This is a genomic window from Verrucomicrobium spinosum DSM 4136 = JCM 18804 (genome assembly GCF_000172155.1).
In the GTDB taxonomy this organism is placed as follows: domain Bacteria; phylum Verrucomicrobiota; class Verrucomicrobiia; order Verrucomicrobiales; family Verrucomicrobiaceae; genus Verrucomicrobium; species Verrucomicrobium spinosum.
On the sequence record NZ_ABIZ01000001.1, the window covers coordinates 6,854,052 to 6,969,394 of the forward strand.

100 protein-coding genes and 1 tRNA gene (2 of these 101 cut by a window edge) are annotated in these 115,343 nt (G+C 61.2%); 46 read left to right on the forward strand and 55 right to left on the reverse strand.

Annotation, left to right across the window (positions count from 1 at the left end):
* The 15 genes from VSP_RS27800 to VSP_RS40125 all read left to right on the forward strand — a co-directional run.
* On the forward strand, positions 1 to 10 hold the end of the coding sequence (locus VSP_RS27800) for a portal protein (RefSeq protein ID WP_009964859.1). 2,126 nt of this gene lie to the left of the window's left edge; the window shows 10 of its 2,136 coding nt (coding positions 2,127–2,136); the start codon falls outside the window, past its left edge; it ends in the stop codon at positions 8 to 10.
* Positions 11 to 182: 172 nt separating this feature from the next.
* On the forward strand, positions 183 to 2,312 hold the full coding sequence (locus tag VSP_RS27805; protein WP_198141245.1) for a hypothetical protein: 2,130 nt from the start codon (positions 183 to 185) through the stop codon (positions 2,310 to 2,312).
* 511 nt (positions 2,313 to 2,823) lie between these two features.
* On the forward strand, positions 2,824 to 3,297 hold the full coding sequence (locus tag VSP_RS27815) for a hypothetical protein (RefSeq protein WP_009964862.1): 474 nt from the start codon (positions 2,824 to 2,826) through the stop codon (positions 3,295 to 3,297).
* A gap of 24 nt (positions 3,298 to 3,321) precedes the next feature.
* Positions 3,322 to 5,373, forward strand: coding sequence for an autotransporter outer membrane beta-barrel domain-containing protein (locus VSP_RS40120; RefSeq protein ID WP_009964863.1), 2,052 nt, complete (start codon positions 3,322 to 3,324; stop codon positions 5,371 to 5,373).
* 3 nt (positions 5,374 to 5,376) lie between these two features.
* A complete protein-coding gene (locus VSP_RS27825) occupies positions 5,377 to 6,006 on the forward strand; it encodes a LamG-like jellyroll fold domain-containing protein (RefSeq protein WP_009964864.1) in 630 nt (209 codons plus the stop codon).
* 3 nt (positions 6,007 to 6,009) lie between these two features.
* Positions 6,010 to 6,519: a hypothetical protein gene (locus VSP_RS27830; protein WP_009964865.1), complete on the forward strand. Its 510-nt coding sequence runs from the start codon at positions 6,010 to 6,012 to the stop codon at positions 6,517 to 6,519.
* Complete coding sequence (locus VSP_RS43685) at positions 6,516 to 6,644, forward strand: hypothetical protein (RefSeq protein WP_009964866.1); 129 nt, start codon at positions 6,516 to 6,518, stop codon at positions 6,642 to 6,644. The genes VSP_RS27830 and VSP_RS43685 overlap by 4 nt, the downstream gene beginning before the upstream one ends.
* Entirely contained in the window at positions 6,638 to 7,099 is a 462-nt protein-coding gene (locus VSP_RS27840; RefSeq protein ID WP_009964867.1) for a hypothetical protein, read from the forward strand. The genes VSP_RS43685 and VSP_RS27840 overlap by 7 nt, the downstream gene beginning before the upstream one ends.
* Positions 7,096 to 7,455, forward strand: a complete 360-nt coding sequence (locus VSP_RS27845) for a hypothetical protein (protein WP_009964868.1) — start codon at positions 7,096 to 7,098, stop codon at positions 7,453 to 7,455. Before VSP_RS27840 ends, VSP_RS27845 begins: the two co-directional genes overlap by 4 nt.
* Positions 7,452 to 7,583, forward strand: a complete 132-nt coding sequence (locus VSP_RS43690) for a hypothetical protein (protein WP_009964869.1) — start codon at positions 7,452 to 7,454, stop codon at positions 7,581 to 7,583. Before VSP_RS27845 ends, VSP_RS43690 begins: the two co-directional genes overlap by 4 nt.
* Complete coding sequence (locus VSP_RS42690; protein WP_009964870.1) at positions 7,580 to 7,723, forward strand: hypothetical protein; 144 nt, start codon at positions 7,580 to 7,582, stop codon at positions 7,721 to 7,723. The genes VSP_RS43690 and VSP_RS42690 overlap by 4 nt, the downstream gene beginning before the upstream one ends.
* Before the next feature lie 53 nt (positions 7,724 to 7,776).
* Complete coding sequence (locus VSP_RS27860; protein WP_009964871.1) at positions 7,777 to 8,073, forward strand: hypothetical protein; 297 nt, start codon at positions 7,777 to 7,779, stop codon at positions 8,071 to 8,073.
* Between the two features lie 211 nt (positions 8,074 to 8,284).
* The gene (locus VSP_RS42695) at positions 8,285 to 8,461 is read left to right on the forward strand and encodes a hypothetical protein (RefSeq protein ID WP_009964872.1); all 177 of its coding nucleotides are present in this window, start codon (positions 8,285 to 8,287) and stop codon (positions 8,459 to 8,461) included.
* A 12-nt stretch (positions 8,462 to 8,473) separates the two neighbouring features.
* Positions 8,474 to 9,124 carry a lysozyme gene (locus VSP_RS37695; protein WP_009964873.1) on the forward strand — a complete coding sequence of 217 codons (651 nt, stop codon included), beginning with the start codon at positions 8,474 to 8,476 and terminating at the stop codon, positions 9,122 to 9,124.
* A gap of 136 nt (positions 9,125 to 9,260) precedes the next feature.
* Entirely contained in the window at positions 9,261 to 10,352 is a 1,092-nt protein-coding gene (locus VSP_RS40125; RefSeq protein ID WP_009964874.1) for a Nal1-like putative serine protease, read from the forward strand.
* Between the two features lie 355 nt (positions 10,353 to 10,707).
* Here VSP_RS40125 and VSP_RS27880 read toward each other — a convergent pair whose 3' ends face one another.
* The 12 genes from VSP_RS27880 to VSP_RS27935 form a co-directional block, all read right to left on the reverse strand.
* Entirely contained in the window at positions 10,708 to 11,298 is a 591-nt protein-coding gene (locus VSP_RS27880; protein ID WP_009964875.1) for a hypothetical protein, read from the reverse strand.
* Positions 11,295 to 11,585, reverse strand: coding sequence for a PadR family transcriptional regulator (locus VSP_RS44045; protein ID WP_009964876.1), 291 nt, complete (start codon positions 11,583 to 11,585; stop codon positions 11,295 to 11,297). The genes VSP_RS27880 and VSP_RS44045 overlap by 4 nt, the downstream gene beginning before the upstream one ends.
* A 177-nt stretch (positions 11,586 to 11,762) precedes the next feature.
* Positions 11,763 to 12,860, reverse strand: a complete 1,098-nt coding sequence (locus VSP_RS27890; protein ID WP_009964877.1) for a hypothetical protein — start codon at positions 12,858 to 12,860, stop codon at positions 11,763 to 11,765.
* Between the two features lie 20 nt (positions 12,861 to 12,880).
* On the reverse strand, positions 12,881 to 14,647 hold the full coding sequence (locus VSP_RS27895; protein ID WP_009964878.1) for a hypothetical protein: 1,767 nt from the start codon (positions 14,645 to 14,647) through the stop codon (positions 12,881 to 12,883).
* Between the two features lie 8 nt (positions 14,648 to 14,655).
* Positions 14,656 to 15,330, reverse strand: coding sequence for a hypothetical protein (locus VSP_RS27900; RefSeq protein WP_009964879.1), 675 nt, complete (start codon positions 15,328 to 15,330; stop codon positions 14,656 to 14,658).
* Positions 15,331 to 16,494, reverse strand: coding sequence for a hypothetical protein (locus VSP_RS27905; RefSeq protein WP_009964880.1), 1,164 nt, complete (start codon positions 16,492 to 16,494; stop codon positions 15,331 to 15,333).
* Positions 16,495 to 16,497: 3 nt separating this feature from the next.
* Positions 16,498 to 17,466: a hypothetical protein gene (locus tag VSP_RS27910; protein WP_009964881.1), complete on the reverse strand. Its 969-nt coding sequence runs from the start codon at positions 17,464 to 17,466 to the stop codon at positions 16,498 to 16,500.
* A gap of 13 nt (positions 17,467 to 17,479) precedes the next feature.
* A complete protein-coding gene (locus VSP_RS27915; protein ID WP_009964882.1) occupies positions 17,480 to 18,091 on the reverse strand; it encodes a hypothetical protein in 612 nt (203 codons plus the stop codon).
* Positions 18,092 to 18,125: 34 nt separating this feature from the next.
* Positions 18,126 to 18,785: a hypothetical protein gene (locus VSP_RS27920; protein WP_009964884.1), complete on the reverse strand. Its 660-nt coding sequence runs from the start codon at positions 18,783 to 18,785 to the stop codon at positions 18,126 to 18,128.
* 67 nt (positions 18,786 to 18,852) lie between these two features.
* Positions 18,853 to 20,364, reverse strand: a complete 1,512-nt coding sequence (locus VSP_RS27925) for a major capsid protein (RefSeq protein ID WP_009964886.1) — start codon at positions 20,362 to 20,364, stop codon at positions 18,853 to 18,855.
* A gap of 58 nt (positions 20,365 to 20,422) precedes the next feature.
* A complete protein-coding gene (locus tag VSP_RS27930) occupies positions 20,423 to 21,595 on the reverse strand; it encodes a hypothetical protein (RefSeq protein WP_029190819.1) in 1,173 nt (390 codons plus the stop codon).
* A 271-nt stretch (positions 21,596 to 21,866) separates the two neighbouring features.
* The gene (locus VSP_RS27935; protein WP_009964889.1) at positions 21,867 to 22,463 is read right to left on the reverse strand and encodes a hypothetical protein; all 597 of its coding nucleotides are present in this window, start codon (positions 22,461 to 22,463) and stop codon (positions 21,867 to 21,869) included.
* 125 nt (positions 22,464 to 22,588) lie between these two features.
* Here VSP_RS27935 and VSP_RS42705 point away from each other — a divergent pair, with 125 nt between their 5' ends.
* The 3 genes from VSP_RS42705 to VSP_RS43255 all read left to right on the forward strand — a co-directional run bounded on the left by VSP_RS42705 (position 22,589) and on the right by VSP_RS43255 (position 26,817).
* A complete protein-coding gene (locus tag VSP_RS42705) occupies positions 22,589 to 23,233 on the forward strand; it encodes a hypothetical protein (protein ID WP_157211102.1) in 645 nt (214 codons plus the stop codon).
* A gap of 1,433 nt (positions 23,234 to 24,666) precedes the next feature.
* Entirely contained in the window at positions 24,667 to 26,214 is a 1,548-nt protein-coding gene (locus tag VSP_RS27950) for an NACHT domain-containing protein (RefSeq protein WP_009964892.1), read from the forward strand.
* Between the two features lie 39 nt (positions 26,215 to 26,253).
* The gene (locus VSP_RS43255) at positions 26,254 to 26,817 is read left to right on the forward strand and encodes a hypothetical protein (protein WP_009964893.1); all 564 of its coding nucleotides are present in this window, start codon (positions 26,254 to 26,256) and stop codon (positions 26,815 to 26,817) included.
* 81 nt (positions 26,818 to 26,898) lie between these two features.
* Here the strand turns inward: VSP_RS43255 and VSP_RS27960 are convergent, their stop codons facing one another.
* The 10 genes from VSP_RS27960 to VSP_RS43260 all read right to left on the reverse strand — a co-directional run bounded on the left by VSP_RS27960 (position 26,899) and on the right by VSP_RS43260 (position 32,074).
* Positions 26,899 to 28,224 carry a replicative DNA helicase gene (locus VSP_RS27960; protein ID WP_009964895.1) on the reverse strand — a complete coding sequence of 442 codons (1,326 nt, stop codon included), beginning with the start codon at positions 28,222 to 28,224 and terminating at the stop codon, positions 26,899 to 26,901.
* Positions 28,221 to 29,075 (reverse strand): YdaU family protein, encoded by an 855-nt coding sequence (locus tag VSP_RS40135; RefSeq protein ID WP_009964896.1) that lies wholly within the window; start codon positions 29,073 to 29,075, stop codon positions 28,221 to 28,223. The genes VSP_RS27960 and VSP_RS40135 overlap by 4 nt, the downstream gene beginning before the upstream one ends.
* Positions 29,076 to 29,570, reverse strand: coding sequence for a RusA family crossover junction endodeoxyribonuclease (locus tag VSP_RS37720; protein WP_009964897.1), 495 nt, complete (start codon positions 29,568 to 29,570; stop codon positions 29,076 to 29,078). It lies immediately after the preceding gene.
* 2 nt (positions 29,571 to 29,572) lie between these two features.
* A complete protein-coding gene (locus VSP_RS27975; protein WP_009964898.1) occupies positions 29,573 to 29,845 on the reverse strand; it encodes a hypothetical protein in 273 nt (90 codons plus the stop codon).
* Positions 29,842 to 30,159 (reverse strand): hypothetical protein, encoded by a 318-nt coding sequence (locus VSP_RS27980; protein ID WP_009964899.1) that lies wholly within the window; start codon positions 30,157 to 30,159, stop codon positions 29,842 to 29,844. The genes VSP_RS27975 and VSP_RS27980 overlap by 4 nt, the downstream gene beginning before the upstream one ends.
* A gap of 72 nt (positions 30,160 to 30,231) precedes the next feature.
* A complete protein-coding gene (locus VSP_RS27985; protein WP_009964900.1) occupies positions 30,232 to 30,795 on the reverse strand; it encodes a Panacea domain-containing protein in 564 nt (187 codons plus the stop codon).
* Positions 30,796 to 30,797: 2 nt separating this feature from the next.
* Positions 30,798 to 30,944, reverse strand: a complete 147-nt coding sequence (locus VSP_RS42710) for a hypothetical protein (RefSeq protein ID WP_009964901.1) — start codon at positions 30,942 to 30,944, stop codon at positions 30,798 to 30,800.
* A gap of 32 nt (positions 30,945 to 30,976) precedes the next feature.
* Positions 30,977 to 31,309 carry a hypothetical protein gene (locus VSP_RS27995; protein WP_009964903.1) on the reverse strand — a complete coding sequence of 111 codons (333 nt, stop codon included), beginning with the start codon at positions 31,307 to 31,309 and terminating at the stop codon, positions 30,977 to 30,979.
* Between the two features lie 71 nt (positions 31,310 to 31,380).
* A complete protein-coding gene (locus VSP_RS28000) occupies positions 31,381 to 31,671 on the reverse strand; it encodes a hypothetical protein (RefSeq protein ID WP_156346342.1) in 291 nt (96 codons plus the stop codon).
* A gap of 193 nt (positions 31,672 to 31,864) precedes the next feature.
* A complete protein-coding gene (locus VSP_RS43260; protein ID WP_009964905.1) occupies positions 31,865 to 32,074 on the reverse strand; it encodes a hypothetical protein in 210 nt (69 codons plus the stop codon).
* Positions 32,075 to 32,139: 65 nt separating this feature from the next.
* Between VSP_RS43260 and VSP_RS37725 the strand changes: the two genes are divergently transcribed.
* The 4 genes from VSP_RS37725 (at position 32,140) to VSP_RS28025 (ending at position 34,028) form a co-directional block, all read left to right on the forward strand.
* Entirely contained in the window at positions 32,140 to 32,442 is a 303-nt protein-coding gene (locus tag VSP_RS37725) for a helix-turn-helix domain-containing protein (protein ID WP_009964906.1), read from the forward strand.
* 112 nt (positions 32,443 to 32,554) lie between these two features.
* Positions 32,555 to 32,872, forward strand: a complete 318-nt coding sequence (locus tag VSP_RS28015) for a hypothetical protein (RefSeq protein ID WP_009964908.1) — start codon at positions 32,555 to 32,557, stop codon at positions 32,870 to 32,872.
* A 63-nt stretch (positions 32,873 to 32,935) separates the two neighbouring features.
* Positions 32,936 to 33,334 (forward strand): hypothetical protein, encoded by a 399-nt coding sequence (locus VSP_RS28020; RefSeq protein WP_009964909.1) that lies wholly within the window; start codon positions 32,936 to 32,938, stop codon positions 33,332 to 33,334.
* Between the two features lie 481 nt (positions 33,335 to 33,815).
* Positions 33,816 to 34,028: a hypothetical protein gene (locus VSP_RS28025; RefSeq protein WP_029190822.1), complete on the forward strand. Its 213-nt coding sequence runs from the start codon at positions 33,816 to 33,818 to the stop codon at positions 34,026 to 34,028.
* Between the two features lie 449 nt (positions 34,029 to 34,477).
* Here the strand turns inward: VSP_RS28025 and VSP_RS28035 are convergent, their stop codons facing one another.
* Together VSP_RS28035 and VSP_RS28040 are read right to left on the reverse strand one after the other, a co-directional pair.
* Entirely contained in the window at positions 34,478 to 34,681 is a 204-nt protein-coding gene (locus VSP_RS28035; RefSeq protein ID WP_009964912.1) for a hypothetical protein, read from the reverse strand.
* The gene (locus VSP_RS28040) at positions 34,678 to 35,250 is read right to left on the reverse strand and encodes a hypothetical protein (RefSeq protein WP_198141246.1); all 573 of its coding nucleotides are present in this window, start codon (positions 35,248 to 35,250) and stop codon (positions 34,678 to 34,680) included. The genes VSP_RS28035 and VSP_RS28040 overlap by 4 nt, the downstream gene beginning before the upstream one ends.
* 596 nt (positions 35,251 to 35,846) lie before the next feature.
* Here VSP_RS28040 and VSP_RS28045 point away from each other — a divergent pair.
* The gene (locus tag VSP_RS28045; RefSeq protein WP_009964915.1) at positions 35,847 to 36,437 is read left to right on the forward strand and encodes a GNAT family protein; all 591 of its coding nucleotides are present in this window, start codon (positions 35,847 to 35,849) and stop codon (positions 36,435 to 36,437) included.
* 118 nt (positions 36,438 to 36,555) lie between these two features.
* On the opposite strand, the gene VSP_RS28050 is transcribed toward VSP_RS28045, so the two are convergent.
* The 5 genes from VSP_RS28050 to VSP_RS40595 form a co-directional block, all read right to left on the reverse strand.
* A tRNA-Lys gene (locus tag VSP_RS28050) sits at positions 36,556 to 36,630 on the reverse strand.
* 482 nt (positions 36,631 to 37,112) lie between these two features.
* Positions 37,113 to 37,487, reverse strand: a complete 375-nt coding sequence (locus tag VSP_RS28060) for a HesB/IscA family protein (protein ID WP_009964917.1) — start codon at positions 37,485 to 37,487, stop codon at positions 37,113 to 37,115.
* Positions 37,488 to 37,648: 161 nt separating this feature from the next.
* Positions 37,649 to 39,646, reverse strand: coding sequence for an ATP-dependent helicase (locus VSP_RS28065; RefSeq protein WP_009964918.1), 1,998 nt, complete (start codon positions 39,644 to 39,646; stop codon positions 37,649 to 37,651).
* A gap of 182 nt (positions 39,647 to 39,828) precedes the next feature.
* On the reverse strand, positions 39,829 to 41,004 hold the full coding sequence (gene purN / locus VSP_RS43515; RefSeq protein WP_009964919.1) for a phosphoribosylglycinamide formyltransferase: 1,176 nt from the start codon (positions 41,002 to 41,004) through the stop codon (positions 39,829 to 39,831).
* Between the two features lie 388 nt (positions 41,005 to 41,392).
* Positions 41,393 to 41,839: a hypothetical protein gene (locus tag VSP_RS40595; protein ID WP_009964920.1), complete on the reverse strand. Its 447-nt coding sequence runs from the start codon at positions 41,837 to 41,839 to the stop codon at positions 41,393 to 41,395.
* 81 nt (positions 41,840 to 41,920) lie between these two features.
* Between VSP_RS40595 and VSP_RS28085 the strand changes: the two genes are divergently transcribed.
* Complete coding sequence (locus VSP_RS28085) at positions 41,921 to 44,539, forward strand: hypothetical protein (protein WP_009964922.1); 2,619 nt, start codon at positions 41,921 to 41,923, stop codon at positions 44,537 to 44,539.
* The gene (locus VSP_RS28090; protein ID WP_009964923.1) at positions 44,536 to 45,774 is read left to right on the forward strand and encodes a hypothetical protein; all 1,239 of its coding nucleotides are present in this window, start codon (positions 44,536 to 44,538) and stop codon (positions 45,772 to 45,774) included. Before VSP_RS28085 ends, VSP_RS28090 begins: the two co-directional genes overlap by 4 nt.
* Positions 45,775 to 46,100: 326 nt before the next feature.
* Here VSP_RS28090 and VSP_RS28095 read toward each other — a convergent pair whose 3' ends face one another.
* The 11 genes from VSP_RS28095 to thiE form a co-directional block, all read right to left on the reverse strand.
* Complete coding sequence (locus VSP_RS28095) at positions 46,101 to 47,135, reverse strand: DUF7309 domain-containing protein (RefSeq protein WP_009964925.1); 1,035 nt, start codon at positions 47,133 to 47,135, stop codon at positions 46,101 to 46,103.
* A 432-nt stretch (positions 47,136 to 47,567) separates the two neighbouring features.
* Positions 47,568 to 48,140 carry a sugar O-acetyltransferase gene (locus VSP_RS28100; RefSeq protein ID WP_009964926.1) on the reverse strand — a complete coding sequence of 191 codons (573 nt, stop codon included), beginning with the start codon at positions 48,138 to 48,140 and terminating at the stop codon, positions 47,568 to 47,570.
* 142 nt (positions 48,141 to 48,282) lie between these two features.
* Positions 48,283 to 48,873 carry an SUKH-3 domain-containing protein gene (locus VSP_RS28105; RefSeq protein WP_009964927.1) on the reverse strand — a complete coding sequence of 197 codons (591 nt, stop codon included), beginning with the start codon at positions 48,871 to 48,873 and terminating at the stop codon, positions 48,283 to 48,285.
* Positions 48,874 to 49,198: 325 nt separating this feature from the next.
* Positions 49,199 to 49,492, reverse strand: coding sequence for a DUF4291 family protein (locus VSP_RS40140; RefSeq protein ID WP_081452767.1), 294 nt, complete (start codon positions 49,490 to 49,492; stop codon positions 49,199 to 49,201).
* A 73-nt stretch (positions 49,493 to 49,565) separates the two neighbouring features.
* A complete protein-coding gene (locus VSP_RS28115; RefSeq protein WP_009964929.1) occupies positions 49,566 to 49,769 on the reverse strand; it encodes a hypothetical protein in 204 nt (67 codons plus the stop codon).
* A gap of 225 nt (positions 49,770 to 49,994) precedes the next feature.
* Positions 49,995 to 50,261: a hypothetical protein gene (locus VSP_RS37750; protein ID WP_009964930.1), complete on the reverse strand. Its 267-nt coding sequence runs from the start codon at positions 50,259 to 50,261 to the stop codon at positions 49,995 to 49,997.
* A gap of 732 nt (positions 50,262 to 50,993) precedes the next feature.
* Positions 50,994 to 51,224, reverse strand: a complete 231-nt coding sequence (locus VSP_RS37755; RefSeq protein ID WP_157211104.1) for a hypothetical protein — start codon at positions 51,222 to 51,224, stop codon at positions 50,994 to 50,996.
* Positions 51,214 to 51,693, reverse strand: coding sequence for a DUF2127 domain-containing protein (locus VSP_RS28130; protein ID WP_009964931.1), 480 nt, complete (start codon positions 51,691 to 51,693; stop codon positions 51,214 to 51,216). The genes VSP_RS37755 and VSP_RS28130 overlap by 11 nt, the downstream gene beginning before the upstream one ends.
* A gap of 402 nt (positions 51,694 to 52,095) precedes the next feature.
* The gene (locus tag VSP_RS28135; protein ID WP_009964933.1) at positions 52,096 to 53,814 is read right to left on the reverse strand and encodes an ABC transporter ATP-binding protein; all 1,719 of its coding nucleotides are present in this window, start codon (positions 53,812 to 53,814) and stop codon (positions 52,096 to 52,098) included.
* Between the two features lie 477 nt (positions 53,815 to 54,291).
* Positions 54,292 to 55,206: a PfkB family carbohydrate kinase gene (locus tag VSP_RS28140; RefSeq protein WP_009964934.1), complete on the reverse strand. Its 915-nt coding sequence runs from the start codon at positions 55,204 to 55,206 to the stop codon at positions 54,292 to 54,294.
* A gap of 789 nt (positions 55,207 to 55,995) precedes the next feature.
* Positions 55,996 to 56,634, reverse strand: coding sequence for a thiamine phosphate synthase (thiE, locus tag VSP_RS28145; RefSeq protein ID WP_009964935.1), 639 nt, complete (start codon positions 56,632 to 56,634; stop codon positions 55,996 to 55,998).
* A gap of 129 nt (positions 56,635 to 56,763) precedes the next feature.
* Here thiE and VSP_RS28150 point away from each other — a divergent pair, with 129 nt between their 5' ends.
* Complete coding sequence (locus VSP_RS28150; RefSeq protein ID WP_009964936.1) at positions 56,764 to 57,678, forward strand: nucleotidyltransferase family protein; 915 nt, start codon at positions 56,764 to 56,766, stop codon at positions 57,676 to 57,678.
* A 1,184-nt stretch (positions 57,679 to 58,862) separates the two neighbouring features.
* Here the strand turns inward: VSP_RS28150 and tsaB are convergent.
* The 5 genes from tsaB to sppA form a co-directional block, all read right to left on the reverse strand.
* Positions 58,863 to 59,531, reverse strand: coding sequence for a tRNA (adenosine(37)-N6)-threonylcarbamoyltransferase complex dimerization subunit type 1 TsaB (gene tsaB, locus VSP_RS40145; protein WP_009964937.1), 669 nt, complete (start codon positions 59,529 to 59,531; stop codon positions 58,863 to 58,865).
* 111 nt (positions 59,532 to 59,642) lie between these two features.
* Positions 59,643 to 60,071: a tRNA (adenosine(37)-N6)-threonylcarbamoyltransferase complex ATPase subunit type 1 TsaE gene (gene tsaE / locus VSP_RS28160; protein WP_009964939.1), complete on the reverse strand. Its 429-nt coding sequence runs from the start codon at positions 60,069 to 60,071 to the stop codon at positions 59,643 to 59,645.
* Entirely contained in the window at positions 60,064 to 61,038 is a 975-nt protein-coding gene (locus tag VSP_RS37765; protein ID WP_009964940.1) for a thiamine-phosphate kinase, read from the reverse strand. Before VSP_RS37765 ends, tsaE begins: the two co-directional genes overlap by 8 nt.
* A gap of 23 nt (positions 61,039 to 61,061) precedes the next feature.
* Positions 61,062 to 61,904 carry a CPBP family intramembrane glutamic endopeptidase gene (locus tag VSP_RS28170; protein WP_009964941.1) on the reverse strand — a complete coding sequence of 281 codons (843 nt, stop codon included), beginning with the start codon at positions 61,902 to 61,904 and terminating at the stop codon, positions 61,062 to 61,064.
* A gap of 45 nt (positions 61,905 to 61,949) precedes the next feature.
* Entirely contained in the window at positions 61,950 to 62,981 is a 1,032-nt protein-coding gene (sppA, locus tag VSP_RS37770) for a signal peptide peptidase SppA (protein ID WP_009964943.1), read from the reverse strand.
* Between the two features lie 712 nt (positions 62,982 to 63,693).
* Between sppA and VSP_RS28185 the strand changes: the two genes are divergently transcribed.
* From VSP_RS28185 to fxsT, 9 genes are all read left to right on the forward strand, one after another.
* A complete protein-coding gene (locus VSP_RS28185; protein WP_009964945.1) occupies positions 63,694 to 64,284 on the forward strand; it encodes a GNAT family N-acetyltransferase in 591 nt (196 codons plus the stop codon).
* Positions 64,285 to 65,209: 925 nt separating this feature from the next.
* Entirely contained in the window at positions 65,210 to 65,617 is a 408-nt protein-coding gene (locus VSP_RS28195; RefSeq protein ID WP_009964947.1) for a hypothetical protein, read from the forward strand.
* A gap of 300 nt (positions 65,618 to 65,917) precedes the next feature.
* Positions 65,918 to 66,160 carry a hypothetical protein gene (locus VSP_RS28200; protein WP_009964948.1) on the forward strand — a complete coding sequence of 81 codons (243 nt, stop codon included), beginning with the start codon at positions 65,918 to 65,920 and terminating at the stop codon, positions 66,158 to 66,160.
* 1,410 nt (positions 66,161 to 67,570) lie between these two features.
* The gene (locus tag VSP_RS37775; RefSeq protein ID WP_009964949.1) at positions 67,571 to 70,456 is read left to right on the forward strand and encodes a COR domain-containing protein; all 2,886 of its coding nucleotides are present in this window, start codon (positions 67,571 to 67,573) and stop codon (positions 70,454 to 70,456) included.
* A gap of 516 nt (positions 70,457 to 70,972) precedes the next feature.
* Entirely contained in the window at positions 70,973 to 71,233 is a 261-nt protein-coding gene (locus tag VSP_RS44050; protein WP_198141247.1) for a COR domain-containing protein, read from the forward strand.
* 16 nt (positions 71,234 to 71,249) lie between these two features.
* Positions 71,250 to 71,744, forward strand: coding sequence for a toll/interleukin-1 receptor domain-containing protein (locus VSP_RS28215; RefSeq protein ID WP_256200493.1), 495 nt, complete (start codon positions 71,250 to 71,252; stop codon positions 71,742 to 71,744).
* 145 nt (positions 71,745 to 71,889) lie between these two features.
* Positions 71,890 to 77,517, forward strand: a complete 5,628-nt coding sequence (locus tag VSP_RS28220) for an nSTAND1 domain-containing NTPase (RefSeq protein WP_009964953.1) — start codon at positions 71,890 to 71,892, stop codon at positions 77,515 to 77,517.
* A 93-nt stretch (positions 77,518 to 77,610) separates the two neighbouring features.
* The gene (locus tag VSP_RS28225; RefSeq protein ID WP_009964954.1) at positions 77,611 to 83,346 is read left to right on the forward strand and encodes an nSTAND1 domain-containing NTPase; all 5,736 of its coding nucleotides are present in this window, start codon (positions 77,611 to 77,613) and stop codon (positions 83,344 to 83,346) included.
* A 352-nt stretch (positions 83,347 to 83,698) separates the two neighbouring features.
* The gene (fxsT, locus tag VSP_RS28230; RefSeq protein WP_009964956.1) at positions 83,699 to 86,305 is read left to right on the forward strand and encodes an FxSxx-COOH system tetratricopeptide repeat protein; all 2,607 of its coding nucleotides are present in this window, start codon (positions 83,699 to 83,701) and stop codon (positions 86,303 to 86,305) included.
* Positions 86,306 to 86,346: 41 nt separating this feature from the next.
* Here the strand turns inward: fxsT and VSP_RS40150 are convergent, their stop codons facing one another.
* Together VSP_RS40150 and VSP_RS28240 are read right to left on the reverse strand one after the other, a co-directional pair.
* On the reverse strand, positions 86,347 to 87,159 hold the full coding sequence (locus VSP_RS40150) for a YMGG-like glycine zipper-containing protein (RefSeq protein WP_009964957.1): 813 nt from the start codon (positions 87,157 to 87,159) through the stop codon (positions 86,347 to 86,349).
* Positions 87,160 to 87,162: 3 nt separating this feature from the next.
* Entirely contained in the window at positions 87,163 to 87,690 is a 528-nt protein-coding gene (locus VSP_RS28240; protein ID WP_157211107.1) for a DUF3972 domain-containing protein, read from the reverse strand.
* Between the two features lie 500 nt (positions 87,691 to 88,190).
* Here VSP_RS28240 and VSP_RS28250 point away from each other — a divergent pair, with 500 nt between their 5' ends.
* The 11 genes from VSP_RS28250 (at position 88,191) to VSP_RS41790 (ending at position 108,807) form a co-directional block, all read left to right on the forward strand.
* Positions 88,191 to 90,764 carry a hypothetical protein gene (locus VSP_RS28250; protein WP_157211108.1) on the forward strand — a complete coding sequence of 858 codons (2,574 nt, stop codon included), beginning with the start codon at positions 88,191 to 88,193 and terminating at the stop codon, positions 90,762 to 90,764.
* 253 nt (positions 90,765 to 91,017) lie between these two features.
* Positions 91,018 to 92,160 (forward strand): STING domain-containing protein, encoded by a 1,143-nt coding sequence (locus tag VSP_RS28255; protein ID WP_009964962.1) that lies wholly within the window; start codon positions 91,018 to 91,020, stop codon positions 92,158 to 92,160.
* Entirely contained in the window at positions 92,157 to 96,305 is a 4,149-nt protein-coding gene (locus VSP_RS28260) for a tetratricopeptide repeat protein (protein WP_009964963.1), read from the forward strand. The genes VSP_RS28255 and VSP_RS28260 overlap by 4 nt, the downstream gene beginning before the upstream one ends.
* A gap of 44 nt (positions 96,306 to 96,349) precedes the next feature.
* A complete protein-coding gene (locus VSP_RS28265; RefSeq protein ID WP_009964964.1) occupies positions 96,350 to 96,814 on the forward strand; it encodes a hypothetical protein in 465 nt (154 codons plus the stop codon).
* 241 nt (positions 96,815 to 97,055) lie between these two features.
* Positions 97,056 to 97,568 (forward strand): hypothetical protein, encoded by a 513-nt coding sequence (locus VSP_RS42715; RefSeq protein WP_156346486.1) that lies wholly within the window; start codon positions 97,056 to 97,058, stop codon positions 97,566 to 97,568.
* A 457-nt stretch (positions 97,569 to 98,025) separates the two neighbouring features.
* A complete protein-coding gene (locus tag VSP_RS28280; protein ID WP_009964969.1) occupies positions 98,026 to 99,090 on the forward strand; it encodes a toll/interleukin-1 receptor domain-containing protein in 1,065 nt (354 codons plus the stop codon).
* A gap of 12 nt (positions 99,091 to 99,102) precedes the next feature.
* Positions 99,103 to 101,721, forward strand: a complete 2,619-nt coding sequence (locus tag VSP_RS28285) for a hypothetical protein (RefSeq protein ID WP_198141248.1) — start codon at positions 99,103 to 99,105, stop codon at positions 101,719 to 101,721.
* A gap of 14 nt (positions 101,722 to 101,735) precedes the next feature.
* Complete coding sequence (locus VSP_RS28290) at positions 101,736 to 104,579, forward strand: hypothetical protein (protein ID WP_009964971.1); 2,844 nt, start codon at positions 101,736 to 101,738, stop codon at positions 104,577 to 104,579.
* Between the two features lie 56 nt (positions 104,580 to 104,635).
* The gene (locus VSP_RS28295; protein ID WP_009964972.1) at positions 104,636 to 105,445 is read left to right on the forward strand and encodes a vWA domain-containing protein; all 810 of its coding nucleotides are present in this window, start codon (positions 104,636 to 104,638) and stop codon (positions 105,443 to 105,445) included.
* Positions 105,446 to 105,488: 43 nt separating this feature from the next.
* Positions 105,489 to 107,186: a hypothetical protein gene (locus tag VSP_RS28300; protein ID WP_157211109.1), complete on the forward strand. Its 1,698-nt coding sequence runs from the start codon at positions 105,489 to 105,491 to the stop codon at positions 107,184 to 107,186.
* A 34-nt stretch (positions 107,187 to 107,220) separates the two neighbouring features.
* Positions 107,221 to 108,807, forward strand: coding sequence for a protein kinase family protein (locus VSP_RS41790; protein WP_009964975.1), 1,587 nt, complete (start codon positions 107,221 to 107,223; stop codon positions 108,805 to 108,807).
* A gap of 521 nt (positions 108,808 to 109,328) precedes the next feature.
* Here the strand turns inward: VSP_RS41790 and VSP_RS28315 are convergent.
* The 8 genes from VSP_RS28315 to VSP_RS37785 all read right to left on the reverse strand — a co-directional run.
* Positions 109,329 to 109,733 (reverse strand): hypothetical protein, encoded by a 405-nt coding sequence (locus tag VSP_RS28315; protein ID WP_009964977.1) that lies wholly within the window; start codon positions 109,731 to 109,733, stop codon positions 109,329 to 109,331.
* Between the two features lie 135 nt (positions 109,734 to 109,868).
* Positions 109,869 to 110,306, reverse strand: a complete 438-nt coding sequence (locus VSP_RS28320; protein ID WP_198141249.1) for a hypothetical protein — start codon at positions 110,304 to 110,306, stop codon at positions 109,869 to 109,871.
* A 69-nt stretch (positions 110,307 to 110,375) separates the two neighbouring features.
* Positions 110,376 to 110,912 carry a helix-hairpin-helix domain-containing protein gene (locus VSP_RS28325; protein ID WP_029190828.1) on the reverse strand — a complete coding sequence of 179 codons (537 nt, stop codon included), beginning with the start codon at positions 110,910 to 110,912 and terminating at the stop codon, positions 110,376 to 110,378.
* Positions 110,913 to 110,939: 27 nt separating this feature from the next.
* The gene (locus VSP_RS28330; RefSeq protein ID WP_009964981.1) at positions 110,940 to 111,608 is read right to left on the reverse strand and encodes a hypothetical protein; all 669 of its coding nucleotides are present in this window, start codon (positions 111,606 to 111,608) and stop codon (positions 110,940 to 110,942) included.
* A gap of 157 nt (positions 111,609 to 111,765) precedes the next feature.
* Positions 111,766 to 112,425, reverse strand: coding sequence for a hypothetical protein (locus VSP_RS28335; RefSeq protein WP_009964982.1), 660 nt, complete (start codon positions 112,423 to 112,425; stop codon positions 111,766 to 111,768).
* A 189-nt stretch (positions 112,426 to 112,614) separates the two neighbouring features.
* Complete coding sequence (locus tag VSP_RS28340; RefSeq protein ID WP_156346646.1) at positions 112,615 to 113,139, reverse strand: hypothetical protein; 525 nt, start codon at positions 113,137 to 113,139, stop codon at positions 112,615 to 112,617.
* A gap of 69 nt (positions 113,140 to 113,208) precedes the next feature.
* Entirely contained in the window at positions 113,209 to 113,691 is a 483-nt protein-coding gene (locus VSP_RS28345) for a hypothetical protein (protein WP_009964984.1), read from the reverse strand.
* A gap of 198 nt (positions 113,692 to 113,889) precedes the next feature.
* On the reverse strand, positions 113,890 to 115,343 hold the final stretch of the coding sequence (locus VSP_RS37785) for an RHS repeat-associated core domain-containing protein (RefSeq protein WP_009964985.1). The gene runs 8,734 nt beyond the window's last position; 1,454 of the gene's 10,188 nt are visible here — the last part of the coding sequence; its start codon lies off the right edge, out of view; the stop codon is at positions 113,890 to 113,892.

The following is a 115,343-nucleotide window of genomic DNA, read 5'->3' on the forward strand; positions in this document are numbered from 1 at the left end:
AGCCGCATAGAAGCCAGCACCATTGGAGCATGACCGAACTGCCCATCATCCCCCGCCCCGCCGAGCCAGTGCGGCCACCGCGGGTGCGGGAGCTGCCGCTGAATCGGCTCGTGGATGAGTGGGTGCCGGACGGAGCCGATCTCTCTACGCCAACGGCTGGTATTGCCCGGTATGCCCGCCAGTTGATCCTGGGTGATGGCACTCTGTACGACCCAGAGTTCAGCACCCGGCTTCGATACGGCGCAGGCGTCCCGGACAACAGCCTGGGCTACATCGGAGATGCTTATGTCAACACCGCCACGGGATGGTTCTACCAAAAGACAGGTGAGACCACCTGGACAGTGCGCGGCATCCTCGCGCAGTCCATCAGCAACTCCCTGGCTACATTCTATTGCCCTGACGGCCAGACACGGTCCGTAGCGTTCGCTGAAGCGGGTCCGGCCTCACATGCAGGAACCCATGTGGGCCTGGGTTCTGACAAAATCCGCGATGCCACCTCATCGCAAGACGGGCTCATGACTGCGGAATACGCTGCCAAGTTGGACGGCATTGAGGCATCTGCAGACGTCACTGACGCGGCCAATGTCGGAAGTTCCATCAATGGCTCCTCCAGCAAGGCCACACCTGTGAATGGAGACAGCGTCCCGCTGATTGATAGTGGCGCCTCCAACGTTCTCAAGAAGGTCACCTGGGCAAACGTCAAGTCCACTCTCAAGGCCTACTTCGACACGCTGTACAGCTTCTTCGACCCCTCTTCACCTGGCCCTATTGGTGCTGGCACGCCGGATGAAGGTCACTTCACCACCCTGGACATCTCTTCGCCCGTTGGCGTAGCTTCCGGGGATGTCTTCAAGGTTTACGCCGGGCTTTACAGCCGCAGCGTTTTGACCGTGAACGAAAATGGTTTCAGCAACTTTTTCGAGCCTGTTTCCTGCGCTTCATTTGTCCAGGGATTGAGATTCATCGCTCCCAGCCACCCAGTCACAGGGAGCAGCGTGGATGCGACCCTCTATCTTCGCCCGGAGTGGAACACCTCGGGGGATGTGTCTGCATTTTTGATCGACGTATTGAACACATCGAGCGGATCAAACGCCAACCTGATTGACGCCAGGGTTGGAGGCAGTCCGGTTTTCGTGATCGGCAAGGATGGAGTTTTTCGTCAGAGCATTATGAGCTCTGGGAACATCGATGCCTTCAATCATGTCCGGTCTTTGTATGGGGCCGTCATGACGAAGGGTCAGGTGGCCATGAGCGGGGAAGGGTCTGGAATCCTCCTACTGACTGACCCTGCTACCTTCAACAGCTTCAATCGCCTTTGTTTTGGCGGAATCACCAGCAGCTACCCGGCCTGGCAGCGGAATGACACCACTCTTGTCGCCCGTCTCGCGGACGACAGCGGGAATTCGGAAGTGGAAGCATCTCGTGCCAATCTGGATGGACAAACTGTCTCCGGCTCTGCCAGCGACTCGACACTCAATCTGACTCCAACCTGGAACACTTCTGGGGCACCTTCGGCCATCTATCTGGACGTGACAGATGTTTCAAGTGATGCCAGCGCAAATCTTCTCGATCTGAGGAAGGATGGCATCTCTCGATTCCGCATTGACAGAGGTGGTGCGATCCGAACAGCCGAAGGAAACGAAGTTGTCATTGGTAATTATTCCTCAATAAGATTCGCTGATGGCGGGGCAATCAGCGGGGGCGACTCCCAGGTGATGGAGTTGTACGGCGGGTATTACGGTCCTCTCGCATTGCTTCGATTTGGTGGATCGTCCCCATCTGTTCCTGCTTTAAAGATGTCTGGAACCACCCTCATTGCCCGTCTGGCAGACGACAGCGCAAATGCGGACATGGAGTGCTTGCAGCTCCAGATTGCTGGTCAACTCGTCTCAGGATCAGCCTCCACCAGTGCACTGGAGGTGGAGACCACATGGGATACCACTGGCACACCATCTGCATTGAAAATTGATGTTACCGACACTGCGAGTGATATATTATCACCAATTATAGAATGTCGAGTAGACGGCGTTCAAAAGTTTGCGGTCCTAAAAAATGGCAGAGTAGTTCTTACAGATATTTTTGATGCTCAGATTATCGGAGCAGCGATCATTGGGTACGGTGTTTTAGCTTCTAGCAACGGCTCACGAATAAGCACGCCAACAGATGGTGTTTTTCAATTTACCAATGCGGCCCAAACGCTCAACGGCAATCTGTTAGCCGGCGGCTTAACTCTCACCAACCTTCCCACCACTGACCCAGGAGTTCCTGGGGCCATATGGAGAAGCGGCCCCGACCTCAAAATATCTATCTGACCATGAGCTTGAACATCATTCCTCCAATTGTTGCTGAAAAACTCCTGCCCAGATTCAGGCGGAAGTGATCATCAGTGGAATCAACCCCAGCTCCATAGCGATGGCACCGTCACCGTGCAAACGCCATGAAGACATCCCTGCTCATCGCTCTCGCACCCACCCTCACCTACCGCTGGTGGGAGTTCCTCTGCGCCCCCCCGCCCTGGGGGCCATGATCCAGGCGCTTTGCCACCTTGGCTTTTCCCCCTTGACCCTCGAAAAACGCACTCCCCGCCGCCCTGACTGCGGCACCTCTGGCTTCGTCCACGTCTTTCGCTCCTGTGGGTGAAGCAGGTGAAATGCGAGACCGATCGCTACGCACTGCGTGAAGAGATCGGAGAGGTTCAACTCCCGCCCGAACTGCAAGCTCAACCCGGCGCACTGCTTCAACCTCTGCAATCAAACAGCGAACTTGGAGCCGAGTCGTGATCCGCTCAGATGCAAGCCGCATAGAAGTCAGCACCATTGGAGCATGACCGAACTGCCCATCATCCCCCGCCCCGCCGAGCCGGTACGGCCACCGCGGGTGAGGGAGCTGCCGCTCCTCCGCCTGGTGGACGAGTGGGTGCCCAACGGCTCAGATCTTGCTGTCCCCACCGCCGGCATCGCCCGCTACGCGCGTCAGCTCATTCGGGGGGACGGCACCCTCTTCGATCCGGAGTTTATCGTCCCCCTCCGCCACGGCAACGGCGCACCCAATGTCAGCCTGGGCAATATGGGAGACTCCTATCTGGACCGGCTCAATGGCTGGTTCTATGAAAAGACAGCCCCCGAGGCCTGGGTGTTGCGTGGCGTCCTCGCCCTCCAGGTCACCAATGTTGTCGCGCGTTTCGTCTGCCCGGACGGCCAGACCCGCGAGCTCCCTTTCGCCCGCTACAATGAATCCACGGGTGAGCTCGAGGTGCAGACCCCCGCCGGGACGAAGAGGCTCCTCCTCCTTGACTGATCCAACCCCTTTCCCCGTTCCAGGATGTTGTCTTTTTCTCCTCGTGTTGCTCCGCCCCTGGTGTTCCGTTTGCTGGTGCTCTGGGCGCTGTCCTGCGCCATCCCGGTCACCGCCCAGGTTCCGGCCGGCTCCTACAGCCTAGCCCGGCGCAAGGCGTCCGGCACAGGGTATGAGGAAAAATCCCTCTCCGCCACGGCCAGCTCCGTCGTCACCCTGGACGCCAGCGGCGACCCGCTGGCAAAGGTCATCAGCGACTTCGTTCTGGACTCAGAACTCGCCTCTTGGGCAGGTTCCCCGGGCATCACCACCCTGGGGACCGTCACCACCGGCACATGGAACGCAGGCACCATCGCCGTGCTCCGGGGAGGCACCGGACAGACGTCCTACCTTGACGGCCAGCTCCTCATTGGCAACACCGCCACCGGCGGCCTGTCCAAGGCCACGCTCACTGCCGGCAGCAATATCAGCATCACCCATGGCAACGGAAGCATCACCATTGCGGCCAGCGGAGGCAGCGGTTCCGGCACGCTCACCACGCTCAAATCAAGCGGCACCCAGGTGGGTGGGGCGGACATTGTCACGCTCGACTTCGGCCTTGGCTTCTCACTCACAGAAAGCCCGGATACCGAGGTAAACATCGCGCTGGATGCAACCCTTGCCGCCTTGGCCGGGGCCACCACTGGAGCCAACACCATGACCTACTGGACGGGCACAGACACTGTGGGCAACACGGCGCTCACGGCATACGCACGCACCTTGCTGGATGACCCGGACCTCGCCGCGGCCTGGGCCACCCTCCAGCTCAACACCGGCACGCAGATTGCCTTCTTCAGCGCCGTGTCGGTTCTGGGGAACCTCCACCTCGGGGAGGACTTCGCCCCCGGTGCCCTGGGCCTGCATTCCGGCGTGGGCGGCTCCACGTATCATGAAACAACCAGCGCCGCCACCGCCCCCCGCACCGCCGTCTTTCCAGACAAGTCCGGCCAGGTCGCCCTCGTCTCGGACCCCTCCGGCAGGGTGAACCTGGACCCCGCCTACAACGAGGTCACCGGCGTGCTCCCGCCCTCCAGCATCGCCCTCGGCGGCAGCCTCGGGGCCGTGGGCGGCTATATTGTGCTCTCCGGGGACAACGTCTCGCCGGGCGGTTCAAGATACTACGGCACAGACGCTGGCGGCACCAAGGGCTGGCACAGCCTGGGCGCGGCCGCCGTCGGCCTCGGCAGTGTGGAGAACACCGCCCTCAGCACCTGGACGGGCAGCGCAAATGTCACCACGCTGGGCACCGTCACCACCGGCACCTGGAACGCCAGCCCCCTCGCCACGGCCTACATCGCCGATGACGCCGTGACCAATGCCAAGCTCGCCAACATGGCGGCAAGCACGATCAAGGGCCGGAAGACGGGCAGTACCGGAGACCCGGAAGACTGCACGCTCTCAGAGATTCTCGACTTCATCGGAAGCGCGGCACAAGGCGACCTTCTTTACCGGGGAGCCTCAGGCTGGGCACGACTGCCTGCCGGCACTGACGGTCAGGTTTTGGAAACAAATGGCACCGGGGCCAACCCGTCCTGGGAAACCAGGCTCAGCGGAACCAAAACTCTGGCCACCTTCCGCGCTACAGACAATGAGCCCCCGGCCTCCAACTTCGCCACCCTGGACACCCGCAACAGTCACCCTGTCCTCGATTTCGACACCACCACGCAGGAGGCCGCCGTCTTCAGCGCCAAGATCCCTCAAAACACCAGTCTGGCGGCTGGAGTGACGGTGATCGTACACTGGGCGGCCACCAGCGCCACCAGCGGCACTGTGGGTTGGGATGTCGCCTTCGAACGCATCGCTGACGGAGGAATAGACATTGACTCCGACAGCTTCGGTACGGCTCAAACGGTAACAGCCGCAACAGTCCCGGGCACAAGCGGTGTGACCAAGGTCACAAGTGTGACATTTACCCAAGCACAGCTTCCCGCCAGCCTGGCCGCTGGGGACGTCTACCGCGTCCGCATCCGTCGTGATGTCACCAACGACACCGCCACGGGTGACGCGGAGCTGTTATTTATTGAAATCCAGCTGCAATAAACCATGGCACGCACATTCGACGGCTCCTCAGGTCGCATTGAACGAGGCGGCACACCTCCGGTTACAGCCGTGCCGGTCACGCTGGCCGCGTGGTTCAAAACCACAACGCTATCCGTATCCCAGGTCATCGTTTCCATTGGAAATGCAGACGGTTCCAGGCTTGCTATCACCATCACCAGCGCAGGAAACCCGAGGGCTGGCAGTGTCACTGCCTCTGGCACCACCTCAGGCCCACAACAGACTGGCGGATTGTCCACTGGGACATGGTTTCACATTGTAGGCGCGTTCACGTCCTCCACTTCCCGCACGTTGTACGTTGACGGCGCATTTGTCGGTACGGATACAACTTCCTCCACCATCTCGACCTTTGACAGGATGGCCATCGGTTCCAGGTGGGAGCCGTCTGCATGGGGCACCTTCTTTAATGGCCAAATTGCCGAACCGGCCATGTGGAGCGACGCTCTCACAGCCGCTGAAGCGGCAGCACTGGCAAAGGGATTTTCACCAGCCTTGGTGCGGCCACAGAGCCTTGTGTTTTACGCGCCACTCGTTCGCGATTTGATGGACCTCAAGGGCGGAGCTTTGTCCGCCACCGGCACCAGTGCTTCCGACCATCTGCGCGTCATTTACTAAACCATGCAAACCTCCCACGCCCTCGTCTCCCCAGAAGGGGAAATAGCGGTCACCGGACTGCAGGACCCGGACAGCCTCCCCCTCACCAAGGCTGGCTGGCGCTGGCTGCCGGTGACCGAAGGTGAGCCCCCCGCCTATGATGCGGCCACCCAACGGCTCATGCGAGCTTACGCCGTCGGCACGGATGACGTGGTGCACGGCTGGGCCATCGAGGCCCTGAGTGACGAGGAACAGCGGCAACTCGCCTTCTCCGATGGCGTCGTCGCTGGCTTTGCCGTCGCTCCCGAGGGCTTCACCCTCCGTCTTGAGGATGCCGACCGCGCCGCCTTCGCCCAAATGCTGGCTCTCGTGAAAGAGGCGCTGGACCTCGGCATGATCACCGACGCGACACCCCAACTGATCGCCGACAGTGCTGGGACGCGGCACGAGGTAACAACCCTGCGCTTCCGGCAGATCATGGTCGCCTACGGCCTCCACTACAAGGGACTCTGGGATGCCCTCACCGCAACATGAGAACGATCCTCCTCTCCACCTGCCTCTTCCTGACCTCCTGCGCCAGCATCCCCTGCCCGGCCGTCAACCAGATCCCCGGGAACATTCCCTTCATTAAGATCACCCTCTACAGCCGCACATGGTAGCCATGCTCAACCACCTGCACCACCATCTGGACCTGCTCCTGCACCACTGGAAGCCTGTGGTGGCCGGACTTGTGATGATCGCAAGCTGGCTCGGCCAGATCGCGCTCGACCTCGCTGGCATGGCCAAGGGATGGGAGGACCTTACACTCAAGGGTGTCCTCATCATCGCCGTCCTCTACCTGGCCCGTGAAGGGCGCAAGCGCGAAGCCAAGCACGAGAACGCCATCAAGGCCAAGGACGACCAGATCATTGCCCTGGACGCCGCAAACGAAGCCCGCGATGCGCGATCGGCCCAAGCCCTGACACGAGTCGCAGACGCCCTCGATGGTCTGACGTCCGAAACCAAGATCCAGACCGAGTACTGGAAGGGCATCAACCAGGATCTTGTCGAGCGCGGCCTCGGACCACGCCGCCGCGGCGACACCTCAAGAAACAACACACCCCACACCCCATGACCCCAGTCAAAGAAACCAAGGAATTCCTCGACGCCTTGTCCGCCCTCGCGGTTCGCACCTTTAACAGCCTCTCCGACGACGGCCGCATTTCGGTGTTCGAGGGTGCCGGATACCTGGCCGATCTCAAGACGGTGGCCACGGCAATCTCCGGAGCCCCGCAGATCCCCGGTGAACTGCTCAAGGCTGATGAGGAGGCCCACGCCTACCTCCGCGCCCAGATCAAAGTCGGGCTGGCGAAAGTGGGCGTCACGCACCGCATCCAGGACATTACGGAGGCGATTCTGACCTGGATCGTGGACACCCTGCAGACGGTGGCCTTCATCCGCACTGCGCCGCCTACCGCGCTCCCGGCATGAAGCTTCTCCTCGCCCCATTTTATGCGGTCGCCAGAGCGGCCGCTGCTGTCGTGGACCTGCTCGCGAGCGGAACCACTCACATCAAACGGGACATCAAGAGCATCACCTTGAGCAAGCACAAGCCATGAACGCCATCACCGAACTCCTCCACACCCTTGCCCGGCAACGAGCCCAGTTGACCATCGTCACCCCGGACGCTCGGACGGAACTGGAGCAGGCCATTCACCGTCAAGAGCAGCTGCTGGATCAGCTGTGCCTCGAGTGCTGACCGCGAATGACCCATGGGGGACAGCCTGACAGCAAATCAGTAGCTACAACCACATGAAAATCTTCGACACCATCAAGTCCTGGTTCCAGTCCGCCTGGCAGACCGTTCTGGAAACCCGCATCCTGGATACCGTCGCCGATCTTGGTGGGACCAAGGAGCAGGTCGAGGCCACTCGCCAGCTCATCGTTGCGGCCGAGGAGCGCTTCGCTGGCGTGGAAAAGGCCGGTGAACTGAAGGACGGCTTCGTGCGCGCCGGCCTGCAAGAGTTGTTCCGCGAACTTGCCCCCTACCTCATCAACGCCCTTGTCGGCATCGTCTTCGGCTATCTCCGCCGCCTGGGGAAAGTGTGAGCCGGTGCGTCAGTGGGCAGTGGGCGGGGTGTTGGAAGCGGTTCGTAGTTCAAACTTTAGTTTGCCTCAGGGGGAGGGGTGCCTGGTGCTTGGTGCTTGGTTCGTGGTTCGTGGTCAATACACCCACGGCCTCAGTGTTGGAGTACCGACTTTAGTCGGCTCAGTCGCTAGACCCCTGACCAGCTATTCGCCTCTCCCCTCTCCCCTCTCCATGCCCTTCCGGCTCCTCCTGTCCTTCGTCCTTCTGGTGGTCCTTCCGGCCCTCGTCGTGAAGCAGGCGGTCGCGTGGCGCGCCGCCCTCGGCGCACCCGTCATCTATGTGACCTCAGACGCCGACCACTTCCGGCATGATCGCCTCGCTTGGGAGGCCGAGGAAACCACCGAATAACCCACCCCTGCCATGGACACCACCACCACCACCGCCCCTTCGCTGTTTTCCCGGCTGTTCCACCTCCTGTCGTTCTCCCGGGAGCAGCCCCCGGCCGTCCCTGCGCCCGCGGCACTGACCGTCCCGTCGCCCGTTCCGCTGGCCTCTGCCAGCTCCAAGCCCACGGACATCAGTCCGCAGGGCCTCGAGATGGTGAAGCACTTCGAGAGCCTGTTCCTCACCGCCTACTACGACGGCGGCGGCGTGCTCACGATCGGCTACGGCCACACGGGCCTTCAGCACAAGGATGGCACGGTGTACCCCGGTCGCCGCATCACGGAGCAGGAGGCCGTCCAGCTCCTTGCCTACGACATGAACCAGTTCGAGAGCCGCGTGAAGGCCCTCGTCACCGTCCCGCTCAACCAGGCGCAGTTCGACAGCCTGGTGTCCTTTGACTTCAACACCGGCGGCCTGACCCTGCGCGGCCGCAAGCCCTCCACGCTCCTGCGCAAGCTCAACGCCGGAGACACCGCCGGTGCCGCCCAGGAGTTTTTGAAGTGGAACAAGGACAACGGCAAGACCGTTGACGGCCTCACCCGCCGCCGCTACGCCGAACGCGAGATGTTCCTCGGCCGCGACTGGCGCAAGTTCACCGGGGGCGAGTGGAAGAAGCAGATCGCTTAGCTGCCCGCCTTGCAGGCCTGCGCATCCGTCGATGAACGGGAAATGAGGGCGCGCGCAGAAGGCGGTCAGGTACAAATTGCGCCACAGCGTTCCACTTTTTGTTGCAAGTTAGCGCAGAACGCTTTTTTTATGGTGCATGAATGTAAAGAAACTGACGCAAATACTCGCTCAGAAGTTCTTTGAGAATGGGAACTATGACGCAATCCAGGGTGGCTTATTCAAGGCAAAAGGGCCCGCATTTAGCCCCGCTGCTTTCGATGACATTGAGCCCTACTTTGAACCTGAAGAGGGTTTCGCCGGTTTATTCGTACAATCTGTAGGGTACACATCGGGAGCAAAGGAAGAAGAGGTCCTAATCTACGTCACGCGCGGATCGAAGAAGGCGCTGAGCGAAATTCCCAACGAATTGGAAGGGGTTCGGGTCCGTGCTGAAGTTATGGGGAAACCAAAAGCTGGTCCCGCTCCGGCAAGCTCAAGGACGACGTCAGGACACTTTTACACCAAGGGACTTCGCGCGGCCTGCGGTGGCTCGTGTGCGCCTAGCGGCGAAAGATATGCGGGCACACTGGGGGCACTTATTACTGAAGGGGTTAGCACCTATGCCTTATCAAATAACCACGTCTTTGCTGCCTGCAATCACACCCAAGTTGGCATCCCCATCCTGGGGCCGGCACCGATGGATGCGAAAGCTGGTAAGCGGGCTCCGGGAGAAGTTTGCCGATTCACCAATATGGTGGAATTGAGAAGTGCCAATCCCACCCTCGTTCAACCCATGACCGTTGACGCTGCGCACGCAATTGTCGAGAATGCTGCCCTTCTTAGCTCATGGCAAGGTGATGAGGACGATGGCTATGACACACCTACTGCGATTATTGCCCCAGTTGCGGGCATGCACGTAAAAAAATTTGGAAGGACCACTGGTCTTACTTTTGGAGTGGTGGAAGCTTTTGTCCCAACACCCTGGACTCTTCCGTACAAGTCAAGCAAATTCACTTCTGATGTTTGGTTCCAAGACACCTGGACTGTGCGCAGCCAGGATGGGGACCCCTTCGCTCTTCCAGGGGATTCTGGAAGTCTCATCGTAACAGAAGATGGGAAGGCTGCCGTTGGTTTGCTTTTTGCTGTGGGAGGCAGATCAGAGAGGGCGATTTTTAGCCCCATCTCAACAGTTCTGGAGTCGCTTATCCCTCGAACAGCGTTTAGTCTTGTTGGTAACCATGGTATTTGAACCGTCAGCTAGAGAAGCCGCGCTTGCATTGGCTCAGCAGTGCCAAGGCGAGTGGTGGTATTCTAGTGTGGGCATCACGGAGATTGCCGGTAGAGTGGGTTTAGTTCTGTATACAAGAAGCGCGATACCCGCAAGCGCTTCTAAAAAACTCCCCAAGGAACTCAAAGGATTCCCTATTTTTGTAGAGTATATGGGTCGAATCGCGCCAGCAAAATTTTAAGCCACGCGCCCTCCTGTAAACGGAGAGCGCGTAAACTGCACACCTTAGCGGCCCTTCGTGCCATCGAGGCACCATCCACCATGTGGAATCCACAACCCGGTCGGTCCACCCGAGATGATTGTGAGAGGCATGCGCTCAGAACCCGAGCTTTCTAAAGAGGGCTGCGAGCGGAATGATCTTTCTAAATATACGCAGCGAACCGTCCCACAAATAGGCTATGATCGTGCGGACTGTATGCCACCCTACGACGCATCGAATGTAGATGCCGCCACGCCGCGCAGCCTTCATCTCCTTGATGTCTTCAACAAGGTCTGAAATTATCAGGTCGATCTCTTCACGCTGCTTTCGAGGGAGGAACATCCTCAACGCCAAAAGCAATGATGGCGACACCCTTCGAGTGGATCTGAGATGTGCTACGACTGATTTTGCCACTCTGATCACATAGCGCTTTTTGGCCTCAAATGTTAGGAGCAGGGAGTTATTTTCCTCATATGCATAATACGTTCCCCTCAGGTCCTGGGTGGCAATCCCCCTACGCTTAACAAGCTTCTTTTTGATCTCCCTTTCATAGCGTAAATTGAAGATCCAAACGCTCAACGCCACGATAAAAATCACGCACACGCATGAGGCAACCAACTGCAAGTTGCTCAAACCAGAATGGTAGACGCTCCAGTACCAAATCGCACTTGCAATTCCAGTGGCGACAAACTCGTATCGTTTGCTCATGAAAGAGCCTCCTTCCCATAGAAAACGTGAAGCGCGCGCGCCTTGGGCATCCACTCAGCCCCTTTGCCTGATAGTTTGAAAAGGCGTACGCGGCGATCACCTTCATCTTCATCCCTCGACTCGACCCACTCAGCTTCCTTCAGGCGGCGCATAGTCGTGTACAAGGTTCCATAGGAGATGGCGCTCCCAGTCTCCTTTTCATAGATCTTCGCAAGCTCTCGCCCGCTGACTTCCCTCGCAGGAAGCGCGTTGAGTAGAGCCCACTCGGTTGGTGATGGCAGTTTCATAGCAAAACCAGTATACAAATCGAATAGTATACAAATCGGAGACCATGTCAATCATGTTTTCCCGCTCCTTAGAAACTCAGACTTCGATGGGTCCCACAACCGCTAAACATCCCCCACCTCCCCTAGACCTCCCCGGAAGCCAGCGGACACATGTCCGCTGACTCAGTTGCGCGGCCATCACGAAGTCACCTCCCCCTGCCCCCTTCCCCCCCACGAGTCAGGCAGCTTGAACGGCTGCTTCTGCACACGCAGGTGGCCGTGGTATTCCCCGCCCGCTTCGTGGTAGGCGTGCAGCAGGGTGGCCGTGGGCTTCTCGTCCTCCCATCGCACCTTGGCGTGGGAGCACGTGACGTGCGGCACCACGCACAGGCGGAAGCCCCTGGGCTGCCAGATCTTCCAGCAGGCCCACAGGTCCTGGGTGCCATGCCCCTCGTAGCCCAGCCAGTTCGTGCAGTTCACGACATCCGCGGTGAACAGGGTGCACCCCATCCCCACCCAGTCCGTCGGCACCATGGCCCCCAGGCCGATGCCTGGGTACGCATGGCTCAGCCAGCCACGCCGACGCCAGCGGGCCGCATTCAGCCCGTAAGCGTTCGCCTTGGCCGGGCATTGCCGGAGTTCCGTCAGCAGTTCATCCACCACCTTGCGGCGCTCCCCGGCCTCGCTCTCGGCGGCGGAGTTCAGAGCCTCTTTGGCCGCGGCAAGCCTGGTCTGCAGCTCCCCGTCTGCCATCCGCTCTTCATCGTACACGTTCGGGTTGATCCAGTGGGTCGGGGAACCGTGCCCACCCAGGAACTCCTCATTCGGGTACGCCGCCATTGCCACCGAGTAGTACCCGCCGTCAAACTGAAGGGCAGAGAGCAGCGCACGGAGGCAGTTGTTGGAGGGCAGCACATCGCTTTCCAGACTCCACAGGTAGTCCGCGCCGATCTCTCTCGCCCGGGCAAAACAGGCATCCTGCATCCTGGCAATGTTCAGATTGCTCCCGGTCTCATGCCCATGTCCCGCGGATCGCGCTTCGCCCGCGGCACACGCGATGTACTCGCACGGCACGCAGCACTCCTTGCCCGCAGCCCCGGAGGCCCAGCGGTTCAGCGCCGTCCGCACCCCCTCAAAGGCCGTCCGGCTCGTTGCGCTGCCGTCACCAGACATCAGAAACGCAACCTCATGGGCCCCTACGCCCGCCGTCTTTAGGTTGGCCACCAGCAGGGGCTCCTGCGCCTGCAGGGCGTAGCAGAATGTCTCCGTTGCGTATGTGCAGATAACAAGCTTCATGTGTCGTTTGGATATCGTCATTAGAACTGCGCTACAAAGTCGCCGCCGCAGGAGCTTTCCAGGAGCAGCACCTTTTGATGAAATGGCCAGCTGCCCCCGTCCGTGTACGCGCTGAGGGCGTCATGGGCGTACATCACGCCGCGGCTGGCGGTGAAGGACGTTTCCGTCGTGATCGTCACCCTGCCGTCCAGCGTCTCATTGTCTGCACCCTGCAGGGTGTACAGATACACCCCAGGGTAACGCACAACGGTGACGCCGCCTCCGGCCTGCCCGTAGCCCCCTTTTAAATCACCCCAGGCGAACGTCTTGGGGGAAACCGCCCCGCCCATGTTCAGGGTGTCATCCGAGTGAATCGTATTCACCTGCGTTACGTTCAGCCAGGGATAGGTCGTACCCTCGGCCCGCAAGGCTTGCTCATCCACGTTGGTCACGGAAGCGGCCACCTGAATCGTGTACGTGTGGTAGATGTTGTCACTCGTGGCCAGCGCCGATGCGGGCATGTAACCGTTCTCCAGGCGCCGCAGATTGATTTCCCAGGTGTTGTACCCGCCCCCCCACAGCAGGACCGGTGCGTCTGTGCCGGTCAGTTCCGTGCCGGAGTAGTTGAATTCCGCGAACTCCATTGAGCTTTCCGAACGGAACTGGCGAACAGTGGTGACCACCCGCGTCTGATACGTGCCGGTGACGGACCTTGCCGTGGTCTGGGAATCGTAGGTTGAGACGGTGCCGTGTGCGAACGAGTCCGTGTACGGCTCCCCGATGTAAGCGGAAAACACCGTTTCCGCCACGGTGCTCCACACCTCATCAAAGGCGGACAGGCCCCCGCCATGCGGGCCGGCCGTGTAGAGCTTGTGGCACAGTTGCGGGGCATAGTGGGTGTCGTACACATCCAGGTCACCGCACGCAAAGGTGCCCCCCTCAACCACACTGCCCACCTGCGTGATTGTCTGATAAGTCATCTGGATGGTTTCTGTGAACATCTCACCCAGGTCCTCGTACGTGGAGGTGGTCCAGTCCACGTGGATCAAGCAGGTGGTGGTGCCCATGGAGTAGGTGCTCGCATCGGCGCCCGTCACCACCGTGCCCGTCCCCGCATAGGTTCGCCACGACGTCAGCGTGGTGAAATCCGTCGTGACGGCCGTGGTTTCCATGGTGCACACGTCAACGGAGTATGTCGCCGTGAGCATTTGCGTGGTGGAGGTGGCATTGGTTAGAGTGGTTTCATAGTTGTAGGAATGGCCGTCCGTGGTCGAGTACGTGAGGGAACTTGTATCTAAGCGCCTGCGGGTGCCGGTCTCGCCCCAAGAGTGCAGATCCATAGACTGGGTTTCATAGCTGTATTCTGTGGTGCGCCACGTCGTGCGACCGCCTTCGCCATCGTCAGAAACAATCTCCTTGCTGGAGTAGGAACCCGTCTTGGTCTCGCCCTCCTCGTCGGTCATGGTGCTGGAACGGGTGACATCATCCGAGATCATGAAGTTGCTAGACACGGTTAACAGATAGGTAAAAGCCGCGCTGCCATAATACGTGGACGCGAACGATGAAGACATCTCCCGCGAGGTCTGGCTCTGGTCCTGATAGTAAGTGCGCGATTCGCTAAACTCGAAACTCTTCGTGAAGTCCTGGCTGTCTGTACACCGTTCTGTCTCCTTGGGCGTGCCCGTGGCTGTGCGGGCAATCCCCCTGAAGTAGGTTGTGGAATTAAGCTCCGTCGAGGTTGTGAACTCTGAGGAGCTATAGCCGATCGGGCCATAGCCGGTTTCAGACGGGGTGATCCACTGTAGCATGGCTAGTCCTAGTTAAACGTCACCAGCCACGTCCAGTGCCTCAGGTAGGGGTCAGACCCACAGGTAAGCTCCCCAGCCGGGCGGCTCGTGGCCAGCGTCTGCTTCGGCACCACGCTCAGTTGCCCGCAACCGGTGGCCCGATGCACCTTCACGTACTCGCCAGATCCCGTCGTACCCCTCACCACCACCGCCACCAGGATGTCGCACGACGATGGCGGCGTGCCTTCGTTCACGGGAATGGGGTCGGGGGCCGTGGAGACCAGGGCATACACGGCGTTGGTCACATCCGCGCCAGAAGCGGTGCAGGAAAGCACCAGGTAGGTCACTCCTGAAGGAATGGCGAAGCTCTTCGTTTCTGCACCGGCGAAAGTGTTGCTGGGCAGCCAGCCGTTGATGGTCCCCAGGGGGGATCGCTGATACAACACCCATACCCCGCCGCCGTTGTCCCGCGCCGCCCAGTTAAACGGGCATTGCTCCGTGACGGTGGAGGCCTGTCGTTGCCGCGACCGCTGCGGGCTGGGCTCGATCTGCAGGAACGGTTCAGACAACAACTGGTCCGCTTCATAGAGCGGAGCCCTCCCGCTGGCAACCAGCTCCTGCCGCCGCGCATGGTCCTCCCGCTCCTCGGCGATCGCCTGGGCTATCTTTGCACGGCTCGGGATCTGGGGCAGGGATTCGTCCATTTACTCAAGAGTGATTTTCAGGATTTCCCGCCTCCACAAGCCATAGCGCCAGCGGCTGATCTGCTCTCCGATGACCACCTCCGAGCCGATCGCCGCCAGATAGGCAGAGGCACTCGGAGTGGTGTTCGCAAAGGTGACCGACTCCGTCCCAAGGCCCCCGGAGGAGGAAAGCGTGGCCCCGTCCACCAGGACACTGCGGAACTCCACATCGAAGAGCACCCCATTGTAAACAATGTCCTCCGGGACGATCTGGTAGATGCTGGCCGGGCTCGGCTGGGACGAGTGAAACGTCACCTCCACCTTCCCGCGGGCCCGCTTTCGAAAACCCGTCCGGATCCGTGGATGATAGACCCACCGGTCCCCGATCAAAACCCCGCTGGCGAAGTTGTGCGCGAGCACGATTGCAGGGAACATAAAGGTCACCCACGTGGGGAAGCTATATCCTGAGGGGGACGTGCCAATGTTGCGGTCCACCTTGAGCTGGAAGTCGCTGCCCAGTTCCTTGTAAGTGATCTCGTGGCCTGCAGGCTGGTTTGCGGACGGTGTCACGTACGGGATGATCTGCCGGGAGATGGAGACCCGGTCCAGCGTCTCCGGGTCGTACTCGTAGTCCACCGCCACCGACAGTGTTTCATAGACCCGCACGATGGAGGCGATCGGTCCCCTCCTTGTCATCACCTCTTTGGTAAGCTTGGCCTGCGTGATGAGCGGATGTGCCGTGCCCTTGGGCGGCTTCGTGTAGCTGTCCGGGTTCACCACATCGAAGCGCCACTCGATCAGAGGCTCCACGCTGGAGTACTCGTCACTGATCACGGCACCATCCTTGGCCAGCAGATTCGGCCAAGTCCCCACCTCGGGGAACGCCAGACAGAAGGCTTGGAGGTCGAGCCGATAAAGCAGCACCCAGTTATCGTGGGAATCATCGCCACCGGTGCTGTACGCATCCACCAGGATGAGATAGGCACACTTGGGGTGCACCGCGCCAGGCACACACTTGGGCGGCACCGTGTGACTGGCAGCCGCCGGATACTTCGGGCTCGCCTTCGTCCGTGGGATCGTCTCCTGCTCAGTGTAGAGACGGTCAAAGGGGGTGCCCTTGCTGGAGAGCTCCACCGCCGCGCTGTCACGCAGCTCTTGGGCAATGTCCTTGTAAGATCTGGCCATGAATCAGTGTCCGGGCTGGAGAAACACGCCAGAGGCTCCCTGTGGCTTCATCTGCCTGGCGATGGCATAGGCCGCCTCATACTGTCGCTTGATCTCACCTACGGCGTTGTCATTGCGGAAGAGAGGACTGCCAGTGAAGCGTTGCCGGGCAATCGGTTGGAAGATCGTCTGCACCAGGTCAGGGCGTAGCGGAATATTCGTACCGGGATCTGCATACCCTGGCGAGCCGCCGTGTACATCCGCCAGTGTGTATCGCGGTGGGGAGATGCGCGCCCGGTAGTGCAGGATCATCTCCGCGTTCGGCATCGGCCCCAGACGGATCCGGGAAGCAGCGGCCACTGCCGAGACCACATAGTTGGTATCTGCCCAGTAGAACCGGGGCGCAGGTTCAGTCCCCGTCCTTCTCACGGCCGCGCTTCGGTTGGTCATACGGCCATAGTCTTCCTGGGGCCAGTACTCATAGACGGAGGCCTGCAGGTCAGACAGGTTGTTCACCGGAGCCAATTCATGCCCATCCGCAACAGACACCGGCCGCAACACCTGCAGCACATCACTCCCTGCCGTCACGCAATCGCAATAGATGATCGCAGAGACGTTGGAGCCCGCACTGTGCACGATTGGGTGCAGCAGCGTCACCGTGGTGCCAGACCGGCTCACGATCTCATTCCAGGGATCTCCCGGTAGCTGGATGGAGCAGCCGAGCATCCAGTCCTGCCAGGGCGCATCAAGAGTGAAGGTCGATAGCCCCGCTGTCAGGGTTGGGATGGTCACCGTCGTCGGCGCATAGATCCGCGCCCCGCGGCGGGCCCTGAACTGCCACAGCGGCCCCAGCGTCGCCAGCTCCGTCAACGCGCCATTGATCGCCGCCAGGCAAGCAGGCAGCGGATCATCTTCCCCGTTGGCGGCGGGAATCGTGCGCTGCTCCGGCGTCAGGTACCCGAGCAGATCGTTGACGGACTGGCGGACGGTCATGGCCACAGGGGGTTTACATTGCGGCCGTCCGGCTCACTTCGTTGAAGTTGGTGCCATCGTAGATGAACTGCACCACGAAGACCTTCGCATCCGCAGTACCAGTGGCCAGGGTGCCTGTGGCCTTGAAGTTCGTGCCAAACGTCAAGGTATGGCTGGAGATCCCCGAAGTGAGGATCCGGATGAAATAACTTCGGCCCGGCACCGCCCCCGTCTTCACCGCATTGATGGTCTCGTTCTGGGCCGGTGTCAGCAGGTAGCACGAGACACTTGAGGCCGGCGCAAACGACACCGTGGCAGCCGCCGCCAGCGTGGCCGTGGATTGGAGGCCCACCGTGCCAGTACCGTCCGGGAACGTCCAACTGCGGCGCGCCGTCGGGTTGGTGATGATAAAGGAGGCGCTGAAGGCATCCTTCTTCGAGCCCTCGAACTCGAGCTTGCCGTCCTTCGCCTTCACCACCAGGTCACCGGAGGCATCCAGCAGGCCACGGGCCAGGGACGAGATGGGCGGTTCTACACCTCCCTTCTCTTTCACCTCTTTGGCGGCAGCTTCCACTTGGGGAACGGCCTGCGCAGAGATGACGGAGGCAAAGGACGCGAGTGCGAGAATGGGAAACAGTGATTTCATGATGGGAACTTTGATGATTGCGTGGATGGGCAGATTACTCGTCAGACGCTGAGTCCGGTGCCGGAGATTCGGCACAGTCCACCCAGCTTCCGCTCTTGATGACAAGGCCCGACCCCTCGGTTTCGATGAGGCTGCGCACCACTTCGGGGTCCACGTGGAGCTCGTCGGCCAGGCGCTTGAGCCTTGTGGGCCGGATGCTTTTGAATACCGCGCGCACCTTGGCGATGTCAGGCACCACGGCCACCTTGCCCTCGTCCAGAGGCACCTCCGGGACCGTGGAGTCCTTGGAAACAACCTGGCTGCCATTGCCCTCCCGTTCCGGCGCACCAGGCGCACCAGGCACTCTCGGAGCCGGTCGGAGCTCCAGCGCCGATGGTTCGGGCTGCCCAGCGGCAGACCCTCCCACCTCCACATCGACGATGATCGAATGCATGAGACGCTGGTCCAACACCTCACGGGCCAGGGCGAGCTTGTCCATCTGCCACAGAGAAAGCGGAATGCTCAGCACATGGCACGAGAGCGCCCTGCTGTACTCAAACCGGAACACCCGGTTCGTTCTGCCCCCCATGCGGAAGGCAGACAGGTTGCCCACAGCCAACATTCGCATCGTGACGATGGGCTCACCAGGCTTTGCATACGGCAGGAGGGTTTTCGTACTGATTTCCAGGGGAAGCTGCGCGAATCGGGTGATCATAGCTCAGAAGATTGGGAGAAAGGCCGCGCCTCTCGGAAAGGCGCGGCCAGTCTGGTGAACGTCTTACTTACAGTGCAGGCACTTCCAGACCCGGGTGCTGGATGCCGACTTCCATCAGGCCGTAGCCGTACGTCTTCCCATCGGTGCGCTTGGTCGGCGCCTGACCGAAGATCGACTCAAACCCGCGACCATGAACGAATTCATAGTCCCGCGACTGGCTGATCATCGTATCCGTCTGGCCGTATCCACGGAGGGCAGCCCCCTTGCCGAAGAAGAAGCCATGCCCGATCGGCATGCCGTTGGCGTTCGCCGGGATGATGTAGGCACCCACCTGGAAGCTGTCAGTGTAGTTGAAGTCACCATTGGTATTGGCACCACCACCCACACCTCCAGGAGCCGGCACATGGTCCCACGTGTCCCCCGTCGCATCGAGGTTCCCCAGCGTGGCGCTGCCAATGGTCGAGGTACCCGCTCCATCAGGCGACAGGATCCCCGTCAGAGTGATCTGGTTGCCATTGTTGCCCGTGCCCGTGTACCGCACAAAGCCAACGCTGCCATCAGGGTTCACCAGCCACGCATAGTACACACCAGCGTCCGGATTCGCCTGTTGGCCCTCGTACCACTGGTAGTCATAGCCGGGGAACCACTCAAAGTAGCGGTGCCGCGTGTTCGAGCTGTTCACGATCAGCTTGCAGCTCGACTGGGCGCTGTCCACACTGAACGCCGTTCCCAGGATCGCCAGCGGTGCCGTCGGATCGCTGATGTGGTCGTCCACATCAGGGATGATCAACACATGCTCGAAGAGAGCAATGTTCATCCAGTCCACCAGGCGCCCGGTAAAGAGCGGATTCTGATCCCCGCGCTCGATGGAGTTTCCCAGAGCATTCTGGTAGCTCGTCGAGTTGCGGATCTCCGTCATCGCCACATCCGGCATGTAGGCGATGTGCCGGTGCACCGGTGACCCCACCTTGTTCTTGGAGACATTGATCGGTCGTGCTCCCAGACGCTGCACCTGCGGCTTCGTCGTGATCAGGAACGAGGGCGACATCGTGTCCGCCGCCGTGATCGCGTCACGGGTCTTGCGCCCATTCGGCCGCACCACGTTGCCATTGGCCAGGCGGATCAGCGCCATCTTCATGTCGTACATGCGATGGCGGCCCAGCTTGACCTTCAGCTTGTTGATGCAGTGCTCGTCCAGATCCGCCCCAGCCGCCAGGAACTTGCGCTCCTTCTTGGTAATCTCATGAGCATCGCGGAAATAATCGACGGTGAGATGGTAGTTGCTGTACTTGGCCGTGCTGGTGTTCCCAGTCAGCTCCTCCTCACCGCGCACACCAGGGCCTGCCAGGTCAGATTGCACGGTAAAGGTCATCTGCTGCCCGCCAAACTTGGTCAGGTCGCGTTTGACATAGAAGACAGACTCCGAATCCTCGGGCCCCTCGAACATCTTGAAGTCATCGTAGGCGGCAGCACCGCTTTCCAACTTCTTCGCATACAGTTTCCCTTTGGCATCGCTTGCCGTTGCCAGCACATCAGAGAGCGTCTCGACGCTGGCATTGGCGTTGTAAGTTCCAGGCATGATATTTAGAAATTAAGGTCAAACCGCGGCACAGAGGGGCACGTCCGAAGCCATTGAATTACCGACGCAGGAGACCGGCGCGCTCACGGGCTTTGATCCCGGCAAGCACTTCGTCCACCTGATCCTCAGACAAGGCGTCCATTGCTGAGAGAGCCTCCTCAACGCTCATGGCCGGTGTGCCAGGAGGAGTCGGGGAGGACAACGCTCCTCGAACCCTGGACTCCTGTGCAGGAGGCCTGGGGAACGGGGTTGCAGTGGCAGAGTGAGCTGCTGCCTTGAATCTGGCGGCCACACGTTCAGTGAGCTTGAGCGGCCAGTCCGACCCTTCCAAGATGGGATCCCTCCGATGCTCCGCCAGGTCGCGAGCGTCTTGCAGTGCCTCGAGGAATTCGGGGTTGGCGAATTGCTCAGGGTACCGCCTGGTGGCTTCGGTGACGTGGTGGGCCTCTTGTTGGGACCAATTGAGATGGTGGGACTGTTCGGCCTTGAACTCCGCCTCGGCGTCTCTGAGCTCAAGCTTCGCATCCAACAGGTCGCGGTTCGCTCTGAGGAGCCCTACGCTATCAAAAGCGGTTGCGGCAGCCTCTTGCTTGGCCTCGATGTCGGCAATGCGTTGCTGGATCTCCTTGACCTTCGGCGATGACTCAGGGCTTGGCTCCACCTTCGCTTCCGCGGACGCCGCTTCAGCAGACTTGGGGGTCTGGGAAGCACGGGCTTCTTCAAAGGTGTTGAACCTGCCTTCCTTGACCGCCTGGATGGCGTCGGCAACGGCCTTGCGTTCCTTCGGGGGCAGAGCCCGCAGAGAAATGCGCGTGGGACCGTCTTCGTCGCTCTCAAGGTCAGACTTGGGAGGTGTGAGCGCTGCTTGTCGGGCAGACGCAGGCGTCTGAGGGTTCGGTGCTGGCTCCGGCAGGTTGAGGACCTTGGCCACGGCTTGAAGGTCGCCGGAAGCTAGCGCTTCGATCTCCGCGTTCGACATACGGGCCACGACCTCATCCGGAATGCTGGCGATGATCTCGTCCAGGCTGGCGTTCTCGGGGAGCTTGATCGCAGGGCGGCTGTCTGCAGGAGGGGTGTCAGACTTCACTTCTGCCGACGCAGCAGCTTGCATGACCTCCGAAGGCGTGATCGCGGCATCGGGGGCTGGCGTGGCGGCTGTGACTTCAGACGAAGGTGACGAATACGGATACGGCAGCGGTTCTTCACCTGCTGCAGAGGGAGTTGATTCCATGCATGGGTTTTACCCTCACGGCATGGGAATGGTAGCCTGCCTGCCCCGACTTGGAGCCAACTCGCCATCGACTTTCACAGATTGATTCACCTACGAGACCACGCTCCCCAGATCCGCAGGGTTCAGCCTCCCCTCCGTGACGTTTCTTCTGACGGTTCGCGGAGATACCAGCGTGAGCCTGGCTTATGGCATCCCGCCCGAACCCGCAGAGCCGGGCCTGCCCGCATGGCTGTTGGGCCACGACTTGAACGACTCTGCGCACTTTGGCCATTTACCTGGCGGCTGCCTGGCCAACTTCGGTGGCCTCTATCAGGTGTCCCCCATGCCCCGGCAGCCTCTTGAGCAGGTCCCTCGCCCGCTTGGTCGCCCCCATGCGGGCATTCGTGTTCGCGGGCGGCTTCTCCGTGCCCTCGAGGTCGCTGTCCAGCTTGATCGCCCGGAGCTTGTCCACCATCTTCACCCGGATCTGCCGGGTCGTCGTGGTGTTCCCGCTCTTGTCCGTACGCTCGTTCTCCGTGATGGTGAGCTCCTGCATGCACCAGGGCGGCAGTTGCCTCACCTTGGCGATGTCCAGCGCGCCCTTTTCATCCATCAGAGTCACCACGTTCACCCGGGCGATGTCCGCCAGCATCCGCCGCTTCTCATGCAGGCTCAGGTAAGCCTCCGCCTGCATTCGTTGCGCCATCTCCTCCCGGATCTCTTTCACCCGGGCGGCAACCTTGGGCGTGGACAGGAGCTCCGATGCACTCCCACTGGAGACTGCCACCGAGCAGCGAGGGTACAACTCCCTGTAGGCAGCGGCAGCCATCGCCCCCGCGGCCACCCGCAGGGCGAAGGTTTCATGACGGATGTTGGTGAGGGTTGGCATAGGAGCGCGGAGTACAACTTGGGGAGAATGAAACCTTGGCTCTATTCTAGCATATCACAGAAGTTTTGCACAAAGTCCCGAGTCGTGATGTCACAAAGCCAAGGTGCTCACATTAACTTTGCTCTATGAACATCAAAAATACCTTTGGCCTGGTCATCGTATCTTTTTCAACCTTGGTCTCGGTTGATCATCTGCCCGCCCAAGGTTCTCCGATCGAAGTTGTTCCGCCAGACCCGAAAGCGAAGGTCATGGGTGGCGCTGCACAACAAGTGCTCAATGTTTTTGAAGGTGTGCGTCGAATGGGAAATGACAAAGTCGTTGAACACAAGGTAGATCAAGTCAAGCCGGAAGCGGAAGCTTACCTCAAATCCAATCCTGACCACGTGGTCCGTGTGACTGTTCAGGTTGATTCTGACAAAAAGGGAGGTGGCACGACCCAATATTCATCGCGTGAACCCGTTGTTGAGAAGGGTGAATCCATTGACAAGATCGAAGCTGAACGCCAGCACAACGCCCAACAGCATGGCACCATTGGCGCGAGTCCACCCGATGGCCATAGCCCGGAAAAACAGGCAGTGTACGTGTATAGATTGAAGGACGGAAATGTCGAGAAACAACCTTCTAGCTCCCCAACCCGGACAACGTTGCGAAGGAACGGCAGAAGCTTGAAGCCGCGCAAAAGGCGGCGGACGATAAACTTGCAAACAGCGGCTCTGCTTCAAAGGCACCTGACAAACAAGCTCCTGCCAAAAAGGACAGCCCTCCTGTAGAACCTCGAGCCCTTCGTGCATCTGAGGGTCCTAGAACCAATAGTGGCTCACGGCAATCAGGTGGTGAAAAGCCATCTATGGCATCCAGGCCGTCCAGCGCGGATCGGTCACAAGCGGACCGCAGATCATCGGGGGGCGAGGGAGCGGGCAGAAACTCTGGAACTAGCGAGACCCGCTCCGTAGGCGATCCTGATGCCGGGGGACGCGGCGTTAGACTCACACCTGGGGACTAGTGTGCTTGCCCGCGGCTCGGAGGGCTGTAGGCCGGACCTCATCAAGCCTGCCCACGACGAACATCCCTGAATGACCCCGGGCCTACAGCCCTCAACATCTAAACCCAATGCCAACCTTGGGCGTTGCCCAAGGCTGCCATCACGCCGGGCTTTCAGCCCTCAGCTCGCTCGCCAGAGGGAGATCATCGGTGACGCCTCACCAGCTTTTTCCCTGATGGCATTGGTCCCGCATGCGGGACGGAACTCCAACCACGTCGCGAAAGTTGTGAGAGGGTTAGATGAGGCTATCGCGCTGGTGGCGTTGGAGGTGCCAGGGGTAGATGGATGCGGGTGGGTGTGGAGACGTTGCAGAAGCTTCTGTGGGGTTGGATGCAGGGAGCGGGACCATCCACCCAGCGCGCTGGGCAAGATGCGAACAGCGAGATGGAGTGAACAAGTCCTCTAAACGAGATCGCAGCAGGGTTGGAGTTCCGCCTTTAGGCGGGGTATTGTGAGCCCGGGACAAAGATGACGTGATAGGATTCTCGACTGACCCGCCTAAGGACCAATGCCATCAGGGGAAAAGATTGGTCCGAGCGATCAACTCTGTTGCATGATGAAACTGAGGACCAACGGTCCGGCGTCATACCAGCCTGGGGCAGCGCCCCAGGTGCTGGGTTCAAAGAGAATCGGAGGGCTGTAGGCCCGGCCTCATCAAGCCTGCCCACGACGAGCATCCCTGAATGCCCCCGGGCCTACAGCCCTCAAGGGTAGTTTGGCCATCTATCCCTGGGGCGTTGCCCCAGGCTGGTATGAACCCGGACCTTCGGCCCTTCTGAATGGGGCTCACCAGTTACAGTCGTGCCGGTTGCACCATCGCGGCTCCGAGGCGCGCCAAGGCAAAACAGCAAGACGATGCGTTTTCCCTGATGGCATTGGCCTTTAGGCGGGGTATTGTGAGCCGGGGACAAAGATGACGCGATAGGATTTCTCGACTGACCCGCCTAAAGACCAATGCCATCAGGGGAAAAGATTGGTCCGAGCGATCAACTCCGTGGCATGATGTAACTGAGGACCAACGGTCCGGTGTCATACCAGCCTGGGGCAGCGCCCCAGGATATGGGCTCAAGGAGAATCGGAGGGCTGTAGGCCCTGCCCGGGCAATTTACTTTTTTTCTCCTTGCGCTTGCCATCGGGCTGAACCCTGGTCAACGATAGAGCATGGCTGAACTCCTCACCACGGCAACTGTCGCCTTGACCAACTTCGTCTGGACGCAGTTGGAGAAGTATGTGCCTCTGCTGTACAAGAAAATCGGGGAGGAGGTCAAGCTAAGGAGCGCCATCCACACGTACCTGAGCCGCTACCAGGACGCCTATGGGAGCATCAAACCCATCGGCATGACCTCCCCCATTCCGTTGGAGAAAATCTATACGGAGGTCCAGTTCACCACGGAGGATCTGCGCCGCCACTTCTGCGAAGGGGCGCTGGAAAGGTCCGCGCTGCGCGACTTGCGTCATCTGATCGATAAAAGCAAAATCGAGACGCTGCATGGGATCGACGCCGCCAATCGCTTTCAGCGCCTCCTGGTGGTGGGGCATCCGGGCGGGGGGAAAAGCACCTACCTGCGCCGGGTAGGCTGGGAGTGCCTGCGCAGCCACGGCATCCTGAAAGAGAGGCATTCAGGCAAGGCTCGCTATGAGCATGCCTTGCTGCCTGTGCTGCTGGAGATGAAACGCTTCCGTAGTGGAGAAAGCACCACGCTGATCGAACTGCTGACAAACGAGCTGGTGAATTGCGGCTTCCCAGAGAGCGAGGCCATGGTGGAGGGCCTCTTGGAAGCAGGCAAACTCCTCATCCTGCTGGATGCTCTGGATGAGGTGGCCCAGGATCGGGTGGAGTCCACCGTAGAGCAGGCGCTGGAGCTGGTGAGGCGCTACCCCGAGTGCCGCTTCATCATCTCCTGCCGGGTCGCGTTCCAGCACGACTACTTCAGCAACTTCCAGGATGTGACCCTGCTGGACTTCACGGATGGTCAAATCGACCACTTCATCACCAACTGGTTCTCCAGCGCGGAGCAAAGGGCGGAAAAAATTGCGGAGAGATTCATCCGGCAACTGCATGATCAGGAACACGCCGCCACGCTGGAGCTGGCACGCAGCCCCGTCCTCCTGGGCTACCTGTGCATGGTCTATGACCGCACGCTCACCCCCTTCACCAATCGGGCAGAGATCTACCGCCGTGCTCTGGATATCTACCTGGAGGAATGGAATGCCCGCGAGCTCAAAAAAGCCCACGCCGGTCGTGTGCATGCCATGCTGCCCCATGAGACGGAGCTCCGCATGCTGGCCCACATCGCCTACCACGCCCTCAAGCAGGAGAAATTCTTCCTCACCAAGGATGAATGGATGAATGCCATCCAGGGCTACGTTTCTGGCCTCGTCGAGAAGCCCAAGGGGGTCTCTCCCGCCGACCTCCTAAATGGCATCGCGGTGAGCCAGGGATTGGTGGTGCAGCGCACCCACCTTGACTGGTCCTTCTCCCACCTCACCCTGCAGGAGTACCTGGCCGCCTTTCATATCGATCAGGCCGACCTCATCGAGGAGACGGTAGAGTGCCATCTGGGCGAGGATCGGTGGCTGGAGGTGTTCCTCATCCTGGCCGGCATGCGACCGGCACGCCTGCTGCGGGCGATGGTCCGCATCGCCAATTTACGTGTCCACTCTGCCAATCCAGGCTGGGCGTCATGGTGCAGACACCTGCAGTCTTAGAAAACGGCAGAGGTAGGGAGCAGCAACGCGCTCCTGACGGTGCAAACGGTAGGCCTAAGTATTTACCTTGCCCTCGCCCGCGGCCTTGACATCGCCCGCGACCGCGACCGCGACCTCGCCCGCGACCTCGCCCGCGCCCGCGACCGCGACCGCGCCCGCGACCGCGCCCTCGACCTCGACCTCGACCTCGCCCGCGCCCTCGCCCTCGACCTCGACCTCGACCTCGACCTCGACCTCGATCTCGTCCTCACCCTCGACCTCGCCCTCGCCCTCGCCCTCGACCTCGACCTCGACCTCGTCCGAGACCTCGACCTCGTCCGGCTTATCGACAGCGTCAATCGCTCAACCCGCCAGGTCACATTGAAGGCCCAAAATGACGTGGTCACGCTCACTCGCCTCCTCGAATCCAATCCGAACGGTCGTCAGGATCGTCTCCGCCAGCATCTGGAAGACCTGCAGCTTTCCCCGCTGCAAAGCAATGCGGTAAGACAGTACCTGGGCAATGTTCGCTTCATCCTGGCCTGCAAGAAAGCCGCCGTCCGCATCATCCGCCAGGAGGACTGGCAGAAGGTGCAGGATCAGTTCTATTTGCCGCCCCCCTGACCGCGCCCTCACCCGATGCCGGTGCCCTGACTCAGCCCTCGTTCACCTCTGCCTTGGCAGTTTCTCTGCCCCATCTAAGCACTACTGCCTCACCACCCCCATCTCCCGCTCCTCAAAGCAGAAGCTCGCCCCTTCCAGCCTGATGGGCAGCAAGTGCCCGCGCGGGCCATTGCGGTTCTTCGCCACCCGTAGCCCGCCTTCCTTCTTCACTGCCTTCCGCGTCACAGGATCCCTCGTCTCCCCCGCTTGCTCGATGAAGAGCACGTTGGAGGCATCCTGACCCGGGGCCCGGCTGTCCAATGTCTTGCCATCGTCATTGAGCTGCGAGAGCACGACGACCGCGATGCCGTTGGCCGCCGAGACATCCCGCTTGAGAGTCCGGGAGATGTAGGCCACCTGATCGGACCGCTTGGCTCCGAAGTCCTTGGCCGTCGGCACCAGTTGCAAGTAGTCCACCACCACCAGCTTCAGGTTCGCGTTGCGGCGCTTCATCGCCCGCGTCTCCGCCACGATCTGCTCTACAGTCCAGGTGGGCTCGCAACGGAGGTGCAGGCCGAAGTTCATCATCTCCCCCACCGCCTTGGACACCCGCCTTGCCTCCCCCTGCTGGAGCGGATGGTGTTGAGGAAAGAACACCTTCTTGCTCTCCAACTGGCTGCGGGAAGATACCAGCCGGTCAATGGTCTCTGTGTCATCCATCTCGTACATGAACCAGAGCACGTCCCCCCCGTGCACCAGCGTGTCTTCCACCAGGCCCTGCGCCAGTGAGCTCTTGCCGTCAGAGGGATAGCCGGCAATCAACCACATCCTCGGGGTGATCCCTCCGAAGGTCGCGTTCCAACTGCGCCACCGGGTGGGGATGCCGGTCTCCACCTGGCCGAGGGCCCGCGCCTCCCAGACGTTCGTGTATTCCATGAGCTTCTCCTTGAAGGTGCCCTGGCAGGTCTGCTCCTGGGCCGCGATTTCATAGAACCTCTCCCCCGCTGCATCCACCAGCACATCCGCGTCACCGTGGCCCACCTCCTGCACTGACTGCAGCACCTCGGTACAGGCCTCGATGACCTTCCGAAGCTTCAGCTTCTGCTTCAGGATGTCGCGATAGTAGTCGTAGTGCGCAGGCGTCGGGACAAACGCGTACAGCTCTGCCAGCGTCGCCGGCCCGCCGATCTTGTCCATGAGCCCCATGTCCATGAAGAACACGGACATGGCCGGCAATTCAGTCGGCCGCTCCTCAGCCACCATGGTCTTGATCGTCTGGAAGATCAGCCGGTTGGCCGGGTGGTAGAAGTGCTCATCCTTGAGCTCGAGCTGGGCTTCCAACGCGACATCATGCCGGCAGATCATGCAGGAGAGCACACCTCGCTCAGCGTCGTCGGAGAATGGAATCTGGATGTCTTGCAGGGTCATAGCTTGAAGCTCGCGCGTTGGGGTTCAGCCGCATGATTCCCGCGTCCCACAGGCAGCGGCCGGGCCTGCAGTTCTGTCCTGATCGCGTTCCAGTGATCGCAGAGTCCAGCGATGGTTGCGGCTCGCTTGGATGCGGAGGCGTAGGTGTCCTCATGGGTTCTGGCCCACGCGGACTCAGCCACTTCGAGAAACGTCTCCACGCCCTCTCTGCTGCGTTGGAGGAAGTTGCGCAGTCTCACGGCGTCTTTCCCCTGGAAGTCATACCGGAAGCCATGGAACTCCTCAAACCGCGGCCCCCAAGCCTGGGTGATGGCGTGATGGCGGGGGTCAGAAGTGCCGTCTGGCTTGAGCGGCTTCCCCGGAGGGGGCGAAATTCCCCCTGCTCCTCCATCCCCCCCGGCAGGGGGGTTAGGGGGGATCAGTTGGTTCTTGGTTACTGGTTCTTGGTTAGGGTTTAGGTTGGGATCCCTTTCGGTTGCTCGTTGGGTTATCGAACCGGAACCCACCGGGTTTTCATCCGGTTTCCTTTTGGGCGGCCTTCCCCCTTTCGCCCCGTTCACCCTGTTGGCCTCTGACTTGCGTTCGTACTTTTCCAGTTCGTCATCGATCCTCTTGTGACGCAGTTCCCCATTCTCCTCGCGGAAGAACAGCCGCGCCACCGTCTTCACAGCCTCACGCTCAGCTTTGGTGATGGCTCGACAGATCCGACAGAGCATGTCCGCAGATGCTGGCAGCGGCCGCTCAGAGACGTAGTAGGCGTCCATCAGAAGCCTGTAAGCCCCGTGCTCCGTGACGGACAACTGCGCGGTGTCCCGGTTATAGTCGCCAACGTGGTGCTGGTAGTAGTGCATTCAGATGAGGTGGGGATTTGCCCTTGTCGTGTTGGGCGCGGTGTCAAATGGGTGGGAGGCGAGCTCCTCGATCTCCACCAGGCACCCCGCAGAGCAGGAGTCCGCGTAGCGCTTCTTTTGCCCGCCATCGACCACCTGGGCATCATCGCGCCAGACGATTCCCGTCAGGGCGTCTTCGGTGGACCGCGCCAGCTTGAGGGCATCCGGCCTGGTGATGGGGAAAGCCGGCGCAGACGGGAGTAGCCCACGCTTCCCGTGGTGCCCCTTGGGCCGCGGCATGAAGAACGTGAACGTCACCCTCAACGCCCCGGTAAGCACCTCGCCTTTGAAGTGCTCGTGTGCTGCCCAGCCCACTGCAGTCCGCCAGTCTTTGTTCTTCTGGCCCGCGGCATCAACAAGGATCGCCCGCTTCGTTTTCTTGCCGATCCCGACGAAGCGTTTCGATCCGCCCGGCGCAGGCACACCCGGAATGAAGAATGAGAGTCGTTGGTTCATGGTCAGAGGGCTTTGGCTTCGATGAGTTGCACCCAGTGCGCCTGCACTGCGCCGTTAAGGGTTTCGCAGAGGGCTTTCGCCTCGCGGTAGCGTTGTAAGTACTCGCTGGGGTCGTCGGTCGGCACACCGTTCATCGCGGCCACAGGCCCCAGAGCGAGATCCGCATGCCACTCGCCCGGACCAGCAAGGTACTCGTGAGCAGCATCGAGGGTCGCACCGCTCAGATGCGGGAGATCCCGCAGAGCCTCAAGGGTTCGGGTTTCAGGAAAGTTCATTCGGATGAGGTGTCTTGTGGTTGTTTCTCCCAGTTCCCGGCCAGAATGTCCTGTATGAGGTGGCCGAAGGTCTTGTAGTGCCTGCCGCGCAGGGAGAGCACCGCATAGGCCCAGCCCGAAACCACCGCGGCGGTTTGTCCGCCCGGGAACTCCTTGTACTTCACCACCGGGCGCAACTTCTTGGGCTTGCGCTTCCACTCCCCAGAGGTGAAGGCATCAAAGAACCGCTTGGCACTCGGCTTCTCCTGATACGTGTAGCCATTGCTGACGACAAACGCCCGGAACGCTGACCCCAGTGCTTTGGGATAGCTCATGCAAACATCGTTGCTCATAGCGGCATCTGGCCGTCACTCTCCGGCCTGTCGCACCTGTCCCGTAGGTGCCACTTACTCAGCCGCTCGAACGGGCCCGGCATTCGCCTCCATCATCCGCTGGCGCACGTGCCAGAAGTCATGATCCTCAGCGCAGGTGGCATCATCACAGCGCTCCCGCTTTTCCGCGATCGCCGCCGCGTACTTCTGCAGGAGCTGGCGGATGCCCTCGCACTCCTCCGCATCGAAGGCCGGGTGCCGCCGATCCTTCCGGCTACGCACCACCGTCCCGATGAAATAATCCATCGCCTCCACCTCGTCGCCAGTCAGGATCGCAGCGTCCGTCTCCTCCGTATGACGCTCGTCCGCCCAAAGGAGCTTTTGGAATGGTGCAGAGATCTGCTGCTCCGCAAGCTGCAAGGCCGCATCCAGATGCGCCCACTTCGCCATTTCGTTGTGACGCGTCGCCGCACGCAGGCAGAGCTCCGCCTCAAGCAGGCGCTGGGTCTCGAGCTCCAGGCGCGCATTCGGCACGAGGCAGGCGGGCAGCTCCGGGATGAAGGGAGGATTCGCCAGGGTGATCTGCGCAGCCTTGATAGACGGCTGCGGTTCCGGGGTGTCGAGGATCTGGATACACATAGTCAGAAAAGGCAAAGGATGGCGATGATGATGAGGGAGACGAGGTAAGCGGCGGCGGCGACCGGGACACAGCCCGCAGGCTCGTCGCCGCGGTGGGGTGCGCGATCCGCGTCGCGGAGGGGGATGCGTCGATTGAGGTTCGCGGACATAGCCCGGTCTTTGAGGGTGAATTTTCAGAGCTCTACCCGGCGCAGTACCGGGCCCTGCAGCGGTTGTTGTGCTCCTGCGCGGCAGAGGGCTCTTTGCGAAGCGTTCCGAGGGATGCCTTGGCGCGGGGAACATTGCTTTTCCGTGCGTGATCCCGGGCCAGATGGGTCAGCCGGATGAGCATGGACTTGTCGATGATCACGTCTGGAATGCGGATAAAATTGGTTCCTCGAACTTTCAAATTTCGACTATTCCCCTGTTCCACGGAGCGGGGCATCCCACGGCCGCCCAGGCTCCCTGCGCTGCCCGCACACTTCACACGACCAGGGTGCGAGAGGTGGACGGGCTGACTGGGGCTGAAAGTCATTGGCCGGAAGGTGGAGGATGGCATGGACTGCCTCCCAGGCGGAGGCCACAAGGTAGGCGACAGGATCTTGCTCAGACTGCATGATTGGCATGGGTTGCGGTGGCAGGCGGAATCGCCCATATCTCCACGAGGCGCACCGTCGTACGGGCAGTTCCCACATTGACGAAACGGGGCTGCCGTTCCGGCGCTTTGTGTTTGAGGTCGCTGAGCATAGCCACAGCCTCCTGGCCGCGGTCCCAGCGTCGCACGTCAAAGGCACGCGTGACGGATACCATCCCCAACCGCTCGGCCTCCGTCCGGTCCAGAGTTTCCCGTAGAGGGGCAGCCAGCAGAGCCTGGTGTTGCCGACGTTGTGCACGCATCGTCATAGACATGGGAGGAGAGAGAGTGTGAGAGGTTGAGAGTCAGCAGGCCCGGCCACGGACCTCACGTCTTTTTTGCTTGAGCGCCTTGATGTCCGGGAGTGACCAGCGGGTGCTGCGCTCATCTGCTCTGCCATGGCAGCGGCCCAGGCGCGGCAGAACCCGGGGCAACCGTCGATGCGGATGGCGGAACTCATCGGGATTTGCCCCCCCTTCGTTTGAGCACTTTGATCCCTGCTTGGAGTGCTTTCACAATGGCGTGGTCAAGCGAAGGGTAGCCTTTGGCGATTTCGCTGAGGTTTCCCAGGTCATCGGCCGACAACGCGTTTGCCATGCGCACGCGGAGGATCACTTCCGCGACGGGTGGCTCAAGCGTGGTGGAATGCATATTGGATCCGATCATAGTCGTATAAAATACGATCTCAAGAAAAAGTTGTATATTATACGAGTCTCTAGTATGAAAGTCGTATGGACGCGAAGCAGTTAAAAGACTGGCGGAAAGCCAAAGGCTGGAGTCAAGCCGACACCGCAAAACACTTCCAGGTCTCCATCCACGCCGTGCAGTCTTGGGAACAGGGCAAAAATCCCATTCCCCCGCAAATCGAGCGCCTGATTCTCGCGGAAGTGGACTTGAAAGTACCCCTTAGCATGATTTCTGAGATCCATCAGATTGCGACCGACAACGGCGTTTCTTTCGATGAGGCCGTGAAACTAATCTTGGGCTCCGGCCTCAAGTCTCTCCGAAGTACCACCCATGCGAAAAATTCTTAAACTGTTCATGCGAACAGTTTGCCATTGGAGCGATTGGGTGCAATGTTTTGTCGGTAACACCGGGTATTACCGGGTGTTACCCAGTAGCACCGACATTCAACACACCTAAAATATGGCTTCCAAGACTCGCTCCACGAAACTCCCTCCTGACCTCGCCGACGCCGCTGAACTCCGCGCCCGGGCTCTTGGCTATGCCTCGTGGAACGCCTACATCAAGGGCCTCATTCGTTACGACCTGCTGGTTCAAGGAGACCATCTCCTTTCCCTGCCCTGGTCCCACCAGCCCCCCGATGCGCAGGACGAGATCGACGCGCACCTGCTCAAGCTCACCCGCCGCGGCAAGGGCGAACGCGGCCAGCTTCTCGAGCACATCCTCGAGCGGGTCAAAGATCCTGCAAAGGTCATTGTCGCCCTGAAAGACGCTGCCTGATGTCCAGTTCCCGGCAAACCGTCAGGCCGTCCGACCGTCCGAGTGGGCAGTGTATCGCTGCCCGTGCGTCCGCACGGGGACGGCTGGCGGTCTGCGTGGAAAGACGACAAGGGCGGGTGGAAGCAAGTCACGCGGAAGGTCAAGAGTGAACTCCTCGAACTCGCACACGAAAAGGCCCGCAAGGTCCACAACGGATCCGCGAGTACGGATTTCACCCCCGATCAGATCGCACTGCTCAAGCGCGTGCTGAAGCTCGGCATCACGCACGCTGAACTCGACGGCCGGAAGGCCATGCGGAAGGCTGTCATCACCAGCCCTACCCTTGGCGAGACTATCGCCGCCATGATCAAGGCGAAGAGCGGTGCCGCGGGCGGCCGTCGGCGTTCACGACACGCTGGAGAGCCGCCTCTCCACGCTGCCCCAAGACAAGAAGATCGCCGAGGTGGTGCCAGCCGACATTGAAGCGTGGTTGGACGCCGTCCGGGCCCGCAAACTAAAACAGCGCTCCCTCCCGAACCTCCGGGCGTCCGCGGTGACACCTCATCCGGTGGGCCCAAGGCAAGGAGCTCCTGCCCCAGTGCGGGAAGACGGCTCCGGAGCAGACGGAGTACATCGAAGAAGGACGCGTCAGGAAGGAAGTGGTGATCTACACCCCCGAGGAGGCTGGCGCATCTCATCGCCGTCACGCGCTCCCTCCCAGGTGGATCCGCCTCCATGGCCCCGCTGGTCGTCATGGGAGCCTTCGCCGACCTCCGGACCGGGGAGATGGCCCCCCTGTCCGACACCAAGGAAGAAGGCGCACAGGGGGGAAAACGTCGACCGCGGCCGCGACATCATCCGCGTCCCGTCCCACGTCGCCAAGACCGGCGACGGCCGCCTGCTCCCCCTCCAGCCAAATTTAAAGGCCTGGCTCGAAGAGCTGGCAGCTCCCAAGTCAGGCCCGATGATGTCCGTGGAATTCCCCGCGGCGATGAAGTGGCTCCGGAAGCTACACCCGGGCCCGTGGAAGAAGAACGCCTGCGCCAACTCCTACGACACCTGCCGCACCGCCCAGACGCAGGACATGCCACGTGTGGCCCTGAAAATGGGCAACAGCGTGGTAATGATCAAGAAGCACTCCTTCGAGGCGAAGAGTCGGACGGGGGGAGGGGTTTAGCGCCAATGCCAGAAGTCTACTCTGATGGAGAAGAAATTTGGGGGGGAGGGGCCTCCACCCCGGGGAGCGCCCTAGTTGGCTTCAAGTCACTCGCGAAGTTTTTAACTGGGAGGGTAACGCAATCAAAACCCGCAAGTGAAGTCACTTGGCTGACAAAAGCTCGAAGATAGGGGTAAGCGATCGCTGGAGCATTCGCTTTAGCGAAATGACTTATTTTGAAATCCTCCGTGATCGCTTCCTCTGTCTCAAAGAATGCCATGTACTTTAGCAGCATGACTCCCTCAGGCTTAAGGCATTGCTCAAGATTAAACGCGACTACAAACAAGGTCGGGCGCTCGTCCAAAAAAACTGGCGCATAACGTAGTTTTTCTACAAATGTGTCCGGCGCTGGATCGTGCCGGATCTCGAGTTCACGCACCCGAGTCTGAGTGAGCCTGAAAACCATCGGCCTACGCTGCTAGTGCGAGTTGATGACAGTACTGTGGCTCAAACTCCCACTGGCCCTCAAAAAGAGGCATCGGATCTTCAGGCCAGAAATCATCCATAGGAGCTTCCAACTCGAAACCAGCTTCTTCAAGGGCGCTGACAAGTTCAAGCTTCGTCATAGAAGCCAGCTTGGCGTCCAATTCAGCGGTGAACTCTTCGATTGTCATGACTGTGGTACGGTGAGAGGAGGGGGAATGGGGCCCGTTTTAACGATCAGAATACTGCTTTTGTCAATGCATGTTTCGGGCCTAAGCACTGCAATAATACGGACGTTTGGAATGGTGGATCTAATATTATATACGCGTTCGACTTCAAATCTCGCGTTGCAATCGTTGATCACCACATCGAAGCCCAGCTGCTTTGAGAGAAACTTAATAATTTTATTATCTTCATTTTCGCCTTTTTTTAAGCTAACCTCAGCCCTGATTTTTTCGCGGGTAACATTAAGCGCCTTTTTTCCATTCTCCGTTGTAACGTCAAACGGCTTCCGCGCCCTTATGCGGACTTTGATCACCGCAAATTCGCTATATTGAATCGATGCCCTCCTGGATTGAGTAATGGCCCACTTTTCAGCCGAAGTTGCGCCATCTGAAATCGCATCACCGTAGAAGTACGCACCGGGGCCATACCAGAGATCCTTTCCATCTCGGACTTCAAACCCGTTTTCCAGGATGCTCGCAGAGTGTCTCGCATCAGTTCCATGGTACCCGTCGACTTCCATACTGAACTTGCCCAACCGCAGATTGTGGTTACACAAGCGGACAGCCCCGATAGCAGGCAGTACGGCCAAAATTGTGTTCTGGAGCAATCAATCGAATGAGCATAGGGCTCATTCTTATCCCACACCATCATGTCATGACAACAAAAAAGTCGCATCGTGGCGACTTGTTGTCCAAATCGCTCAGTTGACTGAGACGTCAAATCCACCTGAAGCTCTTTGCAAAGTTTGCAATCAGTTGCAAATTATCGAATCTCCTCGAAGTCGCATTCGCAACTCGTTGAGAATGTTTAGGGGGTGCCGATTCTCGGCTAACCGAGGAAGCCAAAAAAACGCATCCAGAATAGTCAGCGCCAGAAAGTGGCATCAACCTCAATTTGAAGTTTCAACGCATTGTCTTGAGCGCGGGTCAAAGAGTGTACTGGTGCGCGAAAAGTTGCAGGATGTGCAATTAGCAGTTGCTAACCTGTATTTAAGGATACCATAAGCGCCGACAGCCATGGCTTCTGAAATCTCACCAACTCCGATCCTCTCTGGCGAGGATGCAGCCCGGTTCTTGAGCCGGTTGGAGCGTCGTGACGGGCCAGCTTTCGCTCCTACGCCAAAATTGGCAAATGCAATCCGCCTTATCCGAGACCGAAGGGCCGCGGCTATTCGCCGTCAGAGATCCTGCGACCGGGTTTGCGCTGCAAAAGTGTAGTCATCTGCCCTTTTGCAGTTTCGATTGCGGTGATGCGGACCTTAACGAGTGGTTCCGCCAGGATGTGGTTGCGTCGACAGCTCGATTGATGACGCAAACGTATGCCCTTTTCCACGAAGGCGATACAGAAACGCTGGCGCTCGTCAGCGTGTGCAATGACGCCGTGCGCTTGGAGGATCTGCGAGACAACATAAGCATCCCCGAGGGGAAGCGTCATGACTGGCCAGCGGTGAAGATCGCTCGACTCGGAGTGTTGCGAGAGCTGCAACGGAACAACCTTGGCAGCCACGCAATAAACCTGCTGAAGCGCATGTTTATCACCGAAAATAGGACGGGATGCAGAATCATGACAGTCGACGCTTACAACAAGCGAGACGTGATCAAATTCTACAGCCGGAACGGGTTTGAGCTCCTGGTTGATCGAGACCAGGGCAATCCCACCCGAGCAATGTGGTTCGACCTTTTCAAGGTGGTCGAGGAGATGGCAATTCCCCAGTTGGCGTAGCAAGAAACCTCGCCCAGTTCCGATGTGCACTTGAGTTCAAAACTCAGGAAGGAGATTTGCAACAATTTGCAAAGTCATCGGAACTTTTCGGACTCACATTCATAACTCGTTGAGAATGTGGTGGGTTCGGTGGGGGTCGAACCCACGACCAAGAGATTAAGAGTCTCCTGCTCTACCACTGAGCTACAAACCCAATTATTTTCCAGTGGGTGGGGAGTATGCTTTGAGTTTGAAGGAATGCAAGCAGAATGTGCAACTCATTGTGAACGAAGTGGTGGGAGACGCGTTGGGGAGGCGCGGGAGGTCCATCCGGCACCTCCCGGACTGGCCCTGCCAAACCACCGCCCCCTTTTCCGCAGCAGGGTTGGAGTACCACTTTCAAGCGGAATCAGGAGGCGCGTGGCCCTTGAAGCTGCCTACGCGAAAAGTGTTCGGCCACCTTGGGGTGGCTTGGGTGTCCTCGGGAATGAATGGAAGCCATGGGACGTGCGGGAAGTGATTCCGCTTAAAAGCGGTACTCCAACCCCGGTGCGAACTTTTTACAGACACCAATGCTCACATCGCCCTGCTGATGCCTTAGCAGCAACCGCCTGCCTCACCGATCCCGCCCCACTCCCGACCTCAGGTCTTGTGTCTTGTGTCTTCCAGTCTCGTGTCTCCCGCGCAGCGGGCTCCCTACGCCGCAAAACTCTCGCCGCACGAGCAGGTCACCACGGCGTTCGGGTTCTTCACCTTGAACCCACCGCTCTGGAGGTCATCGCTGTAGTCCAACTCACTGCCGGAGACGAACAAGGCGCTCTTGGGATCGATCACCACGCGCACGTCACTGGAGATCACCATGATGTCCCGATGGGCTGGCCCATCCACCAGGTCCATCTTGTACTGCAACCCCGAGCAGCCCCCGCCCACCACCGCGATGCGCAGCGCCCCGTGCTCGGCGCGACCCTGCTTCTTCAACAGCCCCAGCAGCCTGTCCGAAGCATTCGGCAGGATCTTGATCAGCTTTTCGTTGCCAATCTTGTAGGTGGGGGCAGGGGCGGGCGCGGTCATGGAAGGCGGGGACACAAGGTACAGTAACTTGGATACGCTGGGAGGGGAGGGAGAAGTGAAAAGTGGCAAGTAAAAAGTGAAAGGTCGGGCTTCGAACTGCCTTCGTGGCCTCCGGCAGCCTCTCTACTTTTCACTTTTCACTTTCAACTTTTTACTTTCCCCTAACTCATCTGCCGCCGCAGCGATGCAAAGAAATCCGCCGCATCCTCCGCAGACAGATCCTCCTTCATATAGGCCGCGTGGTCGAAGACCTCCACGTGCTTCTTGTCCAGCTCCTTGAGGAAACTGCTGGGCATGCACGTCTGCTTCTGGCCCCACTTCATGCGATAGCGGCAGTGGCTGAGCGTGAGGCGACGCATGGCGCGGGTGATGCCCACGTAGAAAAGGCGGCGTTCCTCGTCCTTGGTGCCCTCTTCAATGGAGCGCTTGTGCGGCAGAATGCCCTCCTCCAGACCCGGCAGCCACACGATGGGGAACTCCAGCCCCTTGGACGCATGCATGGTGATCAGGCACACGCCGGTCTTCTTCGTGATGTCGTCCTTTTCCTCACGATCATCATTGAGGCTGGTCTCATCCAGGAAGTCCTGCAGGCTGCCTTTGTTGTCCCGTTCATCGAACCACGTGAGGGACTGCTTGAGCATCTTCAGGCCGATCTCCCAGTTCTCCACATCGGTGGGCGTCTTCGCCAGCTTGGCCAGGTAGTCGCGATACCCCACCTCCACGATGAGCTTCTCCGCCAGCGGGGCCAGCTCCACCATCGGCTGGGCGGCATGCGCCTTGAAAAGATCGATGAAATCGATGAAATTACCCACCAGCATCTGCATGCGTTGGGTGAGGAGCGCCTGAAAAGCAGGATCCTTCAGTGCGGTGTAGATGCTGGTCTTCTTCGCGATCGAGTGATCCCGCGCCAGATCCGCCGTGCTGGTGCCAATGCCACGCGTGGGCGTATTCAGGATGCGCAGCAGGCTCACGTCGTCATCCGGGTTCGCCATCACGTGCAGATACGCCAGGATGTCCTTCACCTCCCGACGGTCGAAGAAGCTGCGCGCGCCCACAATGCGGTACGGGATCTTCTTCTTGCGGAACTCACTCTCCAGGATGCGGCTCTGGTCATTGGTGCGGAAGAGCACCGCCATGTCGTCAAACTTGTCGCCCTTGCGATTCGCCTCCAGCATCTCATCGCAGATGAGCTCCGCCTCCTCCTTGTCATCCTCCGCGAGGACCAGACGCACCGGCTGCGAGCCAGGGTTCTGGCTCCACAGGCTCTTCGGACGACGGCCCACGTTGTTCTTGATCAGGCTGTTCGCCGTGTGCAGGATCGGGGTGGTACTGCGGTAGTTCTCCTCCAGCTTGATGACCTTCGCCCCGGGGAAGAAGGACTCGAACTCGTTGATGTTCGTGATGTCCGCCCCGCGCCATCCGTAGATGGACTGGTCGTCATCGCCCACCACGCAGATGTTGTAGGGCTTGGCCACCAGGGCCCGCAGCAGACGCATCTGCAGCGTGTTGGTATCCTGGAACTCATCCACCATGGCATAGCGCAACTTCTGCTGCACTTGCTTGCGCACGTCCTCATGCTCCTCCAGCAGCTCCACCGCCTTCAGCAGCAAGTCGTCAAAGTCCATCGCGTTCAAGGCGCGCAGCTCATCCGTGTAGAGCTGTAGCAGCGCGGCATCCAGGCTCTGGGCCGCATCTCCCAGACTGATGCCGTAGTTCTTGGCCTTGCTGATACGGCTCAACGCCACGTTCGCATCCAGGGACTCCTCCTTCGTCATGAGGCGCGCCAGGATCTTCTTCACCAGACTGATCTGCTCGCTCTGGCTGTAGATGCTGAAGTTCGTCTTGTAGCCAATCGCCTCCGCATGCACGCGCAGCAGCTTCATGCAGAACGCGTGGAACGTGCCCAGCGTGATGTCCTTGCCCTTCGCCGGGCCGAGCATGTCCTTCACACGCTCGCGCATTTCATTGGCCGCCTTGTTCGTGAAGGTTACGGAGAGGATGTTCGATGGCGAAATGCCCTCATCCACCATGTGCGCGATGCGCATGGTCACCGTACGCGTCTTGCCCGTGCCCGCACCCGCCAGGATCAGCACCGGGCCGTGAATCGTCTTCACGGCTTCACGTTGCGGCAGGTTGAGCTGGTCAAAGGCGAAGGACATGGGCGGAGAAGTCGGGGGAAATGGGGGGCGCGAAGAATGGGCAGCAGGCTGAAAACTTCAAATGCCAAAGTTCAAACTTCAACCATCAAACTCAAAAGAGAACGCTCGATCCGCGCCATTCCGCATTCCGCATTCCGCATTCCGCATTCCGCATTCCTAATTCCTAATTCCTAATTTACCTCTCACCCCGTTGGCAGGCCGAGCTTGCGCCAGTCCGCCAGCACCTTCGGGTAGATCTCATGTTCCACGGTATGGATGCGCTCCAGCACCGCGTCTGCGGTATCGCCGATGTGAATGGGCACCTTCCCTTGCGCGAGAATGCGGCCACCATCGATCTCCGCGTTCACCAGGTGCACTGTGGCCCCCGTTTCCAGCTCCCCCTCCTCCAGCGCCTGCACCCAGGCCTCCTTGCCCTTGTACTTGGGCAGGAGAGAGGGGTGCACATTGACAATGCGGTCTGCGAACTCCGAGAGCAGCGGGTCTTTCAACACCCGCATGAAGCCCGCCAGCACCACCACCTGCACGTCATGGCGCTTCAGGTGATCGCAAATCTCCTTCTGCGCACTGGCTGGCAGCTTCCAGCCTGCGCCCCCGGCATCCACATGGATCGTGCTCAGCCCAGCCTCCCGCGCCTTGCGGAGAATGCGCGAGTCCGCTTGGTCAGAGATCACCACCCGGATGTCCGCCTCCAGGTGCCCCTCCGCCACCGCGCGATGGATCGCCTCGAAATTGCTCCCGTGGCCCGAACCCAGGATGCCAATGCGCAATGGGCCGGAGTCCTGGGTGGCGGCCCCTCCAGCTCTCTTGCCCGCGGGCGCGGCTGGGCTCTGCGCCCCCTGAGCCTGCCCCTGCTCCCCGGCCTTCACCCGTTTCAGCGTCGCCGTAGTGGAGCGTCCCGGCACCAGCGGCAGGATCTTGATCTCCGCCCCCACCTGGTCCAGCGCCGCCTTTTCCTCCGGATTCAGCGTCTCCACCGTGTAGTCGCCCCCTTTGGCGTACACATGCGGGGCAATGGCCTCGATCAGCTTCGTCACCCGCGGCTCTTCGAACTTCACCACCGCGTTCACGCACTCCAGCGCCATCAGGATCTCTGCGCGGTCCTCCTCCGTATTCACCGGGCGGGTCGGCCCCTTCAGTTCCCGCACGGAGGCGTCCGAGTTCAACGCCACCACCAGGGCATCCCCCAGCGCCCGCGCCTGGCGCAGGTAGCGCACATGCCCCGCATGCAGCAGGTCGAAGCACCCGTTCGTGAACACCAGCTTCTGCCCAAGTGCCTCAAGCTGAGCCCGGAACTCCCGCACCTGGTCCACAGTGCACAGCCAGGTTTCGGGTTCGAAGTCTTGCAAGGGATCAGTCATGGGCGGCAGTGGCTACAGGGGGTCTGGGTGGGGTGCGAGGTGGGAAAAAGGGGCGACATACTGCCGCAGGATGGGGCGAGTTCAAGTCTCGGTAAATCGGTGGGGCGGTGATCCGGTAATTCAGTAAACCGGTGATTCGTCGGCAGGGAGGCGGCATCGCGAGCCCTGAGCTCAGGTCTTGTGTCTCCCGCGCAGCACCCCCAAAGGCAGACATCTGAAGCTTGAACGACGAACCGCTTCCAGGTTATTGGAAACGCACCGGATCTCCCGGAAATCTCGCCATGCATTGGATGCCGTCAGCCGCGAGGCTGACGCACTGAAGTGCTGGACTACTTTGCCTGCTGCGGCTGCCCCTTCTCCATCACGCCTCCACCGCCCTGCCCACACTTCAAGGTTCAATGAAACCACCGCTCCACCGCTCCACCGCTCCACCGCTCCACCGCTCCACCGCTCCACCGCTCCACCGCTCCACCGCTCCACCGCTCCACCGCTCCACCGCTCCACCGCTCCACCGCTCCACCGCTCCACCACTCCACCACTCCACCACTCCACCACTCCACCACTCCACCACTCCACCACTCCACCACTCCACCACTCCACCACTCCACCACTCCACCACTCCACCACTCCACCACTCCACCACTCCACCACTCCACCACTCCACCACTCCACCACTCCACCACTCCACCGCTCCACCGCTCCACCGCTCCACCACTCCACCACTCCACCACTCCACCACTCCACCACTCCACCACTCCACCACTCCACCACCCCACGCCCCATTCACCCACCCGACGGAACAACTTTTGCTTGCACCGGCCACTTTAGTCACCATAGTTATTACGCCAAGTCATAGTCGCAAATCCTCATCAATACCAGCCTGCGTGCTGGAGAATCCGGAACTGACTGCATCGATATGATCGACCTCGTCAAATCTGTGGCGCTGGACCTGCGTGCCGCGTTGGGCATGCTGTTCACCCGGCCGTTGAGAGTGCTTTGTTACCTGTATATCATGCGGGTCCCGGTGCTGACACTCGGCATCATGATCTTGTTCCCGTTGCTGTCGTGGCTCGGGCCGCTGCGGGCGCTCACGGTGGGAGCCTATGAAGTGGAGTCCTTTGCCCAGGCCTTGCTCGCGACTCTCGGGTTCGTCCTTGCCGGGGGCAGTGCGTACTCCGTCGCCAGCGCCTTTGCAGAGGGCGTGGGCCTGCGCTACCCCGGCGCAGCCTATGACACCTCCCGGCGGGCCCTCCGGTGGTGGCGGCTGGCAGTGGGTGTCGCCGTTCTGGGGAACATCTGCTGGATGCTCGCCGCCTCCCAGCACAGCGTGGATCCCACCTTCACCGCGCTCATTGCTGATCCGGGTGCCAGTTGGTGGTGGCTCCTGGCCGGAAGCCTCGTCGGACTGCTCGTCGCCACCCTGATGGGCGGCACCCCGTGGCTGAAAGCCCGGCTCTTCCACCCTATCCTGACCTGGCTGGGCAAAATGAAGTTGGGCGGCCTCGCGGGCTTTCTGGTCCGCGGTGGCCTGCTCGGCTGGCTGGCCACCCAGGTGGGCAAGACCGCGGCGGGCAACCGGCTGGCGAAGTTTTATCAGTTCATGGGGGCCAGCGCTGGCGTCATCACCCCCGCCGTGCCGGGGGCTCCCGTGACGCTTGAGAGAGGCCAGCCCCGCGCCCATGCCTACGCCCTGCTCACCCTTGGCGCCCTCCTGCTCGTCATCGTCACCGGCTTCCTCAGGCATGCCCTGGCCCCGGTGACCGCCATCTTCCTGCTCTTCACCGTCGTCATCTATGTCGGCACCGGCCTGACCTACCTGCTGGACCTCTATCGCGTGCCGCTCATCCTCACCGTAGTCGCCTACTGCACCCTCATGACGCAGTGGCGGGAGAGCGACCACTTCTACGCCATCTACCCCAGACCCAAGTCGGCCATCGAGTCCGAGTCGGGCGTGCTGGCACTCACCACCACCCCACACCGGGCGGTGCAATCTGCAGAACTCGCCGCCCAAGTGGATCCCCCTCCAGACACCGGCCGATCATCCGCCGCCGCCCCTCCCACGGTGGTTCAAGGAGAGAACCTCTACTTTCACAAGGACGGGAACGAATCCCTGGGGCTCCCGGCACAGATGCTCGGCCGCCACGGCCGGGAGCACCCAGACACCCCCTTCGTCGTGCTGAGCCTGGCAGGAGGGGGCATCCAGGCCGCAGCATGGCCCCTCGCCCTGCTGGAGGAGATCGAAACCAGCCTGCAGACGGCGGACCCGCACAGCACCCCCTTCCACCAGCAGGTGCGCATGATCAGCGGCGTCTCCGGAGGCAGCGTCGGTGCCATGTACTATGCCCATGCCTACAGCTTCGCCTCTCCCCAAGGAGGTGTCACCTCCCCAGGCACCACCTCCCAGGGTGGCATCCCCCTCCGGGCCGCCACCCTGGCCGCCCAGTCCAGCAGTCTGGCGGAGGTCACCCTCGCCATCCTGCGCGATGACTTCCGCAAGATCGCCTTCCCCTTCCTCGTCCGGGAAAACGGCGGCCAGGTGCTCAAGGATCGGGGTGAGGCGCTGGAGCGCAGCTTCTCAGAGAACGCGGAGCTCCGCTTCGGCGCTGGCCCGCGCCTGGCCGACGCCTCCCTCTCCTCCTGGGGTCAGGACGCGCTGGAGGGGCAGCGGCCCGCCCTCATTCTCAACGGCACCGTCGTGGAGACAGGCGAGCGGATCAGCTTCTCCACCGTCCACACCTCACAGGAGCCCACCTCCGGCGGATGGGTTGAGTTCAGCCGACGGTACAATGCCGACATCGCCCTGCCCACCGCCGCCCGGCTCTCCGCCACCTTCCCCCTCGTGAGCCCCGCCGCACGCCCCGCCATCAGTGATCACGAGTGGAAGGAGGTCAACATCATCCCCGGCCAGGAGAACTGGGCCTCCTTTCCCAACGGCTGCAGCCTCCTCCACGTGGTGGACGGCGGGTACTATGAAACTAGCGGCGTGGTGGGAGCCCTGGCCTGGCTCGATGAGGCCCTGACCCAGCTCTCCAGCATCGCCGACTACCGGGCCGCCCTCCACCTCCCGCCGCCGCAGCACCAGTTCAAGATGCCCAGCCGCATCATCTTCATCGCCATGAGCGGATTTCCTGAACCGCCGGCCAACACCTGCAAGGATGAAGGGAAGTCCACCGCCGGTTCCGTCTTCGACGCCGTCTCGCCCATCATCGCCGCCGTGGGAGTGCGCCAGGGCACCCAGAAGTACTATCCCGATGCCCTCCTCAAGATCTTCAAGTCAAGGTGGGACAGGCACGCCTCAGGCGTACGGTTCGACTACACCCGCATTCTCCCGGAGATCCCCTTGGAGGACTGGAACAACGAGCCCGCCAGCACCTCGGGATACCTCCCCCAGGCACCTCCGCTTTCATGGCATCTCCGTGCCTCAGAGCAGGCCCACATCGCAGCGCAGATGAAGTCCGACAGCACCCGCAAGCTGATCGCAAAAATACGCACCCTCATCACCGAAAGCCCCTCCGCCCCACCCACCTCGCCATGAATACAAGACGCAGCAGGTACTGGTTGTTCTGGTGGGCGCTGGTCGTTCTCATTTGCTACACCGTGTACCTCTCCGGAGCCGCCAGCTGGAGCCCCACCATGAAGAAGCACACCGGGCTGGGCTTCACAGACGACGTCACCAGCCCCGTCATCGCCATGGGGCTGGCAGACGATCCTGGCGAGTTTCACGGCGTGCTTGGCATCTCCGCGAAGCAGGCCAGCCCCTCGGGCTCCTCCGCGGAACTGGGGCAGCACAGCAGCTCCCCGAAAGACATCGGGCAGGACACCGACTCCGCGCAAAAGCTCCTCTGGCTCGACTTCGGCTTTCTCGCGCTTTACACCCTCGCCTTGCTGTTGCTCATCTGGCATCTCACCACGGCAAAGATTCTCCAGCCCACGGCCTTTGCCGTCCTTCTGGCCAGTCTGCCGCTCGTCATCGCCGCTGCAGACGTGGTGGAGAATATCAGCGCCCTTTCCCTGCTCGGCAGGGTAGAGCAGTCACTCATCAAGGCCATGCGGGAGGTCGTGGAGGCCCAACAAGACAAGTCCGACGTGACAGAGCGGGTCAAGGACGTGCTGGCCAACGCCGCCACCCGCAACCCCGAAAGCCCGCCCGTCTGGCAGACCCTCCACGACAAGAAAGTCATCCTCCTGAGCGGCGACGGCAAAGACCCGGCCGCCATCGAGACCATCGCCAAACTCGAGAACATTCCCGCCACCGTCTATGACGCCGTCGTGCAGGCCAAGACCGCCGACGAAAAGGTGCAGACCCTGGAAGCCTCCGGCTACATCTTGATCAAAGGGGACCGCCCCACCGCTCGCAGCGAGAAGCTACAGGAGGCATTCCACGCCCAGGCCCCATCGGCCCCCGCCACCGCCCCAGCCACGCCACGGACAAGCCCCCAAGGCTACATCGTGGAGCAAGTGCGTCAGACCTGTCAGGACGTGCCCCTGCACATGCGCCAGGCCAGCCTCAGCAAGTGGGGCCTGTCAGGCCTCTTCTTCGCGCTCCTCGGCTGGGTCCTGCTGAAACGTCGGAAACGCGGCCCCACACTGGCCGCACCTCGCGTGAGCTGGTGCCTCTCCGGCGTGCTCATGATCACCGGTGCCCTCACCCTCCTCACCGGCACCTTCATCTGGCCCATCTGCATCGAGGCCGGATTCCTCTTCATCATCGCCGCATTCGTCCCCCTCTTCCTCGGTGGCCTGAAGCTCGCCACCAGCCGCGTCCTGTGATCCTCAGGGCTCTCATGTCGGCCAGACGCCTCGACGTCTCAGGCGAAGCTGTTTGTAGTTCAATCTTTAGATTGCTGCATTCGGCATTCAACGCCCGGCACCGCGGGAACCTTGATCACCTGCGGCCCGACGCCGCATGAGCAGCGCGGACAACTCATCCAGGGGGAACTCAGGATCAGTTCGCGGTCAGAACCGTGCTGCCCACGACCTCCGCCGGACCCCACACGACCGCGGACCCCACAGGACAGGCTATTACGCTACCACCGCATCCACCGCCCCCGAAATCCGGAGGGGTCCACCGCACACCACCAACAGCCACTCACCTTTCACATCGGGCCTCTCATCATCATGCCGCGCAGGCTGTGCAGCGCCGCTTCCAGTTCAGGAATCTCCCGCTCGCGATGAATCGCAATATTCAATTCCTTTGCCAGCCCCGCCAGAAGCGAGGCGGTACGGTAGCTGGTGGTGCGGATCAGCGCGGGCCTTGCCCCCGCCTTTTTGAGCAGACGCAGCAGAACATCGGGCACCGCAGCCAGCAGTGCCTCGTGAGTGCAGGTTTCTACAGAAAGCACTTCCACGCCCATCACCGTTCCACTCTTGGAATCCACTGCCATCAAAATGTACGGATAACTCTGCTCCCCAAAACGGGGGCCCACGGGAGTTGGCAGCAGAGTGAATGCGACCTGCACATCCACACTAGTGCGCAACCGCGCGACCTCCCTTGCGAGCTCGGGATCGCAGCCCGTTGTCGGGAACACATACTCTGTGTCGTCAAAATTGTGCCAGAAATCGCGCCACTGACCGTCAGGCCCTTGTTCGCGGCCGAGAATTTGAAACCGCGGAGTCCTTCGGGAATCCGTGACCAATCCTGCTGAAATTCGCGGAGCGACGTCCAGCACCTGTGTGATCGCAGCCGTAAGGACCTCGATCTCCACATCATCCAGCGGGCCAGCGGCACGTCCCGGTCGCATGGATCGGAATTGGGGCCACACTTTGCCACGGTACTTGCGGTCGAGGCTCTTGATCTGGTCGAGATCGTATTTCTCAAGCTGGGCCCTGCTGCTGAATGAAACCTGAAGCTGGCGTGACTCCAGGATCAAACCCACCTGATCGTCAGCGTCCAGGTCGATTCCCAGATACGGAGCCTCGTGGATGAGGTTGATACGGTGCAGCGACTCCTCCCCCAGATACACCGCCAGACAGCGATGATCCCCCTGCGCCCCCATCACGCTCAGGTACGCAAGCTCAGGAAGAGCAGGATGTCGAAACGCGAGCAGCTCAACCTCTTTCATCCACCCCCACGGGGCGAGATTGCAGAGAGCATCGGCACGGTCATAGAGGGTGGCAAGCGGCGAGGACATGGATGGCAATATGCTTGTAGCAGACACCAAGCCCGGTCAACTGAATGAGGCAGTCACGGCCAACGCCGACTCAGCGGACCGCCCCGCACCCTTCAGATTCTCGACAAAGCCACCACCCCCAGACTTCCAGCCCCCAACCCGCCGACTCGCGTCGTGATCAGGCAGGTAGAAGAGCCGTCTCGGCTCTTGCGTGCGCTGGGTGATTTCACGAACAAGAACCGGGACGGTTCTTCTACATTGAAGACGCGACAAAGAGCAAAGGAGCCGGACGGCGGAGACGCGCGATGAGCCAGGATAAAGCCCGGCACTCCTTTGCATCACCCCGTCAGCGCGGCGGTTCACCACTCCACCACTCCACCACTCCATTCCCACTTCTGCGCCCTCTGTGGTCAGACCTCAGTCCCATCCGCCCCCGACGTCCACCAGCCACCCTCATTCCAGTTGCTCCGTCAAACTCCGAATCACCCGGCACGGATTACCTGCGGCAACCACATCCGCAGGAATGGACTTGGTGACCACACTTCCAGCCCCAATCACTGTCCGGTCGCCAATCGTTACGCCGGGGCAGATGATGGCCCCGCCTCCCACCCAGACATCCGACCCGATTGTCACCGGCTTCGCCGACTCCAGCCACGTTCGACGCTCCATGGCACTGAGTGGATGCGTCGCGGTATAGATCTGCACCGCTGGCCCAAAGAGAACATTGCTGCCGATCGTCACCGGCATCACATCCAGCACCACGCAGTTGAAGTTGAAGAACACCTTGCTGCCGAGCTTGATGTTGTAGCCGTAGTCGCAGTAGAAGGGCGGCTGGATCCACGCATCGTTCGGATAGCCCAGCAACGCATCAACAAGACGTCGCCGCTCTTCTACCTCACTCTCACGCGAATCATTGAAACTCTTGCAGAGATTACGACAACGCTCCCGCTCCCGGGCAAGCTCAGGATCCAGGGCATCGTACAACTCCCCCGCCAGCATTTTCTCCTTCTCCGTCTTCGTCTTCATAGCAGAACAGAACACATGGGGCATGTCTGGCACGGTACAAGTGCCGCCCGAAAAGTGCAGACAAATTCAGCCTATAGAGACCGCCTCCGGCCCGCAGGGTTGCCAGCCGTAACAACGCACCCTTGAATTTCCCAGCGCGGCTTCACTCTCCATCGGGCAGGCTGTAGTACCACGATTGGAGCTCCTGGGTGCGACCTGATGAAAAGATGCGGCTAAGGAAACGGTCGATGTCCGTCTCGATCAGATCAAGGCGGTAGTCGCACGGTGGGGCGAACCCGGTAGCTCCATCGACATACACCCGCCCCGATTCATCCATCAGCACTCCAAGGCCATCGTCCTCAAAGATGTTCGTGCTGCCGATGGGGAAGAGCGGCTCACCAACAAGCTCCTCCAACACCGTGAAGGAGGCGCACAGACGGTCATCAATGTAGCCGAATGAAATCAGCCGACTGTCGCCTACATCCAGCCCGCCAAACTCCGACAACACGCTGACGACAGCAGGCGGAAAGGCCCTGCTAAATTTTGCCACAAAAGCTTCGAGAAGCTCGGGGTCCCACTTCCGGTCCTTGTGCCACCCGGCAGCGCGGAGAGGGCCCAGGACCTTCTGGGGAAATCGAAGGCTGAAGTACCTGCTCGGCCGCAGGCTCTCAGCAAGGCGTTTCAAGATCTTCACCAGTTGTCGTGGATTGGGTTCTAGTCGTGACAATAGGTTGGCATCAAGTCCGTCCATCATTCCACGGAAAAGTTCATGTTCTTGATTTCGCATTCATCCCGATGACACCTATGCCAGTCCGGGTACCACCCCTGAACCGGCGAGACGCCGGTACCACGCACCGGCTAGAAGCCGGTGTCACTTTTGATCCTCGCACCCGTCCGCTCCAAGGTGACGCTGGAGCCTCACATCCGGAGCTACCCCATCCGCCGCACCCGTACCCGGAGGGTTCACCATGAATAGCCAGTGGTCGACCGAGTCTTGCGAGGGCTATCACTGGACCACAGGGACCTGCCGATCTACCGCGCAGCGGCAGGCCCATGGCGATGCCTGCACCAGCCATCCGTCACGCCTCGCCACACGTATCTTCCGGCCTGGTTGACTGAAGCCCCACGCTCCGCCAGGCATCCTCGCGCTGGGGATAGTACACTTCCTCGGAAGGGATCATCAGTTCATCGGATTTGCTCAGTGCGAGAGCCCTCTGCTCCGCAACGAACTCGCTGATATCCTCGATGGCCACCACCTCATCCCTGCCGTATCGACGAATCATGTTGCCCCGCAATCCCAACTGAATCGCCCGCCTCTCCAACGGACCTCCAGTCGGACTGTGATCGGGATCCCACTGGAGGCGACGACACACGTTTTCCCGTCGATGCGTGCGCCACGATAATAGGCTCCAAGAGGGTGCGCGCCCTCAAAGTGGGAAGTCCCTTTCAAGGCGGCGGGCGAGAAGGGCGCAGGAGGTCCGTGTTTCGAACTTGGTCGCCCAGCCACATCATCGCTCCCACCACACCCTCCGGCGTCTTTAAGTCACCCGGAATGCTGGATACCACCAGGAAGTCACTCCCATCCCCCTCCGCAAACTTCTTGTTGTCCGGGAAGACCACGGGCATGTCGGCGAGTGCGACTGAGGTCATCAGCGCCAGGATGAGGGGAAACGAGCGTTTTCATGGTCTTTTTTTGTGCCCGCCGCACCAGCTGAGAGAACCGCAGGGGCCGGCGGAGTATCGAATGAACGGGGGATGATATGAAGTCAGGCGAACCCATCGACGCTCCGCAAGAATCCAGAAGAAATCAATGGCTCTCTTGCCTGCATTTTCTCAGTGCTAGGATTGGAATTCCGGCCCGAGCATCCAGGAAAGTCATTTGTCCAGCATCCTCAGCAGAGCCACCAAGCATCCCAAAAATCCTCCAATTATCGCCGACGCGTTAACCAAGCCGAAAATGCAAGTCCACCACCAACGGTGCGCAAGCGCCATACCGACAAACAGCACCATGCCCATCCAGGGCTGATGGCAGCGAACGGAAAACACCAAGATTATCGGCATCATGATCAACGGCCAGAACGGCAAGAGCCACCCTGCAGCAGAGCACCAACCTTGGAACCCAACTGTGATGATCTTCTTCACAATACGTCGAATGCGCTGATGTTAGGATACACTCAACAACAGGTCGAGACAAAACGGCTCGCAATGCCCCCCCTTCGAGCGGCGTGCAAAAGCCGATGGGGCAGGCCCCGGGGTGGGTTCATTTCCCCACGCAATCCCCCTGCTCCTCTTCTCCGTCTTGTGATGCTCACAAGCTCCACCAAAGCGGCGGTTCCCGCGCGCACTCCATAGTCCCGCAAGCGGGACCAGGTGTTGTATCCTTCATGGCTCAAGCTCACACCTCAGGCCTCCGACATCGGAAGCCGAGCAATTGCTCTTACTCCCAAGAACTCACTCCCCCTGGATGCGAAGCATCTTTGGAGTGCGTGCGAGAATCGCCGCTTTCGCCACATCTTGTAACGTCCTGAAACCTTAACACATTCAGCGAAACCCACCGTCCTCGATCCAGCAAGGTGCCCCAGCCTACGCCCTCCGCGCTCACACGAATCAGCCGTCAACCTCCGCCGCACCCGAACCCGGAGGGTTCACCATGAATAGCCAGTGGTCGACCGAGTGGAGCGAGGGCTACCACTGGACCACGCCCGACTGCCGATCTACCGCGCAGCGGTAGGCCCATCGCATGGCAAGCTCCTGACGCCATTCCCGCGAGAATGCCAATCACCACTTGGCCGCCATGGGCCTACCGCTCCGCGGTAGAATTCCTAACCTCCTACCATGGGTAGTCCTCGCTCCGCTCGGCCGACCCATGGCTATTCATGGCGAACCCTCCGGGTTCATGAGCCAACTCGCAATCTTCCACCACTCCACCACTCCACCACTCCACCACTCCACCACTCCACCACTCCACCACTCCACCACTCCACCACTCCACCACTCCACCACTCCACCACTCCACCACTCCACCACTCCACCACTCCACCACTCCACCACTCCACCACTCCACCACTCCTCTGTGTTCCCTGCGCCTCTGTGGTTAAACCGCACTCCTCCCCTCATCCCCTGATGTCCTCTCCCTCCCCCGCCTCATCAGCGCATGCACCATCACCGCCACCACCACGAGGTTCACCCCCAACAGCCCCCAGTGAAAAGCCGACGCCTCGCGCATCACCGCGACCACCTCAAACGGCACATAGATCGCCCCGCTCCCCGCCGCCAGGATCTCCGCCCAAGTCTTTTCCCGCAGCAGGCCATAGGCCTCCGTAAAACGCAATGCCGCATACGCCACCGCCCCGGCGGCGAGCAGCATCATCCGGGTATTCTGGAGATCATCCGCCGCCAGCACCAAGATCTGCGGGTATTTGGAAGCCGGGTTGAGGTGCAGGTGCTCCACCAGCGAAACCGCGAGGGCATGCAGATCCTTGTGCACCAGCGTCAGCACCGCCGTCGCCGCCAGCAACACCGCGAGCCCCTTGCAGGCCTCCACGGCAGCGACGATTTTGATGGCACGGCTCACGATCAGAACAAATAAGAGGGGATCAACGGCAACCTCCGACTACAAGCACAACCCCGCGCCTTCTGCAAGGCGGGAGTGCCGCACGGCCCGCGTCAGGGAAAATGGCCCGCCTCCATCCCTATCTGGCCACAACGCCGCAGCGCCCCAAAAAGGCAGCCATCCGGCGAATGAACGACGACCAGCCCACGGTTATTGGAAACACACTATTTCCCTGGAAGCTCACCCGGCGCTGGATGCCAGGGGGTCGTGCAACCGCCACCCCACCCTGCTCACCCACAAGGTTAAAGGAAATCCCAATTCCGTAAATTCTGTTAATTCCGTCTAAACCTCATCCCCACCCACCCCTGACACTCCCCAATTCCTCATTCATAATTCATAATTCATAATTCATAATTTTTCCTCTCACTCCGCCATCAAACTCGTCCGGCACAGGCCCGCGTACAAGCCATTGTGCGCTATCAGCTCCTCGTGCGTCCCGTTTTCCACGACCACGCCTTTCTCCAGCACATAGATGCGGTCCGCATTGCGCACCGTGCTCAGGCGGTGGGCAATGACAAAGCTCGTGCGGTTCTTCATAAGCGCGTCCAGCGCCTGCTGGATCTGCCGCTCCGTCTCCGTATCCACACTCGCCGTCGCCTCATCCAGCAGCAGGATGGGCGGGTTGCGCAGCAGCGCCCGCGCGATCGACACACGCTGTTTCTCGCCCACACTGAGTTTGATGCCGCGCTCACCCACTTTCGTGTCCAGACCGTCCGGCAGGGCCTCGACAAAGTGCTTCGCATTGGCGCTCTCGAGTGCGCTCCACAGCTCGTCATCCGTGGCCGTGCGTTTGCCGATGCGCAGGTTCTCCCGCACCGTCCCGTTAAAGAGAAAGCTCTCCTGCGTCACATAGCCGATGCTCCGGCGCAGCCAGCACTTGTTCAGCTCATGCACCGGGTTGCCATCCAGCAGGATCTGGCCGCGATCATATTCATAGAACCGCGTGAGCAGGTTGATCAGCGTGCTCTTGCCCGCGCCGGTCGGCCCCACCAGGGCGATGGTCTGGCCCGGCAGCGCCTCCAGGCTTACGTCATTCACCGTGGGCACCTTGCCGTAGGAGAAATGCACGTGGTCATAGACGATATGCCCCTTGATCTCCTCCAGCTTGCGCCCGGCGTCCACATCCGCCTCCTCCTCGGAATCCAGGATGTCGAACACCCGCTCACCCGCCGAGCGACCGCCCACAAAGAGCTGGTTCAGCGAGTGGATCTGCTCGATGGGCTCATAGAAATAACGCAACACCAGGATGAAAAGGGCAAACTCCCCCTTCGTGAGCGTGCCCTTGAACAGCTCCGTGGCACCAAACCACAGCACCAGAAGATAGCCCGCATTGTTCAGGAACCGCATGCTGGGCCGGTAGATGGACCATACCCGCATCAGGTGCAGGCTGGCGCGACGCAGCGCATCACTCGCCAGGTTGAAGCGTTCATGTTCCTCCTGCTCCATGGCATAGGCCTTGATCTGGCGCATACCTGCAACGTTATCATGCAGCAGGGAGTTCATCCCACTGCTTGCCTTCCGCACGCGGCGTGCGCGATCCTTGGAGGTCAGCGTGTACGTGAGCGCCCCCATCATGATGAACGGCACGGGCGCACAGGCCACCCAGCCCAGCGTGGCATTGGTGTGAAACATCAAAAACGCCACCACCGCGATCTGCAGCACGGCGATCAGGCCCTGCTCAATACCATCGATCAACACGCGCTCCACCGCCGGGATGTCTTCCGACACCGTCGTCATGATGTCCCCCGTGGGCCGGTTGTCGAACCACCTCAGCGGCAACCGTTGCAGGCGTTCATACAGCTCACTGCGCAGGTCAAAGATCACCTTCTGCTCAAAGGTGTTGTTCAACTGAATGCGCAGACTGTTGAAGAGGTCCTGGCCAAAGAACGCCGCCAGACCAATGAAGATCAGCCCCGGCAGCCGGTCCATCTGACCGTTGGGGATCACCACGTCCACGATCTCCCGGGTCAGGCTGGGGAACACCAGCACCAGCAACGTGCCCAGCACGGCACAGGCGAGTTGCGCCCCCGCCATCCAGGGGTAGCGGCGGACATAGGCAAAGACGCGGAAGATCGTTTTCAAATCGGAGAGGAAACAGGGAGGTGGAGCGCGAATGGCGAGTGGAGCAAACGGATCCCCGGGCGGCGAACCTCGCGGGAAAGTACGGGATAAGGATTTCGCACAGAATTGGCCCCTGGTTGCACCAAGCTGAAACTTTCCACCCCGCCCCATCAGGAAGCAACGCCAACCCGCTGCGCGGGAGACTCAAGAGTTGAACTCAGACCCTGCGAGGTCGCTACGGGCGTGGTCCGGTTTTCCCAACCGGCTCACGATCCCCTCCCCGCTCCGCCCACCCTACAGACCGCGGGGCCGGAGACCCCGCCTCCTTTGCTCCGCGACCAAGCCACCTCGCAGCTTGTTTCCTGGTACAGGAGGCGGGGGTTCCCAGCCCCGCTCAGGCGCAAGTCCTATGAAGCCAAGCCACAAGGGGCGCGTACAACCCTGCGCCAGCATTCAAGTCTGACGTCTGGTGTCTTCTTGTCTGGCGTCTCGCCAGCTTTAGAAGCTCGTGTAAGCGCGCAGCTCTTCCAGGCGGCCCTTCACCTCATCCAGCGTCACCGTCTGCAGGCGCTGGGTGCTGAAGGCCTCGCAGGTGAAGCTGGCCGCCACGCTGCCGTGAGCCACCGCGGTGCGCAGATCCGCAAAGGTCGGTTTGCTCTTCCCATTGGCCGCCAGCCAGCCGATCATGCCGCCAAGAAAACTGTCACCTGCCCCGGTGGGGTCATGCACCGCGCTCAGCGGATACGCCGAGCAGGCGAAGAACTCCGAAGGACCATTTCCGAAGAGGAAACTCCCGTGCTCACCGCGCTTCACCACCACGTACTTCGGCCCCTTGGCCTGGAGGCGGCGGCCCGCCTCAATGAGATTCGTCGTTTCCGCAAATTGCTTGGCCTCGCCGTCATTGATCACCAGCAGGTCCAGCTTTTTCATCACGTCATGCAGGCGCTCGTTGGCGATGTTGATCCAGAGGTCCATCGTGTCCGCCGCCACGAACTCCACTTCCGTGCACTGCTCCAGCGTCTGGAGCTGGTTGTCCGGGCTCATGTTCGCCAGCACGGCGAACTTCGCCTTGGCCGCCTCCGGCGACAACTTGGGGAGCCAGTTTTCCAACACGTTGATGCCCACCTTGAGCGTGCTGCGGTTGTTCATGTCCTCATGGTACTCCCCCGTCCAGGTGAAGCTCTCGCCTGAGTTGCGCTCCAGGCTGTCCAGGTTGATTCCGCGGCTCGTCAGCATGTCCAGATGCGCCGCCGGGAAGTCATGCCCCACCACACCCACCAGATGCACCGCCTCGCCGAACAACCGTGCGGAAAGCGACGCATACGGAGCAGAGCCGCCCAGCAGGCCCTCCTGCGACTGAACTTGCGTCTTGATGTTGTCGATGGCGACCGAACCGGAGATAATCAGGGACATGAGAAGGTGAAACGGGGATGAGGTTGAGGGCGGCAGACATGAATGCAGGGCCTTGCCTACGCAATCGGTATTTTTCGTGGGGTAGTTGGGTCAGGGGCAGTTGGGCATGCGGCGCGGTCTCATACCGTTTGGCACTGGGTCGCAACCCTCTCCGGATTCCAGTGCGTCAGTGGGCAGTGCGTCAGTGCGTCAGTGCGTCAGAATCGCGGGGTCACCATGCTGAAGGCTCAGCCCTCCCCTCCCGCCACCGCCACAAGGGTTGGAGTTCCGTCCCGCATGCGGGACCAATGCCATCAGGGAAAAGGGATGGCGATGAGCTCCCTTTGGCGAACGAGCTGAGGGCTGAAAGCCCGGAGTGATGGCAGCCTTGGGCAACGCCCAAGGTTGGCGTTGGTTTTAGATATTGAGGGCTGTAGGCCCGGGGTCATTCAGGGATGCTCGTCGTGGGCAGGAGTGATGAGGCCGGGCCTTCAGCCATCTGATTCTCTTCCGACCCATATCCTGGGGCGCTGCCCAGGCTGGTATGAAACCGGACCATTGGCCCTCAGTTTCATCATGCTACGGTATTGATCGCTCCATCCAATTTTTCCCTGATGGCATTGGCTTTTAAGCGGTCAGGCCGCGCTACCCCGGACGCCACCTGTCTCCAGATCCCAGTGCGTCAGATGTACCTTCGGCCATACCCCATCGCCAGCCTCATCCCTAAACCAGCGTAGCGTCTCAACCAGACGCTTGCGTCGTCTCAACCAGGTGCCGCCCCGGCGGCACCGTCTCAACTAGCAACGCGTCTCAACAGCCCGCTTGCGGGCCCCTCAACCAGCGCAGCGCCTCAACTGCTCCCCTCACATCCTCCGCCTGCAACCACGCGGAAACCACCACCACCCGCTTCGCCCCCGCCTCCACGATCTCCGGCAGACGTTCCGGGTTCACCCCGCCAATGCAGAAGACCGGGCAGGTCGCGAACGCATGCACCTCTGCAATATCCTGCAGACCGATCGGCACATAGTCCGGTTTTGTCCCCGTGGCATACAGGGGACCGAACCCGATATAGTCCGCCCCCTCCGCCATCGCCGCCCGGGCCTGGGCCACACTGTGGGTGGACTTGCCCACGAAGCACTCTGGCCCCACGATGCTGCGGGTGGCGTCCACCCCCTGGTCATCCTGACCCACATGCACGCCCTCACTCCCCACCGCCGCTGCCACCTCCGGGTGGTCGTTGATGATCAGCGGGATCCCGCCGTCGCGGGTGATCGGGTGCATGAGCCGCGCCAGGCGTTCCACCTCTGCTGGCGTGAATTTTTTGGCACGCAGTTGCAGCAGATCCACACCGCCCTTTACCAGAGCCTGTGTCATGTTCGGCACGTCTTCCGGCTTCACATAGCCCAGATCCACAATGCCATAGAGATAAGAGTCCTTCAGCGCGCGCATGCACCATGCTCCACGGGGTGAAGGGCGCGGTCAACGCCGCACCAGCGATTCCAGTTGACCAGTCCCCCTGGACTGTGGACTCTCAGAGCCGCCTATTGGCGAAAACACGCAGATTCTCCTAAAAAGACGATGTCTTCGAAACCAACCCTTCTCATCCTGGCCGCCGGCATGGGCAGCCGCTACGGTGGCCTCAAGCAGCTCGACCCCATGGGCCCCAATGGCGAGACCGTGCTCGATTATTCCGTGTTCGACGCCCTCCGTGGTGGCTTCGGCAAGGTGGTCTTCGTCATCCGCCGCGACTTTGAGGAAGAATTCAAGTCCAAGGTGGGCAGCAAGTTCGACCAGAAAGTGCCTGTGGAGTACGCCTTCCAGGACCTCAACGACCTGCCAGAAGGCTTCAGCGTGCCCGAAGGCCGAGTGAAGCCCTGGGGCACCACGCACGCCGTGCTGGCCGCCGAGCAGAACATCAAAGAGCCCTTTGCCATGATTAACGCGGACGACTTCTACGGTCACGACGCGTTCGCCAAGCTCGCCGCCAATCTGCAGACCCTGAAACCTGCGAACGGCAAGGCCCAGTACTCCATGGTCGGCTTCCAGCTTAGGAACACCCTCTCCGAGCACGGCAGCGTGGCCCGCGGCGTGTGCACCAGCCAGGACGGCAAGCTCGCCTCCGTCACAGAGATGACCAAGATCTACAAGACGGAGACCGGCGCCCGCAACGACGAAAACCCTGACAAACCCGTGGAACTCACCGGCAACGAGCTCGTGAGCATGAACTTCTGGGGCTTCACCCCCGAGCTCTTCCCCCAGCTCAAGGAAGCCTTTGTGGACTTCCTCAAGGAACACGGCAGTGATCCCAAGTCTGAGTGCTACGTGCCCAAGGTCGTGGACCTCCTCATCAAGGCGGGCAAGGCCGATGTGGAAGTGCTCGAAACCAGCAGCTCCTGGTTCGGCGTCACCTACCCCGAAGACAAGGCTGTGGTCGTGAGCAGCATCCGCGCGCTCACTGAAAAAGGCGAATACCCCGCCCCCCTCTGGTCCTAGGCCGACCCCAGGGCACTGCCCTTTCCGCGAACCCGCACTCCAGCCCCCCACAAAGGGCCGGAGGCGGGTTTTTTGTTGTTGCCACCCCGCCATGCGGCCGCCCGGAAAGCTGTTTGTAGTACAAACTTCAGTTTGCCCAGGGCTGCCGCACACCCCCTTCCTCGAACCCCACGTACCCAGCAGCGCCACCACGCCACCCATGCCGATTGCCAATCGGCGCTACGCTGGCGCCATCGCCAGCACCCACGGCACCCATCAGGCTCCTCCCCGGCAGGCCCGATCAAAATCACCGCCCCCGCTCCGCAGCAGGGTTGGAGTACCGCTTTCAAGCGGAATTACTTCACAAACGTCCCAAGGTGGGAGTCCTTCCCAGGATTCCCAAGCCATCGGCAGCCTCGTTGGGGCAAGCCCCATCCTGGAACGCTCGCATCCTGATTCCGCTTAAAAGCGGTACTCCAACCCCGGCGCTGACCTCAACTCACCAGAGGGGACCTCCACCGCCCTGTTCCTGTCTTGCCAACCCTTTGTGCCTTTGTGCCTTCGTGTGAAAAATCTGCACTCTCTGCCCCCCCCACCCATGCCGATTGCCATTCTGCACCACGCGACGCTGTCGCCAGCATCCCGCCACCCATCAGGCTCCTCCCCGGCAGGCCCAATCACAATATCACCGCCCCCGCTCCGCAGCAGGGCTGGAGGGGTAATTTTGGGCGGGGGTGCTCACTGGGGGCAGCACGAAGCCCGGGAGCATCGGCAGGCTAAAGCCCAATGCCATCAGGGAAAAGTGGAGAGGTCGAGCATCTCCCTTTTGTGAAAGTATTGAGGGCCGAAGGTCCGGTATCATTGCAGCCTTGGGCAACGCCCAAGGTAGGCGCTCGTTTTAGATGTTGAGGGCTGTAGGCCCGACGTCATTCAGGGATGCTCGTCATAGGCAGACTTGTTGACACCGGGCCTACAGCCCTCAAGGGTAGTTTGGCCATCTATCCCTGGGGCGTTGCCCCAGGCTGGTATGAACCCGGACCTTCGGCCCTTCTGAATGGGGCTCACTAGTTACAGTCGTGGCGGTTGCACCATCGCGGCTCCGAGGCGCGCCAAGGCAAAACAGCAAGACGATGCGTTTTCCCTGATGGCATTGGGCTTTAGCCTGTACTCCGTACAGCTTCGGGTCCAATGCCTTGACGCACTGCCTACTGCCTACTGCCTACTTGCCCTCCGCGCAGCGGGTTCGCCTTCGTAATAAACGGCGCACTCAAATACACCGGCTCCAGCGCCGCCGCCGCCCATTCCGCCACATTCTCCGCACTCAACCCCGCGGCCAGCCGGGCCAGCCCCACCGCAGACGGCCTCACCGGGACCACACCCTCAAGCTCCGCTGGTGACACTGCATCCAGCGTGTACCAGGGCACCTCACGATGCGCCTCCTGGAAACGCACAAAGTCATTCTTACCCATCAGCGGGATCTCTCCCACCCTCAGCGCCCCACGCTGGATCTGCACGGCGTAAAAAAGGCCCCGCCGCGCATCACCGCACATCACATAGTGATCCGGCACCACCTCCACCTCCGGGGCCAGCAGCGAGCACAGTCCGATCACCGGCACACCTCTGGCCCAGCCCAGCCCCTGCGCCGCCGCGATCCCAATGCGCACACCCGTGTACGAGCCCGGCCCCGTCCCCACCACGATCAGGTCGAGCGCATCCCCCGCCAGTTCCAGCGCTTCTTCCAACGGGGCAAACAGCTGCGAGTTATGCGAGCGCTGTGAGGAAAACGCCTTTGCATACACCACCTCCTCTTCCTGCCACAGCGCCACCTGCCCCTGCGGGGTGGACGTTTCAAGGGCGAGAATACAGGCAGACATGGTGCAGATAGAATTAGGGATGATAAATTTGAAATTAGAAATGAACTGCGGTGTTCCCCGCAACCACCAGTCCCCTATACCGGCTCCCCCCCATTCATCATTTATAATTTATCATTCCTCATTTATCATTTCATCCCCCTCTTCCACTTCCCTGACCCCATCCTCACGGATCGTGAAGTAGAACCACCGCGTGCCCTCCGGCAGGAGTTCCGGGAAACGATCTGCCCACTCCACGATCACCACGCCATCGGCCGCCAGAATGTCATCCCAGCCCACGCCCAGCACCTCCTCTGCGGAATCCAGGCGGTAAAAGTCAAAGTGGAACGCGGGCAGCCGGCCATCGTTGTACTCATGCACCAGTGTGAAGGTGGGGCTGCTCACATTCGCCAGGCTCCCCAGACCGGCCACAATGCCCTTGGTCGCATGGGTCTTGCCCGCACCCAGGGTGCCCACCAGAGCCACCACATCACCCGGCTTCAGGGTGCAGGCCAGCTCGCGGCCCCAGTGCAAGGTCTCCTCAACGCTGGCCAGTTCAATCATCAGCCTGTATCCTACGATGAGAGCGCTCAGACTCAAGCTCCTGCACAGGGGGAGCCGTCACAAAGTGCTCCCAACCAGTCTCAACGAAGTCCGGCTTCTCCCCCAATCCCATCGGGACGAAGGTGCCAATCCGCGTGAGCGGCACCTCCGGGAATCGCGCCGCCCACGACGCCGCCAGCGCCTCCCAAGCCGCCGCCGGGATGGCCAGCAGGAGCTCATAGTCCTCCCCATCTCCCCAGGCCTGGGCCGCACTGCAGCCCGGATTCACCGGCAGGGTCCCCTCCTCCAGCACAAACTCCACCCCGCTGGCCTTAGCCATCCGCGGCAAATCCTTGGCCAAACCATCACTGAGATCCATCATCGCCTGCACCTGCTGCGATTCCACCAGCCACCCAGCCTCCGCCACCCGAGGCTCAAAACTCAGATGGTGTCCCGTGATGGAGCCCCCCAACTGACCCGTCACCGCGATCACATCGCCCGCGCGGGCCCCATCGCGACGCAGCACGCGGCCCTCCCGCACCTTGCCCGTCAGGCTCACCGAGACCATCACCAGCGGACCTCCCGCCGTCTCGCCACCTACAATGCTCACCCCGTAAGTTTCCGCGCACCTCCGAAGCCCCGCGTAGAGCCGCTCCACCCAGCTCACCTCCAGCTCTCGCGGCAGCACCAGCGTGATCAGCGCATGCTGCGGCACCCCGCCCATGGAGGCCACATCACTCACCACCCGGGCCAGCGCCTTCCACCCCACCTGCTCCGGTGCCGCCTCCCGCAGGAAGTGCACACCTTCCACCACGCAGTCCGTCTTCAGCAACTGGTCCCAACCTGGCTCCACCGCACGCACCACCGCGCAGTCATCACCCGGACCCGCAATCACCTCCGGCCCCTGTGGCAAATGTTGCACCAGGCGGGAGATCAGCTCATCCTCCCCGATGCTGGCCAGGGTGAGGCGTAAATCCGGCGCGTTCATAGCAGGTGCACTCGTTGCCTCCTCTATCCCTGAAGCGACAGGGCCGCCAGGTTCCCCGCATTGAAGAGCGCGTGCATAAACACCGGCACCAGCAGGCAGCCCGTGGTCTCATAGGCCAGGGCAAAACCAATCGCCAGCAGGAAGAGCGGCACCAGGCTGCCCACATGATGATGCACCGCCGCAAAGACAAGCGCGGAAAAGATCGCCGCGAACCACCGGTCCGTGAACCGCTTCACCACCCCGTACAGAAATCCGCGGAAGAAGATTTCCTCGCTCAGCGGGGCCACAACCATCGCCAGCACGCCCAACAACACCTTCGACACCACATTCCCTGAGTTCTTGAAGATTTTCACCGTGTCTTGCGGAGAGCTGTCCACATCCTTCCATCCCAGACCCAGGGAGGTCGCGACGTACAAGATGAGTCCCATGCTCAGCACCACCAGGAGCACCGCTCCGATCGACACCCCAAACGCCCGCGCCATGCTCATCTGCCGCAGGCCAAACATTTCCGCCGGGTTCAGCCCCCGGTAGATGGTGAGATAGCCCACCAGCATGAGGCTCAGAAAGATCAGGATCACCGCACTGAAAAACAGCCCCGCCGCCGAGGCCGCATCAGAGAGCTCCTCCACCTTTGGCGTGCCCTCCTCACCCCGCTGCATGCCCCCCCACACCATCAGAGAGAGGAGTGCCAGGGCCACACACACATCCACCGTCTTGTAGGGCCGCACCAGCACATTGCCCTCCAGATTCCAGTGCAAGTCCTGGGTGACACGGAGCACGCCGTACACCGTCAGGGCGATTGCCAGGGACAGACCCGCGATGGCGAACACGTCGCGCATCACAGCCAGTGTTGCCAGGTCACTCATCGTGGGTCGTCTCGTCAGAGGGGTCAAGCCAGAGGGTTGCCCCTCTTATCGCACCATGTGCGCCGGCAGCAGGTAGGGCTTGCCCGCCTCCAGGCGCGGCAGCAGACGATCGCTCACATCAAGCTCCACCTTGCCCCCAGAAGAGGCCTGTGCCTTGCCCATGATGCCCAGCAACTGCGCCAGAGAGGGCGTCAGGCTGTACTTCACCACCATGGCATCCTTCGCGCTTCCCAGTTCCTTCGCCAGGGCATACGCATCTTCCACATAGCCCAGTTGGTCCACCAGCTTGTACTCCAGCGCCTGCTTGCCCGTCACCACACGGCCATCCGCCACACCCGTGCGCAGTTGCGCCTCATCAATGTTACGTGCCTTGGCCACGATGCCCACGAACTTGTCATACATCGCCGAGACCAGGCTCTGGATGTACTCCCGCTCGTCTTCTCGCATAGGGCGGGAGCCGCTCAACGTGTCCTTGAACTTGCCACTGGCAAAGGTCATCGTCTCCAGGCCCACTTTGCCAAAAGTCTGGCTGTAGTTCAGGCTCTGGATGATCACGCCGATGCTTGCCGTCAGCGTGGTCTCATTGGCCACGATCTTGGACGCCCCACAGGCCAGGTAGTACCCGCCCGAGGCCGCGATCGAGTCCATATACACCACCACCTTCTTCCTCGCCGCCGCCTTCTTCACCGCGTTGTAGAGATTGTCCGAGGCCGTCACCTCGCCCCCCGGTGAGTTCACCCGGATCACGATCGCCTTCACAGACTTGTCCTCAGAGGCCTGCTCCAGCGCCCGCTGGATCGCCTCCACATTCATCCCACCTTCGGAAAAGAGATCCCCGGCTGGGCCGCTGGCGATGATGCCCTCGATGTCAATGCGCACGATCTTGTCCTTCGTCTCCGCCGCCCCCGCCTCCACCAGCGTCTCCCGGAACTTCTGCTTCGGCTCCACATAGCCAATGGACGCACTGTCCAGCCCCATCCCCAGGACGGCGGCAAAAGACACAAAATTCAGCGCCAGACTGACCAGCAGCGCAACAATCACGAAAGCAAGCAAACATCCGAGGCCTTTGTTTTTCATGGTCGCCGAGCCTACGATGAGATTGTCCCGCACGCAACAAATGGCGGTTTTACGGTCTGGAGGGGAGCCGGTGCGCGGTGCGTCAGCACGTCAGTGGGCAGTGCGTCAAGGTGTTGGGGCTGAAATTGTACGGGGCACAGGCTTCACCCTGAGTGGGCTTCCGTGGGCCGAGTCCCCCCTTGCCCGTCCCGCAAGACTTGGACGGAACTCCAACCCCGAAGCGACATCGGAGAGGGTTGGAGTTCCGCGTTTACGCCAATGCCATCAGGGAAAGCTGGCGAGGCCAATGATCTCCCTTTGGCAAACGAAGCTCAGGGCCAACGGCCCGGCTTCAAGCCAGACGCCCTTTGAGCACTTTAAAGCAGGTCAAATCCCCCACCGTCGGTGGTAGTCTTGCAAGAACTCCTCCGTCAGGAAAGCCTGTTCATCAAGCAGTGAGGTGGCCAGCACCTCCAGCTCGCCAGTGGGCAGGCGCAGGCTGATAAATCGAACCTTCCAAGCTCACTGTCAGGCTGGCCCCATGCTCATTGCGAGCGAAGAGTTTTTTTGGCCGCCGCAAAGGATCGCTGCTGACAACGGACGACAAAGTGGGCACCACTCATCGCGACCTGCGCCAGGAAGAGATACAAGGCGTATCCCCTGTCACAAACAATGACATCCCCCGGCCGCGCCTTTGCGAGGCACATCACATGAAGACAGGCTGCTACACCCCATGAAACAACCCTTCCCAGGCCACCTGACCTCCGCGCGTCTCCTGCTGCGCCCACTCCACCCCGGCGATGCGGAGGCGTTGTGCGCCTACCGCTCCCTGCCTGAGGTGGCTCGCTATCAGTCCTGGGAATCGTTCGGCCCGGACGACGCAGCCCGTTTGATCGAGGCCCAGCGCACCGCCCAGCCAGACGTTCCCGGCACCTGGTTCCAGCTCGCCTTCGTCGAGACCGCCACAGGCCGCGTCATCGGCGATTGCGGCCTGCACTGCCTGCAGGAAGACGGGCGGCAGATGGAAATGGGCATCACCCTCTCCCCCCAGTACCAGGGCCGCGGCTATGCCACCGAGGCGGTCGAGTGCGTGCTCCACTATCTCTTCGGCACCCTGCACAAACATCGCGTCCTCGCCTCCACCGATGCCCTCAACCACCGCGCCGCCGCCCTTTTCCGACGGCTCGGCTTCCGGCAGGAGGCCCATTTGGTAGAGAGCCTGTGGTTCAAGGGTCAATGGGGCAGCGAATACCTCTTCGCACTGCTCAAGCGCGAGTGGGAAGCTAGTCACTCCCAAAAAAACCTCGACTCCCCCCGACCCTAGAAGCCCGCTCCCCGACGCTCGAAGTTAGAAGTTAGAAGTTAGAAGTTAGAAGCCAGAAGCTCGTGGTTGCGTTCGTAAGAACGCGAATCCCAGCAGCCCCTCCCCGCCCCAACGCGTCCTCACCCACCCCCACGCCAACTCCCCCGGCCACACAAGCCGCACCAAGAGCCGGGACGGCTCTTCCACCTTCCCCCACCGCAGCTCACACAACGATCGAAGCCCGCTCCCCGACGCTCGAAGTTAGAAGCCAGAAGCTCGTGGTTGCGTTCGTAAGAACGCGAATCCCCAGCAGCCCCTCCCCGCCCCAACGCGTCCTCCCCCACCCCCACACCAACTCCCCTGGTCACACAAGCCGCACCAAGAGCCGGGACGGCTCTTCCACCTTCCCCCACCGCAGCTCACACAACGCTCGCAGCTCGCTCCCCGACGCTCGAAGTTAGAAGCCAGAAGCTCGTGGTTGCGTTCGTAAGAACGCGAATCCCAGCAACCCCTCCCCGCCCCAACGCGTCCTCCCCAACACTCCCTCCCAGCTCCCTCCCAGCTCCAGCCCATGCCAGGCAGGCACCTGCCCCGTGAAACCCGTTTTTTGCTGCACGCCTGCAGACGCTCTGCATGTTATTCCTTGAACCTTAGCTCACCCCCCTCGACCCAAAACACCCAACCAACACAAGATAGAAAGTAGAAAGCACCTCCATCATGTCCTCCGACGGCAAGAATCCACCGGACCAGCAGAGGCAGTTCACAGGCGAACCGCCGGCGCATGCACCCTGACCCGCCCCCCGTCCCAGAGTTCCGAGATTGCATGAGCCACCGCATGAAGCAATGATCTGATTCAAGCCAGCCCGCCATCGCAGGCTGCCCCGCCTTCACAGAATCCAACTCCAACTCCAACTCCAACCCCACCCACCACCACCACTCACTCCCCATGCGCGCCGGCGACATCATGCAAGACCCCCGCTACTCCCGGATCCTCTTCGAAGTCGAAGGCCGGATCCACGACTATGACCTGCGGCTCCAAGCCCAGGAAAGCGCCACCCTGAAAGACTCCCTCGTCAAATCCGCCCTGCGGAAAATCATGAGCCAGCTCAAAGGGGCCAGCCCTCTCCCACCGCCCAAGAATGATGAAGAACGCATCAAAGGCGCACTCACCAGTGAACTCCTGGCGCATTTCCAACACGAGCATGAAACCCACGACCTGTCGCGCGGAGAATACCTCAAGGTGCTTTACGTCATCGAGGAATCGCTCGTGACCCGTCGGGAAATGGCCGGCCACTCACGCGGCTACCTGGATTTCCTCAAAGAGTTCATCCCTGAAGCCCGGGGCAACCAGTAGGGCGACGCCTCATAGGCTACGTCAGGCAGACAGGCCAGCCCCACGCCGCGCGTCAGTCGCGCTCCCGTGAAGACCAATCCCCATCTCGCGACGGCACATGCGCTGGCGCACCAGGTTGAGTGGCGTCACCTCTTTCACAAGTGATCGATATCGATCTGACGCCAATGGCGTCAAACATACCAGCCCGGGGCAAGGCGGGGCACGAGGCGCCACCATGGGGACACGCAAGCCCCGGCCCGCCTTCCTCAGCCAGTTCATCTCAGAAGCCCATCGCTCCCAGCCATTTTCAAGCACCACGAAATGAGCAACCTTCCCGTGCAACACTTTCTAAAGCTCTACCAAATGCGCCTGAGCATGGCTGAACGCGGCGTGACATCGCCGCATCCAGACATCGTCACCGCGATGCGCCAGCTCACTACAAGTTTGTCCGCCCAGGACCCAGACGCCAAAGTACGATTGGAGATTCACGGGAGCCGAACACGATTCATTGCCACAGCGACGGGCGAGTTGCTCGGAGAGTTTCACCACACGGATGATGCCTGATCACGCGATGACCACAACGCCCACAAGTACTGCCAGTCCCTGCAAGGCGGCCGCCCTCGCACTCTACCTGGCCCTCGCCGCCACCCATTGTCGGGATATAGGAGCCAACCCGGCGGACCCCCGCTGACCAGCGCCGACCTGGTCGGCACCTGGCAAGGGGAGGAGGGCTGGGGCGCGCGGTTCGTCATCACTCGCAACGCGGACGGCACCTTCACAGAGAGCATTGATTCCAGCAACTCCGACGTCCCATCTCATCCTCCTCTCATCAAAGCAAAAGGCCGGTGGACGCTCGTGGGAAGCAAGTATTCCATCACCTACACGGATCGCTCCGAGGATGTCCCAAACCCGGGCACTGGACTCCGCAACCAACGTCACCCAACCACCCCTGCGTTCAAGGCAATTACCGTTCGAAGCTCAATCCTGAAAGGAATGTCTAACCCAGCCCAGGGTTGGACGAGCCCGAAGCGAGTCAACCCTGGGTAACTTCCGCCATCATGATCAGGCGTGGAAACCGACAAAACCTCCTCCCACCCCAGCGCCTCCTCCGCGCCCACCAAGCACCCCACCCCACCCACGATAGTCGCCGCACCAGCTCACGAGGCGGTTCGTAGTTCAAACTTCAGTTTGCCTCAGTCGATCAGGAGTAACGCGCCCTGAGGCAAACTGAAGTTTGAACTACGAACAGAGCCCAGCTTCGATCACATGCGGCCCCACACGTCTTCACCTTCCTCCCGCCGTCCCCGCGACACCAAAGGGCCCAAAGCAATCAAGCCACCACACCACCCCCAACACCTGGTCCCGCTTGCGGAACTATGGAGTGCGTGCGTGAAGCGCCGCTTTCGGGGGACCTGTTGAGGTTAGAACCACCATAACGCCCGAGCGAAGCCCACCAGCCCCAAACCCGGACTCTCAACAGCCCCCACGTTCCCCCTGCTCCCACGCTCAGGTTCCAGCCCCTCACCAGCGCCGCCAAAGCGGCGGTTCCCGAACGCACTCCAAAGATGCTTCGCATCCAGGTGCTGGGAGCGCCAGGATGACCGCCCATCCCAGAGCCTCCGACCTCGGAGGAACATCACTCCATCACTCCATCACTCCACCACTCCATCAACCAAGCACCAAGCACCAAGCACCAAGCAGCCCACCCGCCCGCCCCCGGTCCCGGAGGGACCCCGGAAACATAGCCGGTGGTGAAGGCCTGTCCTCAGGCCGGGAACCACCGGACCACCACCCCAGGCCCCCTCCCGTCCCGGAGGGGACGGCGGACCCGGAAGACGCCCTTACTCCATCTCCATCCCGCTTCGATCTCACCACCCGCTGCATGAAAAGGTTGCTCCATCCCTGGACATTGGACATCATGGCCTCAAGACCCGGCTCTGCCGCATCTCACCTCCCGCCCCCGTCGCTCCCGCCATGGCCAAGAAAGCAGCACGAAAACCAGCCAAAAAGGCCCTTGCCACGACGAGCCTGCTCCCGCAGATCAACCTTCCGGTGGAGGAGCAGGGCACTCCCTATGAGATTGCTTTGCGTCGCATCACGCAAACGGAAGGATCTGGCGGCCAGCACCTTGATTTGGAGGGCCTCGGTCTGAAAGAAGTTCCGGAGGCGCTTGCCAAGTGCACCGGGTTGAAGTGGTTGACCCTCTCCCACAACCCGCTCAAACGCTTTCCTGAGAGCATCCTGAGTCTGAAGCAATTGAAACATCTTAATCTTGACGGCACTCAGATTCAATCCCTCCCCCCGTCTTTCGGCCAGCTCCAAGCACTAAGCTTCCTCTTCCTTTCAGGCAATGCTCTCAGTTCTCTGCCAGCCTCACTTGCCCAGTGCTCTCAACTCGCTGGCCTTATACTCCGCAATAACAGGTTCACCAGCCTGCCCCCGGTTCTTGAACATCTCGACTCTCTCGAATTTCTAGACCTAGGAATCAACCTTCTCACAGGCTCCCTCGAAGGCTTGCAGCATCTGCGCAAACTGAAACAGCTTCGCTTGCACGGTTGTGGCTTGACGTCTCTCCCAGAGATCTTCTCAGCATTCCCCGAGCTCGAAGCACTGCATCTGCAGGACAACCAACTCACCCAACTGCCCGCCTCCCTCGCCTCCTGCAAAAAGCTACGGCGGCTCGTAATCTCAGACAACCGGCTCACCAGCCTTCCGAGATATCTCCAAGAGCTCCCTGACTTGTCAGAGATCTATCTTCACAACAACCCCAGACTGAACCTTCCCGCCGAGGTGCTAGGGCCGCACTTCCGCCCTGGAACTCCCGCCAAACCATCCAACACGCCTAAAGCCGCCGACATCCTTCGCTACTACTTCCGCCTCGCCGAGGGCCAATCCCGCCCGCTCAACGAGGTCAAACTCCTCCTCGTTGGCCGCGGCAAGGCAGGCAAGAGCTCCCTGCGGGACCGCCTGGTTCACAACACCTTTGACGAGAACAAACCCGAAACACCCGGCATCGACATCCAGCCCTGGGAGCTCCACTGCCATGGCGAGGACCTCCGCCTTCACGTCTGGGACTTCGCGGGTCAGGAAATCACCCACGCCACCCACCAGTTCTTCCTCACCGAGCGCAGCGTCTATCTCCTCGTCCTGGAGGGCCGCACCGACAACCAGGATCGCGACGCAGAGTACTGGCTGCGGCTCATCTCCACCTTCGGCAAGGACTCCCCCATCATCATCGCGCTGAACCAGTGGGACGTACGCCCCTTTGAGGTGGACCGCAACCTCCTCCAGGAGCGCTACCCCGCGATCAAGGCCTTCATCCCCACTGACTGCAAGACCCAGCACGGCATCGACGACCTCAAAGAAACGATCTGCGACATCCTCCGCGATCTCAAAGAGGTGCACGAGCCCTTTCCCAGCTCCTGGTGGAACGTGAAGGAGTACTTCGGCGCAGCAAAGCACAACTATCTTCCCTTCACCCGCTTTCGCACGCTGTGCGAGGAGCGAGACCTGAAAGAGCCTGACCAGCAGGACAGCCTGGCCCGCATCCTCCACGCCCTGGGCATCATCCTTCACTATGGCGAGGATGCCCGCCTGAAAGACACCACCGTGCTCAATCCCCAGTGGGTCACCAACGGTGTGTACCACCTCCTCCGACTCAAAGACGAGCAGGGTGGCAACGGCATTCTCACCTTGGAAGAGGCCGCCGCTGCCATGCCGGACGAGCCGCCGGAGATGGTGCGTTACCTCATCGAACTCATGCGCCGGTTCGAGCTCTGCTACGCCCTGGACGAGGCCGAGACCCGCTGGCTCATCCCGCAGGTCCTCACCCGCTACCAGCCCAAGCTTGCCGCAGACTGGACCACCGCCCCCGCCACCCGTCTCCGCTACACTTACAAGGTCATCCCTGAGGGGCTGCTCCCCCGCTTCATCGTCCGCACCCACCCGCTCAGTGAGCACACCGAACGCTGGCGCAACGGCGTCGTCCTCAGTGTCGAAGGCGCCCAGGCCCTCGTTAGGGCCGAGCACACCGAGAACCGCATCACCGTCACCGTACAGGGCGAGCCCGAACCTCGCCTCCGCCTCGTCCAGCTCATCCGCGGCCACCTCCAGGACATCCACGCCAGCCTCCCCGGCCTCACGCCCAGAGAGGAGATGGAAGTCACCGGCTACCGCAACATCTACAAGGACGTTGCCACCCTGGAGCGTGACGAGCGCCGCCGCCTCACCACCACCGTGGAGACCGTGGACGGCAGCATCCCCATCGAGCAGACCCCGCAGCTCAACACCATCTCCGCCCCGCTCAAGCGCCAGCCAGACGCCCCCGTCGTCCGCGTCTTCGTCAGCTACTCCCAGCGCGACACCCGCCACCTGGATGTCTTCAAGCAGAACCTCAAAGTCATGCAGATGAACGGCCTCATCACCCTCTGGTATGACGGGCTCATCAAGACGGGCAGCGAGTGGGACCAGGACATCCGTCGGGAGCTGGAAGAGGCAGACATCATTGTCTTCATGGTCAGCACCAATTTCCTCGCCTCCGACTACATCCTCGGCGTGGAGATGGCCCGAGCCATCCAGCGCAAAGAGGCCGGCGAGGCCGAGATCGTCACCCTGCTCCTCGAACCCAACTGCGGCTGGCGCAAGCCCCACCAGCTCAAGCCCCGCGGCAGCAGTGAAACCATCACCTGCGAGCTCAAGAAATACCAGGCCATCTACCCCGCCAGCAAACAAGCCAGGCGCTGGCCCATCGCCCCTCATGCCTTCAACCACGTGGAAGATCCTCTTGAAGACCTCCGCAACCAGATCCTCGCCAAACGCCCGGCCAGCGCAGCCTTGCCCCGCTTCCGTCATGCGAACTGAGGCGTAGTCACCGACTAACGGCCGGCCCCTCGGTCACCACCCCACCACCCCACCACCCCACCACCTCACCACCTCACCACCTACCGAGATCCGCCATCATCCCACCTCCCCACGAGACATGACTTTTCCAGAGGTACCTCAACCACCCCATGCCACCGACTCCCCCGACACAATGCCATCCTCGCCGACCTAACGTCATGCTCCCCGGTCCCGGAGGGACCTCGGAATATAGCCGGTGGTGGAGGCCTGTCACCAGGCCGGGAACCACCGGATTCAGGGTGTAACAGGCATTACCGTCCCGGAGGGACGGCGGACCGGAAAGACGCCCTTCTGACGTGTCACGCTCCAATACACGAAAAGGCTGCTCCATCCCTGCGTATTTGCCAACCTGACCTCTCTTCCCGGCTCCGCATCTTTCGTCTTGCACCATGGCCAAGAAAGCCGCACCAAATCATCCCCAAAAGCCATTCCCATGATGAGCCCGCCTCAGCAGGTAGAGATCGCTGAAAAAAATTGGTGAGGGCCTCGAACATCAAGTTCACGGCATTCCGCACCTTGTGTGACGAAAAAGGTCTCACCGATCCCCTTCAACAAGACAGCCTGGCCCGCATCCTGCACGCCTTGGGCATCATCCTCCATTACGGCGAAGACGCCAGACTGAAGGACACAACTGTACTCAAACCACAATGGGTAACGAGTGGTGTCTATCGCCTTCTTCGATTCAATGATGGCACAGACGCTAGCGGTGTCCTAACTCTCTCCGATTCCCAGCCCTGAGCCCCTGCGCCTCTTCATCAGCTACGCGCAGCGCGACATCCGTCACCTGGACGTCTTCAAGCAGAACCTGAAGGTCATGCAGATGAACGGCCTCATCAAGACCGGCAGCGAATGGGACCAGGACATCCGCCGGGAACTCGACGACGCTGACATCATCGTCTTCATGGTCAGCACGAATTTCCTCGCCTCCGACTACATCCGCGGCGTGGAGATGGCCCGCGCCATCCAGCGCAAAGAGGCCAGCGAGGCCGAGCTTGTCACCCTCCTCCTCGAACCTGACTGTGGCTGGAAAGATCCCCACCAGCTCAAGCTCCGCGGCACCGACCAGACCATCACCTGCAACCTCAAGAAGTACCAGGCCATCCACCCCCGCAACAGGAAGGCCGCCCGCTGGCCCACCACCGCCAACGCCTTCAACCACGTGGAGCCCGCCCTGACCAAACTCCGCGAAACCATCCTCGCCAGACGCCCCGTCGGCGAGTTCCTCCCCAGACATCGCCCGACCGGCTAGACACCCCGGCCCCAAGCCCCTGGCGACGCTGCGCATCTCCCCCACATGCCGGAGCCGACAGAGCGGGCTTCCAGCCCCCGCCCCTTTTTCCCACGCCACCCTTGACGCCTGTGCCATGGTCCCATGAAGCAAACTTGCCTGCTCCATGCAAACCCTGCGCATCTTCATCTCCAGCCCCGGCGACGTCGCCGAGGAACGCAAAATGGCGCAGCAGGTCATCGCCGCGCTTCAGCAGAGATACCGCGGCCACCTCACCCTGGAGGCAGTCGTATGGGAGCAACTCCCCATTCCCGCCACGAGCTCATTTCAGCAAGGCATTGATGCCGTCCTCACCGGCCCGGAAAAGATCGACATCGCCGTCTTCATCCTCTGGGCCCGGCTCGGCACCCCTTTGGAGTCCGGCATCACCAAACCAGACGGCACCCCCTACCTGAGCGGCACGGAGCGCGAGTTCGATCTCATGCTCGAAGCCTTCCAGCAATCTGGCCACCAACGCCCCCTCATCCTCACCTACACCCGTCGGGATAGCGACGGATTTGGCACCAGCCTCCTTGCCGCAAAAGACGCCAGCCCCGCCATCCTCGAGCTGGTGAAGCAACGCGATGCCGCCCGGAAATTCATCCAGGAGCGTTTCCTCTCCCCCCAGGGGCAGAACCTCCACGCCTACCACTCCTATCAGGACCCCATCGGCTTCGCCCAGCGCCTCTCCAGCCACCTGCACCACGCCATCGACACCCTGCTGGGTCAAGACGCCCCCACCATCTCCTGGACAGACCTCCCCTACCGCAGCCTCCAGTACTTTGACATCCAGCATGCCCCCATCTTCTGCGGTCGGGAGGAGGAGACCTTTCACATCCTCCAACAGCTGCGGGACCAGCGCAAGGCAGGAACCGCCTTCGTCTGCATCCTGGGTGCCAGCGGCTCCGGCAAGTCATCCCTCGCTAGGGCAGGCGTCGCCGCCGCCCTCATGCAGCAGTCCTTTGAGGACGGCGTCAAAGCCTGGCTCCCCACCGTGCTGGTCCCCAGCCGGGCCGCCCAACCCCTGCTCACCACCCTCGCCCACAGCCTGGGCACCGCCCTGCCCGCACTTCACCACCAGCGCCCCGGCGGCATCGCAGAGCTCGCCACCTGTCTGCAAGAGGAGAACCACACAGCCGCCGGCATCCTGCTCAGCCTCGCCGTCCACACCGCCCAGACCGCTGCTGGCGGCCCCATACGCCTCGTCATGGTGCTGGACCAGATGGAGGAGCTGTGGCCCGCCCCCTCCGAGGCCGGGGAGACAGAGTTATTCCTGCGAACCCTCGCCTGGCTCTGCGGAAAGAACCATCCCGTCGACATCATCGCCACCCTGCGCAGTGACTGTTATCACCATGCCCAGGCCTCGGAGGCCTACATGCAGATGAGGGGCGGACAGGGCCAGTTCGACCTCACCGCCCCCGGCGACGCCGCGCTCCACCGCATGATCACCCAGCCCGCCCGGCTCGCTGGGTTGACCTTTGAGCGGGATGTCCAGACCAGGCTCTCGCTCGATGAAAAACTGCTGGCCGAAGTCCGGCACCAACCCGACGCCCTCCCTCTGCTCCAGTACACCTTGAGCGAGCTTCATGAGAAGGCCGCCGGCACTCGCAAACTCACCTTCGCCGCTTACAAAGACCTCGGCGGCATAGAGGGTGCCATCGGTCGTGGGGCCCAGGCAGCATTCAGGGCCACCAGCCAGGCCGCGCAGGCCGCCCTGGACGAGATCACCCCCGCCCTCGTCACCATCAGAGGCTCCGGCGAGTCCCAGATCCTCCGCCGCCTCGCCTCGTACGAGGAAATCACCAATACCCCGGCCAGGAAGGAGCTCGTTGACGCCCTTGTCAGGGGCCGCTTCGCCATCGTCAGCAAGGAGGGCGTCACCTTCGCCCATGAAGCCCTCCTCCGGCGCTGGGATCGTCTTGCTGAATCCATCGACAACAACGCCGAGCTCCTCCGCCTCCGCTCCAGCGTTGAGCAGAGCCATGACCAATGGCTGAACGCCAACCAAGACCCCAGCCGCCTCCTACAGACAGGACTCCCTCTGGAGGAAGGCCGCCGCCTCCTGGACGCTCCCCAGACCCTGCTCAGCGAGCCGGTCAAGACGTACATCAATGCCTCCCTGAAAAGGGAGCAAAGCAGGAAACGCCACCTGAGACAGTCCTTGGTGGCCGCCGCTATCGCAGGCCTCACCATCGTCGCCATGGTCATACGGAGCATCGAGTCCCAGCACTCCCAGAAGCGCTCCGATGCCCAGATCCACGAAGCCGTCCGCAACGCCTGGGGCAGCGCCCGGGAGGCCTTTGAAGTCCGCGATGACCCGCCCACAGGATTTGCCCATCTGGCCCGGGCCGTTTGGTTCAATGAAAAACTCCCACCCCACCTCCAGCTCAACGAGCTGCACCAGGACGTCGCCCTGCGCCTCCTGCACGCCCCCACCGCCAACCCCCTGCCCGTGGCGGGCCCCGCCCACACCGGCTCCGGGGTAAACAGCGCCGCCTTCAGCAAGGATGGACGCCTGATCCTGACAGCCAGCGGCAAGCAGGCGCAGCTCTGGGACGCCCGCACGCTCCAGCCCATCGGTGCCCCGCTGCCGCATACCTCAGATGTTGAACTGGCCGTCTTCAACCCGGCCAACCATCGCTTCATCGCCACCATCGCCGGAGAGTCCGTCTTCCACTGGGATTTGGAAAACAGCACACAATCCCTTGAGCTGAAACACCCAGAAACCGTCCGTCATCTCAACTTCAGCCGGGATGGCTCAAAGCTCGTCTCCAGTGGTCAGGACAATCAGGCAAGAGTCTGGGACCTCGCGACAGGCAAACTCTTGCAGTCCATCCGCCATGAAATTCAGTTCGCCGCGCAATTCAGCCCTGACGGTCGCCAGTTGCTCATCTGCCCCATCCAAGACCAGGCCCAGTTGTTCGATCTCGCAACCTCAAAACCGTCCGGTCCAGCCATGCCTCATGCGGGCACCATCACGCATGCCACCTTCAGCCCTGCCAGCAACCTTATCCTCACGGCAAGCGGAAGCTACCGCGATGACAGAAGCGACTTCGACTACGCCTACGACAATACATTGCGCCTCTGGGACGGCCAAAGCGGTGACCCCATCGGCAACCCCATGCTGCACGACAACGTCACCCAGGTCAGCTTCAGCGCTGACGGCGGCTTCATCCTCTCCGCCAGCACAGACCGCGCCCGGGTCTGGGATGTCTTCACTCAAAAGCCCGCCTCCACCGCCGTTGACCTCTCCGATACCACCTCCTTTGTGAGAGAGGGCACCAACACCGGATTCCGTCCAGACGGGCTCGCCTACGTCACCACCGTCAGCGGCTACAAGGCGGTCCTTTGGGACACCTTGAGCGGCACTCCGCTGGGCAGTCCCCTTTATCATCAAGACAGCGTCTATCTGGCCGTGTTCAGCCCCGATGGATCACGGCTGCTCACCTACAGCGAGAGAGACGGCCTCCTGCTCTGGGACAGCAATACCAGCGCCCCTTCCGGGGAATATCTCGCCGGAAGGGGATCCGACCACGTGCAGTTCAGCCCGGACGGGCGGCACCTCCTGGCCATCTGCAATGACATCCACTACGGCATCGCCACCTCCCCAGGCATCGTCCAGCGCTGGGACTACGCGTCCCGCACACTCCTAGAACCGCTCATCACCCATCATGGACGTATTCTTGCCGGTGAGTTCAGCCCGGATGGCGGGCGCTTCCTGATCGTTTGCGATGACAATCATGTGCGCACCTATCACACGCTGTCTGGCGAGCCGGCCAGTCCGCCCATCTCACTTCCCCATCCCGTCTCCTGCGCCCACTTCAGTCCAGATGGCGCCCGCATCCTCACTGGCTGTGGCGTACCCATGCCCCTCATCGAGAACGATGCGAAAACCTCCGTGACATGGAACCACACCACCGGCGAGGCACAGCTCTGGGACGCCACCTCTGGCACCCCGGTGCTCGCCTCCTTCCCTCACCAGGGCAGAGTCAGCACCGCCGCCTTTTCCCCAGACGGCAAACGCATCGTCACCGCCTGTGAAGACCGGACCGCCCGCCTCTGGGATGCCTCCTCTGGCCAGCCCCTGGGCGCGGTCATGCTCCACGAAGCTCCGGTCAATCACGCCAGCTTCAGCGCGGATGGGCGGATGCTTCTCACAGGCAGCGGCATTCCCCGCAGGGACGGCGGCCGCTTTGCAGGCAGCGCCAGACTTTGGGATGCCGCCACGGGGCGATCCCTGGCTCCACCCTATGCCACAGAAAAAACCGTCCGCCAAGTCCAGTTCAGTCCTCAAGGAAACAACTTCCTCACCATAAGCTGCCAGGAGGACAGGGCGGATGACACCCACCATCACTTGTGGAGCACCTCCGCAGACAGCCCGATCGCCGGCCCCCTGCACCCTGCCAAGAGACTCCATCCCCTGCTCTGGGGTGCCCCCCACTACGGCCTCGGGGCGGAAGAGAGCTTCTACTACGGAGAGTCCCTCTTCCAAGGCGTCTGCTCCGCTGCCTATCACCCCACAGCCCTCTCCTTTGCCACCAATGTCAGTGGGGGGACCAGCATCTGGAGCCCTCTTGACGGCAAGCCCTTGGGCCCCCTGCTCCCCCAGTCCGGTGCCGCCCACGGCATCGCCTACAGCCCAGATGGCACCTCCCTCGTCACCGCCCGCTCCCCCACCGGCACTCGTATCTGGGACGTCAATACCCGGGACATCCACACCACCAACAGCGACATCGAGATGATCGGTGGCGTCAGAATCAACAAGGACGGCCTCCGGCTTGCCGTGCCCATGGAGGAGAGGCTCCATTGGAAGAATCATCTCCTTGCCGCAGATCCCGCCAGCCTCACCCCGTGGCAATCCCTTACGCGCTGGCATCTCAGCCCCCGCAATGAACGCCCCTTCTCCCCCCACTCCCCGACCACGCTTGCAGAACAAATCACCAGACTCACACAGAAAGGCTTCCAAAGGGAACCCGCCGGCACCTACGAGCTCCAGCCCCTCAAGGAGGCTTATTTCCTTGATTCCACCCACCCGGGAGCACAGCTCCTGGCGGCCGGCATCTGGGCCGCTCATGCAGATTTCCTCGCACCAGGCACCTCTTTCTGGTTTTACCACAGACCCCTGATCGACGCCAAAAGCCACAGCGCCATCCATCATGCCGATAGGGCCCTCGCCCTCCATCCCGGCCTGCCGCTTGCCCTCCGGGCCAAAGGCTACTCCTTGTCCTGGTTGCAAGACCACCAGGGAGCCCTGGACGTCCGCCGCCAGTTGTGCGCCAGCCCGGAGGCCATCGCGGCAGACTTCAGCCAGGCATTCCGATCCGCCGCCCGGGCTGGCCAGGGCCAGATCTGCCAGGAACTGATGGCTGCCGGTGAGAAACGGTTCCCAGGAAACTCAGAGATGCTCATCCACAAAGGCCTCGCCTTCATCGAGCTACCATCCCCCTCCGCCTCCATCGACGCCTTCGCAGCCGCCCAAGCCCAGAATCCAGACGTCTTTGGCGAGGAATACGAAGCACGCGCCGCCCAGGCCGCCGCCCAGTGGGCTCTGGGAACCACCGCCTCCCGGCAGCAGGCCGTCACGCTCTACAAAGCCCTCATCGACGACAACGATCCCACCCGACAGTACTGGGCTTCCCAGGCCTATGTGGAAACGGTCGTCGATCTCCAGTTCATCCAGCCCACCCTCCTCCAGGTTCTCACCGCCACCCTGGCCAAACATCCCGACCTGGCTCCCAAAGCCCCACCCGAGTAAGCCGCCCCACCCACAACAAAGGACTGCGCCGCTTCCAGCCCGCGGCACTCACGAGGAAGTCACCTGCCACCTGACAAAAAAACCGGCCGCTCCATGAGAACCCTGCGCATCTTCATCTCCAGCCCGGGCGATGTGGCCGAGGAGCGAAAGCTCGCGCTTCAAGTCGTCTCCGCCATTCAGCAGCGCCGTCGGAGCCAGGTGCGCCTCGACCCTCTGGTGTGGGAACACTGGCCCCTCCCAGCCTCCAGCTCCGCCCAGGCTGGAGTCGATGCCAGACTGGCCGGGACAGAGGAAATAGACATTGCCATCTTCATCCTCTGGCACAGGATGGGGACCCCTCTGGAGCCCGGCATCGTCAAGCAGGACGGCTCACCCTACCTCAGCGGTACCGAGCGCGAGCTCGACCTCATGCTGGAGGCCTTCCAGCGATCCGGCAACCAGCGCCCCCTCACTCTCGTCTATGCCCGCAAAGATGAAGAAGGGTTCAGGAAAAAACTCACCGGCACCGAACTGGACCGGGACGCCATCCGCGAGCTGCTGGACCAGCAACAAGCGTTGGAGCAGTTCATCAAAACGCAGTTTTTCAACGGCCAGAAGCAGAATCTGCACGCACGCCACACCTACCGGGATCCAGAAGGCTTTGCCCAGCGCCTTATATTTCATCTGGATGATGCCATCAGTTCCTTGCTCGCCCACAATCCCACCGCCCCCCTCTGGCAGGGGAGCCCCTACCGCAGCCTGGAGTATTTTGACCTCGATCACGCCCTCATCTTCTGCGGTCGGGATGAGGAAACAGGTGATGTACTGGACCAGTTGAGTGAACAACGTCAGGCAGGCCGCCCCTTTGTGGTCATTCTGGGAGCCAGCGGTGCGGGCAAGTCCTCCCTGGCCCGCGCTGGCGTGGCCGCTTTCCTGATCCAACAGCCCTATCTTGCCGGCATCAAGAAATGGCTCCCCGTCATCATCATTCCGGGGCGGCAGCCCCACTCCCTGCACACCACCCTCGCCTTGGGCCTGGAATCGGCGCTGCCCGCGTTGAGCCAGCTGCCAGGCGGCATCGAGGCACTCTCCTCGAACCTGGACCAGCAGAACTTCGAAGCGGCCAGCATCCTCCTCACGCTGGCCTTTCAGTCAGCCGAAAGAGAGGCCGGTGGCCCCGTCCGCATCATCCTGGTGGTCGACCAGCTCGAAGAGCTCTGGCTCAACTCCGGCTCCACCCAGGTGGAACCTGAGACCTTCTTCCGCATCCTGGACTGGCTCTGCACCCACCATCCTGTGGACATCATCGCCACCCTGCGGAGTGATTGCTACCACCTGGCCCAGTCCTGCGAGACCTTTATGAAACTAAAGGTCGGCGCGGGCCAGTTTGACCTCACCGCGCCAGGCGACCCAGCCCTGCGGCAGATGATTACTGAACCAGCCCGGCTCGCAGGGCTCACGTTCGGGAGGGATCCCGAGAGCCAGCAGGCTCTCGATGAGCAGCTGCTGGCCGCGTCCCGTCGCCAGCCCGACGCCCTCCCGCTGCTGCAGTACACCCTGAGCGAGCTCTCTCAGCGGGTGAATGATGCTCGGGAGCTCACCTTCGCCGCCTACCAGGAGCTCGGCGAGATTGAAGGGGCCGTCGGTCGCAGAGCCCAGACCGCCTTTGACGCCATCGGCCCGGAGGCGCAAGCCACGTTCGATGAAATCACCTTTGCCCTCGTGACCGTGTCTCCCTCCGGCGAATCCCAGGCCCACCGCCTGCTCGCCCCACACGAGGAAATCACCAATACACCGGCCAAAAAGGAACTCGTCAACGCTCTGATCCAGCATCGGCTGCTCATCTCCAGCGCAGAGGGGGTCACCCTCGCCCACGAGGCCCTGCTGCGGCGCTGGGAAAAGCTGGCAGACGCCATCGCCCGCCACACAGAAACGCTGCGGCTCCGGGCCAGCATTGAACAAAACTTCCTCCAGTGGCAAAGGGCCGCCGAGGACGCCAGCCTCCTCCTGCAGAAAGGACTCCCCCTGGAGGAAGGCCGCCGACTCCTGAAGGCCCCCCAAGGCCTCATCAGCGAGCCTGTCTTGAAGTACATTCGAGCCTCTTTGAAGGAGGCTCGAAAGAATCAGATCGTGAAATGGGGCGTAGGGACCCTGGCATCCATTGTCATTGTGGGCCTGGTCATTGCCTATCTCCTCCTTCGGACATCCCGGGAGCTCGCGGACGAGAACCTCCAGCTCTCCAACGCGAACCTCCAGGAGGCTGTACTCAATCACTGGGGCAGCGCCCGCGAGGCCTTTGAGCTCAACGATGATCCGCCCGCAGGCTTTGCCCACCTGGCCAGCGCCGTTCGGTTCAATGAAAAACTCCCCGGTGACCTCCAGACTGCCAATCTCCACCAGGATGCCGTCTTGCGGCTCCTCCTCGCCCCCACGGTCAATGCCCTCCCCGCCACCACACCAGCGCTGCCGGGAAAATGGATCAGTCACGCAGAGTTCAGCAGAGATGGTAGTCAGATTCTCACCTGTGCCGGATCATCTGTGAACCTCTGGGATGGCCATACGCTCAAGGCCCTGGTAGCTCCTCTCACGCTCCCTGCGGAGGCCACCTTCGCCGCCATCAGCCCTGCCAAGACCACGCTCATCGCCATCGTGGCAGATCAGACCGTGTACCTGTGGGACCCCTCTGGAATCACCCCCGCGACGCCCCAGCAACTGCCCCATCCCGAAAAAGTCCGCCATCTCGCCTTCAGCCCGGATGGTTCGAGACTCATCACCAGCAGCGTCGACGGTCTGGCGCGGATCTGGACTCTGGGAGGCGCGAACCAGGTGAACCTCACCGTCCCTCACCAGGCTGAGTTTCTGCCGCAGTTCAGCCCAGACGGCACCAAGATTCTGGCAGGCAGCTCTCCCAAATCGGCCAGCCTTTTTGACGCCGCCACTGGCAAGCCCTGCAGCCAGCCCATGTCACACCAGGGCGCGGTCACCCACGCCTACTTCAACCCGGATGGCACCCGCGTCTTGACGGCCAGCGGGTGCAACCCCTCAGAAACCAGTTCTGATCCCGTCTGCGACAACACCATTCGCATCTGGGACAGCCTCTCCGGCAAAGCAGAAGGATCCCCCCTGCGGCATGACAACGTCACTCAAGTCATACTCAGTACCGATGGGGACTTCATCCTCTCCGTCAGCGCCGAGAAAGTCCAGGTGTGGGATGTGGAGCGGCAGACCCTCGTGACTCCCGCCATCAATCTGCAACCCGTCTTCTCCCATACATCGTCCACTCGATTCGCCAGCTTCCATCCAGATGGTTTTTCATTCGCCACCGCCTCCGGCAACCGCCATGCCATTCTGAAAGACATCTTCACCGGCAAGGCCATCGGGAGCCCACTTTACCATCAGGGCAGCGTTTACCTCACCTTGTTCAGCCCGGATGGCCAGAGACTGCTGACTGGCTCCGATGGCGGTGGCCTGCTCCTTTGGCACCCGGACACCGGCGCCCCTTCCGGCGAATGCCTGGACCCCGGCCCGGCCGATCACGTCCAGTTCAGCCCCGATGGCCGCTACCTGCTGGCCATCGACAACACGGTCGATTCAGCGCGCCCGAACACCGTGGGCACCGCGCGATGGTGGGACCTTGCCACCCGCCAGCCCGCCGCACCTCCCCTCGTCTGCAGGGCGCCCATCCTCGGTGCCGATTTCAGTCCAGACTCCCAAAGGCTCCTCATCGTCTCTGGAGGTGGCGTGCAGGTGTACCGGACAGCTTCTGGCGCGCCCGCCAGCCCCAGCATCTTCAGCCCTCTCCCCATCTGGTGCGCCCGCTTCAGTCCTGATGGCCATCTCATTGCCACCGGGAGCGCCCCTGTCAGACCCCGCCCGGCCAGCTACGCGGAAATAAATGTCTCCTCGAACCCACTCCGCGGTGAAGCGCGGCTCTGGCGCTCCGCCACCGGCCGTCAGACCGGCCGCACCCTGCACCATGAAGGCCCGGTCAACTCGCTCCTCTTTTCACCGGACGGCACCCGTCTGCTTACCGCCAGCCAGGACAAAACATCGCGGATATGGAGCGTCCCCGACGGCCATCCCGTGGGCGACATCATGCTCCATGATCATCCCGTCAACGATCTCAGCCTGGATGCCGGAGGCAAGATCCTCCTCACCGGCTCCGGTGTTTCACAATCCGAAAAAGTACAGCAGGCTGGAGCACTCAGGCTCTGGGACCCCCTCACCGGCAAACCAGCCTCTCCAGTGATGGAGACTCACTCACTGACGCGCAAGGTCCGCCTCGCACCCGGGGGCGAGACATGGCTCACCCTTGTCGGAGGAAGCGCCAACAACGCGGAGTCGCAATACTCCTTATGGTTCCCGCAGAAGGCCCGGAGAGGCTTCGTACCCCTGCCTCTGAAGAAAAGAATCCGTTCAGCATTATGGACGACTCCAGAGAAGGGGACGTGGCGAGGAGACTACGTCACGTCATTCGGGTATGGCGGTTGGGACAGTTGGAGCTACAGTGGCAGCGGCAGTTACTACTCGTACAGCTATGACTATTACTATCGCCTCAGCGTTGCCCCTCATAGTGAACCTTGCCCCCTCTCCTATCACCCTAAAGAATCCTCCATCGCCACCTTGCAGGAGGGAGGGTTGAGTTTCTGGAGCACGACCGATGGCAGGGCGATCGGTCCTCGCGTCCTCATCACCAGCGCCAGCAGGGACACACCCAGCGTCTGCTACAGTCCGGATGGCAGATGGCTGGCTACCGCTGGCGGCAAATGCGGCATGCGGCTCTGGGATGTGGGTACCACCGGAGTCCTCGCCTCCGCAGAAGACCTGCAAATGATCGGCGGCGTCAGCGTCTCCCACGAAGGACTCCTACAGCCCGTGCCGCTGGAAGATCGCCTGCAATGGCGGGCTCAACTGCTCGACTCAGCCCCTCAGGCAGACTCGCCATGGCGCAGCATCGTGCGTTGGCACCTTACTCCCAGGAACTCCCGCCCGCTCTTCCCTCACTCACCGCTCTCACTGGCCGATCAGGTGAACTGTTTGTCCCAAAGAGCGTTCGACACCGATTCTTCAGGGGAGGGTGACCAGGACATCCTCAAAGAAGTCTATTTCCTGAATCCCAGTCATCCCCTGGCAAACCGCCTGGCCGCAGGACTCCTGGCCAACTATGCCAGCCAAATTGCCTCCCCCTCAGAGGACTCCTCGTCCACCTCCGGGGAGGAAAGAGACGCCCGCAGAAAGAGCGCCATCAAGTATGCAGACAAGGCCCTCTCCCTAGATCCCGCCTCTCCCGGTGCCCTACGGGCCAAAGCCAACGGCTTGTGGTGGCTGAAGCAACCCCAAGAGGCCCTGGCCGTCCGCCAGCAGCTGTGCGCCACGCCTCATGCCACGGAGGTGGACTTTGGCGATGCCATGCGAGAAGCGGGTCGCGCTGGCAATCGTACCATCTTCCAGCTCTTGCTGGCGGATGGAGAGCGGCGTTTCCCCGGCTCATTCCCCCTCCTCCTGCAGAGAGCCCACGCCTGCCTGGAGTTGAAGGATCCCGCTGAAGCAGTCGAGGCCTTCGCCGCCGCCAGGACGCAAAACCCGAGGGCATTCCACGAAGACGACCTCTCGCACCCCGGCTATGCAGCCGCTCTCTGGGCAGTGGGCACCCCTGAATCGAAGCGCCAGGCGATCTCCGACTTCAGCGCCTTGATCGGTCGCAGAAGCGACTACGGAACTGCCTGGGCCTCCCGGCAGGACATCGAATCCAACTCCGACATCGAGCACTTCCGGCCCATCCTGCTCGACCTCCTCACCGCCACCCTGGCCAAACATCCCGACCTGGCCCCCAAAGCCCCACCCAAGTAAGCCGCCCCCATCATCGTCTTCATAGTCAGCATAAGTTTCCTCGCCCCCAAGTACAAGAAGGCGGAAGGCTCGGCCTCATTCAGGGAGATTCATCGCAACCCACTCGCCCCATCGCCTCCCCATTGAAGGCGGTTTGCATCATCACTCCCTCACTCCCTCACTCCCTCACTCCCTCACTCCCTCACTCCCTCACTCCACCACTCCACCACTCCACCACTCCACCCCGCCCCCTTGCGGAAAAATCGTTTCCCGCCCACGGCACCGCCATCTCCCAAACCTGGATGCGGATTCAGCACAATGTTGCTCAATCCGCACTTTCCTTACGCATCATCCCGGGCATCCTGCCTCCTGCATGGCCATCCAGATATTCATCTCCTGTGCCTCGGAGGAATTTCGCGAACTCCGCGAGAAACTTCGTCGCCACCTTGCAGCGGCCAGGTGCCACGTCCTCACCCAGGAAGACTTCCCTCAGGAACCCACGGGTCTGCTGGAAAAGCTCGACAGCTACATCCGCGATTGCGATGTCATCATTCACATCATTGGGGCATGCTCAGGCAGTATTGCAGACCCCACCGCTGTTTTGCGCTATCTCCGCCTCAATGAGGCTTTCCTCACAGCCACCCCGGCCCTTCGCTCGCTCTTGGGTGACTTCTCCACCCTGAGCTACACCCACTGGGAGGGCTTCATGGCCCTGCACCACCAGCGTCGGATCCAGCTCTACTATTTGGAAGGCAGTCAGCCTCAGCATCTCCAGCGCATGAAGCTAGCCCTGCCCCAACGCCACGGCAGCCGCTTTGTCGATGACACCGACCTCTTCGGCCAGTTGATTGGTGACCTCCGGGATCTCATCCCGCCGCTCCCAGCCACGCAGGTCAACAACCTGCCCGCCACCATTGGCGACTATTTTAGAGGGCGGGAGGGCACCCTCCAGGAGCTCCATCTACGCCTTGGCGGCACCTCCCGGCGCATGCCGCTCGCTATTCACGGCTTGGGCGGCATCGGCAAGACCCGCCTCTCCATCGAGTACGGTCACCGCTACGCCAGCGCGTACTCCACCCGCATCCTCGTCACCGCAGACACCCCGCAAAATCTGGAGCGCCAGCTCGCCGCTCTCACGGCCCCTACGGCACTGGACCTGCCCGCCCATCACTCCTCGGAGGAAACCATCCGCACTGCCGCCGTCCTCCGGTGGCTGCGCGAGCACGAAGGTTGGCTCCTGATCCTGGACAACGTGGATACCGTCGCCTCCGCACGCGCCGTGGAAGCCCTCCTGCCCCACCTGGATCGCGGCCACGTGCTCATCACCTCCCGCTTGAGCGACTTTGCCAGCACCGTCGCCACCTACGATCTACAGCTCCTGCCCGCGGAGGATGCCGTGGAGTTCCTCACCCTGCGCACTGGCACCCGCAGGTTCAGGACCCCCACAGACGACGCCGATGCCGCCACCCTCGCCAGACAGCTTGATGGCCTCGCCCTCGCGCTGGAGCAGGCCGCCGCCTATATCGCAGAGAAGCGCCTCAGCTTTTCCCGGTACCTCCAGCACTACGAGTCCCGCCGCGCCGAGATGCTCCACTGGCATCATGCCCAGAAGATGCAGTACCCCGCGCCTGTGGCCATCACCTGGCTTGCCTCCTTTGAACAACTGGGGGACGCTGCCCGTCACCTGCTGGACACCCTCTCCTTCCTCGCCCCCGAGCCCATCCCCAGAGCCTTGGTGGAACAGGCCGGAGACGTACCGCTGGACGAGGCCCTTGTGGAGCTGTCAGACTTCTCCTTGGTTCGCTTTCTCGACACCCCGCCCGGCACCTTCTCCATGCACCGCCTGGTTCAGGAAATTGTGAGAGATCGCGCAGAGTGCACGTCCCCCGCCAGCCAGTTCGGCCTGCGGGCCACCTCTCTCATCGTCCAGTGGGCCCCCTCCCACAGCCACAACGCCCAGACCTGGTCCCGATGGCAGCTCATTGCCCCCCACTGCAGGCACTTGCTCGATCTGACAGAGCCTTGGGGAGACCCAGACCCCGCCCCCCGCCTTCTCGCACTCTACGCCAGCTACCTCCAGCACCGGGATGGCGACTACGCAGCCGCAGAGGGACTCTACCGGCGCGCCTTGTCAGTCCGCGAAGCCCGGCTCGGACCGGATCACCCCGACACCCTCTCCAGCGTGGCAGATCTGGCCGATCTCCTCACCAACCAGAACAACTTTGCCGAGGCAGAACCCCTTTCTCTGCGCGCCTGGTCAGCACGTCTGCAGCTCCTGGGCCCCGACCATCCCGACACGCTCACCAGCATCAACCACCACGCTCAGCTCCTCTATGGCAAAGGCGAGTTTACAGCCGCCCTGCCCCTCCTGCGCGATACGCTGGCCGCTCGTGAACGCATCCTCGGCGAGGACGCCCTGGAGACGCTGGACACGGTCAGCGACCTCGCGATGGTCCTTCGGGAGCTGGGAAACAACGACGAAGCCCTGCCCTTGCTGCGCCGCGCCCTTGCCGGGAACGAGGCATTTCTGGGGCCAGATCACCCGGCCACTCTCACCAGCCTCAGCAATCTGGCCCTCCTGCTGGAAGATGAGGGCAACTACGCTGCTGCCGAGCCGCTACGCCACCGGGATGTAGAAGCCTCAGAACGCATCCTGGGCCCAGAACACCCCGAGACACTCACCAGCCTCAACAACCTCGGTCACTTGCTTCATTGCAAAGGGGACTATGCCAGCGCGCTCAAGTACTACCAGAAGACGCTCCGGCTTCGCGAGAAAATCCTGGGCCGCCAAAACCCCGACACCCTTATCAGTCTCAACAACCTGGCCGCCCTCTATCGCGACCAGGGAAACTACGGGGCCGCCGAACCCCTCTACCGCCGCGCCTCTGAAACCGCCGACCAAGTTTTGGGCGCTGATCACCCCAATGCCCGGCACTTCCGCAAAAACTGGGACTTCTGTAGATCGAAATTGGAGGGGTAGGAGGGTTACCTCACCTCTCTCGCGTCACCCCGTCACCCTTCTCACCTCCCAGCTCCCAGCGCCCCGATTGGCGACGCTGACGCGCCCACCGCTGACGAAGAATTATCTCCTCCAGACGAGGGTGCAGCAGACAACGATACCGCCGCTCTCGCTTGATCCGGCCCGTCTAGGGGGGCCGTTGCGCCCGCCACCAGTTGTTGCAGCGCGTTACGTTCCCACGTTAACATCTGCACCTCATGCTCTAAGTTTCGTCGCCGATGCGATGGCATCCCGCCCGCTCTCGCCGCGGCCACGACACTTTCCTGGCGCACCAGATCCCGGTTCAAGGAAGCCACCACCCTATTGGCTTCAGCCACCATGGCCTCCCGTGCCTTGAGGTCGTTCTCCGCTGCGGCCAGTTGCGCCTTGAGCACCTTGTTAAACTTGACCGCCGAGACCTTCTTGGAGCGCATTTTCTGAATGCTGAACTCAAGATCCCTCTCCATCGCGGCATACTCACGACGCTTTTTTACGACACTGTCGGCATACGTCAACCCTGCCGCAGATCCTGACACGCCGCCAATCAACGCCCCTTGCGCAGCCCCGCGGCCATCTCCCCTCGCGGCCCCAATAATCGCCCCAGCCGCAGCGCCGACGACAGCTCCCAAGGCCGCACCTTGCACGTAGGTATTCTTCACCTCGATCGCCTCCAGATCCTTCCGCGCGCGCTTCACCTCCGCCACCCCAGGACGAGGAGACAGCGCACAAGAGGTCATGACCGCGAGCAACGCCACCGCGGTCACCGGCCGGAAGGGATGCCAGAACTCCCTTGCCCGAAGGCGGGCTGGAATGAGGGGGGACGTGCCGCAGGTCATGGTCTAGAGATCGCGCCCGGCCTCCATTTTTTCACGAAGATTCTGCAAACTCGCCAGCTCCGCTCTCAACACACGCCGTTCCTCCATCAGCGCCGCCACGGATTTCTCGGGGTCGGCTTGCGCATCCAGAATCTTTGCATCCAGCGTCGCGATCGCGTTCTGCTTCTTTCGGATCTCTGTGCGCAAGGTCTCCAGTTGCGCCTCTTTCCTGGCGACTTCGCTCCCCTTTTCTGCCAGCAACTCTTGGGTGGCCTTTTGCGCTTTCACTTGGGCAGATTGCTCCGCCTCCAGGTCCTTCATCCTTTGCCTCTGCATCGCGAGGCGAACTTTGGCCTTTGATGGGGAGAAAAAGAGCGTGTCTTCATACGGGTTTCCAGTGGTGGCGCATCCCGTCATCCCAACCGCAACGGCCATCCCCAGACAGAGGCCCGCCACCCGGGGGCACACCAGCTGTCCACCCCGCCATGCCATAAACGGCCCCGTGGCCGCAGAAGGCGACACATCAGGGCTTATTTTCGGAGGGGGGTTCATGCGAAGGAGGGTGGAAGCTTTATTTGCTCTTAAAAACAGCAGAGAAGACCACCTCCGGCAAACAATACCTGGGTCTAAATGTCCCTACTCCACGCAGGTCAACTCTCACTCGCCCAATGGGGTCGCCTCAGCATCGCTGCTTGATCCGCTCTTCAGCTTCAGGTCCGCTGAGGCCTCAGAGACAAAGATGCCATCGGACCTCCCGATCCACACGCTCCCGGCAGCCGTCCCGATGGACGGTATCGGGCGACCGCTCACCTGTATCAGCATCGCGACAATCCCCCCCCGATCCTGGCAGCCTCTGCCAAAAATTTGCAATTCGGAGCATTGCCAAACACCGGGCGTTTCAATCATTATCTCGTGGCAAAAAAAATCGCGCGGCATGGATTCTGCGTGGAAAAACGCCCTCCCTTATGTCCAGCACCTCCGGTTCAGGCCTCCAAAGTTCATCCCCCGCGAACTCGTCACCAAGCCCCCCTCTCAGAATACGCTGCGGTCTGGTGCCAGCATTCATTGTGGGTGTAAGCGGAAATCGCGACCCCAAGGGCTACAATCCTGAGCACTTTGGGGACAGGGCAGCCGAAGCAGCTGATGAGATCAAGACACTCATCTCAGAAGTCCATTCCGTATTCGACTGGCTGCTAGCCGTAGCTCCCCCAGACACGGCAGGTCCCACATGGCGGCTCAACCCAGATACACGTCGGTATGAGCCGGGCTCAACCACACGCAAAAACACCCGCGAGACCTATGCCTCCTGCTGGGAACCGCTGGGCCTGCGGGATACACCCGTCATCGTGCTCACGTCTCTTGCACCTGGCATCGACACCCTTGTCGCCGAAGCAGTGCTGGAATACAAAAAGTCTCACACGCATGCGAAGATCTCCGTAAGAGCGCCTCTCCCATTTGCTGAGAAGGAATACCGCAACAGCAGCACATTCGATGTGGAGCCCAAGGTTCTGGCTAACGGCGAGCCCAATCCACTCAATGCGCCCGGTGCCAACAACTTTCAACGGATACGGTTCGACAAGCTCCTCGCCCGCCTCCGTGACGAGCAACCCGGATTTGAAGAGGAGAGGGACATTTTTTGCATCCCCCTGGATCCCAGCAAAAGCCACATGGTCGGGGCTTCCGATCAGGCATCTGCCGAGAAGACCCGCCGCATGCGCTACCGCGCTTCTGGCGAGTATGTCGCGGCTCATAGCGACCTTCTACTCGCCATTTATGACGACCAAGATCATCGCTTCAAAGCAGAAGAGAAGATCAAGAGCCAGGGAAAACAGCCCACGCCAGAGGAGCTCCTGGCACACTCGCTGAGAGAGTACGAAGATCTCACAGCAGCAGGAACGCCCGTCATTGTGGAAGTTAAACGTCGCGGTCTGACAAACCGGCTGCTCCCCATCCCTGCTCCCATCTCCTGGGCGGATGCCGGTCCAGTCCTGCACATTCCCATCTTACGCACGAGCAGAAAAGATGAAGCTCCTACAGACCATCAGAGCCTTCGTCTGCTGCAGCCGTACGAACTGCTCCCCGCAGGAGTGTCACAAGAGCAGCACACATCCCCCGCCTGGCAGGAGAATGGTGACCGGCTCCTTCGCGAAGGCATCTCCAGCCTCATTCGCCTGAATGAGGAGAGCACCCACCAAACCGATGAAGAGTCACTTCAAATCGCACTCAAACGCCACTTGGGCCTCCCAAGAAATGGAGCGCTTCCAGGAGCTCTCAGTCAGCTTTCCTTCCCCTTTGAAGGCATGGCCAGCCTGCGTCGCATCGTGGCAGACTTAAACGCCCTCTACGTCTCGCGGGTAAACCGATGGGCTGCGTTGTTTTTCTTCCTCACATTCCTTGCGGTGGTCTTCTTTATGGCCTCCGGTATTGAGTGGAAAGATGTCCATCCGTACCTGGAACGTCAGAGCTGGCAGATCCGCACCACACTTTTCATCCTGGCTTCGGCAGCCGCCCTTGGCTCGTTCCCCATCTATTGGAAGTTTCGCAAAGCCCGGCTGGATGACCGTCAGCACGACTATCGCGGCATTGCTGAAGGGCTTCGCGTTCAGTTCTACTGGTCTCTTGCCGGCGTCAACAGTTCCGTCGCCACCAGCTACATTCAACGCCTTCGCGGCGAGGTGAGCTGGATCCGCAGCGTCGTCAACAGCGTCAGCTTCCCCTATCACCGGACCACCAAAGGCTTCGCAGCAATCGAACCCCCTGCGGAAAAACTCGCCCTGCTCGAAGCTGTGCAGAAGGGGTGGGTAAAAGAACAAAGCGGCTATTTCCAGAAAAAGGTCCGCGAGTGCACGCAACGCGGGGACTCCCTGAAAGGGATCGCCACAGCTCTCCTGACTGCCGGTGCACTCATGGCCGCGATGAGCCTCTTCGCCTCCGTGTTTCCCCAGCATCTGCCCAAGCTTCCTGCTCCCCGTAGCCTCACCGTCACAGCTACTGGAGTTTTGGGCATCCTCGCACTTCTTTGGACGGTGGAATGGATCATGTGGGGCGGGCTCCATCCCGTCCTGTATTTCATCACCCGGGAACGATGGCCTGGACCAAAGCCTCCCTACTCCCGTAAACACATGGTGCTCCATTTCTGGAGATTCTTCTTTCCTCCGCTCTGGCATGACCGCATTTCCGTCACCCAGCAACAGTCGCAGGATCTCGCCCAGCGCATTCGACGTTTCTGCGCGTTCCTGCTTGGGACGTCCCTCGCCCTGTTGATGCTGGGGTTGATTCTGCACACCTCCACGACAGCTACAGCACCAGGCATCCTGGCTGGCGCCGCCAAAACCATTCTCCTCACCCTCAGTGCTTTGGCGGTAGTGTGGAGGGAACGCCAGTTCATCGCGGAGGACATTCGTCGCTACACTGCTACAGGCGGACTCTTCAGTGCTGCAGCCGTCAGACTGGACAGGTATTTGGGTCAACTCCGCAGCACCCAACCCCCAACCCCGGGCCAGGATCCCATCCGCTCCATCCAGGAGCTGCTCTACACGTTGGGGACAGAGGCGTTGGCCGAGAACGCCGAGTGGATCGTCATGCGCCGCACCCGCCGCATCGAGCCCATCACCCCCGACCTCTGACAACGTTATTTCCCAAACTTACGCATTCCTAACTCCTAAACACCCTCCGCAGAAGACTCTGGGAGCCCGCCGCCACCGCCTGACATCACTCACTCCACCCCTCCACCCCTCCACCCATCCACCTCTCCACCTCTCCACCTCTCCACCTCTCCACCTCTCCACCTCTCCACCTCTCCACCTCTCCACCTCTCCACCTCTCCACCTCTCCACCTCTCCACCTCTCCACCTCTCCACCTCTCCACCTCTCCACCCCATGATCCCCTCCTGGAGCTCCGACCAACGCCTCGACATCCTCATCCTCGGCCCCATGAGCGACGATGAAACAACTGCGGCCTCCTGCGTCCCCGTGCAAAAGGCCGTCCAGGCCCTGCTGGATGAGCCCGCCCTCGATGAGTTTCTCTCGAAGAACCACATCGCCCCCGCAGACCGGCAGGTTCACGCCCCGGAGAGCTTCCGAGGAGCCAACATCTTTGACAGCGTTCTGTCCCGGCTCGACACCGCCGATCTCGTCATCTTCAACCTCACTCCCAAGCCTGGCAAGGCAGAGGCCAGCGCCAATGTCTTCTACGAGCTCGCGCTCGTGCATGCACTGGGCATCCCCGCCATGTTCCTCTATCACAAGCCAGCAGAAGATCCTGTGGATCCCGCTGCAAAAGAGAACAACGAGCCCCCCAAGCAAGTCCCCTTCTACGCCAGGGAAATGCACCAGTTGCGCGTCAAAAAGTTCGACCACGCCACGCTCGTGGAGACCCTCCGCCCCACGCTGCATGACTTCCTCATGCGGAAGAACGCACAGAACAACTACCTCAACGACCGCGTCACCCGCTTCTACGGCCTGCCCGTCATCGACATCTCCGCCGCCACCGGTCTCGCCACCGGATACTACTTCAACTTCCTCTCCCGCCTCATCACAGAGAATAGTTTCCTCGGCTCCCATCCCCACCTCATCAAAAAAGTCGTCCTCGTCCGGCCCACCTCCGTTGACAGCACCTACCAGGCCGACCTCGATCAGCTAAAAACCTCTCTGGCCGCCGCAGGCCACACCCTAGCCACGGAGAAGCTCTCCCCTCCCGCCCACGACAAACTCGGGCCCCTGTGGTTCGACCACGTCAGCGGCATTGTGGTGGACATTCCTCGCACCATCTACCCCCTCCAGCTCGCTCCTCGGCTTCTTTCCCTGCAGGACCGACACCGGACGCAGGCAGATGATGCCACCGATCGCATTGTCGACCAACGGCTTCACCAGTTCGGCGACCAGTTGATGGATCGCTTCATGCACGCCATCCGCTACCAGATCCGCCGCGCTGGCACGACCGTCCGGGGCAAACTCGTGCACTTCACCACCATGGACGAGGCAGCATCCGACATCACCCAGCTCCTTTCCTCCACGCCGTGAAGCCCGTCATCTTCATCTCCGCCGTCTCCAAGGAGCTCGCCCCCAGCCGCCAGCTCGTGGCCAATACGCTCCTCCTCCTCGGCTACGAGCCCGTGTGGCAGGACGTCTTTGGCACGGAGGCCGGGGACCTCAAAAAAGTCCTGCGCAACAAGATCAACCGCTCCCGCGGCGTCATCCAGCTCGTGGGCAACGCCTACGGGTTCGAGCCCAAAACACCCGACCCCGAGTTCGGCCCCGTCAGCTACACCCAGTACGAGGCCCTCTACGCCCGCAAGCGCGGGCTCAAGGTCTGGTACCTGCAGATTGAAGGCAGCTTCCCCGTCACCCCCTACACCCCGGAACCGCCCGAGCACATCCAGCGCCAGGCCGAATATCGCGAGAAGATCAAGCAATACGCCGACCTCCGCCACAAGGCCCAGACCCCCGTGGACCTTGAGAACACCGTCCTGAAGCTGCGCAACGACCTGGAGCGCCTCCGCGGACGCTTCAGCGCCTGGATGACCACCGTCACCCTCGCCCTCGTCATCATCCTCGGCCTCAGCGGCTGGCACCTCGTCACCGCAGAGAAAGAACGTCGCGCGGCAGAAGCAGCCAGACTGGAGGACAGAAGAGAATTCCTCGAGTTTAAGAACCTCTTCGTACGCGATTACGAAAGAGGCCTGATTCCCCCCCGGGCCACCGGCCCCACCTCACCTTCCGCCCCCAACAGCTCGCCTGCCGGTCTCAGCGACCAGCAACAACTCACCCTGGAGAGCAGGTACCCCGTTTGGGAGAAAGAACTCGGCCTGCCAGAGGGATCCCTCGCCAGCCGCATCCCCCGTTATATGAAAGAACTCACCACCTCCCCAGAGGTGGACCTCATCGTACGCGCCCAGGCCCTCATTGCCCAGGGCCAGTATGCTGAAGCAGAGAAGGTGGCCCTCCAGGCCAGGGGAGCCGCCCTCGGCGACACCAGCAAAGATCTCACCAAACTCGTGGAAGCCCTGCGCACCGCGGGCCGTGCTGCCCGGGAGCTTGCCGGAGAGTCTCATGAAAAAGACAGTGCCGCCCACTACGAGCGGGCTAAGACCTACTTCGAGACCGCCCATTCCCTCACCAGCGCCGGGAAAAACTTCGACCAGTGGGTGCTAGTAAACTGCGGCATCGCCCTCATTCACGCCATGCGGAACCAGCCCGCCGCCGCGCTTGAGGCACTCAACGCTATTTCAGCCTCCCCAAGCAACCGCTCCACCAATGCGAGCTACTCTCTTGTAGAGGTCGCCCAGATGCTCGGCCGACACGGCAACGGCCGACAGGCAGCCCAGGTCCTGGAGAAGGCTCGCCAGCTCCTCCCCGTGCCTCCTGAATCCCCGGTGGACCTGATCAATCACCGCTACTACATCGCACAGAACCTGCGAGCCCAGGGATTGCGGACCCAGGCCGCGCAAGAACTCCAGTACATTCTGGATGAATCCCGCGCCCTCGCCACCCCGGCAGGTGACAGCCTCGCCATCGCCGCAGCCAGCTTCCGCACCCAGATTCTGGCGGAAACGGGCAGCTACCTCGAAGTCATCCCCGTCGCCAAGCTCGCCATTCAGCTCAACAACAACGCTGATCCCACCGGGGACCTGGCGCTGAACGCCACCCAGCATCTCGCCCTCGCCCTGCACAAGCTGGGTCGCCTCGCAGAAGCCGCCCCCCTCTTCACCCAGGTGGAGCAACGGTGCCGGGAAATGCTCACCCACCTCCAGCAGCAACTGGGTGAAGACCATCTCCAGACATACAACGCCTTGATCAATCTCGCCTCCGTCCTGGTCGCCCAGTCCAGACGGGCCGAGGCCCTGCCCCTCCTGCAGCAAGCCCACGCCAGCCGGGAAAACACGCTCGGGCCCAATCACGCCTCCACTCTCTGGGCCCTGAGCGAGCTCGCCTCCTGCCAGCTCGATCACGGTGCCTATACCGAAGCAGAAAAAAACTCCCACACCCTGCTGGAAGCCCGCCGTCACACCCTCGGCGAGCTTCACCCCACCACCCTCTATGCGGAGGCCACCCTCGCCTGCGTCCTTCACTACGCCGGCCGTCTTCGTGAGGCCGAGCAAGCCTTTTCCACCCTCCTGGACAAGAGGACACAGGTCCTCGGCACCAGTCACCCAGAGACCCTGTGGACACGCAAGGGCCTGGGTGACAGTCTCTATGCCCAGGAACGCTATGCCGAAGCAGAGATCCATTTCCGCGAGACCTTCCTGCAACGACGGGCCACCATGGGCATCCACGCCCCTGCCACCCTGGAGGCCTACAACAGCCTCGACCTCACCCTGGGCGTTCTGGGAAAGCATACCGACGCTGCCGCCCTGGCCGAAAGCTCCCTCCCCGATCTGAAAGCCCGCCAGGGAGACACCCACCCCGACGTCATGCGTGTCACCTTCGCCTATGCGACCGCCCTAAGGAAACTGGGCCGTCATGCAGAAGCTGCCGCCAGGTTCAAGGAAACTTGGCAGGGCTGGGCGCAACAACCCTCTCCACAGCACTACCAGTCCCTCCGATCCCTGGCAGAGTATGCTTATGCCCTGAAACTCTCCGGGAAGGTCGAAGAGGCAGCCCCCCACCTCCACGACCTCAGCAACCAGCTCAAGAACCTGCCCCGGGATGAATCTGATGTCGCCACAGATGAGATGGGCCTGCTCGCCGGCACCCTCTTCTACGCCGGATATTTTTCCGAGGCGAAGACCGCTTTCAACATCGTCTACGAAAACCGCCTCAAATCTCTTGGCGAAACCAACGAGAACACCCTCTGGGCCCTGAAGGCCGTGGCCGACTCCCAGCGTGAGCTCAAGCATCACGCCGAATCTGAGTCCAACTACCAAAAAGTCTTCGACATCCGCCAAAAACTACACGGACTGAACCACCCCCGCACCCTGATTGCGCTCGTGGACCTCTCCTCCTCCATGCAATGGCAGAACGAGTTCGCCGCCATCGTGGCAAAGATCGTGCCCGAGGTAGATTCCCTCTACGCCGCCGGACCACCCACCAACCACTGGATCTACAACACCGTCTTCCACGTCGGCCTGGCGTATAAAAATCTCAATGAGCCCGCCAAAGCAGCCCTCCAGTTCCGGCGCGCCTGGGAAGGCTACCGGTCCCTCAGCGACAAACGGCTGAACTCCGCCTACCAAGCCCTCGCTGAGTACGCCCAATGCCTGGAGCTGGCGGGAAACAAGCCGGATTCCCAAGCCCTCGCCAAGGAAGTGGAGGCGGTGGCCGATGAGTTCAAGCCAGGACTGAAACCCACCCCTGACGATCTCTCCATTCTCAGCAGTCTGGCCTGCGCCCTCTTCTACACCGGGCAACCCGCCCGTGCCGCAGAGCTCTTCTCAGATGTGCATCGTGCCAGAGTCCTCACTCTGGGCGCGGCTCATCCCGATACCCTGTGGGCCTACAAAGGCGTGGGAGACTCCCTGACCAAGCAGGGCCAATACGCGGACGCAGTCCCCCTCTTTGAAGGCATCTTCGAGATCCGCCGGCAGAACGGTGGCTGGACCAGTGAGCCCACCTTCCGCGCTCTGGATGACTACAGTAACGTTCTGGATCGGCTGCAGCGCTTCGCAGACATGGAAAGCCTGCACACCCCTCTCGTGGACGAGCTGAAAAAGACTCCCGGCATTTCCAAGACAGAACTGGCCGCCGTCATCCACCGTCTCGGCTATGCCCTGCAACAGCAAAAGAAGTTCAAGGCAGCCGCCGTGCAGTTCCAGTCCGCCTGGGACACGCGCAAAGACCTCCTGGGCAAGGAACATGCGCTTACCTTGGACACGCTGGAGCAGCTGGCAGACTGCCAGTCCGAAGCGGAACAATACGCCCCTGCAGAGAAGAACTACCGCGAGCTCCACAGGCTGTCCGTTCTCTCCCGTGGTGCCAAGGATCCTCACACTATGTGGCTGGCAGGCAGTTGGGGCGGCATGCTCCTGCAGTTGAAACGCTACACCGAGTCCGAGGAAATACTCGAGCAGAACTATCGATCACAGGCCCGGATCCTCGGCCCCCTGGACAAAGACACCCTCTGGACCAGAGACGCCTGGATCTACGTCCTCCGCCAGCAGAACAAGGACAAAGAAGCCGATAAACTGGAAAAGACCCTGCCCAACAAATCGGACGCCACAGGGCAGTAACCCTCCTGTCATCCCACCATTCATCCCCTTGACCCCACCCCGCCATGCCTGACCCCGCCATGCCTGACCCCGCCAACTTCTACACCTTCTGGACCGGAGCCCTCAACTTGGGCGACACCCCCGGTGTCTTCACCGACGCTACCTTCACCGGACTGATCCTGCAGCTTCCCGTCACCATCACCTACCTGGCAGGGGATGCCAAAGAGCCCATCCGCGTCCTCCTGGAAACGACGGAAGTGGAAATCTTCGACGGTAAAAAGCACCCCGTCCTCTGGGACTGGACTCCGGGTGAGCCTCTCTCCAGGCCGGTGGGTTACATCAATGACGAGCAACTTGCCCCAGGCCAGCCGGAATTTCATTACCTCGAACTCACCACAAATGAGGCCAAACCCGGCAAACACACCCTCACCATCCTGGTCAATCCCGAGGTGGCCGCAGGATTGAAGGATGACTTCATCCTCAAGCGCATCGGAGCGGACAACCAGATCGGCGCCAAGATCGGCTGGTAGGCACAGCACCGCCCAAGTCAGAGCCTGCGCCCCCCTTCCACAACGTCGTCGGCAACGACGTTCCCAATGGTACCATCTGCATTCACGTCTGCTTCCACCAGTTCTCCAACAAGAAGGAGCTGGTTGCAGACCCTAACGGCACGCCACAAGCAGCGCCTCCACCAGGGCAATGAGCGCGCCATCGAAGTCCCAGACATCACCCTTCTGGGCATGAGCATGGTGGGCCTGGTAGCCAGCACAGATGGCATCCTCGCCGTCTGGCTCAAAGGCCTGGCCAGAACAGCAGGTGGCAGACCTGAAAGGCCTCCTTTTTAGCCCGGCCTTCGTCGTTCCCACCGCCATCCGCATTCTTGGGGACCTCGACCACCCCATTCCCCCTACGCAAGAAGCCCACTTTCATCTGTTCGCAGAGCTGGCATCACGCCCAAAGTGGCAGGATCTGGCCACACTGGCACTCCTCGCAAAGAAACGAGCCCAGCTCAGCGACCAGCCCGCTCTCGCCACCGCCCTCTCCCATTGGCTCGATACCGCGCTCGCAACGCGCCAGTGGACCGCCGCGCAACTGGAAGGCCACGCCATGGAGCATCTTCAGCATCTGCGTGCAGACGGCCTGCCTCATGTCGTGCTGGAAGTTTCCTGGGAACGCGACCCCAACGTAGATCCCAGACTCGTCACCCCCGGGATCTTACCTCCGGGTCGGAGGCCAGCCATGGTCCCTCGGTTAAGAAGCTGGCCAGGTGCTCAAGCTCTGTGAACGAGTTCTTCCAGTGCAGACAACGGCTCCATACCTGCCGCCGGAGAGATGTCTGAAGTTTCCATGCTTTCTCATTTAGCACACCCAAGGAATAAAGTTTTCTTGGAAACTGCAAAAAACTCTCCTGGCATCCTAAAGCACTCAGCGTTCCACACACCGCCCTTCTACTCCACGCGATCACCTGACACGCTGCCAACATATTCAACACGAACGACATCCGCTGCCTTTCTGCCCGAACATCATCAAAAACATCTACCGGAAAAGGATGCACGCTTGCTTGCAATCAAAAATTACTCCTTGCAAGCGCCGACTTTCTCCATCATTTGCGCGACACACAAGCTGGTACATCACCTGACGTCTGCGCACGGTCACGGCCTGAGCACTGTAGTGGCAATGGCCGTGTCGTCGTCCGGCGGCAGGCTGTCCCAGCGATCTCATTTGCCTTTTCAGTCGTGTCATGACCTCGTCGCCATTCGACTTGTTTATCTCTTATCAGAAGGCGCAGGCGGCGTGGGTGGAAGTCTTTGCCAGGGATCTGGAGAGCCGTCTGGTCGTGGAGGAGCGCGGGGGCCGTCGTCCCTTCAAGTGCTTCTACTACACAGACTCCATCCTCCCCGGTGACCACTGGCACCGGGTGATGATCCAGCACGCCGAGACCGCACAGCGTTTCATCTTCATCTTCACGGAGGAGTCCTACCTCTCCAACTACTGCATCCTGGAGCTCGATGCCAGGCTTCACCGGGATATCTATGAAACTACCCTCTTTGTCCTGAGGGACGGCACCCGGCTGAGCCAGACGCCCATGCGCTTTCGCAAGCACCTGGATCTCACACAACCCGATCAGTATCATTGCGGTGTGGAGAAAATCATCAGCTGGCTCTGCCACAGGAAGCCCAGTGACAAATTCACCATCCGCCCGCTGCATGGGACGGCACCAGCCCAACCGGCCCACCTGCCCCACCCCACACTGGACCTGCACACCGCCACCCGCAAGATCGTGCAGAAGATTGGCACCCTGGTCGATCGCAACTCCCAGGAGCCGCTCGGCCCAGCCTGGCGCTCCGCCCACAATGAGTTTTTGTGTGACCCGGACATTTTACAGAAAGCCGCCATCCTGTCGCGTCCCTCCCTGGCGTTTCAGTGGCTGGATGAGACTCAGGCACAACACACCCTGAGGGTCATCGAGACGTCAAGGGGGACGCTACGGCGTGACGGGCTGGCCACCTTCCGCGTCCTGCTGAGCGGCCGTCTGCCCGCGTGCACTCAACCGGCACCCCAGGACGAGGAGACCTTCTTCGATGACGGAACCCTCGCCACCCTGGTGCCGCAGGACCCGCACAGCCTCCACGCTGTCGGCACCCCCGTCATCGTAGGCGGCTGGAATCAGCCGGGCCCCCTCCATTTCCCGAGCGTCCCTCCAGAACGGGTGCCCAACGGCTCACCCATTTTTGACGCCCGGGCCCAGCTCGTTGGCTACTTGGCACACACACCGGATGGCCAGCCGCTCGCCCGCCCCCTTTAGCCGACTGCTCTCATGTCCACCCTGCCTCCCGTGCCCCCTGTCCCCGGCTCTCAACCACCCAACGGGGTGCCACCCGCCGCCGGTGCGGCATCCCCCCCTCCAGCACCCTCCAGCCCTCCGCCGCAGCCAACCGCGCCTCCGCAACCTTCTGCGGCCAGCCCAAGTTCAGCCCCCCCTCAGGTTTCCCCTCCCAGCCCGGCCCCGGTGGCTCCTGCGTCCCCTGGCCCTGTTGGAGCCGCCGTTCCAGCAGTAGGGGCATCCCCGGCGGGTACCACCGGTGGCGCGCAGCTTCCGGATGTCACCTCCAATGCACCCGCCGCCAGCGGTGCCGCCCCCACTCCGCAGCAATCTGCCGCCCGCCCCAAGGATGAGAACTTCTTTACCGACACTCCAGAGCCCGACTCCGCCGCCCCCCCTGGTGCGCCGTCGGCCGCCTCCCTGGATGATCCCTCTGAAGAGCTCACCAACCAGAACCGGGCGGTGTACGAATCGTTGCTCGAAGAGTTCGCCCCCTATGCCGCCCGGCTGCGTGACTCCAGCATCCTGGTGATTGTATCCCCGCATGAGGACCTCACCTCCAGCGCCGCCATCTTTGTTTCCTCGCACTCCTCGCTCGGCAACGCCCGCCCCAGGGTCTTGATTGAATGCACCGGGCCCTTGACGGACATCCTCGCCTCACGGAACCGCTGGCGCATCGGTCATACCGAGCAGACTCAAGGCGGGAGGGAGGTCGTGCTGCTCATTCACGCCCACTCCACCCAGCACCTCGCCCATGTGCGGGACCTGCTGAAGAGCAGGCGGGGGCAGGGTTTCCCGGTCGATCAAAAGTTCTTTGTCATCATCGAGCTCAGCGATGAAGCCGGGCGTGGGTTCAATCCCCTTATGGACTCTGCAGGCTTCCCCGTGTGGGAGATCGATGCTGTGCCCCACCTGCTGCGACAGCACCACACGCCGCAGGATGCTGACGACTGGCTGGCCAGAGTCCAGGCAGCACGCGCACGCGGTGCAGGACCGGCTGATGCGCGCGACTTTGCCTACTGGCTGGACGCACACCTGCGGCATGGCACATTGTCCGGTGCCCTGGATGCCACCACCCGGCCAGAACACATCCCCACCGGCAGGGAAATACTCTCCCAGGCCAACCGGGTGGAGAAGTGTGCCCTCTTTGCCGCCGCCATGTTTCCTGGGGCAAAGATGGGTGAGTTCGAGACGCTCGTCCAGGCCCTCGTCAAAGAAGAGACCTGCCAGCCTCCCGCCGCCTCACGATCAGGCGGAGATGCCCCCGCCCCCATCCCCGGCCCGGTGTACTGGGAGCGTCATCAGGAGGAGCTTTACCAGAAGCTACAGCTTGAGCACCGCCAGGAATCCGGCTCCATGGTGGTGGACTTCCGCCTTCCGAGCCTGCGCGATGGCGTGCGGTCCGCCCTCTTCCCCCCGGACGTCACTCGCTGGCTCAACCGGCTCCACCAGGACGGCATGCTCCTGGACCCCGCCCTCTCCCGGGCCCTGATCAACCGCCTCGTGGAAATAACTGCCGAGGCCGCCCGCGACCGGGATGACATTTTCAACCGCCACTGGCTCCTGGCACGCCTGCGGGACATCCAGCACCAGCGGGCCAGGTTCAGCGGCCTCCAATCGCAGCTGGACCAGGCCAGCCAGGCCCCGGAGTTGCGCAGCCTTCTCTCCACACTGCGCAAGACGCACCGCGCCCAGCACCGCCAGCTCATGGCTGCGCTCACCGCCATCTGCCGTAGTTTCCTCGGCTCCCCCACCACCCAGCCCGCCGCCACCGGCTTTCTGGATGACCTCATTCAGGAGACCCAGCCCGAGTGTGAGGATGCGCTGGACATCATCTTCCGCCTCGACGGCACCAGCGGCTTTGAGCCCGGCAGGTACTACTTCAGACTTCTAAACTCCACCAACACCCGCCTGCGCACCCGCATCCACCGGCATCTGCTCTCCCGGGCGAAGGAGCGGCAGGGCCACCACGGCCCCCAGCAGGCTTGGGACACCATCTCTGAGGTGTACCGGTGGCTGCCCGCTCCCGACCCCCAGCTCAGTTTTGGCGCAGGTCACCGCTGGACGCTGGCCTTTCTCTACTCCCTGTGGGAAGACTATCGCGATGCCTGTTCCAAGGTCGGGTGCGCCGAGCAGGACATCCCCATTCCCTGGCTTGCCGAATGCCCAGACCTCCCCACTCCGGAGACCCGGCTCCAGACCATCCTCCAGTGGCTCTCCCACACCCAACTCCCCAATTGTGTGGAGGAGGTCATTCGCTCCATCACCAAGGAACTCCGGTCTGGGACTGGAGGATCTCTCCAGTGGACCATGATGGAGTACTACTACCACCCTCGCACCGTGGGAGAGGGCCTCGTCGCGGAGGTCCTTGCAGGCTTCTACCTCCTCTCTGGGGACGAGCGCTGGCATCAAATCGCCGACCACCTCCGCCAGACCCTCCCGCTTAAAACAAGGGAGGCACTCAATGCCATCATTCGCCAGATCGGGGATGCCCCTCTGGATGCCACCCCCTCCGCCACCGTGCCCACCCGGGCAGCCCTGGAAAAACACCGCATTCGTGTGAGGCGCGCCTACAGCCTTGCCCGTCGCCTGCTTGTAGCCACCACCTCCTAGCCCGCCTCGCCGTCATGAGCACCAACAACAACTTTGACCAGTTCCTGAACGCCGCGGCAAATCCACCGCCGTCTCCCCAAGGCACCCCGCCGCCCCCCACCCAGGCCAACACTGCCGCAAATTCAGGCGGAGCGGCCCCCCAGGCATTTGGCACATTCATTCAACAGGCGATCACCGCACCAGCCCCGGCACCTTTCCCACCCGCGGCTTCCTATCGGCCAGCACAGCCAGGCCCAGGTGTGGGCACCAGCCCAGGTTCAGCAGGGAGTGCCAACACCCACTTCGACACCTTCACTCAGAATCAGTCCGCCGCTCCCCACCCTGCCCCATACCCGCCAGCCCCCAGCCCTCCGGTCGGGTCTGCCCCCTTCCCCCCGTCCCCCTCCGCCCCGCCGTCGCCAGGCGCTGGCCATGCCGCCACACACTTTTCCGGCAGTACTCTGGACACCATCATCCAATACCTCGGCCAGGCAAGCTCCCCTCCCACCGCCACCGCGGGAGTCGAGGTGTACTCCTATGACCCGCAGGAAAACGGCGTCATGCTCCACTCCAGCCGGGGCATGCTGCGGAGGTGGTTTAGCAACCGCACCTACGAGTATCTCACGGTACGTCCCAATGCCTCCGCCGCCCTCGCCCCCTTTGATGTCAGCGTCATGGATGCCTCTCATCAGCCCAAGGCCATGGAGTGCAGCTTCGCCATCACCGGCCTGATGAAGAGTGATGCCTCGAACCTTGTTGCCGGGCTCCTCATCCCTGCGGCAGGCCAGAAGGCGCGAAGCAACCACGAGCTCCACGACCATCTGCGCCGTCACGTCTCCCAGTGGGTCAATGAGTATGCCGTGCTGGAACGCAACACCAACGGCTCCGACATCTGCCGAGGCATGACGGGTGCGCAGCGCACCGCCTGCTCCCAGTACCTCGCCCGCCGCGCCAGCGAGGTCCTGGGAATCACCGCCACCGGCGGCATCTTCCTGCCGGAGCAAGACCTCCAGCTGCCCCCTCTCAGACTGCATCTCGAACCCATACGCCTCCTTGACGATGTGCCCGACCGGCTTGCTCTGGACATGGAGATCATCCTCCAGCCATCAGACCCCCGCCTCGCCGCCCGCGTCCGCCAGCCCCTGGCCACCTTCACCCAGCAGCTCCAGCAGGCGGTAGAGCATTGGCTCATGCGCAGCTGCCGCCTCTCCACCTTCTGCTTCGACAAGGCCAACCTGCAGCGGGATCTCACCCAGTATCTGGATCAGCACCTCCGCTCCCAGTTCGGCCAGTCCGTCATCAAGCTCACCCTCACCCCGGAGTACTTCTTCCCGCGCCAGTACGACATCCGCAACACCTACGACTCAACAGGCCACGTCAATCCGCGCAACCACCCCCTGCTGGTGCACCACACTCTGGTGATTGATCTGGCGGACATCGCCCAGCTCCTCTCCAGCGGTCCCCGCCCCTCCCCCGCAGTTCTCGCCTCCCGGGATCTGCCCACCATCTCCAGCGCATGGAACCATGAACTTGAGAAATGGACCCAGGACCTGCTGGACCGCACGACGCGCAAACACCTCGCCGGCAAAGAATATACGGATGTGGGGCTCAACTTCCCGGTCGTGGCCGATCAGATCCGCACGGCCGTCGAGCAGGAGTTTCTCGCCATCGGCATCAAGGCCAAGCAATTCATCACCCTCCCCGGAGACAAGCAGATCGAGCAGTGCCTCTCCCGCAACTTCACATTCGCCACCCAGGAGATCCTCTGCCAGACCAGTGAGAGCCGGGTGAACTACTCCCTGAGTGCCCAGGTACGGTTTTCGGTGAAAAACCTCGCCACCATCCAAAACCACCTCCTCCCCGGCAAGTCTCTTGAGGACGAGTTCGTGCGGGCAACCACCCAGGCCATCACCGCAAAGGTGCGGGAGCTTTCTCCCGAGGCGCTCTATCTTGGATTCGACCGCCCCATCCAGGGCAGCACCACCGCCACGTCCAGCAGCTTCGTTCCAGAATCTCGCCCCAGCCCGGAACAGCAGATCTCCATGGAGATTGAGAAGCGTCTCGTTCAGATGTTCGGCGCCTCCGACCTCCAGATCAGCCTCCGGCCGGAGGAATCCGTCGTCACCCAGCTGGACCGCACCTTGCGACCGCCCCGTGACCGCTGCTGCACCATCAAGGTGCAGACCGTGGGCACCGGAACGGAGGAAATCACCTTCCACATCTACTACCGCGTCATGGCCATCGCACCGGGCGGCTGGCCCCTCTTTCAAGGGCTCTGCCGCAATGTGCAGAACAACGACATCGATGCCACCGCCCGGGAGATCGGAGTGGCCATGGATGACAAGATCGGCGCCGAGTGCCGCATCCGCTTCCGCGGCCTTCCCTCCCACCTCGCCCTCGGCACCGCCCCTGAGATGCAGGCCATCCTCCTGCAATACGGTCCCCACAACGCCCTCCAGGAAATCAGCACCCAGTTCGGCCTCACCGTCCAGGTCACCCGCATTGATCGCGACCCCGTCGAATCTGAAACCATCCTCGGCGAGTTCGGGAAGGAGAAGATCCAGGCCCTCCTCACAGACTACCGCAACTGCACCGAGGAAATTACCCGCCTCATACAACAACACGGTGGCGACCATCCGCTCATCGACGACATGCGCGCCCGGCAGAGCCAGCTCGACCTGCAGATCACCCAGCAGCTCAATCCCCACCAGGACTATCACAAGGACGCCCCCCTCAGCCTCCACCACCAGTCCTGGCACCAGCGGCTGGGCATTCCGCCCCCCGCTCCACAGCTCCCACCCAGCGCCCCACCGCCTCTGCCACCTGTGCCTCCCCACGCTCCGCAAGCCGCCCCCCCACCGGGGCCCTCATCACCCTGACATCCGACCGGTTCCGCGGGTCGTTTCCCACAACCTTCTTTTCCCCACACCCCAACATGCCCTACTCCAACCTTCCCATCGGCGTCGCCAACCCCGGCCTCGTCGTCATCCTTGTGGACCAGTCTAGTTCCATGAGCGAGACATATGCACCTCCGCACAATCGTGCTGAGTTCGCCGCCATCGCCGTCAACCGCTGCATCTATGAAATCCTCGCCAAGTGCCGGGACGGCCAGAACGTGCGCGACCGGTGCCACATTGCCGTGCTGGGCTATGGTCTTCAGGCCCGCAATCTCATCGTCGTCGGCCGCCCCTCAGATCTCGAGGCCAGAATCCTCCGGTTCGAGGATCTAAAACAGCGTGTTCCAGACGGGGCCGGTGGCCTGGTGGACATTGATTTCAAGCTCCCTGTCTGGATTGATGCCACCGCATCCGGCTCCACCCCCATGGCCGAGGCCTTCAACTTCGCCTCAGAAATGATCCAGGCCTGGACCCGGGACAACCCCGGCAACTTCCCGCCCGTCTGCATCAACATCACCGATGGAGAACCCAATGACGAGACCGCAGCAGAGAATGCCGCCCGCGCCCTCATGCAGACCGGCACCACAGACGGCACCACCCTCCTCTTCAATGCGCATATCGGCAATCCCGCCGATGGCGAGGTAAAGATGCCCGCCTCCGAGGGCCACCTCAGCAATCAGTACGCCCGGTTCCTTTACCGCATCTCCAGTGGCGTGCCCCAGCCCCTGGAGGCGGCAGCTCGCAATGTCGGTTTCAACGTCCAGTCCGGGTCCCGGGGCATGCTCATGAACGCCGGCCCTGAAGCCCTCACCGCGCTCATCCAGTTTGGCTCCCAGCACGCCCGGTAAGGCACCAACTCATCACACTATCCCGGCCGCCGCCCGTAGAACCATGCCACCTTCCTCGAACCCGATCCACGTTCGAAGCTATGCCTGCAGCAAATCGGGACAGCGTCCTGAGGAGAGTCAGGATGGCATCTCTCCGCTTCCCGGCTCACCCCCGGTCTGCACGCGCGAAGATGACGGGACAACCCTTACATTCCTGGCCGTCGCCGACGGGGCCACCGAGTCCTATTTGCCCCAAATTTGGGCAATGATCCTGGCCCAGAAATTTCCCGAACTGAAACGCGACGGCTGCCACCATTCCGGGTGGACCGAATGGATCTCAGATTGCCGCAAAGAATGGCTGGAGAGAGCCAACCTCCGGCGCAACAACCTCCCCAAACAGAACCTGTCCTTCGCAGACATTGTAAACTTGAACTCGACGGAAGCCCGCCTGCCCGCAGCAGCAACCTTCGCAGGGCTTCGACTCCGGCAAAGCCCTCAGGGCGAAACTGCCTGGGATGCACTGGTGCTTGGGGATTCATGCTTGTTCCACCTCCGGCACGACAGGAGAACTCTGACCGCCCCCTACTCCCGGAGCGAAGAGTTCACCTACACTCCAAACGCCACCCTCAGCTACCCCAGCGACAGTTCCAAAGACGCCAGTCCCGTCAAGATGGGGGACGGTCAAGGTCACTACAACTCCGCCATGCCCGGTGACGTGTTTGTACTTGCCACTGACGCCATGGCCAAATGGATCATCACATCTCTTGAAAAAAACACCCCCGTTTGGGGCACACTGCTTCGCCAAGATCTGGATTTCAACTCACTCGTGGAACAAGCCAGAAAGGATGCCGTCCTCAGCATGGAGAACGACGATGTCTCCCTGGTGATCGCAATGGTCGGCCTCCCCCACCCGTGGTGCCTTGAGGGTACCTTCACCCCCCAGCCCAAAGCTTCCAGGCCAGTGCTCCCGGCACCGGTGGCAGAGCCTGTAAATTCCTTCCCGCCCGCCTCTGCTGACTCCCGATCTCCCATCTCACCCCCGCTCCCCCCGCACACAGGTTCTGTAATCGTACCGCGCAACCCGCCCGCGCCAGCGCCCGCTCTCTCAAGGAATCCCCCCGACGGTCCATCCCCACCCCCAACGCCTGCGCCCCCCTCCTCCCCGCCCCTCGGCGCAACAAGAGGCACAAACCTCACCCAAGCTTCCACCCCCGCACAACGCCCGTGGTACGGTTCCACCACCACCCTTGTCCTGATCGTCGGCTCAGTGTGCAGCATTGTTTGCTTTGTTATTTCCGCGATGATCACCAGTTACTTTGGCAAGGAAAGGGAGACAAATCTGCAAGCGGAGCTTGATGCAGCCCAACGCGAGACCGTCAAACTACAGTCGGACCTGAAACATCTGGTCCAACAACACGACGCAGAAATCGCCAGCCTCATCAAAAAACAGGGCATGCCATCGGCCCCCCCGGAATCCGATGCCGGGGCCGGACACGAACCCCGGAAATCCGGCGGCGAGGCCCCCGTCATGGACAAAGGACATTTCATTCGTGAGACAAACACCCTGCCGGCCCACTCCCTCCATCCCACAATCGGAGTCGACTCCCCCGTCATGCCGGGACTCGGCGCGAGTATCAACAACCTCATCCCAGCCGGACCGATCCCGGACATCACCCGGACCACGAGCCCCCAGCCCCAGCCTGCACCAGATGGATCCACCAAACAGGATGACCTAGCACCGTCGGATGCTAAAAGCGAGTAGCGGAGGCAACCAGAACGATCACAGCCCCATTGCCATGTCCCACTCCGGACTCCCCACGATCTTCCCCGCCATAGTGGACTATGACATGGCCGTCGGGAACCTGGATAAATTTGCCTCCAGCAAGTTGCTCAAGAGCGGCATCCCGGAGAAAAAGAAATCTTCTCACGGTGGCAGCAGCGACATCGTGTGTTATGCCGGAGGAGTCGCCGTTGCCTACCCCATCAAATGCGGAAGCTACAAGTACGCGCTCAAACTGTGGACCGCCCACCCGGGCGATGGCGCGTCCCATTACGACCTGCTCATTGCGCACCTCAATCAATGGGCCCCCGCCTCTGGGTCAGTGGTCGTCCCTCTGTTCGAATCCAAAGGACTCCTGGTGCGCGGCCAATGGTATCCCACCCTCCTGCTGGAGTGGATGGAGGGAGATTCAGCCCAGAAGTTCATCGAAAAACACCTGAGCGATCCACCCACCATCCTCGCCGCTGCTGAGGCATTCCTGGGAGTCTCCCATGAGCTCAAAACCGCCCAGATCGCCCATGGCGACCTCCAAGGGGAGAACATCAAGTTTGTCATGCAGTTCGCCCGCCCCCGGGTCCGCCTCATCGACTATGACACCATGCTCGTTCCTGGACAGGAGGGCAGGCCCATCCCCAACGACGGCATCCCGCACTACCAGCACCCCAGGCGCCGGGGCGCACTGGGAGCCGGGCAGTATGAATGCGACGATCACTTCGCCTCCCTGGTCATTTACCTCTCACTGCTCGCGGTGGCAGAGGACCCCAGCCTCTGGTCTCAGTTCCCACCACAAGGCCGGGACAAGGAACTGCTCTTCACAGACCAGGACTTCGCCGCCCAGAAGCCGACCGCCATTTTCCGCAGGCTGTATCGCATGTCGTCGGTTGTTTCCTCGCTCAGCGTCATCCTTTGGAACTTCAGCAGGAGACCCACCCATCAGGGACTGCCTTCGCTCACGGAGTGCCTGTTGTTGATCTCCCCGCAGCCCCCGACGCAATCCCCCCCTGCCGCAGGTCCAGGCTCCAGCTTTGAGGCCTGGCTCGCCGCCCAGAAACCTGCACCTTCCTCCCGCCCTTCCCAGTCAAGCTCCCTCTGGCTGGATGACACAGCCTTCCGCAGTGCTGGCCCCATTCACACTGCCAGCGTTCCACCTGTCTCACCGCCGGCACCCCCAGGCCGCGCCACCGACACGTTCTGGTCGCGCTATCAGTCCCCCGGCCACAAGAGCCCACCACAACCACCACCCCCCTCACCGAGCTCCGTAAACCGCCCTGCCAACGCGCCAGCGCCCGTTACTTCCCCTTCATTTGCCACTTTCCTGAACCAAAACGGCATCCCATACACTCCCACCAGCCCTAAGCCCACCCCTCAGCCAACTCAGCCAACTCAGCCACCTCAGCCACCTCAGCCACCTCAGCCACCTCAGCCACCTCAGCCACCTCAGCCACCTCAGCCGCCAATCACCCAACCCCCACCCCCTGTCAATACGCAGACGACCTCGTCTGGCACGGCCACTGAAAACGCACTCTCAGCAGGTTGCTGGTTTGGTGTGCTCGCGTTGGTTGTCTTGGCATTAATCATGTTGATCAGAAGTTGCAGCGGGTAGCAGGTGCCACGCTGGCACAGAGCCGGCGCTCACCGTGCTGGCTGCCATCGAGGGCTTTCGGTGCGGCAACTCCATCGGCACATTTTATCTCAGGCCACTCGCTTCAGCCGTTGCTGACTGCATACTGCCCTTCGAAACAGTCCTCCATGCCTACGAGCAATGGTGGCGCACCCGCACACCCTGGCCCGTGAATGCCAATGGCAAGAACAGCCCCCGCGCTCATGGCAGGGTCTTCTCCATGATCCTGCCCGCCCTCCCGCGGGCAAACTCTCGCTCACCCCCACCTCCCGCGGTTTCATTCCCCACCGCCTCACTGGTCCTCTGAGTCACAGATTTACCGGGTTATCGGGTTACCGCCTCTCCCCGCACGACACCATCCGTACACCCTCGGCCACTTGTTCCAGGTTCTCACGAACGCAGCCCTTTCGAAACGTCCATGCGTCAGCATTCCAGTGTCTTCCAATTGAATCCGGTTCGGCAGGTTGGGAAAAACAGGCATTTCCTTCCCCTAACTCCTACTCCTACTCCTCCCAAAACTCTGTGATGCGCGCAGACTTCCTCGGGACCACAAGGTTCTCACACCAGGTCTCATAGTTGTGCGGATTGAAGTCCGGGCATTGAGACACATCGCTCCGCTTGAAGGCGTGGTAGGCCACCTCCTTCGATCCCTCGAAGTGGTAGTAGCAGTCCGCGTCCTCACCATAGAGCCACCAGTCTCCCGATCCCGTGTTCATCACCGTCGGTCTGAATCTCCACAAGCTCGACTCTTCAGGGATGATGTAAACTTTCTCGGCTGCCAGCCCCATTGCATTGGCCATCACTGGCGTGGCCACCGACAGCCAGCTGAGCACCGTGATGGCACCGATCGCGGTCGCCATCACAACCGCCACCGCCAAGATCGTCTTTCGTTTCCCTGTGCCTCTCATCGCTGCATTTGAACCCCTTCTCCATGAGATGGGGCGATTCTTCAACTGCTTTCAGGATTGTGATGAGGTGGATCTCGCCACCTGTCTTTCTCTTAGGCCTGTCACCGGCAGCGCAAGGGTGTCCCCTTGCAGAGATCACGCACCAACCCCCTGTTGCAGCCTGAAAGCGCGGAGCCCCCCTTCGCGATCCTCCGTCTTAAAATCACGCAACAGATGGTGCAGCAGTTCCCTGGTTCCAGCCCACTTTGTGTCCGCCACCCTCATGGTCATCTGGTAGTGAGTCCTTGAACCAAAGTGCTCCGTGTCCACCCCATGACCTGGATCATGGGCCCTCAACCAGATTTCGACGCTGGCGGGCCCGGTGTTTACGGAATCAATCACATCATACCCGGACTGCCCTTGGGAGTCGCACTCGAAGTAGAGATCCCCGTGAGGCCCCGGCGTGAGCTCCTCATGCCGGCCCAGGACGAGGTAATGGTTCTTGCCGTAAAACTTGAGGATGCGGACTCCCGGGAACCCTTCCTTCAGTTCAATCTGCCAGACATCAAAGCATGTTAAATGGGGCGAGAGCACGAGCTGGTCATTCGTACGATTGCTTAAACCTTGCGGTTTCACCATCCCGCTCACCCAACCCTTTCCCAGTCAGCCAGCCTGGGAGCCCTCCAGCCAGGGCCATTCAACCTTCTTTTTTGCCAGATAGGGACCGAGATCCCCCGGTTGCAGCTTGATATACTCTTCCATGCCTTTCACATCCTCGGGATTGCTCGTCCGCTTGATATAGGTGGCTGCATTCTTGAAGCCGCGGATCCGGTAGTCCTGGTCGAAATCGTCAGGGGGATGGTATTGCGCCGGAGGAAAGGACGCTTCCTCACTCTCAAACGGCCGATGTCCTACGATATATGCCTGAGTAGGATCATCATCATACACCCAGAGCCTGGCAAAAAACGCAGGTTCAGAGCCACTCACTTTCTCCAAAGGGACAAGGCCCCGCGACCGCACCGGCAGCACGCCAATGGCCCTGTCACGATAGCAGCGCGCATAGCAGTACTCATTGGCCCCTGTCGCGATGGCGACATAGTCCCCAGGTTTGGTTTTCCGCAATATCGCTTTGGGTTTGCCTGCCATGGTATCGCCGTTCAACACCTTGAACATCTCCACGATCGAAAGCAAGGTGTCCACCTTGTTTCTCGGGCCAGACCACCTTCCTTAAGACCACACAAACCTCAGTTCCCACCGGTCATTGCACGGCCTGGCAAACACATGAAAAACGTATTCCCCAAAGGGCCAGTTGCAATCGACGTCCGCATCATTTGGCCCGGGGAACGCCAGTTGAAAGTGATGATGGAAACCGTCTTTGCATAGCGCGTGCGCCAGCTCGACTACCGCGTCACCAGCCTGGTAAAAATACGCCCCCCCACCCAGCTTGTGATGGTCATAGAAGTTCTCATTGTCGATCACTAGCTCAGAATCGTTTTCCACGTCCACCTCCACACCTTCATCAAGCCCCAGCCCCTCCACCTCGAAGGCAAGCCGCGGCAATCGGCACGGCAACGGCACTGTTCCGACCTCTGAAATAGGTGCATGCCACACCGCCTCCACCAGGGATGACGTCTCATCATGAGCCACGCCAGCTGCGGAAAACACAAAGAAGGGACTCGAAGGATGCACGCTGGTCAGGTTGATGAATACGCTACAACAGAGATGAGAGTCGAAAGGAATCGTCGTCAGATACGTCGTAAAATCGGTCGCGCAGTTCGGGTGAATCCCCTCGGGCGGGTTTCCCCCAAAGGGGAAGTTCTCCCGAGCACGGGGCTCTGCCAGGCGAAGTTTCACAAATCGCCCAGGATGGGATCGGATCTCTTCGGCGGTCATCATGGGCATGGGAGAGACGCTTCCAAGAGACATGTTATTTGACCCACGACCATGGTGTCCAATCTCCGTTTCCTAAACAGACTCCTGCTCTGTCACCGCCCATGGTACCCCACCACGCTCCCGACGCCTCCCGCAACCCATAGCACCTCAAACCGCACCTTCAAGCGCCTCTCTCTTTTCTCATCACCTCGACGATCCGGTCAAAACTGGCCAACTCCCCTGCCCCCATCTGCGCAGTCTTCTTCCGATGGAACTCGATGACGGCATCAAGCCCAGGTCTCCCATCCAGAAACCTTGAAATGACTCCCACCTGCGCTGCCAGGTATGGCCCCATCCGATAAGGATCATTGGATGCATTGAAATAGTCATCCAGCTTCTCGACCGTCGACAAGCTTTCAAAAAAGGGATTGGCAAGCTTCGCAATCCCCTCTGCGATCTGGTCCAGGACAGCGTCAAAGCCCTTGGGCCCTGGCAGGGGAATGTTCCATTTCTTAAGGTATTTTTGCTCCTTGTTCAGCTCCCACCAGCGGCCCTCCAGGACCGCCAGTCTGTAGAAGGCCACATTGGCAGTGTGCTCTGCCAGGGGTTGCACGGGCAACCCCTTCGCCCGCCGCCTCACATCTTCGATCTTGTCGAACCAAAGACTCGCCAGGGGTTCGATGACGGGTGAATATTTGTCGAGGAGGCACAAGTGCACGCGGAATCTGGGAGACCCATCTCCTTTCTCCAGCACCACCTGCTTCTTCTGGGCAGCGACTGCAAACCCCTGGCCCACAAAACGTTCACGACACGCCTCTTCGAAGCCCTTCGAAATGTCCATGCGTCAGTATTTCCAGTGTTTTCCAGTGTTTTCCAATTGAGTCTGGCGTAGCGGGTGAAAAAACACGTCAGCTCAAACAGGCATTTCCCTGCCCCCCCAACACTTCCCAACTCTTCCCAAAACTCTGTGATGCGCGCAGACTTCCTCTGGACCACAAGGTTCTCACACCAGGTCTCATAGTTGTGCGGTTCAAAGTCCGGGCATTGAGGCACATCGCTCACCTGTCTTTTGCGTCCACCTGTCACCGGCAGCGCAAGGGTGTCCCCTTGCAGAGATCACGCACCAGCCCCCTGCTGTAGCTTGAAAGCGCGGAGCCCCCCCTTCGCGATCCTCCGTCTTAAAATCACGCAACAGATGGTGCAGCAGTTCCCTGGTTCCAGCCCACTTTGTGTCCGCCACCCTCATGGTCATCTGGTAGTGATTCCTTGAACCAAAGTGCTCCGTGTCCACCCCATGACCTGGATCGTGGGCCCTCAACCAGATTTCGACGCTGGCGGGCCCGGTGATCACGGAATCAATCACATCATACCCAGACTGCCCCTGGGAATCACACTCGAAGTAGAGATCCCCGTGAGGCCCAGGCTTGAGCTCCTCATGCCGACCCAGGACGAGGTAATGGTTCTTGCCGTAAAACTTGAGGATGCGGACTCCCGGGAACCCTTCCTTCAGTTCAATCTGCCAGACATCAAAGGATGTTAAATGGGGCGAGAGCACGAGCTGGTCATTCGTACGATTGCTTAAACCTTGCGCTTTCACCATCCCGCTCACCCAACCCTTTCCCAGTCAGCCAGCCTGGGAGCCCTCCAGCCAGGGCCATTCAACCTTCTTTTTTGCCAGGTAGGAACCGAGGTCGCCCGGCTGTAGTTTGAGGTACTCCTCCATGCCTTTCACATCCTCAGGATTGCTCGTCCGCTTGATGTAGTAAAGGGTATGGTTGAACCCGTGGATCCGGTAGTCCGGATCAAACTTGTCAGGAGGGTAGTACTGCGGCGGCGGGCAGGACGCCTCCTCGCTCTCAAAGGCACAGTGGCCCAGGATGAATGCCGGCGTTGGATCATCATCATACACCCAGAGCCTGGCAAAAAACGCAGGTTCAGAGCCACTCACTTTCTCCAAAGGGACAAGGCCCCGCGACCGCACCGGCAGCACGCCAATGGCCCTGTCACGATAGCAGCGCGCATAGCAGTACTCATTGGCCCCTGTCGCGATGGCGACATAGTCCCCAGGTTTGGTTTTCCGCAATATCGCTTTGGGTTTGCCTGCCATGGTGTCCGATTCCTATTTCCTGACATCTCTGCCTGCAACTCATTTCGCAGTCTGTCGCTCGTAAGATCCTGCGTAGTGCACGCAACAGGCCGACTCGATCCCGTGAGACGACTGGACGGGAGAAACTTGGTCTGAGCCGCACCCAAACTTCATTTCTCCCGCCAGACAATCGATCATGCTCACAAGCCGTAGCGTGTCCTATCTGCGAGGGCAGGGTAGATCCAGCGACCCGCTCTGGTTGAGTGTCTGTGCTGCCCGCAGGTAGTCATCCCGCATCACATTGGACGCACTGATCGGCGCGATTTGACGGGCTGCATGCTCGTTCAAGACCGCCCGGTCGTACCAGATTTGCTCCGCACCGCGAATCGCCTGATACTCCACTGAGCCTGTGCCCTGCAGACTCTGGACATGGGACACCACAGTCGCGCTGCTGAAGTCGATGCCCCGGTGATGTCCACCAGCGAACCGATAGTCGAGCACATCTGTACCGCTAACCAGCCCGGGCATGCTGGCCCGGCCCGTGTAGATCTGGTTGGTCCCCTGGATGGGTGCCTGATAGATGATGTAGGTGCGCGGCCCGGGATTGGTGTTGTGCACCAGCACGGGCACCTTGCCCGCCATGACGAAGAAGGTGTGTATGTTGGCCACACTCAGGTTGTACGTGGCGGATATTCTTTCCTCGACCTTCGTGTCCAGCACCCGGGAATCGCCCCCGCTGGCATCCGCCAGGATGTCATTGGGCTGAAGGTTGCAGACCTTGATCCAGCCGCGGTTTTTCGTCCAGAAGGGATGCCCCCCCGTCGCCTTGAGCGCGCCATCGGGCAGCCCATCCCGGTCATTGTCCACCCGCACCTCGTACAGATGGTCTGACCAGTTTTTGTGCAATGCGAGCACCCTCTGGGGAGCGGCAGCCCGTTCGTCTTCCGGATCATCGGCCATGATCCAGTCTCCCTCCCGGATGGTTTCCACGGGGCGGGTTGAGCCATCCCCCATCAGCACCGGCGTGCCCGGGGCAAAGCAGTAGCCTGGCAGGCCACCACCCGTGCTCATCTTCCGCTCCACGATGGCACTGACGATGGCCGGTATCACGTATCCGGCGCGATAGTCCCAGCTCGCATCCTGGCCCCCAGACGCCTCTTTCAAGATAAACTGGAGATCAGAGCCCACGTTGCGATTGCCCTCATAGAGGTCGAGCCCGTAGTTGGCGATCGTGTCGGCAAAGCCGTTGCGTGTGGAGCCGTAGATGTCATTTGCCAGATCATTGTCATAGATGGATGTGAGCTGGTATCCCACCTCAGAGGTGAACCCTGCCATGCGGTGATATCCCGTACCGTACAGTTCCTCCGCCAGATCATTGTCAAAGATGTTCACTGCGGCATAGCCAAGGGTGTGACCGATGTTCTCTGCGCCTTCCCAGAATCCAACGGCAAGATCCTTCGTCCCCCCCCACAGGCCGCTTAAGAAGCCCGTCTTGGGCTGCACCGCGGGCGGTACTGCCGACTGCCCACTGCCGAAGCTGCTGCTGCCACTGTTCCAGGACTCGCTGTAGATGCCATAGGACGTGCCCAGAACGGGAGAGCTCCAGATGTTGATGGCGCTTCTGCCTTCTGGATCCACGAAGTTGATGGGGTCGCCACCCGCATAGTCATAGA

Excerpts from the sequence above, each read along its gene's own strand:
- VSP_RS37765 (WP_009964940.1), bottom strand. The coding sequence starts at position 61,038 with ATGAACGCGCCGGATTTACGCCTCACCCTGGCCAGCATCGGGGAGGAT.
- VSP_RS27815 (WP_009964862.1), top strand. The coding sequence starts at position 2,824 with ATGACCGAACTGCCCATCATCCCCCGCCCCGCCGAGCCGGTACGGCCA.
- VSP_RS27890 (WP_009964877.1), bottom strand. The coding sequence starts at position 12,860 with ATGAAGCTTGTTATCTGCACATACGCAACGGAGACATTCTGCTACGCC.
- thiE (WP_009964935.1), bottom strand. The coding sequence starts at position 56,634 with ATGCGCGCGCTGAAGGACTCTTATCTCTATGGCATTGTGGATCTGGGC.
- VSP_RS28095 (WP_009964925.1), bottom strand. The coding sequence starts at position 47,135 with ATGTCCTCGCCGCTTGCCACCCTCTATGACCGTGCCGATGCTCTCTGC.
- purN (WP_009964919.1), bottom strand. The coding sequence starts at position 41,004 with ATGACTGATCCCTTGCAAGACTTCGAACCCGAAACCTGGCTGTGCACT.
- VSP_RS37725 (WP_009964906.1), top strand. The coding sequence starts at position 32,140 with ATGGACGCGAAGCAGTTAAAAGACTGGCGGAAAGCCAAAGGCTGGAGT.
- VSP_RS28035 (WP_009964912.1), bottom strand. The coding sequence starts at position 34,681 with ATGACAATCGAAGAGTTCACCGCTGAATTGGACGCCAAGCTGGCTTCT.
- VSP_RS27905 (WP_009964880.1), bottom strand. The coding sequence starts at position 16,494 with ATGGCCAGATCTTACAAGGACATTGCCCAAGAGCTGCGTGACAGCGCG.
- sppA (WP_009964943.1), bottom strand. The coding sequence starts at position 62,981 with ATGAAAAACAAAGGCCTCGGATGTTTGCTTGCTTTCGTGATTGTTGCG.
- VSP_RS37695 (WP_009964873.1), top strand. The coding sequence starts at position 8,474 with ATGGACACCACCACCACCACCGCCCCTTCGCTGTTTTCCCGGCTGTTC.
- VSP_RS28090 (WP_009964923.1), top strand. The coding sequence starts at position 44,536 with ATGAATACAAGACGCAGCAGGTACTGGTTGTTCTGGTGGGCGCTGGTC.
- VSP_RS27830 (WP_009964865.1), top strand. The coding sequence starts at position 6,010 with ATGCAAACCTCCCACGCCCTCGTCTCCCCAGAAGGGGAAATAGCGGTC.
- VSP_RS37720 (WP_009964897.1), bottom strand. The coding sequence starts at position 29,570 with ATGAACCAACGACTCTCATTCTTCATTCCGGGTGTGCCTGCGCCGGGC.
- VSP_RS28335 (WP_009964982.1), bottom strand. The coding sequence starts at position 112,425 with ATGGACATTTCGAAGGGCTTCGAAGAGGCGTGTCGTGAACGTTTTGTG.
- VSP_RS40125 (WP_009964874.1), top strand. The coding sequence starts at position 9,261 with ATGAATGTAAAGAAACTGACGCAAATACTCGCTCAGAAGTTCTTTGAG.
- VSP_RS43685 (WP_009964866.1), top strand. The coding sequence starts at position 6,516 with ATGAGAACGATCCTCCTCTCCACCTGCCTCTTCCTGACCTCCTGCGCC.
- VSP_RS27920 (WP_009964884.1), bottom strand. The coding sequence starts at position 18,785 with ATGATCACCCGATTCGCGCAGCTTCCCCTGGAAATCAGTACGAAAACC.
- VSP_RS27985 (WP_009964900.1), bottom strand. The coding sequence starts at position 30,795 with ATGTGTATCCAGATCCTCGACACCCCGGAACCGCAGCCGTCTATCAAG.
- VSP_RS43260 (WP_009964905.1), bottom strand. The coding sequence starts at position 32,074 with ATGATCGGATCCAATATGCATTCCACCACGCTTGAGCCACCCGTCGCG.
- VSP_RS42705 (WP_157211102.1), top strand. The coding sequence starts at position 22,589 with ATGAACATCAAAAATACCTTTGGCCTGGTCATCGTATCTTTTTCAACC.
- VSP_RS28000 (WP_156346342.1), bottom strand. The coding sequence starts at position 31,671 with ATGCGTGCACAACGTCGGCAACACCAGGCTCTGCTGGCTGCCCCTCTA.
- VSP_RS44045 (WP_009964876.1), bottom strand. The coding sequence starts at position 11,585 with ATGAAACTGCCATCACCAACCGAGTGGGCTCTACTCAACGCGCTTCCT.
- VSP_RS42695 (WP_009964872.1), top strand. The coding sequence starts at position 8,285 with ATGCCCTTCCGGCTCCTCCTGTCCTTCGTCCTTCTGGTGGTCCTTCCG.
- VSP_RS28025 (WP_029190822.1), top strand. The coding sequence starts at position 33,816 with ATGATGTCCGTGGAATTCCCCGCGGCGATGAAGTGGCTCCGGAAGCTA.
- VSP_RS27840 (WP_009964867.1), top strand. The coding sequence starts at position 6,638 with ATGGTAGCCATGCTCAACCACCTGCACCACCATCTGGACCTGCTCCTG.
- tsaE (WP_009964939.1), bottom strand. The coding sequence starts at position 60,071 with ATGATTGAACTGGCCAGCGTTGAGGAGACCTTGCACTGGGGCCGCGAG.
- VSP_RS28060 (WP_009964917.1), bottom strand. The coding sequence starts at position 37,487 with ATGACCGCGCCCGCCCCTGCCCCCACCTACAAGATTGGCAACGAAAAG.
- VSP_RS28265 (WP_009964964.1), top strand. The coding sequence starts at position 96,350 with ATGCCTGACCCCGCCATGCCTGACCCCGCCAACTTCTACACCTTCTGG.
- VSP_RS28195 (WP_009964947.1), top strand. The coding sequence starts at position 65,210 with ATGCGCGCCGGCGACATCATGCAAGACCCCCGCTACTCCCGGATCCTC.
- VSP_RS28085 (WP_009964922.1), top strand. The coding sequence starts at position 41,921 with ATGATCGACCTCGTCAAATCTGTGGCGCTGGACCTGCGTGCCGCGTTG.
- VSP_RS28200 (WP_009964948.1), top strand. The coding sequence starts at position 65,918 with ATGAGCAACCTTCCCGTGCAACACTTTCTAAAGCTCTACCAAATGCGC.
- VSP_RS28140 (WP_009964934.1), bottom strand. The coding sequence starts at position 55,206 with ATGTCCCTGATTATCTCCGGTTCGGTCGCCATCGACAACATCAAGACG.
- VSP_RS27910 (WP_009964881.1), bottom strand. The coding sequence starts at position 17,466 with ATGACCGTCCGCCAGTCCGTCAACGATCTGCTCGGGTACCTGACGCCG.
- VSP_RS28295 (WP_009964972.1), top strand. The coding sequence starts at position 104,636 with ATGCCCTACTCCAACCTTCCCATCGGCGTCGCCAACCCCGGCCTCGTC.
- VSP_RS27860 (WP_009964871.1), top strand. The coding sequence starts at position 7,777 with ATGAAAATCTTCGACACCATCAAGTCCTGGTTCCAGTCCGCCTGGCAG.
- VSP_RS28105 (WP_009964927.1), bottom strand. The coding sequence starts at position 48,873 with ATGATGGACGGACTTGATGCCAACCTATTGTCACGACTAGAACCCAAT.
- VSP_RS27900 (WP_009964879.1), bottom strand. The coding sequence starts at position 15,330 with ATGGACGAATCCCTGCCCCAGATCCCGAGCCGTGCAAAGATAGCCCAG.
- VSP_RS28345 (WP_009964984.1), bottom strand. The coding sequence starts at position 113,691 with ATGGCAGGCAAACCCAAAGCGATATTGCGGAAAACCAAACCTGGGGAC.
- VSP_RS28285 (WP_198141248.1), top strand. The coding sequence starts at position 99,103 with ATGTCCACCCTGCCTCCCGTGCCCCCTGTCCCCGGCTCTCAACCACCC.
- VSP_RS37775 (WP_009964949.1), top strand. The coding sequence starts at position 67,571 with ATGGCCAAGAAAGCAGCACGAAAACCAGCCAAAAAGGCCCTTGCCACG.
- VSP_RS28115 (WP_009964929.1), bottom strand. The coding sequence starts at position 49,769 with ATGACCTCAGTCGCACTCGCCGACATGCCCGTGGTCTTCCCGGACAAC.
- VSP_RS28240 (WP_157211107.1), bottom strand. The coding sequence starts at position 87,690 with ATGAACCCCCCTCCGAAAATAAGCCCTGATGTGTCGCCTTCTGCGGCC.
- VSP_RS27915 (WP_009964882.1), bottom strand. The coding sequence starts at position 18,091 with ATGAAATCACTGTTTCCCATTCTCGCACTCGCGTCCTTTGCCTCCGTC.
- VSP_RS42710 (WP_009964901.1), bottom strand. The coding sequence starts at position 30,944 with ATGTCCGCGAACCTCAATCGACGCATCCCCCTCCGCGACGCGGATCGC.
- VSP_RS40135 (WP_009964896.1), bottom strand. The coding sequence starts at position 29,075 with ATGCACTACTACCAGCACCACGTTGGCGACTATAACCGGGACACCGCG.
- VSP_RS42715 (WP_156346486.1), top strand. The coding sequence starts at position 97,056 with ATGGCATCCTCGCCGTCTGGCTCAAAGGCCTGGCCAGAACAGCAGGTG.
- VSP_RS27995 (WP_009964903.1), bottom strand. The coding sequence starts at position 31,309 with ATGACTTTCAGCCCCAGTCAGCCCGTCCACCTCTCGCACCCTGGTCGT.
- VSP_RS28065 (WP_009964918.1), bottom strand. The coding sequence starts at position 39,646 with ATGTCCTTCGCCTTTGACCAGCTCAACCTGCCGCAACGTGAAGCCGTG.
- VSP_RS28170 (WP_009964941.1), bottom strand. The coding sequence starts at position 61,904 with ATGAGTGACCTGGCAACACTGGCTGTGATGCGCGACGTGTTCGCCATC.
- VSP_RS28300 (WP_157211109.1), top strand. The coding sequence starts at position 105,489 with ATGCCACCTTCCTCGAACCCGATCCACGTTCGAAGCTATGCCTGCAGC.
- VSP_RS28290 (WP_009964971.1), top strand. The coding sequence starts at position 101,736 with ATGAGCACCAACAACAACTTTGACCAGTTCCTGAACGCCGCGGCAAAT.
- VSP_RS40595 (WP_009964920.1), bottom strand. The coding sequence starts at position 41,839 with ATGGTGACTAAAGTGGCCGGTGCAAGCAAAAGTTGTTCCGTCGGGTGG.
- VSP_RS40150 (WP_009964957.1), bottom strand. The coding sequence starts at position 87,159 with ATGACCTGCGGCACGTCCCCCCTCATTCCAGCCCGCCTTCGGGCAAGG.
- VSP_RS28315 (WP_009964977.1), bottom strand. The coding sequence starts at position 109,733 with ATGAGAGGCACAGGGAAACGAAAGACGATCTTGGCGGTGGCGGTTGTG.
- VSP_RS28280 (WP_009964969.1), top strand. The coding sequence starts at position 98,026 with ATGACCTCGTCGCCATTCGACTTGTTTATCTCTTATCAGAAGGCGCAG.
- VSP_RS28150 (WP_009964936.1), top strand. The coding sequence starts at position 56,764 with ATGTCTTCGAAACCAACCCTTCTCATCCTGGCCGCCGGCATGGGCAGC.
- VSP_RS42690 (WP_009964870.1), top strand. The coding sequence starts at position 7,580 with ATGAACGCCATCACCGAACTCCTCCACACCCTTGCCCGGCAACGAGCC.
- VSP_RS28185 (WP_009964945.1), top strand. The coding sequence starts at position 63,694 with ATGAAACAACCCTTCCCAGGCCACCTGACCTCCGCGCGTCTCCTGCTG.
- VSP_RS28330 (WP_009964981.1), bottom strand. The coding sequence starts at position 111,608 with ATGATGACCGCCGAAGAGATCCGATCCCATCCTGGGCGATTTGTGAAA.
- VSP_RS27845 (WP_009964868.1), top strand. The coding sequence starts at position 7,096 with ATGACCCCAGTCAAAGAAACCAAGGAATTCCTCGACGCCTTGTCCGCC.
- VSP_RS28225 (WP_009964954.1), top strand. The coding sequence starts at position 77,611 with ATGAGAACCCTGCGCATCTTCATCTCCAGCCCGGGCGATGTGGCCGAG.
- tsaB (WP_009964937.1), bottom strand. The coding sequence starts at position 59,531 with ATGTCTGCCTGTATTCTCGCCCTTGAAACGTCCACCCCGCAGGGGCAG.
- VSP_RS27825 (WP_009964864.1), top strand. The coding sequence starts at position 5,377 with ATGGCACGCACATTCGACGGCTCCTCAGGTCGCATTGAACGAGGCGGC.
- VSP_RS27930 (WP_029190819.1), bottom strand. The coding sequence starts at position 21,595 with ATGGAATCAACTCCCTCTGCAGCAGGTGAAGAACCGCTGCCGTATCCG.
- VSP_RS41790 (WP_009964975.1), top strand. The coding sequence starts at position 107,221 with ATGTCCCACTCCGGACTCCCCACGATCTTCCCCGCCATAGTGGACTAT.
- VSP_RS27950 (WP_009964892.1), top strand. The coding sequence starts at position 24,667 with ATGGCTGAACTCCTCACCACGGCAACTGTCGCCTTGACCAACTTCGTC.
- VSP_RS43690 (WP_009964869.1), top strand. The coding sequence starts at position 7,452 with ATGAAGCTTCTCCTCGCCCCATTTTATGCGGTCGCCAGAGCGGCCGCT.
- VSP_RS28045 (WP_009964915.1), top strand. The coding sequence starts at position 35,847 with ATGCAATCCGCCTTATCCGAGACCGAAGGGCCGCGGCTATTCGCCGTC.
- VSP_RS28100 (WP_009964926.1), bottom strand. The coding sequence starts at position 48,140 with ATGAAGACGAAGACGGAGAAGGAGAAAATGCTGGCGGGGGAGTTGTAC.
- VSP_RS28255 (WP_009964962.1), top strand. The coding sequence starts at position 91,018 with ATGATCCCCTCCTGGAGCTCCGACCAACGCCTCGACATCCTCATCCTC.
- VSP_RS28220 (WP_009964953.1), top strand. The coding sequence starts at position 71,890 with ATGCAAACCCTGCGCATCTTCATCTCCAGCCCCGGCGACGTCGCCGAG.
- VSP_RS27975 (WP_009964898.1), bottom strand. The coding sequence starts at position 29,845 with ATGAACTTTCCTGAAACCCGAACCCTTGAGGCTCTGCGGGATCTCCCG.
- VSP_RS27980 (WP_009964899.1), bottom strand. The coding sequence starts at position 30,159 with ATGAGCTATCCCAAAGCACTGGGGTCAGCGTTCCGGGCGTTTGTCGTC.
- VSP_RS27960 (WP_009964895.1), bottom strand. The coding sequence starts at position 28,224 with ATGACCCTGCAAGACATCCAGATTCCATTCTCCGACGACGCTGAGCGA.
- VSP_RS27935 (WP_009964889.1), bottom strand. The coding sequence starts at position 22,463 with ATGCCAACCCTCACCAACATCCGTCATGAAACCTTCGCCCTGCGGGTG.
- VSP_RS27895 (WP_009964878.1), bottom strand. The coding sequence starts at position 14,647 with ATGCTACAGTGGATCACCCCGTCTGAAACCGGCTATGGCCCGATCGGC.
- VSP_RS27880 (WP_009964875.1), bottom strand. The coding sequence starts at position 11,298 with ATGAGCAAACGATACGAGTTTGTCGCCACTGGAATTGCAAGTGCGATT.
- VSP_RS40120 (WP_009964863.1), top strand. The coding sequence starts at position 3,322 with ATGTTGTCTTTTTCTCCTCGTGTTGCTCCGCCCCTGGTGTTCCGTTTG.
- fxsT (WP_009964956.1), top strand. The coding sequence starts at position 83,699 with ATGGCCATCCAGATATTCATCTCCTGTGCCTCGGAGGAATTTCGCGAA.
- VSP_RS28015 (WP_009964908.1), top strand. The coding sequence starts at position 32,555 with ATGGCTTCCAAGACTCGCTCCACGAAACTCCCTCCTGACCTCGCCGAC.
- VSP_RS27925 (WP_009964886.1), bottom strand. The coding sequence starts at position 20,364 with ATGCCTGGAACTTACAACGCCAATGCCAGCGTCGAGACGCTCTCTGAT.